Below are 111,367 nucleotides of genomic sequence, written 5' to 3'. Positions count from 1 at the left end.
ACCTGATGCTGGCGCGTTCGACCGGGCCGGATGCATTGGGCGAGCCTGACAAGTGGGCCGAAGGACGCCGCCGTCTGGCACGGCTTGAGATGCGGTCGGGACGATCGGCACGCGCATACGACGTGGCCGCCAATCACCACATGACACCCGAAATGGGTTATGGCTATGCCGATCTGGAATGGCTGGCCGGGTTTCTGGCGCTGCGCAAGCTGAATGATCCGGCCACGGCTGTGCGACATTTCCAGAGTTTCTCTGACGCGGTCAAATCGCCAATCTCAAAAGGGCGTGGCGGTTACTGGCTTGGGCGGGCTTACGCAGCGATGGGCGACGCAGACAAAGCTTACGACGCCTACGCTATGGGGGCCGACTATCAAACCTCATTCTACGGCTTGTTGGCTGCGGAACGGATTGGGAGGCCGTTTGATGCAGAGCTGGCCAATCCGCGGCGCGCACCGCATTGGCGACAGGCAGAGTTCGCCGATTCCAGCGTTCTGGAAGCGGGGCTGTTGCTGCTGAAAGCCGGAGAGGCCAACCTGTCCGAGAGGTTCCTGACCCATCTGGTCGAAAGTCTTGATCAGGTTCAAGCCAATCAACTTGGTGATCTGGTCATCGAGCTGAAACAGCCGCATCTGGCCGTGATGATCGCCAAGCGGGCGGCAACTACGGGCACCGTGTTGCCCGCAGCTTATTACCCGGTGCATCCGGTAGCCGATATTCGTTTGCCCATGGCAAAGGAAATGACGCTGGCCATTGCGCGACGTGAAAGCGAGTTTGATCCGGTGGTTGTCAGCGGTGCGGGTGCGCGTGGTCTGATGCAGGTGATGCCCGCGACGGCCAAGCTGGTAGCGGGTGAGCTGGGCCTCCTTAGTGGTCACCAGACAGGACGATTGACCACGGATTGGCAGTACAACGCCAAACTGGGGGCCAATTATCTTTCAGGATTGGCGGCCGATTTCAACGGGAACGTGGTGATGATGGCCGCCGGGTACAACGCAGGACCAAGGCGCCCGATCTCGTGGATGGAGCGTTTTGGCGACCCCCGCGCGGGTGAGATTGATATCGTCGACTGGATCGAGACGATTCCGTTTACTGAAACCCGCAACTACGTGATGCGCGTGACCGAAAGCCTGCCGGTCTACCGGGCCCGCTTGGGGCAGCCCCCGCTTCCGATCCCGTTCTCACAAGAACTGGTCGGATCATCGCTGGCGGCGTTCGCGCCATAGGGTGAACAACCCTGCGGCCACAACAATCGCTGCGCCCGCAACAACTTCTGGGCGCAGCGATTCCCCAAAGACCGAGATCCCCAGAATCGCACTCCAGACCAGATGGAAATAGGCAAAGGGCTGCACCGCGCTGGCCTCAGCCATCTCGTAACATTTGATCAGCAACCAGTGCCCGGAAACTCCGCTGACACAAAGCAGCCCCATCCACAGCCAATCGTCGGAAGCCATCGGCTCCCAGAACCACATACCGACCAGGGTAATTGCGACTGCGCCTGCGACGCCAGTCCAGAAAAAGCTGGTGGCCGCGCTGTCCTCACGGGCGACATAACGTGTCAACAAAGCGTAGATCGCAAACATCAGAGCCGAAATTAGGGGAATGATCGCCCATGGATCAAAAACGCCGACACCCGGTTGTAAGATGATCAGAACGCCGATGCAGCCCGCCGCGATCGCGCTCCACCGCCGCCATCCGACCTGTTCACCCAGAACGGGCCCGCTGAGTGCTGCGACAAGCAGCGGATAGCAGATGAAGATGGCCATACTATCGATCAACCCAAGTATGGTGAAGCTAAAGACCGCGACGCAAATCTCGGCGGCCAGCAGCACACCCCGGGTGATCTGCAGACCCAACTGATTTGTCTGCATGGCCGCCCTCAACCCGCCCGGCGAGCGCGCGGCCAGTGCGATGACAAACGCGGCAAAAAACCAATAACGGATCATAACCACCATGTAGGTGTTGTAGGTCCCGGCCAAGTGACGAGAAAGGCCGTCCTGCAACGCAAAGACAATTGTCGCACCCACCATCAATGTGATGCCCGCGCCTACATGGTTTTTCTGTGTCATGCTTTGTGTGCCCGTGTCATATGCCGCTTGCGGCCATAACCGGGCGTACGGGTAACGTTGAAACCGGCATCCTCCAGCCCCCGCCGCACAAAGCCTGCGGCCGTATAGGTGGCTGCCGTACCCCCTGTGACGGTGTGGATTGCCACCTCCTGCATCAGGTCTGCGCCCCACAATTCAGGGTTCTTGGCAGGCGAAAACCCGTCAAGGAACCAAGCATCCGCCGCCGCAGCCCAATTCGGTAGGGTGACGCGCGCATCTCCGATGATCACCTCAAACTGGAGGGTTTCAAGCTTGCATTCGCGGCCCGTCCAATGCGTCAGAAAACGGCTGCTCCAGAGATGCAATTCGGGAAAGGTTGCAAGCGCATGCCGCATGTCTTCCGCAGCCATGGGAAATGCTTCGAAACTGGTAAACCGCAAGGGTCCGGTCTGGCCTGATTTTTCCCATTCAGACCAAACGGTCAGCAGATTCAGGCCGGTGCCAAAACCCAGTTCGGCAATGTGAAATCCGGGCGTGAATCGCGCGGGTAAATCGTTGCCCGCCAGAAACACATGGCGTGTTTCTTCCAGCCCGTTCTGCAACGAATAATAGGGATCGTCGAAACGATCCGAGACCGGTATCTGATCCTCGGTCCACGTCAATTTGGCACGCTGGTCTGCCATCTGGGAATCCTGTAGCTAAGCGGCGCGACACTGAACAAGGAAAAGGAAATTGGCAATGGTCGACGTGACGGTTCGCGGTGCAGGAGTTTTTGGCCTGTCCATTGCCTGGGCCTGTGCTCGGCGCGGCGCAAAAGTGCAGGTTATCGATCCGTTCGGGCCGGGAACCGGCTCCAGCGGCGGTCTGGTCGGCGCGTTGGCCCCGCATGTCCCTGAAAACTGGAACGCCAAGAAAGCCTTTCAGTTCGAAAGCCTGATCATGGCCGAGTCTTTCTGGCGGCAGGTCGAAGAAACCGGCGGCGTTTCCCCCGGCTATGGTCGTCTGGGTCGCCTTCAGCCCATCGCGGATACCCGCAGCCTGGACCTGGCGCGCCAGCGTGAGGGCACGGCAGATGAACTTTGGCAGGGGTTGGCCGAATGGCGCGTGATCAGCGCCGCGCAGGCTGGTGCATGGTGCCCGCCCAGCCCCACCGGATTTGTCATCCGGGATACCCTGACGGCGCGGATGCATCCCCGACGAGCCTGCGCCGCGCTTGTTGCAGCCCTTGAAGTTATGGGCATCCACGTGATCAGCGAAGCCGATGACTTAGGGCAGGTTGTCCACGCCACGGGCCTGGCGGGTCTACAGGAACTGAATGACGTGTACGGCAAGACCGTTGGAAGCGGCGTCAAAGGGCAAGCCGCCCTGCTGCGCTTCGACGCCGGAGAGGTTCCACAGCTCTTTGCCGACGCGATACACATCGTACCCCATGCGGACGGGACACTGGCAATTGGGTCAACCTCGGAACGTGAGTATGACGAACCGACCAGCACGGACAGCGCCCTGGACGATGTGATCGACCGCGCCACACGCGCCCTGCCTCTGTTGCATGGGGCCGAGGTAATGGAACGCTGGGCAGGTGTCCGCCCGCGCAGCAAAAGCCGCGCGCCAATGTTGGGGGCGCATCCATTGCATCAAGGGCAGTTCATCGCAAATGGCGGTTTCAAGATCGGGTTTGGCATGGCACCCAAAATAGCCGAGGTTATGGCGGAGCTGATGCTGGAAGGCCGGGATTCTATTCCCGATGATTTCCGACCCGACGCTTCACTGTGACATGGCAACGGCTTGCATACACTGTCGACCATCGGGACCACGTACCCACATGTCCTCTCCGTTGCGGCACAACTGGGCGGTCTCGAAGTGCATAAGTGGTGAGGTGGCACGGAAATAGAAAGACGTAAGCGGACCGTTCAGATCAACCGCAAACAGCATGAGAAGTTGCGCCAATAGTGGTCCATGCACGACCAGCCCGTCATATCCTTCCACATCCCGCGCATAATCCAGATCATAGTGGATGCGATGACCGTTGAAGGTCAGTGCCGAGTATCGAAACAACAGAGTTGAATCGAACCTAACCTCGCGCAGATCCGTTTCATCCCCCCGCGCGATCGGTGGCTGCGAACTTGTTGCATCCGGCACGGGATCTTCACGATAGACCAGGTCCTGCCATTCGGTCAGGCACAGCAGCCCCTCCTGCCAGATCTCGTGTCGCAAAGTGACAAAACCCAACGGACCGGACCGCCCCACTTTGGAGTTATGACTCTCCAGAACCGATTTCTTGTCCGCGTCGAATCCCGCGACCAAAGGCACATGAAACTCCAACCGCCCTCCGGCCCACATTCTACGCGGCAATCCCATATCCGGGATCAGACCACCAACCTTGGGATGCCCATCCCGCCCCAACGCGGCAGGCGGTTGCGGTGACCAGAAATAGAGCTGATGGAAGAAGGGCGGCAAGACTGAACCACCGGCAATCGTCGGCTCGGAACCCAGCGCAGCTTGAAATGCAGCGGCGCGGGCGGGGTCCATGATATCCGTCTGACGCTCTTCTTTCATATTTTTGGCCCTGTTTCAGAAACCGGCCTCGGCCCGAAGTTTCTGCATCAGTTTATGCAATGACTTTTCATACCGGTCAGAGACCAGTTTGCCGTGTTCGTCGAACTCGTTCGAGGTGTCTGCCAGATGAATTTCAGGCCCCTGCAGAATGCGCGGCTGAAAGGGCACCATAAACGCGCGCAGGATCATCTGCGCCCGCTCACCCCCTGCGCGACCTGCTGCCGCCGACATAACCGCCACCGGTTTGTCGGCCCAAGGATTGCCCTGAGTTCGGCTGACCCAGTCCAGCGCGTTCTTCAGAACACCCGACGGTCCCTTATTGTATTCCGGCGTCGAGATAACAACCGCATCAGCCTGGGCGATTTGATCTGCCAGAGACTGTACCGCTGCCGGAATCCCCTCGCCCTCTTCCAGATCTCCGTCATAAAGCGGCAAGTTCAGGTCTGCTTCGACAAAGTGGGTCGGATCAAACAAGCGGGCCGCTTCACGCAAAAGCTTGCGATTGGTCGCCTCCTGACGAAGGGATCCGGACAAACCAACGAGGGTGAGTTGAGACATCTAGGGTAGCTCCGTTTCTGTGTTTTCGGGAACCTAGCCTGAGTTTGACCTGTTCCAAACCCCATTTGACGCGCAGTCAATGCGCAAACGGGGCCGCCGATGGCGACCCCGTGCATCAAACTTAATCTGCGTTACGTGTTTCCGCTGGGTACGACAACGATCTCGACCCGACGGTTTTGCGCCTTGCCCTCCGGTGTCAGGTTCGAGGCGACAGGATTGTTTTCGCCCTGACCAATTGTTGTGATGCGATTATAGCTGACACCATTGGCCTGCAGGACGTCCGCCACTGCATTAGCGCGACGCTGGGACAAGCCCAGATTATAGGTCGCGTCCCCGTCGCTGTCCGTGTGACCAATGATCTGCACGTTCGAGTTCGGGTAATTGACCAAGTTCTGACCCACTTTCACCAAATCGGATCGCAGCGCTGGGCGCACGGTCGAGCTGTCGGTATCAAAGGTAATATCATTGGGGACCGTCACAATCAGACGATCGCCCGCATTCACGATGGTGATCCCGTCATTTGCCAATTGCTGACGCAGCTCAGCCGCCTGTTTGTCCAGCTGGTTGCCGATCAGGCCACCACCGGCTGCGCCAATTGCAGCCCCCGCCAGCGCCCCAAGGCCAGGATTCGAGTTGTTAGCGATCGCCCCGACGCCAGCTCCAACAAGACCGCCCAAAACGGCACCCTGTTTAGCGTTCTGGTTCGGGTCGCCCTGCACCGACAACGTGCCCGGATCCGTGCAAGCCGACAAAACAAGGGCTGAACTCAGCCCCGTGGCCAGAATAAACTTGGAAATCGTCATGATATCACCTTCTGCTCCGACACCCGTTTGTCGGGTGAGTTTGGTTTTTCTCAGTATATCACGGCCAAGGCGCTGGGGCTCAAGCAACAATCGGGTGAGATCGGCAATTAGCCGCCAATCCCGACGCGATTTCCTCAGAACTCCACCCGAGCACGGAATTTCATCGAAACGCCGCCTTCTGGGTGTTTCAGGCGCAGTTCTTCCGAATGCAGCATCAACCTGGGGAAATCCGCGGCAGCACCGGTTGCGTAAAACGGGTCGCCCAGAATCGGATGACCCAACGCCTGCATGTGAACGCGCAATTGATGGGACCGGCCTGTCTTGGGAAACAGGCGCACGCGCGTTGTGTCGCCTTCATATTTCACAACACGCCAATCGGTGATCGCGGGCTTTCCCGTGTCGTGGCAGACCATTTGTCTGGGCCGGTTGGGCCAGTCCACAATCAAAGGCAGGTCAATTGTGCCGGTCTTGGGTTCCAGCCGCCCCCAGACACCAGCAATATAGGTTTTGCGCGTCTGCCGCTGCTCGAACTGCATACTCAGGTTTCGCTGTGCATGGGGCGTTTGGGCAAAAACCATGACACCGGATGTATCCCGGTCCAGCCGGTGCACCAGCAGTGCCTGAGGAAACGCCGCCTGCACCCGTGTCAGAAGACAATCCGCCAGATGCGGGCCACGCCCCGGCACCGAAAGCAGGCCAGACGGTTTGTACACCACAATCAACTGGGCGTCTTCATGCAACACATCCAGCGGGGTTCTAGGGGGATCATAGGTCTCGCTCATGCGGGCCTGCCTATCGCAGCTCGCTCCCTCCCGCAACGTCGCCCTTGCCTGTGGCGCGATGTTCAGAGACCTTCCGCACAGGAGGAAACGACATGCACCCGACCATAGACCGAATGCAAGAGGTTGTCGCTAAAGGCGATGAATCCCTGATCCAAGCGCTGCTGGCCGAGGATGTCCGGTTCCTGCCGCCAACCTACTACAGCACCTGGACAGGTCGCACGCCGGTGGCAGCCGTTCTTGGACATGTCGGGCAGGTCTTCTCGGACTTCCGCTATCGCCGCATCATGGGCGAAGGAAAAGACTGGGCGCTGGAATTCCAGTGCAAGGTCGGCGATCTTGACGGGATCGGCGTGGACCTGATCACGCTGAACGACGACGGCTTGATCCAAACCTTCGAAGTCGCCATGCGGCCCTATAAAACGGTCGGCGCCTTGCGAGAGGCGATGATGGCGCGCGTGATGACCGATGCGCGGTTTCTCAAATTCAAAGATGCCTTAAGCTGACCATGCGCGGCTTGATTGCAGCCGATCAGGTCCTGCGCATTCCCTTGCTGCCGGTTCTGGCGGCACAGGGCCTTGCAGTGCGCCGAAACGCTCAGATGTTGCCCGAACCGACGGGTCCGCGAACAGGCCGATCCGGCCGCGGCCCGCGCCTGCGGCTGCTCATCTGCGGCGACAGTTCGGCTGCGGGGGTTGGGGCCGGAACCCAAGCGCAGGCTCTGTCCGGGCACTTGGTTGACCAGCTGGCCAAGCATTACTCGGTTGAGTGGCGATTGGAAGCGACCACGGGGCATACGACACAGGACACGCTCGATCGCTTGAAAGGCGTGCAAGGCGAATTCGACGCGGTTGTCACGGCTTTGGGCGTCAATGATGTGACCCGTGCCGTAACATCCCGGCAGTTTGCAAAGCGCCAAACACAGCTGATCACTGCTCTTTCCAAAGATCTGAAAGCACGGCGCATTGTCGTCACCGGCGTTCCACAGATGAACAGGTTCCCAGCCTTACCTTATCCATTGGCGTGGGTCCTTGGCCGTCAGGCTGCCAGGCTGGATCAGGCGTTGCAGCAGGTTGTGTTTGCCCACCCCCATGTCAGGCATCTGAAACTCGATCTGCCGGACGACCCTGCCCTTGCTGCCCCAGACGGCTATCATCCCAGCCCACGCGCCTACGCCCTTTGGGCGGAAGCCGCAGCGCAGCTGTTGCGTCAGGCCTAAGCCCGCGCCTGCCGGATCATCGGGATCGAGTAGACAATCAAAGCCGCCCAGATCAGAGGGAAGGCAATCATCCGGCCGGTGTCGATCTTTTCGCCAAACAAAGTGATTGCCGTGATGAAAATCATGGTCGGCGCAATGTATTGCAGGATACCCATCGTGGACAGCCGCACCAGTTTGGCACCGTTCGCATAGACCAGCAGGGGCACAGCCGTCACAACACCGGCACAGGACAGCAATAGGGTATCTGACATCCCCACACCGAAATGCCCCGTGCCCTGCACACCCAGAAAGGTGACATAGACGAGGGCTGGAATCAAAAGGATCAGGACCTCAAGCAGAAAGCCCTGATTGGGTCCAATTGGCAGCGAACGTTTGAAAAACGCATAGAACCCCCAACTGACCATCAGTCCAAGAGCCGCCCAAGGCAACCGGCCGGCCTCCACCACAAGTACCACCACACCCAGTGCGGCTAACCCGACCGCGAACAGTTGCGTCCGCGTCAGGGGCTCCCTTAACAAGATCGCCCCCAGCGCGATACTGAACAGAGGGTTGATGTAATATCCCAGCGCTGCATCCAGTGCGTGACCCGTGGAGATGGCCCAGACGTAAATCGCCCAGTTCACGGATATAAGCGCAGCTGTCACAGCAGCCATGCCCAGCATTTTCGGATTGCCCAAAGCGGCCTTTAAATCTCGGGTTCGGCCTAATACGACCAGCAAAAGCCCGGCCACGGGCACTGACCAGATAATACGATGCGCCACAACCTCGATCGGTCCCAAATGATCCAGCGCTTTCATGTATAGTGGCAGAAAGCCCCACAGGACATAGGCTGTGACAGCCAGCGCAAGACCTTTCGGCGTGTCCGTGCTCTGAGATGGTAAAGGCGTGTAGGCCACGTCAGGTCTCCGGTTGATACCGGTTCCGTTTACGGCAGAACCAAAGTGTTTGGAAACTCTGAAAACAGTGATGTGTCACATAACAGTTTTCGATGAGTTGTCCGACCGCATCAAGGCTTTCAAACGGAAATGCGAGGCTCTGCCTCGCGCTCCGGGATATTTTTAGCCAGATGAAGAGAGGATCCCCTGCTCCATCTGGCTCTAAAAATCCCTGTGGGGGCACCCGAAACGGGTAGCGGGGGCAGAGCCCTCTACCCTCTGATTTAGACCTTAACCCGTTCTGATTTTGGATCATACATCGGCTTCAGCGACGCTTCGGCTTTGACTTTCACGCCACAAACGTCGATCTCGTAGCTCGAAGCCAGGACGTCCGCGGCTTTCTCTCCTTCGCAGGGCACATAGCCTAAACCAATAGCACCACCGAGAGTGTGGCCATAGTTGCCGGAACTTAGATAGCCGACATACTCACCGTCGCGGACAATCGGTTCATTGTGGAACAACAGCGGTTCGGACTCCGTCAGGCGGAACTGCACCAGACGATTTTTGGGGCCGCTCTCTTTCCGTGCGATCACGGCCTCGCGCCCAATGAAATCGCTGCCTTTGTCCACCTTGACAGCAAAGCCCAGGCCAGCGTCGACAACGTGATCTTCGCAGGTAATATCGTGACCAAAATGGCGGAAGCCCTTTTCGATCCGGCAGCTGTCCATCATGTGCATACCACAGAGCTTCAGACCCATGTCCTGCCCGGCGTCATGCAGGGTTTCGAAGACGTGGCCCGCCATATCCGAAGAGACATAGATCTCCCATCCAAGCTCGCCTACATAGGTGACACGGTGAGCACGTGCGAGGCCCATGCCAATCTCGATCTCCTGTGCTGTGCCGAACGGATTGGTCGCGTTCGTGAAATCGTTGGGTGAGACTTTTTCCATCAGCGCGCGCGCATTCGGACCCATGATGGCCAGGACGCCTTCGCCGGCGGTCACGTCGGTGATGACCACGTTGAAATTACCTGCATGGCGCTGCATCCAGGTCTGATCCGCCAGACGGGTCGCCGCCGGGGTTACCACCAGATAAGAGGTTTCGGTCAGTCGGGTCACGGTGACGTCCGCCTCAATCCCACCTGTGCGGTTTAGAAACTGCGTGTAGACGATCTTGCCATTGGGCACCGAGTAGTCGCCGCCGCCGATATAGTTCATGAATCTCTCGGCATCCGGGCCTTCGACACGGATTTTGCCAAAGGAAGACATGTCATACATGCCCACATTTTCGCGTACCGCCATGTGTTCGGCAGCCGAATTCTCGAACCAGTTCTGGCGTTTCCAGCTGTACTGGTATTCGCGCTCCTGACCGTCATTCGCAAACCAGTTGGCGCGTTCCCAACCGGCCAGTTCGCCCATAACGGCGCCCTGTTCCAGCAGGTGATGATGGAACGGCGTCCGGCGAATACCACGCGCGGTGGCTTTCTGGCGATAAGGGTAATGGTCCGCATAGAGCAGACCCAGAGTCTCTTTCGAGCGCTCGAACAGGTACTTCTTGTTGCCCTGGAACGGTTGCATTCGGCTGACGTCCACGTCGCCAAGGTCAAAGGGCTTCTCGCCCGCGTCCATCCATTCAGCCAGCGCCATTCCCGCGCCACCGGCAGATTGGATGCCAATCGAGTTGAACCCGGCGGCAATCCAGACATTGTCCATCTCGGGCGCCAGACCCAGATGGTACGCATCATCGGGCGTGAAGCTTTCAGGACCGTTGAAGAAGGTGTGGATACCCGCCTCGGCCAGCATTGGCATCCGTTCGCAAGCGGCTTCAAGGATCGGCTCAAAATGGTCGAAATCTTCGGGCAGCTGATCGAACTCGAACGTGTCAGGGATACCATTCGTTGCCCAGGGTTTCGCGTTAGGTTCGAACGCGCCTAGCAGGATTTTACCTGCATCTTCCTTGTAGTAGGCGCACTCGTCAGGCACACGCAGCACTGGCAGCTGGGTCAGACCGTCGATGTTCTCGGTCACGATATAGAAGTGTTCACACGCATGAAGCGGTACATTCACACCGGCCATCCGGCCAACTTCGTGCCCCCACATACCCGCGCAGTTCACCACCATGTCGCATTCGATGTGGCCCGAGGCGCTGCCATCATCGGCGACCCAGTCCACACCAGTGACCGCCCGGCCCTGTTTGACGATGTCGGTGACCTTCACCCGCTCTTTCACTACAGCGCCGCGCTGACGCGCGCCTTTGGCCAAGGCCAGTGCAATATTGGCCGGATCACCTTGCCCGTCCAATGGTAGATAAACAGCCCCCTTGACGTCTTCGAGATTGATGTGTGGGTACAGTTCCTGCACGCGCTCATTCGAGATTTCTTCGACCTCGACACCAAAGGCCCGCGCCATCGCGGCCTGACGATAGATCTCTTCCTTGCGCTCTTCGGTCAAGGCCACGGTGATTGACCCGCAGCGCTTGAAGCCCGTGGCAACGCCGGTTTCTTCTTCCAGCGAGCCATAAAGTTCCTGGCTGTATTTCGCCAGCTTGGTCATGTTTGCGGTGGCACGCAGCTGCGCAATAAGGCCTGCCGCGTGCCAGGTGGTACCACTGGTCAGCTGTTTGCGTTCCAGCAGCACGACATCCTTCCAGCCCTTCTTGGTCAGGTGATAAGCGACCGAGCATCCGATGACGCCGCCGCCGATGATGACCACTCGGGCCTTGCTGGGAAGATCAACCATTGTGACGACTCCGCTAGTGTTTGATTCTGGCCAGAATGCCACGGGGGATCGACAACAAATGCACTAAAAGCGTCACGGTATCCGGGAAAATCATCTTTGTGCGGCCTGGCGTTTTTCCCGCCTCATGACAAAGGGCGTGACACCGAAGAAGCTTTTGTAAACAGACGAAAATCCGTTGGGGAAACCGCAGGCCATACCGATCTCACGCACGCTCATCGTGGTGTTCATCAGAAGATTATTGGCCTTGGCCAGACGCATTTCGCGATAGAACCCGTTGGGTGTGGTGGCGAAAAAGGATTTGAACTTACGCTCCAGCGATCGATTCGACAGGCTCAGATCCTCGACAATCTGCCGAATAGGCAGGGGGTCTTCGATATTCTCTTGCATCAGCTTAATGCATTGATCCAGCTTGGCGTCGCCGGTGGCCGTGGTCTTTGCCCCTGAAAATGGCTGCATGGATGAGAAATCGCGAATCTGCTCATGCAGCATGATATCCGCGACCGTCATTTTCGTCGGTCCTGAAATATGCCGCCCGATGACGGCCAATGCGATGTCGGCTGTGGCCCCCATTCCGGCACATGTAACCACCGGCCCGTTTTCCGTGGCGATTGAGAGTTTAGCCTCGAACCGGGCACCTCGTTCGCGTAGGAAAGAGGCGTTTTCCCAATGGGTCGCCAGATGTTCGGTGCCGTTTTCGTCTATGTAACGACTGGCAGCTTCAGACAGAAGAAAGACCTGTGCACCGCGATACGTGTAATCCGAAACGATACGGCCAAGCGAAAGGTCAGGTTGATCCGGGTCGGAGTTGCCAATGACAAAGAGATAATCGGCCTTGGGTTGCGGTGGCAGTTTTGTTGTCGAAACTACGGCGTCACTGCTGCTGGCCACATCGCCACCGCGCAGTGACCGATACGTGTAGGTGAAAGGCGGTGAAGCACAGACGCGGTTAGCCACCCGCAGAACATCCACAAGCGAGGCGAGTTCCAACAACACAAAACCCGGCGCGACGATAATGTCGAACTGCCAGAAGGTCTGTTGTGAATCGCTCTGTTTCGACTCTGCTGCCATCAGCGTTCTCAGACGATACTGTGTCCGGCCGTCCGCAATCGGTTGGCCAGCGTTTCGATGTGATCTGGGCCTATTTCGCAGCATCCGCCGACGATCGTGGCCCCCTGATCGACCCATCGCATGACATGATCCGCATAGGCATCCGGACCAAGGTCATGTCGTTGTTCCAAAGTGTCCACCGTAGGCGCATCTTCGAGGAACCCGTCCGAGATATGTGTGAACCCATTGGCATAGGCCCCAAATGGCAAGGACATGCCCGACAGGATGTCCAATGCTGCCGGGATCGCCTCGGGGCGCGAACAATTGATCAGCACAGCATCCGGTGAATACTCTTCGACCAATGTAGCTATGTCCGCCAAGGGTTCACCGGACCTGAGAAAGCTTCCTTCATCGTCATTGACCGACAGGGCCAGCCACACCGGTTTTTCAGACCCGGTTGTGCCGCGTAGCGCACCTTCGGCTTCGAGCACTGAAGAAACCGTTTCAATTAGGAACAGATCTACCTTATCCGCCATCAAACTGACCAATTCACCAAATTTTTGGGCGGCCTCGCTCGGGTCTGGCTGTAGGTCAGGTCTGTATGAGGCCAGCAATGGCCCCAGTGATCCCGCAACACGATTCTTCGTCCCTTCACAAGCGGCCTGAGCCTGCGACAGCGCGATGTTGATAAGAGTTTCCAACTGATCTTCGATGTTTTCGAACCGCAGTCGGGACCGGTGAACTGCATAAGTGTTGGTCGTTGCAATCGTCGCCCCGCGCCGAAAGTACTCTGCATGAACTTCGCGCACCAGTTCGGGGCGATCGATCATGACCCGGGTTGACCAAAGCGCCGTTGGCGCATCACCACTGCGCTTGACCAGTTCCTGCCCAATCGAGCCGTCCAAAAGGGTAATATCTGCCATGCCATCGCTCCTTAAGGCACAAGGACCAGTTTGCCCGGAAAGGCCTTGGATTGAAAATCAGCCTGCGCCAAGGCGATCTCACGCAGCGGATAAGTTCGCGAGATCAGCGGTTTGATCCGTCCCACATTCATCAATTCCACAAGGCGGCCAAAGACTTCGGGGGTCTGATGTGTACACCCATGAATCGTGATGTCGCGCAAGTAGATGTCCCGCAGATCGGCCTGAACAATTGGGCCTGCGATTGCGCCTGACACGGCGTAATGCCCGCCGGGTTTCAAGGCCAGGATCAGCGATGCCCAAGCGAGGCCGCCCACCACATCGATCACTGCGTCGAACATATCCTGCGGCGGCGATTCATCACGGTCAATCGTAGCTTTTGCCCCTTGGGATTTGACGACCTCGGCTTTCGCGGCACCTGTTACGCCCCAGACCGTGGCCCCGCGCAGTGCTGCGAGTTGCACAGCGGCCAGACCAACACCACCTGACGCACCGGTGATCAATACCTTTTGTCCTGCCGTCACACCTGCGCGGGTCAGCAGGTTCTCGGCGGTGCCAAAGGCGCAGGGAATGGCTGCAATTTCAACATCCGACAGAGGCGAGGTGCTGACGTCGTACAGATCATCCGCCTCAACCAGACAGTATTGCGCAAAGGCGCCGTCGATCTCGGACCCAAGCGCGATGAACCCCTGAGGATTTCCCGGGCGCGGGCGCGGCAAGTTGATCGGGCAGGTCACGCGTTGGCCCAGGCTGAAATGAACCCCGTCACCCACAGCCTCGACAATACCGCACAGATCCCCACCTTGAATGCGGGGGAAGTGCAAGGCACCGCCCCACCCACCGGATTCGACGTCCTGATCTACGGTGTCCGTGGCCCCCGTCACCTCGGACGCGTACCAACCAACTCGGGTGTTGATATCCGTGTTGTTCACACCCGCCGCGGCGACGCGAACAAGCACCTGGCCCAGACCGGGCTCGGGCACTGGAATATCTTCGCGCCACTCCAACGCTTCGGGTCCACCGTGACCAGTCAAGTAGACGCCAGACATGGATTTTGGAACGGCCATCTCAGACCTCATCATCCGGATGCAGTGGGACAGGGCCCATGGGAACGATGTCATACCGCGCGTTGAGATCGGCCATCTTGGCCTCGTCGGCAAAGTCGGTTTCGCTCATCTTTGCAAGTTCGGCAAGGAACCCATCAAACCCCGAAGGCTGAAAGATCATGAGCATTTTGGCTGGCGTATCACCCGCCACACGACAGGCATGCGGCACTCCGGGCGGCACGTGCATCGTGGTGCCCTGTCCACATCGATGCCAATCACCATCGACATAGAAATCAACCTGACCTTCCAGAAAATAGAAGGTTTCGGCGTGGGTGTCGTGACAATGAAGACCAAGCGCAAAACTGGCCTTCAGATTGTCTTCCATAAGCGTGTATGCGCCATCTGTGTCCTGACCTGACACCTTCACGTAGGTATGGTCATTTTCCCAGTCATAGCTGGGGCCCTCACCAGGCCCCAGTTTGGCGTATCGTTTGCTCATGGCTGTCTCCGCAAGAGGTTAAGCGCGCAACCGCTCGTTCTCGGGATCCCAGAGCGGTTGATCCTGCTCTACCACAGCACGGAACTTTTGACCGTAGATTTCGACCTCAAGTTCAGTACCGGGGTTCGCAAGATCGGCCTTGATCATGCCCAGCGCGATGGATTTGCCAACACGGTATCCCCATGCGCCCGAAGTGGTCTCACCTACGATCTCATCGCCTTGCCAGATGCAGGACATATATGGCGCGTCGCAATCTCCCGCATCAACAGTCAGGGTGACGAATGATTTCTTCACACCCTGCTGTTTTTCGTTCAGGATCGCCGCTTTTCCGGGGAAGTCCTGTGGTTTGTCCAGCTTCACAAACCGCTCCAACCCGCCTTCGAGCAGCGAGTAGTCGGTCGACAGATCGCCTTTCCAAGCGCGATACCCTTTTTCGATCCGCAGCGAGTTCAGCGCATACATCCCAAACGGCTTGGCACCCGCCTCGATGATCGCATCATAGATCGCAGGCATATGCTCGTTCAGCGCATGCACTTCCCAACCCAGCTCACCGGCGAAGGAAACGCGGATCAGGTAGGCAGGCTGCCCCGCGACGGTGGCGGACTGGTGGGTCAGCCATCCGGAGGTCAGATCAGCATCGCTCATACTCGACAGGATCTCACGCGATTTCGGACCAGTGACGATCAGCGTGTCGCGCGTGGTTGTGACATCCGTAATCGACACAGTGGCAGGCAACGCGTTCATCAGAATATCGCGGTCGTGCCATTGCGCAGTCGCCGCGGTGATCATCACGAACTCGTCTTCTCCCAGACGGATGCAGGACATCTCGGTCAGAATACGACCACGGTCGTCGGAGACGTAGATGAGGTTCATCCGGCCGACCTTGGGCAATCCACCGGTTGCGAGGCCGCGCAACGCCTCGGCGGCACCTTCTCCATTGACCATGAAGCGCGAGAAACCTGGCAAATCCAGTACGCCACAATGGTCTCGCACGGCCTCGCATTCTTCTTTGATCCGCTGCTCCCACGGGCCGGAACGGCCCCAGGTATGGGTCGCCTCAAGCGAGGTGTCATCGCCCGGCTTCGCGAACCAGTTGGCCCGCTCCCATCCGTTGTAGGCACCCATCACACCGCCCAGCGCTTTGACCTTGTCATGTACCGGCGACAGCTTCTTGTCACGCGCAGCAGGCCATTCGTGGTGGGGGAAATGCATGGCGTATTCGTTGCCGTAAACCTCCAGACCCTTCTGATTGCAGTAGTCCTGATCAGTGTAATCGGTGTAGCGGCGCGGATCGACGGCCCACATATCCCATTCGGTTGCGCCTTCGACAATCCACTCTGCCAGCACCTTGCCTGCACCACCGCCCTGCGCGATGCCGAATGTAAATGTGTGTGCCTCAAACGCGTTTTTCACACCGGGCATCGGGCCAATCAGCGGCAACCCATCCGGTGCATAGGGGATCGGCCCGTTGATGACACGACCAACACCCGAGGTCGCCATCAGCGGAACCCGCTCCATCGCGTCGGTCATGATGTCTTCGATCCGATCCAGGTCATCATTCCACAGCTGGAAGCTGAAATCCTCGGGCATGGGGTCGTCTTCCGTCATCCAGTGGCCCTTGCAGTTGGGCTCATAAGGACCAAGGTTGAAGCCATGCTTCTCCTGCCGCAGGTAATAGGATACGTCCACATCTCGCAGCAGAGGCAGCTTGGCACCGCTTTCCTTGGTCCATGCTTCGATCTCGGGGATCTCGTCCGTCAACAGGTACTGGTGGCTCATGACCATCGCAGGAACGGTACGACCTCCGAAGGGTTTGAACCACTCGCCCACGCGCTGGGCATAATACCCGGCTGCGTTCACAACATAGTCACAGGCAATATCGCCTTTTTCGGTCTGTACGGTCCATGTACCGTCATCATGCTGCGTCACGCCCGTTGCCGGGGTGAAGCGCAGGATTTTCTGCCCCATGTCCCGAGCGCCTTTCGCAAGCGCCTGAGTCAACTGAGCCGGATCGATATCACCATCCGACGGATCAAAAAGAACGCCCTCGAGATCATGGGTTTCCAGGAAGGGATAACGCTCTTTAGCTTCTTCCGGGGTCCACATTTCCATCGGGATGCCTTGATAGCGTCCCATCGCCATTGCGCGTTCGAATTCCTGAACCCGCTCTTTCGAATGCGCCAGACGGATTGACCCGGTCTGGTGGTAGTTCATCGGATAATCGACCTCGTCGCCCAGCCGCGAATACAGCTCGGTCGAGTACCGCTGCATGTTCATGATCGCCCAAGAGGTCGAGAAGGTCGGAACGTTACCCGCCGCGTGCCAGGTCGAGCCTGCAGTCAGTTCGTTCTTCTCCAGCAGGACACAATCGGTCCAGCCTTTCTTGGCCAGGTGATAAAGGGACGAGGCCCCCACCACACCGCCACCGATAATGACCACGCGGGCTTTTGTCGGAAAGTCACTCATGTGTTTTGTTCCCTGTTACTGTGCCTCTTGAGGCAGATCGTCCGTGATGTCGTAGTAATCGCCCTTGTCGGCGACAAAGATGTGCTTCGAGAGCATCAAACCCGTGGGTTCGCGGAGCGCACCCATGGAAACTGAAATCGTGTCCTCGTCATTGTGCTGCCAGAAGAGGAACGAGCCACACGCACTGCAAAACCCACGCCGGGCGATGTCAGAGGCGCGAAACCAGCTGAGTGTATCGCTTGCAGTGAAGCTAAGGTTGTCCTGATGGGTCGAAGTCGACGCCCAGACATGGCCCGATTGCGTTCGGCACTGGCTGCAATGGCAGACCGAGGGCGGCGACAGATCTCCGTCGATTGTAAATGCGACTGCGCCGCACAGGCAGGATCCGGTATGCATGTGTTTACCCCCTTGCTGCGGGCGAGCTGCTGGCCCCTAACAACACGCCGTAGATGACAAAACAGGTCGCCATTACGCGACGGACCCAAATGTTGAACACGGCCCCCAGCGCCGCTTTGCCCATCAGCGCACCTAACAGGGTGAAGCCGGTGTAGCTGAGCGTTGTGATGATCAGCGCCGTGGGCATGATCACTCCCATCTGCTGCCAGATTGGCACGTCGGGCTGAACGAATTGTGAGAAGGCGGCGAGGTATCCGGCCACGCTTTTGGGATTGATCGCCGCAACAGCCAGCGCATGAAAATAGACGTGCCGAGCCGGCCTTTCGGAGGCCGGTGCAGGTTTTGCAGCATTCATCCATCCACGTATTCCAACCCAGATCAGAAACCCTGCACCCAATAGCTTGACGATAAAGAACCCGGTCGGAGAGGCGGCAATCAAAGCAGTAACGCCCAGCGCAGACAGGATAAGAAAGGCGCTTGCCTGCGTGAGGATTGCCAGAACACCCAACATCGCCTTGGGGAACGGCAAACTCATCCCGTTCGAGATGCAATTGACTGCGTTCGGGCCCGGCGTGGTCACGAATACCACCCAGAACAGCGCGAATATGGTCCAGGCTTCAAAGCTCATCAATACACCGGTGGAGCGATGACCCAGATGGCCACCGCGGGCTCATCATAGGGGTTAGACCATTGATAAGGTTCGTGTTTGATCCGAAAACTGTCACCTGGCCCGACGGAAAATGCGCGTGATCCGATGTTCAGATCCAATCGGCCAGAGATCATGTAGCCCACTTCTTGCGTCGGGCGATTGGCGGGCGTCTGCATCTTCGAATTGGGCTCGAACGTGGAATGCACCATTTCGAAGTCATCGGTCAGATCCGGCGAGAGCAACTCTTCGATCAGCCCTTCTTCGCCCGACCCCATGGGACGACGTGACCCCGCGCGCACAACATACCCTTGCTCGTCTGCAGGTGCAGCTGAATGCGCAAACAACATCGACATGGGGACGCCAAGGCACTCGGCGATCTGGCGCAGGTCCGAGATCGAGGGGGCGGACATGTCGCGTTCAACCTGACTCACCCATCCCACCGACCGATCCAGCCGCGTTGCAATCTCGGTCAAGGTCAATCCTCGGGCCTTGCGCAAGGCCCTTAGGTCGGCTCCGAGTGTCGCGCTTTGGGGGGCATGGCTGTTCACTGGCCACTCCGAATCTTGTGAAATTTTTCTTCCTATTTTCACGATGAAGCAAGTTTGTGAAATTTCCAAGCATTTTTTCACGCATGGTTTTCGATTGGATTTTGAATTGTGCAGACCGCCAACCGCCGAGTTGACGACCGCAGGCAAACTTGGCCCTTAAGAACCGGCAGGTGAAAGGGTATCGAAAATATGAAACTAACAAGTTATGCGAAATGGCTTCAGACAGCTATTTGACTTCGGAAAGACGTCGCGCGGCGCTCCCTTGCCGTGTTTCCATCAAGAAGGGCTATCCTTCACGCCCTGGGTACTTCCCGGAACACGTTCAATGTCGGAAAGCTCGTTTGGCTTCAGAATTGAAGACCCGCAAAAACCTTCACTTCATCCAGCACATGTTGCGGCCAACGACGGCTGAAACTATCAGCAATCGTTTCGCGTTTCTCCGGCTCAAGCCCGGCGAGCAAACTGGGAAAGCGGCGCCGGTTTCTGGGTAAAGTCCACATTTCGATATCATTTTCGAAACAGTAGCGGGCAAAACGTACATCAACGAACTTCTCACTGCCCTCCATGTAATCCAGAGGTGGAAACAGTGATCCGGACAGCATGACGGTTCCGGTTCCCAACTGATGGACTCTGGTAGAGTATGTGAGCTTTTGATTCATCCGCAATAACGTGCGTTGCCGTATCGACCTTGGCGTCGGGTTTGAGAACGTCGTCGCGTGATAACCGAAGACGCGCTTATCCATTCCAACGCCCCGCGCACGGCGCAGGGTCTGACGGGCATAGTTGTCGGCATATTCGATATCGTCATCGACAAGAAAAACGGTGTCTTCAGGATCAGGTTGGAAAATAAACTTGCCGACATCCTTATAGTCCCGCTCGGGGATCACAGCAGTGACGTTGTCGAACTCGTTCAGAAAGCCAGGTACATCGTGATACTCATTCAGGCAGAGGAACACCCTGTCGACCTGCGACGCACTGCTTGCCACCGAATGAGGTAAAACGCCCACACGATCCGGGAAGGTTGCCATATGCGCGCGTTTTATCCCTTTTTTGGGCGCCCCGCCTGTGACCCTCGGATTGATTTCAGCTTCTTGAATCCCTGAGAAACACCCAAAAAAGAACCTTCGCTATGGATTTTGATATGAGATCGCTTCGAAACCCGCAAGGCGAACTCGAAATAGCCGTGCAATCCCCCGGAAATCCTTGGTTTTGATGCAAGCCAGCAACGACTGCGACAGTTAGGACTCTACAAAAACAGCCGTCAGAATATCTTGGAGTTTTTGCGCATCCAACGATGAGAATGCAGCTGGCTGATCGCTATCAATGTCAAAAACAGCAATGATATCGCCTGACTGATCCCGCACCGGAAGGACAAGTTCAGATCGGGTTGAAGACGCGCATGCAATATGACCCGGGAAAGCGTCAACATCCGGCACAAGCTGCACCTTGCCTGTCTTCGCTGCGGCACCGCAAACGCCGCGTTCGAACGGGATGACAAGGCACCCATGCCCACCTTGATAAGGGCCGATTTTTAGCAAACCAGGTTCCACCACACGATAAAATCCGGTCCAGTCAAAGCGGTCGTCAGAATGATGCACCTCGCACGCGACCGTGGCCATCAAAGCGACCTGATCCGTTTCGCCTTCGGTCAATGCTGCGATTGTGTTGGTCAGGCTGTCGTAATCGACTGTCATTGGTTCTTATCCATTGGGACTGCGCGGGGGCGCTGCCCCCGCACCCCCGAAGTATTTGGAAAAAGATGAAGGGTCAAACGCGTTCGATTGCAATCGCGGTGCCTTCGCCGCCGCCGATGCAGATGGCCGCAACTCCTCGTTTGAGGTCTCGCTTCTCCAATGCGTTCAGCAATGTAACCATGATGCGCGCGCCCGAGGCACCGATAGGATGACCCAGCGCACAGGCGCCGCCATTCACGTTCACTTTGTCGCGCGGCAATCCCATTTCATGCATGAACGCCATCGGCACAACCGCGAAGGCTTCGTTGACTTCCCACAGGTCAACATCCTCCTTGCTCCAGCCGATGCGGGACAATAGTTTCTGTGCGGCCGGAACCGGCGCAGTGGTAAACAGCCCGGGTGCCTGGGCGTGACTGGCGTGACCCAAAACACGGGCACGCACCGCCAGCCCTTGCGCTTCGGCCGCCTCGGCCGAAGCCAGAACAAGCGCCGCGGCCCCGTCCGAAATCGAAGAGGAGTTGGCGGCCGTCACTGTACCGTCCTTGCGAAACGCGGGTTTCAGCGTAGGAATTTTATCAGGGCGGGCAGAATTTGGTTGCTCATCGGTGTCGTGCACAAACTCACCCTTTCGAGTACGAACTGTGACCGGAGCAATTTCCCGATCAAATGCACCGTTTTCCTGTGCGGTCAGGGCGTTCGACAGAGACTGCAGCGCATACTCATCCTGCGCTTCGCGGGTGAACTGATAGGCTTCGGCACAATCCTCGGCAAAGGTGCCCATCAGACGGCCTTTGTCATAGGCGTCTTCGAGCCCGTCCAGGAACATATGATCGACCACCTGACCGTGGCCAATGCGGGCACCACCGCGCATCTTGGGCAGCAGGTAGGGGGCATTCGTCATACTCTCCATTCCGCCTGCAACCATTGTATCCGCATGGCCCAAGGCAATCTGGTCAAAGGCAACCATTGCCGCTTTCATGCCCGAGCCGCACATCTTGTTCAGCGTTGTTGCCGGGACCTCTTCGCCCAAACCAGCGGCAAAACCTGCCTGCCGCGCGGGGGCCTGGCCCTGCCCCGCTGGCAAAACACATCCCATCAGAACTTCATCAACTGATTGTGCCCCTGCCTGGCTTAACGCCGCCCGGATCGCGTCCCCCCCAAGGTCGGCTGCCGCAACCCCATCGAACATGCCTTGAAAACCACCCATTGGCGTTCTGGCGGCCCCTGCAATCACAACATCTTTCATCCGGGTTTTCCTCCTGCTTTTCGGTTCTTAAATACCGAATGGTAAGAATTGGCGTCTAGCGTATTTCTACGACTCATTTTTCAGTTTGGAGGGTGCCCAAACCATGGGGCTGACCAGCGCGTCAAACGGCGCAACGCAGATTATCACCGTTCATTCCGACCGGATCGATGCCGCAATGGCCATTCAGTTCAAGGAAGACATGCGCTCGGAAACCGAGACCGGCGCAGATCGCGTTGTGCTGGATCTATCCGGCGTTCAGTTCATCGATTCCAGCGGTCTGGGTGCCATTGTGGCGTCGATGAAGCAGCTGGGCAAAGACCGGCAACTGGATCTGGCCGGGCCGCAGCCAGTGGTCGAGAAAGTTTTTCGCCTGACGCGCATGGATACTGTTTTCCGGTTGTTTTCAACACTGGACGACGCGCTGTCCGCGCCAGATGCGTAACCAAGGCAGGAGTGAATGGGCGTGGAGCCAATTTGTAACAAGACCTGCCTGGAGCTAAGCTTCCACGCGACGGACACAGAAGCCAGCGCAGGTATCGCGCGGCCTAGCAGTGGTCTGGCAAATCATGGCTTGCCACCTCATAAATCGGACGATGTGAAGATTGCATTGGCCGAAGCAATCAACAACGTGGTGGAACACGCATACAATGGCATTGCACCGGCCAATGTTCAGGTCACTTGCCGACTGGACCGGGATAGGCTGGACATCCTGATCTCGGATACCGGCCATCCGCTGCCCGGTTTTCGGATGCCGGACGGAACGCCTGCACCGCTGGGGGAAACAACGCAAGACCTGCCGGAAGGGGGGTTTGGCTGGTTCCTGATTCATCAGCTCACCAGTGACATCCGGTATGAGCGCCGAGATGGGTGCAATCGGCTTTCCCAGCGGTTTAACTTCGGCAATGCGCCTAATCGGGCATAACTGGTCACAATAACGCCATTTTCGAAACATTGTCGCGCCGCAAACAACCGCCATACAGTGACTCGTAGCTCAGATAGCTTCCCTCGGCGCCACTTATCACAGCCCCCACCCAGTGAAAGGCGCCGAGGAACTTCTCTCCTGAAATCTCTGGACAATCCTGGATCAGTGAATAGCTTTCCCTTGTTTCAGGGAGAAAGAGCACACCATGAGGGATCTGCATAAACCAGGCCGGTCAGAAGTTTTTGCGACGCACGGGATGTGTGCAACATCTCACCCGCTTGCAGCTAAAGTAGCGATCGACACTCTGGAACAGGGCGGCAATGCAATGGACGCCGCTATTGCCGGAGCGGTCCTGCTGGGAATTTGCGAGCCGCAGATGACCGGGTTGGGCGGCGATTGCTTTGTTCTGTTCAACCGGGCTGGGGAAAGCCGAATCCGAGCCTTGAACGGTTCAGGCCGATCGCCAGCTGCAGCTCAGGCACAGCTTTTGCGCGATCAGGGCCTTTCATCTGTGCCCTTGAACGGGCCGGATGCCGTGACAATTCCCGGTGCTGTGGACGCGTTCTGCCATCTGGCAGAGACTGAAGGGCGTTTGGGGTTGGACGCGATCCTGACCCCTGCAATTCACTACGCGGAAGCGGGTGTTCCCGTTGCGCCCCGAGTTGCGTTTGACTGGAGAATTGGGGCGGAAACCCTGCAAGGTTCGGCGCGCGACCACTATCTGATCGACGGGCAAGCCCCTTCAGTCGGACAGATCTTTCGCGCGCCAGGTCAAGCCGAAGTATTGCGTCGGATCGCAAGCGAAGGTCGCGGCGCGTTTTATTCGGGCGACATTGCCGAGGACATGATTGCAGCCTTGTCCGCTCGCGGCGGCGTCCACACCGCTGAGGACTTTCAAAACGCGGGATGTAGCGACGCTCAGCCCATGCGCGGAGAATACAAAGGCGTTGATCTGGTGGAACATCCGCCAAACGGCCAAGGCGCGACTGCGATTTTGCTGCTGAATATCCTGAAACACTTTGATCTGACCCACATGGATCCATTCGGAGCAGACCGGATTCACATCGAGGCAGAGGCGACCAAACTGGCCTATGATGCACGCAACAGATTCATCGCAGACCCAGACCATATGGCCAGAGCAGAGCGCTTTCTTGACCCTGAACTGGCCGCCAAGCTGGCCGCGCTCATTGATCCCAAACGTGCAATACCTGCGGCGGCACCTTTGACCGAAGCCATTCACAAGGACACTGTCTATATCACTGTCGTTGACCGCGATCGGATGGCCGTGTCGTTGATCTACTCGATCTTTTACAGTTTTGGATCGGGCATCGCATCAGAAAAATATGGTATCTTGCTTCAGAACAGAGGCGCTGGATTCACGCTGGAGCCGAGCCACCCGAACGAGCTGGGCGGCGGCAAGCGTCCGATGCACACGATTATTCCGGGGATGCTGACCGAAAACGACCGCGTCACGATGCCCTTTGGCGTGATGGGCGGAGCGTATCAACCAACTGGCCACGCGCGATTTGTGTCCAATCTCAGAGATTTCGGCCTTGAACTGCAAGAGGCCATCAACGCCCCTCGCGCATTCTTCGACGGATCTGTTCTGAAGCTGGAACGTGGCTACCCAGAAGAGGTGCTGAAACAATTGACAGAAATTGGACACACTGTCGAAACACCCGAAACGCCACTAGGGGGTGCGCAAGCGATCCGAATCCGGGAAGACGGTGTTTTGGAAGGTGCCAGCGACCCGCGCAAGGACGGCTGCGCCCTTGGATACTAGCAGGCGCACAACCGCCACCGAGGTGGCAGGTAACTTTAGTTCAGGTGGAAATGCAGGGGGTATGCGCCGTCTTCGAACGGACCAAACATATTGGGGATATCCGGGTGCTCGACCGGCTCTCCGGAATAGTCGGCAACCAAATTTTGTTCTGAAACATAAGCAACATAGAAGGATTGGTCGTTCTCAGCCAACAGGTGATAGAATGGCTGCTCTTTCCGTGGACGGCTGTCTTCAGGGATGGCCTGATACCATTCCTCGGTATTTGAAAATTCTGGATCCACGTCAAAGATTACCCCTCGGAAAGGGTGTTTTTTGTGACGAACCACCTGGCCTAAGCCGTATTTTGCACGTGTCTTTAGCATTGTTTCAGCCCCCAGAGCATTTACTACCCGTTTCTGGCCCGAAAAGCCAATCATTGATGTGAAACTCAGGGAAACAGTCTGTGAACCTAATACTGACAGTGTTCGAAATCGTAGCGCCGGTCTTTCTGTTGGCGGGGATTGGTTTTGCCTGGGTCAAACTGGGGTTCGAGTATCGCCTGCAGTTCGTCACCCGCTTTGCGACAACCCTGGCAATGCCCAGCCTGATCTTTGTTGCCCTCATGCAAACCGAAATCCCGGGCGGAGATCTTTCGCGCTTCACAATGGCGACCTTGCTTGCAAATCTTTTGCTGGCGTTGGTGTTCTGGCTGATCGTTCGCGGCTTGAAACTGGATCAGAGAACTTACCTGTCACCTTTGATTTTTGGTAATACCGGCAACCTCGGCCTGCCGTTGTGCATTTTTGCCTTTGGTCAGATCGGCTTGGGCTATGCAGTCATCTTTCTGTCTGTAACTGCACTGTTTTCCTTCACCTATGGGATTTATCTGGTCGCAGGAAAAGGTGCATGGGGCCAGGTTGTGCGCCAGCCGATGGCTTGGGCTACGATCCTTGGTGCAGTTTTTCTTTGGCAAGGCTGGCAAACACCTAAATTCCTGACAAACACATTGGAGCTCTTGGGGCAAATGGCCGTCCCACTGATGCTGGTCACCGTCGGCGTGGCAATCGCCCGCCTGACGTCACGTAGCCTGGGGCAAGCGATCTGGCTGTCAGCGTTGAAGCTGACCGTGTGTTTTGCTTTGGGATGGGGTATCGGGGTGCTGTTTGATCTGGACACCATCGCTTTTGGCGTTCTGATATTGCAGATCTGTACGCCGGTTGCGGTAACCTCTTACCTGTTGGCAGAACGGTTTGGGGCCGATTCCGATGCAGTCGCTGGCATGGTCATGGTATCCACCGTGCTTTCCGTCGCAGCGTTACCGGTTATTCTGGCTATCGTTTTATAACGATTGTGATTTCATAATTACTCAATCTGCGTTAGAATGCCCCAAAAAAGGCACGAGGCACATGAGCAGAATTCTTATCGTACTCTTCGGGGTGCTGCTTCTGGCATCCTGTGGGGGTGGCTCCAAACAGCCGCCCAGCAGATTGAACGACGCGTGCAGCATTGCGCGTGAAAAGCCTGACTACATCAAGGCCTTCAAAAACACCGAGCGCAAATGGGGCGTTCCCGTTCACGTTCAGATGGCCACGATCTATCAGGAAAGCCGCTATCGCCATGATGCGCGCACCCCGCATAGATACGTTTTAGGCGTCATCCCGATGGGTCGTCAAAGCAGCGCTTACGGCTACGGTCAGGCGCTTGATGGTACGTGGGAGCAATACCAGCGCGAAACCGGAAAACGCCGGGCCAAGCGGGATCGTATCCGCGACGCGTCAGACTTCATCGGCTGGTACATGAATAAAAGCAACGAACGTAACGGCATCCACCCGGCAGATACGCGCAATCAATACCTCGCTTATCACGAAGGTCATACCGGGTACGCGCGCGGCAGTTACAACAGCAAATCCTGGTTGTTGAACGTGGCCAATGACGTGGACGCGCGTGCGCAATTGTACCAAGCGCAGTTGGCGAACTGCAGATACTGACACATTCGGGCGGGTCAGCGATTGCCTGACCCGACCCTCTTTCTGTTCGAGAACAAGCCCTGATCGAGGCGTCCACCTTCATTCAGCGCACCGAGCAGAACGCTTGTCTGCCCACCGGCGTTATCGTGAATCACCCATTTGCGCAATTCGACCGGGTTGTCCGTAAACATAAGCTCAATCCGGCCTGCCTCGGGGTTCTTGGGGTCTTGTGCCGTGACCACGGTGGCTGTGCCGTCAAAGCTGTGGCCTACGACCATATTGGCCTGACCCAAGTTCACATTCCGCGCCAATACAATGGACAGCGGCGTACGCTTCAGCGGGTATTGCTCGGGGGGCTGGTTGGATTTCGGATCGAAAATCTGAACACTGCCCGAACGTGCCAAAACAACTGCGCTATTGGGTGGGTCATATTCGAACCGCATCTTGCCCGGGCGCTGCATCCACAGCTTACCGGTGCTCAACGATCCGTCATCGTTCACTTGCGTGAAAGTCGTCTCAACCGTTTTCAATCCGTTCAGGTAATTCGAAATCTGCGAAAGCGGCAGCTTATCCGCCGCCCATGCGGCAGGAGCGGCCAGTGTCAAAGCAAGGGCAAAAGCGATCTGTTTCATGCCGTACAGATAGGCCTTCTGCCCTTGTTATTAAATATCTTACTGCTCGGGGACGAGGATTTCCCTCTTACCGACGTGATTTGCCGCAGAAACAACGCCTTCGTCTTCCATCTGCTCAACCAGCCGCGCAGCTTTGTTGTAGCCAATGGCAAGTTTTCGCTGAATGTAAGAGGTCGAACATTTGCGATCCTTGATCACAATCGCCACCGCCTGATCATACAGGGCATCCTCTCCGTTTGTATTGCCGCCGGTGCTCAGACCCAGAACAGCGTCGATATTGTCAGCCTTGTCCTCAGCCGGGCCGTCCAGCACCGTGTTCACGTAGTCTGGCGGACCAAACTGTTTCAGGTGGTTGACGATTTCCTCGACCTCTTCATCTGAGACGAATGGCCCGTGGCAGCGGGTGATCTTGGCCCCGCCAGCCATATAGAGCATGTCGCCCTGCCCCAGAAGCTGTTCAGCGCCCATTTCACCCAAGATAGTGCGGCTGTCGACTTTCGAGGTCACTTGGAATGAAATCCGCGTCGGGAAGTTGGCCTTGATTGTACCGGTGATCACGTCGACCGAAGGGCGTTGTGTGGCCATGATCAGGTGAATGCCCGAGGCCCGCGCCATCTGTGCCAGACGCTGGATGCAGGCTTCGATTTCCTTGCCTGCAACCATCATCAGGTCAGCCATTTCGTCGACGATCACGACGATATAGGGCATCGCTTCGGGTGCGAATTCTTCGGTCTCAAAGGTTGGCTCGCCGGTTTCATCGTCAAAGCCGGTCTGTACCGTGCGGCTGAACAGCTCGCCCTTGGCCAGCGCGTCTTTCACGCGACCGTTGTAACCGGCAATATTGCGGACACCCATTTTGGACATCTTGCGATAGCGGTCTTCCATCTCACCCACGACCCATTTCAGCGCGACGACCGCCTTTTTCGGGTCGGTGACGACTGGCGAGAGCAGGTGCGGGATGCCGTCATAAACGGAAAGTTCCAGCATCTTCGGATCGATCATGATCAGGCGGCATTCATCCGGTGTCAGCTTGTACAGCAACGACAGGATCATTGTGTTGATTGCCACCGATTTACCGGAACCGGTGGTCCCTGCGATCAGCAAGTGAGGCATCTTGGCCAGGTTCGCCACAACGGATTCGCCGCCAATATCCTTGCCCAGTGCCAGAGGCAGTGCATGATTGCCATCGCCAAAGTCACGGCTGGCGAGAATTTCGCGCAGAACCACCATCTCGCGGTTTTCGTTGGGCAGTTCGATGCCGATGACAGAGCGTCCCGGCAGGGTTGAAACACGTGCCGACAGCGCTGACATCGAACGCGCAATGTCATCGGCCAGGCCAATCACGCGGCTGGCTTTCAAACCCGGAGCCGGTTCCAACTCGTACATGGTGACAACCGGACCAGGGCGAACGCTGACGATCTCACCTTTGACGCCGTAATCATCCAGAACATTTTCCAGCATCCGCGCGTTTTCTTCCAACGCCTCATCACTCAGATGATGACGCTGAATGCTGGCCGGATTCGATAACAATCCCAGCGGAGGCAGTTCGAAATCGGCATGCTTGTCCTCAAACGACAACGCCGGTTGCGCTTCGGCCTGTGCCCGTCGGGATGGCTGCGGTGTGCGGCGCACGGGTTGCGCAACCACGGGTTTTCGCGGTTCGGCCACAGGGATTTTCATTGCAGGTCGCGGCTGCGGTGCGGGCTCTTCAACATCTTCGAAGACCGGGGCATCGTCTACTTCCGGCTCAGACGCATAATGATCCAGCATCGGCTCCGGCGTATATCCCGTCGGTGCCGGATCTTGCCACTCTGTAGTGACATCCGTCGAAACCGGAGGCTCGGGCGGCAAGCCCGCAGCCGTCACCGGCGGCTCCATCGGCAGACCATCCGGCTGGCTTGTATTCAGGATCAGCGGACCAGGGCGGCGGCCTCGACCTTTGGTCAATGGCAGGTTCGGGTCCGGCTCGGGCGTCATCTCACCTGCCGCCACTTTGCGATTGCGTACAGCGGCCGAGATTTTCGACCGGATGCGATCCTCGCCCGGCATCTCATCAAAGCCCGCGATCGGTTCAGGATCGACCAGCTCAGGTTCGGGCATAGGGTCAGGGCGGCGGATAAGCGACGGCATGCGCGACAGCAGTCCGCCTTTCACCGCAGGTTCCGGGCTTTCCAGCTCGGGGTCTTCAAAGATTGGATCAGCGTAAGCCAGATCGTCTTCATAAATGGCCTCTTCCGCCTCAGTACGCGCAAGTTTGCGTTCTTCCCACTGCGCTCGGCGATCCCGTGCCGCTTGCGCCGCCGACGCCGCACCGCGCCCCATCAGGGTCATCAGCATGTCATAGGACATCACAAGGCCCAGCAGGAAGGCGTGGAAACCACGTTTCACGTCGGCCTTAGTGAAGCCCAAAACAAAAATGCCCAGCGCAATCATGCCGACCGCCATGGTCAATGACATTAGCTTGACCAGAAAATGTGAAGAGATCGGCAACAGTGTCAGCAACGCTCCCATGACAGTGTCGCCAAACAAACCGCCCAGCCCATAGCTGTGGGTTGCGCGCCATTCGGCATCGGGAACAAGGGTCGCGGCATAGACCGAGACAACGGCAATCCAGATCGGGGCAAAAATCAACCTTGCGATGGCCCGGTCTTCACCGAAGTGGCCCGCGAAACGCAAACCCCACGCGATCAGAACAAGCGCGATGCCCCAGCTGCCCCACCCCACGATCATGAACAAGGGCGCTGCGATCGACGCGCCAATCCGTCCCATCCAGTTCTGTACCGGGGCGTCGGTCGACACCATCCAGTTCGGATCATCGGGCGTGTAGGACCAGATCATCGCCGCCGCAGCCAAACCCAGCAGAATCAAGGCGATACCGATCAGTTCCTTACTGCGTCGCTCCAAAGCGGCCTGCGTGGTGCTGTCCAACAATGGATCGCGGTTGCGCGCGTTATATGATGCCATTTTGCCCTCGTACCTCACGAATAGATGCAGTCGCGGAGTGTGATCAGACCACGCTGCAACTCTGTTTTTGGGGCCACCAATGCAACCCGGATAAAGCCTTTGCCCGGGTTATTCCCCGGATCACCTTGTGAAAGATATGCGCCCGGCAGAACCCGAACCCCGGTGCCCTTCCAGACTTTCAATGCAGTGTCTTCGCCATTCTCGACCGGCAGCCACAAAAAGAACCCCGCCTCTGGCGACATGTATCCCTGCACACCTGCGAACACATGATCCGCGATAGCGTATTTTTCCTGATACAGCGCACGGTTTTCCTGAACATGTTCCTCATCTGCCCAGACCTTTGCTGCGGCAGCTTGCAAGGGCAGCGGCAGAGGCGACCCGGCATAGGTGCGCAATTGCTTGACTTGCTTGATCGTCTCGGGCCCACCCGTGATCAGCCCCGACCGCAACCCGGCCAGGTTTGAGCGTTTGGAAAGCGAATTGAACAACGTGATCCGCTCAGGATCAGCACCAAGTTCTTGCGCGACGGTCAGAATACCTGTCGGGGCCTTGTCCCGGTAAATCTCGGAATAGCATTCATCCGCGAAAATGCGGAAATCGTATTGCTCGGCCAGACGGATCAGTTCGACCCAATATTCGCGAGAGGCAACAGCCCCCTGCGGGTTGGCAGGCGAACAGATATAGGCCACGGCGGTGCGATTCAGCACATCTGCAGGCAGACCAGCATAGTCCGGCAGATGGCCCGTCGCGGCGGTGGCAGGCACAAAATAGGGCTGCGCTCCTACCGAAAGCAAGGCGACCATATAGACCTGATAAAACGGATTCGGGCACAGGATGATCGGTTGCTGGCCGTTCTTCTGTTCAGGACACAGCGCCATGGCGGCGTTGTACAGCCCCTCACGGGTGCCGTTCAGTGCCATCACATTGGCATCCGGGTCCATCTGGACCCCATAGCGTCGATAAATCCAGTCTGTGATCGCACCACGCAGGTCTTCCGAGCCTTCGTTCGGAGGATACCCCTGAAACCCGGCGGCGTTTTCGATGATGACATCAGTCACCCAGGCCGGAAAATCATGCGTGGGTGCGCCAATGGTCATGTGAACAACGTCACCGCCCGGCTGGTGATGATCCAACAGGGCGCGCAGACGCGGGAATGCATAAGCCGGTAGGTTCGAAAACCGCTCGGGGAAATTCATAATACTGCCTCAATATCGGGGTCATTTGCGCCCCGTTTTTTTAGCAGATTACAGTCCGTGCGCCTCCCCGTCCAGACAAAGAGGTTCCGAATCAGGGGATTGTGGCATTCAGGCCAGTACCGATTCCGCCGCTGAACCCAGCCGCAAAAGCGCCTCTTCCGAGCCGGGATAGCCCAGCATCATCAGACCGCAACTGGGAGTTCCAGTGGGCAGGCTCAGCGCTGCAAGACCCATCAGATTGCCGATCCGCGTGTTGCGCAGGGCCAGCAGATTCTCGGTCACGTAATAGTCGTGGTCATTCATCAGCCGCTCCAGATTGGGCGGCAGAATCGGTGCAGTGGGGGCCAGAACGGCATCAAACCCGGCGGTTGCTGCATCCCACGCGGTGCGGCAAGCCTTGAGCTTGGACCAAGCGGACACATAGTCGGGGCCGGAAAACTCCATTCCGATGCGGAAACGTTCAAGGATCTCGGGGTACATCGCCTCGGGGTTGGCCTCGATCACATCGCGCCACAACCCATAGGCCTCGGTGGTGTAAACGATGCTGGTCAGGGTCATGGCCTCGTTCAGTGCAGGCACCTCCAAAGGCACAATTTCGGCCCCTGCATCCGCAAGTTTAGCAAGGGCATCCTCATACGCCTTGCGGGGCGTATCACGCAGGTCGTCCTTGGCAATGTTTTGCAAATCGGCAAAGCGGCGACCTTTGACCGAAGCACCACGCAGATCGGCAGGCATTCCGCCCTCGAGTAGAGCCAACATATGCGCGGCGTCCTCGACCGACCGCGCCAGAGGCCCAACCGTATCAAAACGCAAGCAGAGCGGCACCACACCTTCCAGACTGAGTCGTCCGGCAGTGGTTTTCAGCCCCACCAAATCGTTCCACGCCGCCGGGATACGGACCGACCCGCCGGTGTCCGATCCGATTCCGCAAGCCGCCAGACCCCAGGCAACCGAAGCGCCAGCCCCTGAAGACGACCCACCCGGCACGGCTGCCTCGTCATGTATGCAGGGCGGAGTTTCGGTGATCGGGTTCAGCCCAAGCCCGGAAAAGGCCAACTCGCTCATATGAGTCTTGCCCAGACAGACGGTGCCCATCTGCGTCGCGTTGCGTAACACCAGCGCATCCGCATCCGGCAGGCGATCCTTCAACAGAGCCGAGCCCGCCTCGGTTACGGTTCCTGCAGTGTCGAACAGGTCTTTCCAACTGATCGGGACCCCGTCCAGCAAAGAGCGTCGCAGGCCCAATTTGGCGCGCTGCTTTGCTGCTTCAGCCTCAGACCGGGCGCGATCATGGGTGACGCGGGCATAGATGCGGTCCCGATGCGGGTGGGCGTCGATGGCCGCAAGATAGGTCTCGGTGAGCTCGACCGGATCAATCTGACCCATCCCAATGCCACGGCCCAAATCACACGCGGTCATGGTCAACCAATCCTGCATCCTGCCCCCTCCTGCTTTTCGGCTTAAGGGGACGGTAGCGACAGGACTGCACATGGACAATCCCGAAAGGGCGCGCATATTGCAGGGCATGACACAGGCATCTGATATTCTGATCGTGGGCGGCGGGCTGAACGGCCCTGCTTTGGCGCTGGCACTGGCACAAACCGGTCACTCGGTCACGGTGATCGATGCGCTGGCTGAGAAAGTTCGCAAGAATGCGGCATTTGACGGACGTGCTTATGCGCTGGCCCTGGCGTCGCAACGCCTGCTGGATGCCATCGGCGTGTGGGATCGTGTTGCGGAACACGCTCAGCCGATGCTGGAAATCAAGGTTACAGACGGCCATGCCGGAACAGGGCCATCACCCTTTTTCATGCATTTTGACCATGCCGAGATCGAAGAAGGCCCGATGGGCTTTATGGTCGAAGACCGCCATCTGCGCCGGGCTTTTCTGGACGCGATGACGGAAGAACCGCGCATCACTCAGGTAAGCGGTAAGACCGTCGTAGCCCAACAGACCGACGCCACCGAAGTGACCTTAACGTTGGACGACGGCACAACCGTGCAAGGCGGCCTGCTGGTCGGCTGTGACGGCCGCCGCAGCGGCACCGCGTCGCGGGCGGGTATCAAACCCACCGGTTGGGACTATGGCCAAACGGCGCTGGTCTGCGCCATTGATCATGATCTGCCGCATAACGGCATTGCCCATCAGTTCTTCATGCCGCCCGGCCCGCTGGCGATTCTGCCGTTGACCGGAAATCGCAGCTCCATCGTCTGGAGCGAACGCACCGAGACCGCAGCCCGGATCAACGCCCTACCCGAAGAAGATTATCTGCAGGTGCTGCGCCCACGGTTTGGCGATTTTCTGGGTGATATCCACCTTGCTGGTGATCGTTTCACATACCCGTTGAACCTGACCATCGCCAATTCCTTTGTCGGCATCCGCATGGCGCTGGTCGGGGATGCCGCCCACGGAATGCATCCCATCGCCGGTCAGGGGCTGAATGCCGGCCTACGCGATGTCGGGGCCTTGGCCGAGGTTCTGACACTGGCCGGGCGACGCGGCGAGGATATCGGATCGACCATGGTGCTAGAGCGGTATCAGGAGTGGCGCCGCTTTGACACTGCCTCGCTTGCGATGGCGACGGATGTCTTCAACAAGCTGTTTTCCAACGATAACCCCCTACTGCGCCTTGGACGAGATATTGGCATGGGAATTGTCGGCTCTTTACCCGGGTTGCGTCGCGGCTTTGTCAGGGAAGCAGCCGGGTTGACCGGAGACCTGCCCAAATTGTTGCAAGGGCGACCTATCTAGTCGAGCTGCCGCGCCTCGTCGATCAGCATGACCGGGATCCCGTTGCGGATGGGAAAGGCCAATCCGGCGGCCTTGGACACAAGCTCTTGCTTTTCAGCGTCATAGTGCAGCGTGGTGTGTGTCTGCGGGCAGATCAGCGCTTCGAGCATGTGGCGGTCAAAAGCATGGTCGGGGTTGGTCATTGCAGTTTTTCCTCGTTCGATCCGCCGCGCATGGCAAATTCGATCAGTGTCACCAATGTCTCGCGCCGGGTGCGCAGGCAGGGGGCCTCCAGCAGGGCTTGTTTGTCTTCGGGATCAAAATCCAAAAGCATCGACAAAGAGTTCACAAGCAACTCATCGTCTGCGTCTTTCAATGAATCCCAATCAGTGGACAGTTGCCGGGACGAAAAGAAACGTTCCAGCAAGTTCAGAAACTTGGTGCGGTTGAACCCGTCATCTTTTTCGGACCTACCAAGATCCCGGTCGAAGCCGTTCCACGAGACAGCGCACCGGCGATAGGGCGTGAATGCGTCCAGCTCGGACGCAATGCGGAACCGCGACACACCTGTCAACGTGATCAGGTACCGACCATCTTCTGTTTCGGAAAACTGCGTCACCCGCCCGGCACATCCGATACGGTGCAGCCTGTCCTCGTCGCTGACCGAAGGGTTCGGCTGAACCATTGCGATCAGCCTTTCCTTGGTTTTCAGCGCGTCGTCCAGCATCTGCAGATAACGCGGTTCAAAGATGTGAAGTGGCAGGCGCGAACGGGGCAACAGCAGTGCCCCGGGCAATGGAAAAACGGATACCGTATCCGGCAGGTCGGCGGGATGCATCATGTACCCAATTCTAGCTCTGATCAGAGATTAGGCAAATATCATCGAGCTGAGCTTGCGACGTCCGTTCAGAACAATCGGATCATTGGGCTTGAGTGCATCAAAAATGGTGAAAAGCTGGGTCTTGGCCGCGGCATCATTCCACTCACGATCCCGGCGGAACAGCTCCAGCAGTTGCGCTACGGCCTCTTCCACATCCCCGTTGGCGTGCAGGGCCTGAGCCAGATCGAACCGGGCTTGGTGGTTGTCAGGATCAGCCTCAACAGCGGCCGTCAACTCGGCAACCGGACCCGCATCCGCGGCCTGTTTGGCCAGCTCAAGCTGTGCATGTGCAGCCTCCAGCTCGGCGGATGCCGAAATCTCGGCAGGAGCACCGTTCAGGATCGCCTCGGCCTGTTCCAGATCGCCGGTGGCGATATGGGCGCGCACCAACCCGCCATAGGCCGCTGCGTGGTTCGGGTCTTCGCCCAAAATAGCCGCAAAGGTCTGTGCCGCGTCCGCAGCTGCGCCTTCGGTCAGCATGTCTTCGGCAGCTTGCACGGCATCATCCAACTGGCCGCCCGGGCTTTCACCACCTGCAGCTTCGATCACGCGGTCGACAAATGCCTTGATCTCGGACCCCGGCAACGCGCCCTGAAACCCGTCAACCGGCTGACCCTTGAAAAAGGCATAAACGGTTGGAATCGACTGGATGCGCATTTGCGCGGCAATTGCCTGCGCCTCATCCACATTGATCTTGACCATCTTCACCGCGCCTTTCGCGGCAGTGACGGCCTCTTCCAGCAGCGGGCCAAGAGTCTTGCACGGGCCGCACCAGGGCGCCCAGAAGTCAACAATCACAGGCGTTTCCTGTGAAGCTTCGACCACGTCGGCCATGAAAGTGGCCTCGCTCCCGTCTTTGATCAGATCGGTGGCGGGGGCATCTGCGCCGTTCAGAAGGTCCATGGCAATCACTCTTTCGTTCGAACTCGCGCCCTATATGCAGTCGCTTGTGGCAGAAACCAAGGGCAGAGTTTCATCTCAGATGTCGAAGGTCGCAAAGACCGGGGCGTGATCGCTGGGCTTTTCCCACCCGCGCGCATCCCGCAGGACACGGCTGGAATGGCCCGCGTTGGAAATATCCGGCGTGGCCCAGACCTGATCCAGCCGCCGCCCCTTATCCGCCGCGTCCCAGTCGCGCGCGCGATAGGACCACCAGCTATACAGTTGGCCTTCGGGAATATCCTGCCGGGTGATATCGACCCAACCGCCTGCATCCTGCGTCTCGGCCAGATGCTCAACTTCGATTGGAGTGTGCGAAACCACCTTGAGCAGTTGTTTATGCGACCAGACATCATCCTCGCGCGGGGCGATGTTGAGATCGCCGACGAGAACGGATTTTTCCGGCTTTTCCGCATGGAACCAATCGCGCATGTCGGTGAGGTAATCCAGCTTCTGGCCAAATTTCTCATTCACTTCGCGGTCTGGCACATCCCCGCCCGCCGGAACATAGAAGTTGTGAATCGTGACACCATTTTCCAACCGCCCGGCAATGTGACGCGCATGGCCCAGATTCGCGAAATCCTTGTCACCGACTTCTTCCATCGGCAGACGCGACAGGATGGCAACGCCGTTATAGCCCTTTTGCCCCCGTGCAACCATGTGGGTGTAGCCCAGTTCGGCAAACCCCTCGGTTGGAATCTTTTCCACTGGCGATTTGCATTCCTGCAGGCACAGAACATCCGGTGCCTCTTCCTGCAGCAATTTCAGCACGATCGGCTCACGCAGGCGGACCGAGTTGATGTTCCAGGTGGCAAGGGTAAAGGGCATGGGATGGGATTCCTCTGTCGCGATTGGCGCAGGTTAGCGTGGTGCGGAACCGGGTGCCACGAGAAAAGGGCGCAGAACAGATGCGGATTGTTTATTGTCAGCTTTGCGGACGGAGCAGTCATTCATCGCGCGACCGATCAAGTGCAAATAATCAGATTCTGCCTATAGTCTTGGCAAGCGCAATTCAGAATCAGAAATTTGTTCCAGAAGGAGTTTCGTTATGGGCTGGGGGAAGAGTTTAGGTGCCATCAAGGCATTGGTTTTGGGGGTAATCGTCGCGACTGCGAGTCATGCCGAGGATTTTGACCCATCGAACGCTAACACTGCGGACCGCATGACCTATCATCGCGCAGTTGATGCTGCTGTCTGGGCCATGCCTTTGATGAACTTCAAATTCTACATCGATGCTCTCGCTCGGGCCGGTGTCGGGCCGAATGACATTGGTTACAATTCGAAGGTTCAAGATTGGCGCTTCCAAACCGCTACGCCCAACAATACGACGCCCTATATTCATGCATATTGGAACATCAAAGATGGGCCAGTTGTGTTCGAAATGCCTGCTTCAGTCGAAGGGATTGGCATCTTTGGCACCGTGATGGACGCTTGGCAACGCCCACTTGACGATGTGGGCTCAAAAGGGCGCGACAGAGGCCTTGGCGCAAAATACCTGTTGGTGCCGCCAAATTATGATGGTCCGCTGCTCAGGAATGCCCTGGTCTATGAGCAGGAAACCAATTTCGGCTTTGCTGTGCTCCGGCCGATTATCGCCGGAGGTCCGACCGAAGAAAACCTTGCGAGGGCCACTGCATTGACTAAACAAATCAAGGTGTATCCGCTGTCAGAGGCTGGAGAGGAGGCCACAACAAATTATGTTGATGTCTACGGCGTGCCGCTGGAAATGACGCCTAAGATGGATGGTGGAATCTATGGTCACATCCACGAGATGATAGGCGAAGAAGTCGTGTTGGATCGCGATCTTGCCATGATGGGTGCACTTGCACGTATCGGAATCAAGCGTAACGACCCTTTTGAACCCGATGCAAAATTGCAGGCTATTTATGATGTAGCTGGTCCTGAAGCACTCGAATACATGATTGACCAGTACCACCGTGTGCTCAATCCATTTGTGTTCGAAGGGAAGAAGTGGTCAGCGCTTGTTCCCGATGGATCGCGAGAAACAGAATGGAGCTATGAATACCCTTCATACTACGACTATGTGGCGCGCGGTGCACTTTACTACGCGATCATAACAAGTGTTAAGAATTACGGGACAGCAACCTACTACCTCGATCTGGCCGAGACTCCAGATGGAGAGTGGCTCGATGGCAACCGCAATTACAAAATCACCGTACCTGCCAATGTTCCGGTCCGCGATTTCTGGTCGATCACGACTTACGATCTGGAAACGGCCTCATATCTTCGAGACATTGAGCCAAGCACTATCGATTCTAACATGGCCAGCGTCGTTAAGAACGACGACGGGTCCGTTGATATTTTCTTCGGGCCAAAGGCACCAGAAGGAAAAGAAAGCAACTGGCTTCCAACCAATCCAGAACGTCGTTTTTTCCTTCTCGCGCGGTTTTATGGTCCGGAACCTAGTCTGCTGGACAGTAGTTTTGAGCTGAATGACATGGAACGAACGGATTGAAAAATTTTAGTGTCCGCTTTGGGCTCAAAGCGGACTTCAACTCGCCACCCCTGACAAAAAAAGCCGGGCCATTCGGCCCGGCAGTCCAACAGGGAGGTGCATGTCATAACCCGGACATGCGCGGGTTGGGAGTAACCAAATTATGACTTAAGAGTATCACTTTGATCCACATCAATCCATAACGAGTTAAGACACCAGCCGATATCCACCAGATTCTGTGACCAAAAGGCGCGCATTGGACGGATCGGGTTCGATTTTCTGACGCAGGCGATAGATATGGGTTTCCAGCGTATGCGTGGTGACACCGGCATTATATCCCCAAACTTCGTGCAATAGCACATCCCGTGCCACAACCCCGTCGGTCGAGCGATACAGGAATTTGAGAATATTCGTTTCCTTCTCGGTCAAACGGATTTTGCGATCTTCTTCGGTGATCAGCATCTTCATCGCTGGTTTGAACGTATACGGGCCAAGCACAAAGACGGCATCTTCCGATTGCTCATGCTGGCGAAGCTGAGCGCGGATGCGGGCCAAAAGCACCGGAAACTTGAAGGGTTTCGAGACATAATCATTCGCGCCTGCATCCAGTCCCAGAATTGTGTCAGCATCACTGTCATGACCGGTCAGCATCAGGATAGGGCTTTTTACGCCTTGTTTACGCATCAGGCGGCACAGCTCTCGCCCGTCGGTGTCCGGCAGGCCCACGTCCAGAATAACCAGATCATAAATCGCCTCGCGCGCACGTTCCATCGCCGAGCTTCCGTCAGAGGCTTCGAACACATCGAAATCCTCGGTCATGACAAGTTGCTCGCTGAGCGCCTCGCGCAGATCCTCGTCATCATCCACCAACAGGATTTTCTTGAGTTGAGCCATTTCCCGGTCCTCCAAACGCTTTTCCATCACTTGCGCGTGGAATACGCAATCAACAAGATTTGCTGCAACGGTTTCACGCGTTCGTGTCAGAGTTAACAGAAATGTTTCACATTTCCTTTCGAAAGAGCTAGGAGAATGGCTGAACGTTACAGGGTAACATAGATGAGTCTCATCCCCGATATCACTGAATTGCTGGCCCGCGCCCGGGCTGATCTGCGCATGGGTGTACCAGTAGCGCTGACCGATGATAGCGGCTTTAGTGTTCTTGCTGTTTCAGCGGAAACTCTCACCCCGCAGCGCCTGGCTGATCTGAAAAACCTCGGGGCTCCGGTAGTGGCCATTACAGGACGGAGAGCCGAAACCCTCAAGGCACGGGCCTATGACGGAGATTTGGCGCGGGTTTCGCTTCCGGCGGATGCAGATATCAATTGGGTTCAGGCGGTGGCCGATCCCTCGGACGATCTGAACGCGCCGATGAAAGGCCCGTTAATGACCGAGCGGCAAGGCAACGCCAACCTGCATCGCATTGCGATTGCACTGGCAAAATCCGCGCGAATTCTTCCTGCGGCAGTCGTCGTACCGGTCGAGGACGGACGGGCATTTGCCGCCTCACACGGCCTGACATGTATCGATCATACACGCGCCGTACCTCATCTGGCAGACCGAAGTGCTCTGCACGAGGTGGTTGCCGCGCGCCTTCCGATGGAAGTGTCCGAGGCGGGTCGCTTGCACATATTCCGCCCCGAAGATGGCGGCGAGGAACACTACGCGGTCGAAATCGGTCGCCCGGATCGCGACAAGCCGGTGCTGGCCCGGCTACATTCGGCCTGTTTCACGGGCGATCTGATGGGCAGCCTGAAATGCGATTGCGGTCCGCAATTGCGCGGAGCTCTGGCGCAGATGGGCGCTGAGGGTGCTGGCGTTCTTCTGTATCTCAATCAGGAAGGCCGAGGCATCGGGCTGGCCAACAAGATGCGAGCCTATTTCCTTCAGGATCAGGGCTTTGACACGGTCGAAGCGAACCACAGGTTGGGTTTTGAGGATGACGAACGGGATTTCAGATTGGGTTCCGACATTTTGACGTCCCTGGGCTTCAATTCGGTACGCCTGTTGACCAACAACCCCGCCAAGATCGCCATGATGGAGCGGACGGGGATTGCTGTGACCGAACGTGTGCCTTTGAAAGTGGGCGAAACTGCCCACAACCGGGAGTATCTGGCCACAAAAGCAGCGAAATCAGGGCATCTGCTGTGACACCAGGCGATCTGGTGCTGACCCTGCGCGGCGTTCGGTTTCTGGGCAGGACCTTCCCCTGCTCCATTGGCAAAGGGGGATTGAGCAATTCAAAGCGTGAAGGTGATGGGGCGACCCCCACCGGATACCATCGAGTTGTTGGGATGCTCTACCGTGCTGACAGGATTGTGGCACCCAATTGCTGGGCGCGTCCGATTGGACCTCAGGACTTGTGGTCAGACGACGTTTCGGACAGCCACTACAATCAAATGGTGTCCGTCCCGCATACCTTCAGTCACGAAAGACTGCGCCGGGCTGATCCGCTTTACGATTTGGTCTTGTTGACAGACTGGAACTGGCCAAACGCCGTTCCTGGCAAAGGATCAGCGATCTTCCTGCACCAATGGCGCAGGCCCGGATATCCGACCGAAGGCTGCATTGCCTTTCGCCGGGACCATTTACACTGGATCGCGGGGCGCATTGCCCTTGGAACGCGTCTGATTATTCCTGAGGTTTGACCCGTTCTCCAAAGATGGCCGAACCCACGCGTACATGGGTCGCACCCAAGGTTATGGCCTGCTCGAAATCGCCGCTCATGCCCATCGACAATCCTTCCAGCCCGTTGCGCGCCGCGATCTTCGCCAGAAGCGCAAAGTGTAACGTGGGTTCTTCGTCGAGAGGAGGGATACACATCAGACCGCGCACTGGCAGGTCCAAAGCCGTGCATTCTGCAATAAAGCTATCCGCTTCGGCCGGAAGAATACCAGCCTTCTGCTCTTCCTCACCTGTGTTGACCTGAATGAAAAGGTCCGGGCAGGTTCCTATCTCTTGTGCCAAACGTGCCAGAGTTTGGGCCAGTTTGGGCCGATCCACTGAATGAATCGCGTTGCACAACTCCATCGCCTGCCGGGCTTTGTTGGTCTGCAATGGGCCAATAAGGTGCAGATCAATTCCTTCGAACCGTTCCTTGAAGGCTGGCCATTTGCCAGCGGCCTCTTGCACTCGATTCTCACCGAAACACCTGTGCCCCTGTTCCAAAACTGCCTGCACCCGTTCATTGGGCTGCACTTTGGACACGGCGATCAGTTTGACAGAGCCCGATGGGCGCTTTGATTTCGCTTCTGCTTTGGCGATACGTGCGGTGATGTCTTGCAGCGACATGGGATCCTCAATCTGTCTTTGGCGCAGCAAAACACCAAGTCGGAGCAAAAGAAAAGGGCGAGCCCGAAGACCCGCCCTTAAACCTTACGGTTCAGATCAGCTTAGAAGTTGAACTGAGCACCGAAGTCAGCGACGACGGTCGAGTCGACGCAGCTGTCACAGTCGTTTACACCGATACCACCGCGCAGCGATGCACCGCCACCCAGGTCGTAGATGGCACCAAGAGCAACCTGCTGCAGGTCAGCAGTTGCGTTACCGTCACCGTAGGCGAAGATCAGGGTTGTTGCGGCGCCAACGTTGTAGGTTGCCGACAGACCCCATGCGGTGCCGTCAGTTGCTGCAATCTGAGTTGCGTCGTCTGCAACGAACAGAGTACCGCCGAAGTCACCCCATTCACCACCCAAGGTCAGAACGGTCAGGCTCGGATCGCTAACACCAGCAATACCAGCGTCGGTCTGACCATACGCGATAGCAGCAGTGATGTTGTTGAAGGTATACGTCGCGCTGATATCCCAGCGGTCAGCGTCAACAGGTGCACCGTTAACACCTACGGTCGCTTGATCGTACGATGCACCAAAGGCGAAGTCACCAACGGCGTACTGGAAGAACACAGCGTTCGAACCCGAACCGGTCGACGAGTAGCCCAGGAAGCTGTAGTTAACGCCCGAGTACTGACCAGCGAACAGTTCCAGACCTACTTCGTTGCCGTAGTAGTTTGCCAGGTTGTCGAAGGCACCTGCAACGTTGCCCGCGTCAACACGCAGACCACCGTAGATGACCGAGAAGCGTGCGCCGTTCAGGCCAGCAGCATTTGCTTCACCGGTGCTGCTGTCTTCGTCAGCTTGCAGACGAACACGGCCTTCGAAGCGGACGCCGCCGTCGGTTTCAACGATGCCGTCGATGTTCAAACGGAAACGCGAGACCAGGATCGCGTCGTCAGTTTGAACTAATGCGGAGTTGACGGTGGTGATCACGCCACCCGAAGTGGAGATGTTCGGAATGGTACCGCTACGGTTTTCTACGTAGCCAATACCAAAACGGCCGTAACCGCTGAAGTTAACTTCAGCTGCTGCAACGCCTGCGGTCGCGATCAGCGCCGTCGATGCGAAGAGAACTTTTTTCATCTTGTTTCCCTCGGTTTCAAAAAGAGTTATCTACTCGACACATGCCTCAGCATATGTCTCAGCACGGACACCGTTTCGCTCTTTTTGCCCCCAAAGCGCAAGCTTGGCATAAACGCTGCCGCCTCATTGAGGTCAGATTGGTGCAAGGATGCCACAGTCGGTTTTCCCGCCAAACCAGCAGTACACCGGGAATTCAGAAGAATAGGGTTGTTGCAGCGGGGGTCCTTGGCTAGGAGTATCCCTTGAATACTGCACAACAAGTGAAACAGGACCTGTTTACAATGCGCCTGCCGACGATTTTGGGATTGATCATGTTGACCGCCGCTATTTCGGCATGTGGGCAGAATCAAAGCGCCTCGACGACCTACACCCCCAATCTTGCTGGCGGCAACTCTGACGAGCGTGAACTGAACGACCCCAACCGTTCGACCATTTGGGACATTTTCGACCGCAGCACAGCCGAGCAGGTTACAAATGTGAACCGCTATATATGGGCGGCCTCACTGGATGTGCTGAGCTTCCTGCCTGTACAAGAGGTCGATCCGTTTACCGGTGTCATTGTAACGGGTTACGGCACCCCTCCGGGCGGCGGGCGCTCGTATCGCGCCACTGTCCACATCAGCGACCCGGCGTTGGCTGCAAGATCTTTGTCCGTTGCGCTGCAATCCAGCGGCGGAGCTCCCGTAAGCGCGTCAACCACCCGTGCGGTCGAGGATGCTATCCTCTCTCGCGCGCGTCAGTTGCGCATCGCGGACAACAAGTTCTAGCAACCCGCCGAAAATCACAATATTACCACGCCGGGTTCACACCCGGCGTTTTCATTCACGAAGGACCGCACAATGTCGCGCTATTCGGCCAACGAAATCGAAGCAAAATGGCAAGAGGCCTGGGACAAGGCTGGAATCTTCACCGCCAGCCACAAGGCGGACAAGCCAAAGTATTATGTGCTTGAGATGTTCCCTTATCCATCTGGCCGAATCCATATGGGGCATGTGCGCAACTACACGATGGGTGACGTGATCGCGCGGCACAAACTGGCAACCGGCCACAGCGTTCTGCATCCGATGGGTTGGGATGCGTTCGGTATGCCTGCGGAAAATGCTGCGATGGCCATAGGTGGCCACCCGAAAGACTGGACTTACGGCAACATCGCCGAAATGCGCAGGCAGATGAAGCCCTTGGGCCTGTCGATTGACTGGTCACGCGAATTCGCCACCTGCGACCCGGAATATTACGGCCAACAGCAAGCGCTGTTCCTGGATATGCTCAAGTCCGGGCTGGTTTACCGCAAGAATGCCGTGGTGAACTGGGACCCGATGGATATGACCGTTCTGGCCAACGAACAGGTGGAAAACGGACGCGGCTGGCGCTCGGGCGCGTTGGTGGAACGGCGCGAGCTGACACAGTGGTTCTTCAAGATTTCCGACTATTCCGAAGAACTTTTAGACGCGCTGGACACGCTGGACAACTGGCCCGCCAAAGTACGTCTGATGCAGGAAAACTGGATCGGCAAGTCGCGTGGCCTGCAATTTGGTTTTGAACGGACCGATGGCGGCGCGCCGATCACCGTCTATACGACTCGCCCCGACACGCTGCTGGGCGCATCCTTTGTTGGTATCTCGCCGGATCACCCGATTGCCAAAAAGCTCGAGGCTGAGAACCCGGAAGTTGCTGATTTCGTTGCGGAGTGCCGCAAGGGCGGCACCACCGAGGAAGCCATCGAGACCGCCGAAAAGCTGGGATATGACACAGGCATCCGCGTCAAGCACCCGCTGGACCCGAACTGGGAACTGCCGGTCTGGATCGCGAACTTCATCCTGATGGATTACGGCACCGGCGCAATCTTTGCCTGCCCGGCGCATGACCAACGCGACCTCGACTTCTGCCGCAAGTATGACCTGCCTGTGGTCGATACATTCTTTGCGCTGGATGATGACACGCCGGTCGACAAGATCGCCTTTGTCCCGCCGAAAACTGAAAAAGTCCGCTGGGGGAATCATTTCGCGGGCCTGACCGAGGCGACGGGTGACGAGGCGATTAACGCAACCGTTGATTTCGCCGAAAAGGCTGGCTGGGGCGAGGGCGTCACCAAATACCGCCTGCGCGACTGGGGCCTGAGCCGCCAGCGTTATTGGGGCTGCCCGATTCCCGTTGTTCACTGCGAGAAATGCGGCACGGTCCCTGAGAAGAAAGAAAACCTGCCGATCGAGCTGCCCTATGACGAAGGCAACGGCAAACCCATCGACTTCTCGATCCCTGGCAATCCGCTGGACCGCCACCCGACCTGGCGCGATTGTTCATGTCCTTCCTGCGGTGCCCCGGCCAAGCGCGAAACCGACACGATGGACACGTTCGTCGATTCGTCGTGGTATTTCGCCCGCTTCACTGCACCGCGCGCGGAATCGCCCACTGATCTTGCCGAGGCCGAATACTGGATGAATGTCGATCAGTACATCGGCGGTATTGAGCATGCGATTCTGCACCTGCTTTATTCGCGATTCTTTGCACGTGCGATGAACATCACTGGCCACCTGCCGAAAAAAGCCATTGAACCATTTGATGCCCTGTTCACCCAAGGCATGGTCACGCATGAGATCTACCAGACGCGCGACGAAAACGGTCGCCCGGTCTATCACCTGCCCGAGGACGTGACCGACGGTAAACTGGCCGACGGCACAGAGGTCGAGATCATCCCCTCGGCCAAGATGTCGAAATCCAAGAAGAACGTGGTCGACCCGGTCAGCATCATCTCAGCCTTCGGTGCAGACACAGCCCGCTGGTTCGTTCTGTCCGATTCGCCGCCTGAGCGTGACGTGGAATGGACTGCCGCAGGTGCTGAAGCTGCGTTTAAACACCTGAACCGGGTCTGGAACCTGTGCGACAAAATCGGCGCGATGGACCCCGATGCCAAGGGCGAAGGGGATCAGGAGTTGCTGCGCGAGATGCACAAGACCATCCGCGACGTGACGCTGGGTGTTGAAAGCTTTGGCTTCAACGCAGCCATCGCCAAGCTCTATGCCTTCACCAATACGCTGGCCAAATCCAAGGCGGGTGCTGCGGCTCAGAAACAGGCCGTCAAAACACTGGCACAGCTGATGTCGCCGATGACGCCGCATCTGGCTGAAGATATCTGGGCACATCAGGGTGGCGAAGGTCTGGTGGCCGTTGCCCCATGGCCCGTCGCCGATGAGGCGATGCTGGTTGACGACACGGTAACCCTGCCGATCCAGATCAACGGAAAACGCCGCGCGGAAATCAGCGTCTCCAAGGATCTGGCAAAGGACGAGGTTGAAAAAATCGCGCTCAGCACCGAAGCTGTGCAAAAGGCGCTGGATGGTAACGCGCCCAAGAAAGTGATCGTAGTTCCGGGTCGGATCGTAAATGTCGTTGTTTAACCGCAGAACCCTTATGCTGATGCCGCTGGCCGCCTGTTTTCTTGGCGCAGCCTGTGGCTTTCAACCGGTCTATGCGCCAGGGGGAACGGGTTCGCAGTTGTACGGCAAAGTTGCTGTGTCCGAGCCGAACACGGTCGACAGCTACCTTCTGGTGCAGAATCTGGAACAGCAACTGGGCCGCAGCGCCGACGCGGTCAGCGCGTACAAACTGGACGTGCGGGTCTCGACCGTGACTCGTGGGGCTGCGATCACCACGACGAATGAAACACAACGGTACACGATTGACGGGCGGGCCCAGTATACGCTGCGGTCCAACGCAACCGGACAGATCGTGGCTTCGGGCACTGCGACCGACTTTGTGGCCTATTCCGCGGCAGGTTCAACCGTTTCCACCTTGGCTGACGAGCGTGACGCCAAAGAACGTCTGATGGTGATTCTGTCGAGCCAGATCGTGAACCGTCTGAATTCAACGCCGGATCTGGCCACATGAAGCTGAGCCCGCGCGAGGCTGATGGGTATTTTACCAAGCCGGACGCGGACAAGACCGGGTTGCTGATTTATGGCGCGGATGCGATGCGGGTCGCACTCAAACGCCAGCAGGTTCTGGCTGCATTGCTTGGTCCCGGTGCCGAAGAGGAAATGCGCCTGACTCGTCTGCCGGGTGGCGAATTGCGCGGTGACCCCGCGTTGCTGTTGGATGCTGTCAAAGCCGTTGGTTTCTTCCCAGGCCCCCGCGCGGTATTTGTCGAAGACGCCACCGAAACCGCAGCACCTTCGATTCTGACCGCGCTTGAGGATTGGACACCCGGAGACGCGCAGATCGTCGTGACGGCCGGACAGCTGAAACCCAGCTCGAAAATTCGCAAAGCGTTTGAAGGACACCCCGCAGCTTATGCGGTGGGCATCTATGACGACCCTCCCTCCCGCGCCGAGGTGGAACGGGTTCTGGCCGCGGCGGGGCTGAAGAACATACCCCGCGAAGTCATGTCTGTCATAAGCGAGTTGGCCGTCAGCCTTAGCCCCGGTGATTTCACCCAAACCGTCGAGAAACTGTCGCTTTACAAACGTGGGGACAGTTCAGATTTGACTATAGAAGACATCGAAGCCTGCGCCCCGCGCTCGACCGAGGCCGCGTTGGACGATGTTCTAAACGTGGTGGCCGATGGTCGCGCGGGCGAGATCGGACCGTTGATCCGGCGCTTGCAGGCACAGGGGACCAATGGCGTGACACTGTGCATTGGCGCGACCCGACACTTTCGCACGCTTTATGCCTGCGCCTCTGATCCAGGCGGTGCGGCACAGGGCATCGGAAAACTGCGCCCACCGGTTTATGGCAAGCGACGAGACCTTATTCTGCGGCAGGCGCAGGGGTGGGGTGCACCTAAACTGCAAACTGCGCTGACAGTTCTGACAGACACGGATTTGTCGCTTCGGTCCGCAGGGCAAACAGCACCCGCCATGGCCCTGGTGGAACGCGCCATGATCCGCCTTGCGATGCTGGCGCGATCACGTTGAACTACTTCTTATCCAGCCAATCTGCGGCTGCAAGACCGGCCCATCGTCCGGTGGCCAGACAGGCCGTCAGCAAATAGCCCCCTGTGGGGGCCTCCCAATCCAGCATTTCTCCGGCGCAGAACACACCCGGCAACGCGGTCAGCATTAACCCATCATCCAAAGACGCCCTCTTCACGCCCCCTGCCGTCGAGATTGCTTCGTCCATCGGACGCAGACCCGCGTGCAGGATGGGAAGGTTCTTCAACGCGGCAACCTGATCGGACTGAGCTACACCGCTGCGTTTCGCCATCTCGTGAAACAACGCGACTTTCTGAGGGGACAGGTTCAGCGACTTCCTCAACCACTGCGACAGGGTGGCTTTCGACCGTTTCGCGGCATAGCGCGCTTGTAGAATCTGCTGATCCAAATCGGGCACCAAATCCACAAACAACGGCAGCCCTGCGCGCAAGGCCGGGGTGAGTGTATACAGCCCGCCGCCCTCCAGCCCTTTTGCAGAAATCGCGGCTTCGCCACGGCTTTCAAAATCGCCTGCCATCCACCGAACAGATTTCAACGCTGCCCCCAAATGCGGCTGCATGTGAGAGCTCCATTCAACGGATAAAGCTGAATTTGCAGGCTCGAAAGGAGCCAGAGCTACACCTCTGCTGGCAAGAACATGGGCCCATTGACCGTCCGAGCCAAGGCGCGCCCAGCTTGACCCGCCCAACGCCAGCACGACGACATCTGCCGAAACGCCTTGCTTCCCGTCCGGGGTGTCGAACATCAGCGCCTCACCTTCCCAGCCTGTCCAGCGCCAGCGAGTTTTGACCTCGACCCTTGCATCGCCCAACCGGGCCAGCCAGGCCCGCAAAAGGGGTGAGGCCTTCATAGCCTCGGGAAAAACCCGACCGGTTGAGCCTGTGAACAAGGGCTGGCCCAGATCACGCGCCCAATGCTGCACCGCTTCGGCATCGAAAGCGGAAATCATCGGCTGCAACCAATCCGCAGCCTCGCCATAAGATTGGATCAGGGTGTCGAATGGCTCGTCCTTGGTTAGGTTCAGCCCAGATTTTCCAGCCATCAAAAACTTGCGCGCGACTGACGGCTTGGCCTCGGCCACCAGCACAGAATGCCCTGCGGCAGCCAGTTGCTCGGCGGCCATCAATCCGGCGGGGCCTGCTCCGATCACCACTGCCTGCGCCATTCACATCCTCTTGCCTTCGCCGTTCTTAGGCGCAAGTTTCAAACCATCATGACGAACAGCGATCCGATCTGCCCGCTTTGCGACCGCCCAATCCCCAACTTAGGCGGCAGCCTGCATCATCTGATCCCAAAACTCAAAGGAGGCAAGGGCGGACCAACGGTTCTGTTGCATCAGATCTGCCACAAAGAAGTCCATGCCACCCTGACCGAGGCCGAACTGGCGCGCAACTACAACACGGTCGAGGCCCTGCGCGCGCATCCAAGGCTTGAAAAGTTCCTGAACTGGGTCCGAAAACGCCCGCCCGGCTTTCGTTCGAAAGTTCCGGGAAAACGGCGCGTACGGTGATCAGCCCGGAAGGATCGGGTCGCCAAAGGCATCGGTCAGAGATTTAGACATGCCTTCGATTTCAATGCCCTGATAATCTGGCACAGGCGCGAATTGAGCCCCCGCAACGTGCTGAAATTCCAGCGTTGTATAAGGTCGCTTCCAAAGCCATTCGCGGTTTTCAACCGCCCACAGATCGGGGTTCGGAGGCGTTTCCTGCGTAAAGGCATAGAAATGCAGGTCAAAGCCGTATGGAGCAACCTCTTGCATCGACAACAACGACATACCTTGCGCGCGCCAAAATGAGTCTTCGGAGGCGATATCCCCGGTTCGTAGGGTGATCTGACCGATCCGGGCCTGCGCGAACGGCGCATCGGGATCAGCGGCTTGCGGAGGGCGGTTGCCTTCGAAATCCTGTTGCAGCAGCTCGATAACGAACCCTTCGGGGTCGGCCAGATGGCACATATACCCGATATCCAGAAACTGGTTTGGCGCACTCACCGGAACATCGCACGCGCGCAGATGGGCGACAGCAAGGTCAACATCCGGCACGGTGATGCCGATCTTCCAATAGCGCTGACCTCGGTCGTGGGTGTACCCGCCGCCGCCCGGCAACAGCAGCAGATCCGCATCCTGGCCTTCATAACCTACGCGATGGCTCAGACCTTCACTGCGGACCGACATCCCCAGCATGTCACGGTAGAACGCGGCCAGCCGGTCCGGATCACCGACCCGAAGGCGCAAGGCTGACATCCTCATGAACACAACCTTGCAATTCCGGCGGCAATCTTCGGGTCGGCGTTGACGCTATCCGTCACCAGATCGCGTGCGGTTTGCATCAGGTGGTCAGCCTCGACAATCCGGTCCACCAAACCAAACTCATACGCCTCTTGTGCGGTGATTTTCTGACCCGCCATCAGAATCAGCTTGGTACGGGCCGGTCCGACCAAAGCCGCCAACCGCTTGGGATCGGAGGGTTGCGGCAGAAATCCCAGTTTCATCACCGGATAGAAAAACTTGGCCGAGGGCACCGCGATGCGCAGGTCACAGGCCAGAGCCATTCCGTTGGCCCCGCCAGCCAAAGTGCCGTTCAACGCCGCAACGGTCAGGCAGGGCAGCGCCGCGATGGCGCCAGACAGGCGCTCCCAGACATCCGACGTGGCCAGACCGGCACGCGCCTCGTCAAGATCGGCACCGGCACTGAACACCTTGCCCGCACCTGTCAGGATCAACGCCTTCGCTTCAGTCGCGGCTTCGGCGATCTCGGCCAGCTCTGTCAGCATGGCCCCTGTCAAAGCGTTGGCCTTGTCCGGGTTGTTGATCGTGACGGTCCACAGGCCATCCACTTTGGTCAGATTGATCATATTAGCCCAACCCGTTTGCGGATATCCTCCAACCGCAGCGAGATTTCGGTGCCCAAAAACTCATTCGCATCATCGGAACACATCCAGAGCAGCGTTCGTGCAGGCCAATCTGCGGGGATGTGAATATCCCAATCCAGCTGGCTGACCGGGTTGATGCCGCTGGCCTTGATTGACCGCTGCATATCCGTGGCCACGGTTCCCGGTGACAGACCCATGGCGCGAATGCCATTATGGGCCTCTTCCAGATGCAAGCATTCCGTAAGCATTTTGGCCCCGGCCTTGGACGTGCAATAGTGGCTCCACGCCTCAACCGGATTCGACGCTGCCCCGGACGAAATGGTGAGAATGCTCCCTCCGCCAGCGGCCCGCATGATCGGCAAGGCAGCGCGCATCCCGTAAAAGATACCTTTGAGGTTGATGTCGATGGCCTTGCTCCATGCCTCTGTATCAGCATTCGCGAGATGAAAGATCGGGTCGATCACACCGGCATTGCCGATCAGAACGTCCAACCCGCCGAAGTGATCCACACAGGTGGCCACGGCCTGCTCGACCTGTGCGAAGTCGCTGACATCACACGCTAAAGCGATAGCCTGATCGCCCAAGGCCGCTGCCAGAGCATCGATCTGATCGTGGCTGCGCGCCACCAGGGCCACATTGGCTCCGGCTGCGGCAAATACGCGCCCTGCCTCAGCCCCGATTCCCCGGCTAGCCCCTGTAATAAGAACCGTTTTACCCTGCATCTGCCCCTCCTCACGCGTTGCAATTGCTGTCGGCAACAGCCGTAGCGCGGAAACGGGGAAAGGGTCCAGCCCTTGCCCCTTGACGATACCCGCCACAAACCCGACCATGCGCCACAAATTGATCAAGAAGGGTTACCTTATGTCCGTTTTCCTCCGCCGCAGCTGTGGTGCAGCTTTGGCCTATGCCGTTGCCACTCAGGTTGCGTTTGCCGACCTGACGGCTGATGATGTCTGGTCCAACTGGCAAGGCTATTTCACCTCGATGGGCTACACCATCACTGGCGACGAAAGCTCGGCGGGCGGTGTGACCACGATTTCAAACATGACGCTTTCAATGGCTCTGCCCGAAGAAGATGGGCAATTCCAGATGGTCATGCCCGAGATGACGCTGAGCGAAAACGGTGACGGAACCGTGACGATTGGAGTGCCCGAGAACTTTCCCATGAGAGTCACCGGTCAAGCCGAAGAAGGCGACTTTGCGGCTACCGTGACTTACTCTCACAGCCAATTGAACATGGTCGCCTCGGGTACGCCCGAAGACATGACCTATGACTACACCGCCGATACGCTCGGTGTGTCACTGGACTCGGTCGAGGTTGACGGCGAGGCAGTTCCGGATGACGTCTTTGACCTGGCGGTTGAGGCCGATGATCTGACCGGTAGCTCGCGGATGCAGATCGGTGAAAACCGTGATCTCACCCAGACATTCAACGCAGCCAGCCTGACCTACAACATGAGCTTTCAGGATCCCGAAAGCGGCGAAACTGGCCTGATTAACGGTCAACTGGACCAACTGGCGTTCGAGGGCGAAAACGTATTTCCGACGGATTTTGATCTTTCTGACCCGCAAGCGTTTTACGAAGCCGGTTTTGCGTTCGACGGGATCTTTACCTATGCTTCAGGCAGTACTGATCTGAGCGGCACCAGCGAAGGTCAGGCGTTCTCGATGAACAGCACCTCGGAAGGTGGACGCTTTGCTGCCGCCATCGATGCCGAAAAGCTGGTCTATGATATCGACCAAAACAGCACGACGCTGGCGGTAACGACTGCAGACCTGCCCTTCCCGATTGAGATCTCAATGGCCAATGCCGGGCTCAACTTTGAGTTCCCGGTTCAGCAGTCAGACGAGGTTCAGCCGTTTGGTCTGGGGTTCAATCTGACCGATTTCACGATGTCAGACGTGCTGTGGGGCATTTTCGATCCTGCAGGCGCGCTGCCGCGTGATCCCGCGACAATCGCGCTGGATGCGACCGGCACGGCGAAAGTTCTGATGAACATTTTCGACCCTGAAATCGACCTCGAGACAGAAGAAGCTCCGGGTGAACTGCATTCTCTGAAAATCAATGAACTGCTGGTGTCTCTGGTCGGTGCAAAACTGACAGGTGACGGCGATTTTGCGTTCGACAACTCGAACACCGAAGAATTCGATGGCTTGCCCAGCCCAAGCGGCGTTGCGAACCTGAAACTTGTCGGTGCCAACCAGTTGATCGACACCCTGATCAGCATGGGCATCATTTCGGAAAATGACGCCTTGGGTGCCCGGATGATGATGGGTCTGATGGCGGTTCCGGGCGAAGAACCGGACACATTGAATTCAACCATCGAATTCACCGAAGATGGTCAGATTCTGGCAAATGGCCAGCGCATCAAGTAAAGTTTAAAAAAGGGCCGTGTATCTTACGGCCCTTTTTCCACCGTTCCCGGCCCAAATCTCTGAACCAGGGTGGGTTCATCACGATCCTCATCACACAATCCGGTCACGGGTCTTGCGAGACGGGCAGTCCAAGGCTAGGTCCTTGGAAATAAACCCGGAGGCCTCATGACCCGCACACCAGAAGAAATCAGCCAGCAATTGCTTGATGTGGCCCGCAAAGCAGGCGCAGAAGCTGCGGATGCCATCGTGCTTGATGGCTCCTCGGTTGCGGTCGAAGTACGGGGCGGAGCGCTGGAACATGCGGAACGCTCGGAAGGTACGGATCTGGGGTTGCGGGTCTTTCTGGGGAAACGGTCCGCCATCGTATCCAGTTCCGACAGTCGCCTGGAAACCCTGCATGCAATGGCCGAACGCGCTGTGGCCATGGCCAAAGAAGCCCCGGAAGATCCGTTTTCCGGGCTGGCTGAACGCGACCAGTTGGTGAGCAACTGGGATGCACAATCGCTGGAGTTGCTGGACCCTGCCCCTGCTCCATCCGCCGAAGCCCTGATGCAGGATGCTCTGACGGCCGAAGCCGCAGCATTGGCTGTGCCGGGTGTCACTCAGGTATCAGATGCGGCTGCAAGCTATGGAACTCACCGCGTGCATCTGGCCGCCACAAACGGGTTTACCGGCGGATATGAGCGCAGCAGCCGGTCTGTTTCTTGCGTTGCGATCTCGGGCGAAGGCACTGGGATGGAAAGGGACTATGACGGTGACAGCCGGACGTTTCAGTCCGACCTGCGCAGCGCGGAAGAGATTGGGCGCACGGCGGGTGAACGTGCTGTGCAGCAGGTCGGCGCGCGCAAGCCTGAGACCGGCAGTTTCCCTGTGTTGTTTGATGAGCGCATCTCGTCTTCACTGATCGGTCATCTGCTGGCCGCCAGCAATGGTGCGGCAATTGCACGGGGTGCGTCCTGGCTCAAGGATTGTCTGGGGCAAGAGGTTCTGCCCGCGCATCTGTCCCTGATCGAAGACCCCCACCGCCCGCGCATCTCGGGTTCGCGCCCTTTTGATGCCGAGGGCTTGCCGACGCAACGCAGGTCAATTGTGGAAAATGGTATCCTCACCGGGTGGACGCTGGATCTGTCGAGCGCGCGCAAACTGGACATGGTGTCGACAGGCAATGCTGCGCGTGGCGTGTCCGGCCCGCCGTCTCCCAGCAACTGGAACCTCAGCCTGACGCAGGGCGACAAAGGCCGCGCTGATCTTTTGCGTGACATGGGCACCGGATTGCTGGTCACATCCATGATCGGGTCGACGATCAACCCCAACACCGGTGACTATTCTCGTGGGGCTTCAGGATTCTGGGTGGAAAATGGCGAGATCACACATCCGGTCAATGAATGCACCATCGCAGGTAATTTGCGGGACATGTTGCGCCGGATCATTCCCGCAAATGACGCCCGCCCGTATCTGTCGCGCGTGGTTCCATCGTTGCTGATCGAAGGAATGACACTTGCCGGCAACTGACCTGTCCCTGCTGATTGACGCGGCGCTGGAGGCCGGCAAGATCGCCACGCGGTATTCCGGGACACAGGCCCGGCGCTGGGACAAACCCGATGGTGCCGGTCCAGTGACCGAGGCCGATCTGGCCGTAAACGCAATGCTCGAGGACCGGCTGCGCGCCGCACGACCGGGATATGGCTGGCTGAGCGAGGAGTCCGAGGACACGTCCGAGCGGCTGGAGTGCCGCAATGCCTTCATCATCGATCCGATTGACGGCACCCGCAGTTTCGCCGAGGGCGCACGCACTTGGGCGCATTCCATCGCCGTCGCCGATGAAGGTCGCGTGATGGCCGCTGTGGTTTATCTCCCCATGCGGGATCTGCTCTATGCCGCCGCCCAGGGAGAGGGCGCTACGCTGAACGGCGAGACAATCACGACCTCGACCATTGCAGACTTGCAACGGTCGGAAGTTCTGGCTGCCAAACCAAATCTCGACACGCAGCACTGGCGGGACGGGCATGTACCCGATTTCGAACGCGCATATCGCCCGTCTCTGGCCTATCGCATGGCTCTGGTCGCGCAGGGGCGGTTCGACGCGATGCTGACTCTGCGCCCCAGCTGGGAATGGGATATCGCCGCCGGTGACCTGATTATCCGAGAGGCAGGCGGCGTGTGTTCCGACCGGGCGGGGCAACCCTTGGTGTTCAACAACGCCCGCCCAAGGCTGAACGGCGTCATCGCGGCGAACGCGTGGCTGCATGAAGAACTGTCAAAACGGCTGAATCCGACCGGGCCCGGGATCGGGGCATGAGCAAGCCGCGATCCCTGAGTTTGGCGGCCTACAGGGTTTTGTCCTGGGGAATGCGCAACAGCGCCAGTCAGCGCATTGATCAACCACGTCCTGATGGCGAGCTTCTCTGGATTCATATCGCCACACCGGGACGTCTGCGGGCGGTAAGCGACTTTTGTCGCCGACTGTTACAGGTTCGATCCGAACTGGGTTTTGTCCTCACCGCGCCACCGGACGCGGAATTGGACACCTGGCCGCACCGTGATATCCCTTTGATCAACCTGCCTCAGGACCAAAGCGGAGCAGTACGTGGGTTTCTGGAACACTGGCGCCCTTCAATGGGGCTATGGGTGGGGGGCGATCTGCTTCCCAACATCCTGACCCGAGCCGAAGAACAAGACATTCCGCTGGTATTGTTCGATGCCCAGTTCAGTGTCACCCTCCCCCGAAGCGCGCGCTGGTTGCCGGATATCACCCGTGCAACGTTCGACTGTTTCCACAAAATCATGACGGCATCGCCAGAAACAGCCCGCCAGATTCGCCGCCTTGGCATTCACTCCTCCAAAGTCCACGACTCGCCCCCTTTGCGCATCAGCCCCAACCCCCGGCCCTGGCCCGAAGATGAGCTGATCGAGACCAACCACACCCTTGCCGGGCGTCCGGTCTGGCTGGCAGCATGGGTTCAGGACAAGGAGTTTATCTCGGTTCTGACGGCCCATCGGCAGGCGCTTCGAATGCTGCACCGATTGGTGCTGGTGCTGCACGTGGCTGACGAATTGGAAGCTGGGCCACTGAAACGGCGTCTGGAATCGATGGACTTGCGATGTGCCAATTGGGACGACGGCGGTCTGATCGAAGACACCACGCAGGTGGTTCTGACCGCCGACCCCGAAAATCTGGGGCTGTGGTACCGCGTATCCTCTGTGACCTTCTTGGCCAGTTCGTTGGAGCGCGGAGCGGGTGGGCGTGATCCGTCCGAATCGATTGCGTTGGGATCTGCCATCATTCACGGACCGTTTGTACATCGCCATGACGCCTTGTATTCTCAGATACGGCAGGCGGGTGCTGCCAAAGAGGTCAAGACGGCAACCGAGCTGGGCGATGCCCTTGTACAGCTCCTCGCGCCGGATCTTGCCGCTGATATGGCACTGGCAGGATGGCGGATGATAACCGAAGGCGCACCGCAGGCGGATGCCCTGATCGAAATGGTTCAGGATATTCTGGATCAGCGGAGTGCGGAACATGCGGGAACCTGACTTCTGGAACACCTCGCCGGATCAACCGGACCCGAGGGCGCGTCTGCTGGCGCCACTTGGACATCTTTATGCAGCGGTGACAGCCCGCAGGGTCGCCTCGGAAACCGGGGATAAGCCGGGTGTACCGGTGATCTGCATCGGCAACCTCAATGCCGGTGGGACCGGCAAAACACCCACCGTGATCTGGACCCTCGAACAGCTCAGGAGTGCATGGCACGAACCGCATGTTGTCACACGCGGACATGGGGGGTCTTTGGAAGGCCCGGTGCAGGTCGATCCGGCCAAACACACAGCCACCGAGGTTGGAGATGAGCCGCTGCTGTTGGCAATGTTCGGCGAAGTCTGGGTGGCCAAGGACCGGGCAGCAGGCGCCCGTGCGGCTGCAGCAGCGGGCGCGACGGTGATCGTTCTGGATGACGGGTTTCAAAACCCATCCGTCGCCAAGGATTTCTCGGTCATCGTTGTCGATGCGCAGCGCGGGTTTGGAAACGGCCTGTGCCTGCCCGCTGGCCCCTTGCGTGAACCCGTAAGCGTCGGCCTGCAACGCGCCGATCTGGTTTTGTCACTTGGCGACGAGACCGCGCAAACGGCCTTTGCCGAACAATATAAAGACCAACTGACGATTCCTCATGTCACCGGGGCCATCGAACCATTACAAACCGGTATGGACTGGGCGGGAACGCAGGCGCTGGCCTTTGCGGGTATCGGGCACCCGGAAAAGTTCTTTCAGACCCTGCGCCGTCTGGGCGTCGATCTGGTGCGGGCCGAAGCACTGGACGATCACCAACCCCTGACCCAGGCCCTGATGACACGGCTGGAAAACGAAGCACGGCAGCTGGGAGCTCAGATGATCACGACCGAGAAAGACGCCGTACGCCTGCCGGCAGCTTTCCGTAACAAAGTGATCACTCTACCGGTCCGGCTTCAGATACCGGAAGGCGATAGGGTAAAAGAGATGCTGCTGCACGCAGCGCCATCGCCAAAATAGGTCCGGTCGACCCACATAAGGCCGACCGGTAAAGAATTAGCTGCCAAGCTCGGCTTCGATCAGCTTTTTGAAATCCGCGTAGGGCTGATTGTCGACCTTCTTGCCGTTCACAATGAAGGAAGGGGTTGCCTGAATACCATCACGTTCAGCGTTTTCCTGATACCATGCGGCCAGCGTGCGTGCCTTGGTGCCATCTTGCAGACATGCTTCAAGCTGGTCGCCATCGACACCGGCCAAACGACCAATCTTACGCAATTCATCAACGATCTCGGCCGGTCCTCCCGCGCGTGTCCATTCGGACTGTTTCTGATAGATTACGTCGGTAATGCCAAAGAATTTTTCGGGTCCGGCGCAGCGGGCAACCATCGATGCCCACAGGCCGTAGCGGTCAAAATACACTTCACGATAGGTGAACTTGACCTTTCCGGTATCGATGAAGTCTTTCTTGAGCTGCTTATACGCGCTCTGATGGAAAGTCGCGCAATGCGGACAGGTGTACGAGGCATATTCGATGATCTCGACCGGCGCGTCCTCAGCCCCCTGCACCATTTCGATGATGGTCGAGGTATCAATATCCGCCTCTTGCGCCTCGGCAGTACTCACCAGCAAGTTGGACGAATTGGAATTTGACAGCGACAGCCAATAGCCGCCTGCGGCTACGGCGACGGCCGCACAGATTACGGTTGCAATACGGCTCATTCTCAGCCCTTTCTCAGCGTTTCTGTTTGGATAGAACGTTGCGCCCCAGACGTTCAAGGGCCGCGCGCAAATCTTCATCATTCACGTCGCGTGACACTTTGTCAGCCTCGGCAACAACGTCAGGTGCAATCTCGGGTTTTGCTTGCTTCGCTTTGTGGTCGAAACTGGCCTGCCCCTCGGCAAATCCGGTCGGAGCGGTCTGGGTGATGCGAACCCGGCTGATGGCGTTGTATCCGTAAACCGCGTTTACCTTGCCGCGCAGTTGCTCTTTCTGCATTTCCAGCATCGGTGCCTGCGGACCTGTGGTCAACACGGTCAGGGTCGCACCAAAGCCGCCCTTGCCATAACCTACATTGACCGGGCGAGCGATGGCAGCGGTGTCCTGACCCACAATCTCGGCCCAATGAGTCAACAACCGCGACACGGCAAAGCCCCGGCTTTCACCGGCGCGCCGGATTTGATCGTTCAGCAAGGACGCGGTGCGTTTGAACCCGCGGGTCGAGGAACGTCTGCGTTGCATCTGGTTTCCCACTCTTACACCGCTATTGTAATAGGCAGACAATCGGGTGCCAGCGAAACCCGACAAGGAGATGAATAAAACTTGCGTGATTCCCCTGAATTCACCGTCAGCGCCGCGCTTTTGGAGTGGTATGACCGCCACACCCGCGACATGCCATGGCGCGTCGGCCCCGCAGATCGGGCCGTAGGTGTACGCCCTGACCCCTACCAGGTCTGGTTGTCCGAGGTTATGTTGCAGCAAACCACTGTTGCCGCCGTCCGCGACTATTTCCTGCGCTTCACAACACGCTGGCCAACAATTCAAACGCTGGCCGCCGCGCAGGATGAGCAAGTGATGGGGGAATGGGCCGGTCTTGGATACTATGCGCGCGCCCGCAATCTGCTGAAATGCGCCCGTGCTGTTGCGCAAGACCACGATGGCCAGTTCCCTAACACCTATCGCGCTTTGCTGGCACTGCCCGGCATCGGCCCCTATACCGCTGCGGCGATTTCGGCCATTGCGTTTGATCAGCCCGAAACGGTTCTGGATGGCAATGTCGAACGGGTTATGGCCCGATTTTATGACATTCACGACCCTTTACCCGGGTCCAAACCGCTGCTGAAAGAAAAGGCCGAGGCTCTGACGCCGTCCACCCGCCCTGGGGATTATGCTCAGGCGGTTATGGATCTGGGGGCCACGATCTGTAGCCCCAAATCTCCGGCCTGCGGCATATGTCCGTTGCGTGACCCCTGTCAGGCCCGCATCGCGGGAACCATGGCGGATCTTCCCCGAAAGACGCCGAAAAAGCCCAAACCCACCCGCCTTGGCCACGTCTATATTGCACGCAGGGCAGACGGGGCCATGGTGCTGGAACGCAGACCGGACAAAGGTCTGCTGGGCGGAATGCTGGGCTGGCCCGGATCACAGTGGAACGATGACCCATCCGAACGCGCGCCCTTCCCGGCACAGTGGACGATCCTGCCCGCCGAGGTGCGCCACACCTTTACACATTTCCATTTGATCCTCAGAGTTTGGGCCGCCGATATCGAAGATCAAAGCATCCCCCAACACCTGACAGTGCTGGACAAGCACAGTTTCAAGCCCAGCGACCTGCCGACGGTGATGCGCAAAGCCTACGATCTGTGGAGAGAACAATGAGATCGCTGTGCATTCTTTCGGGTCGCGGCTAGGCTATGCCCGAAAATTCGGAGCACAGAAGATGATCGCAACAGGCACATTGTCCCGCTGGCAATCCGCATCCCCTTTCTGGGTGTCTCTGTTGTTGATCCCGTTGATCTGGTTCACAGCATTTGCCGGGGGATGGTGGGTCCTGTTGATCCCCCTTTCGACCTGGTGGGCGTTTGCGGTTCTGGACCGGATCACTGGCCTGAACGAGCAGAATGCGAATCCGGATACAACCGACGATATGCTTCAGTGGTACATCCTGCTGACCAAACTCTGGGTGCCGCTTCAATTCCTGACACTCTTTGGCCTGATCTGGTATGCAACCCACACCAACCACCTGTCGATGCCCGCAAAGATTGGCCTGTTCTTCGGTATGGGCGTCCTGTCAGGCACAATCGGAATCAACTACAGCCATGAGCTTATGCATCAGAAAAGCCGGGGCGAGCGCTGGCTGGGCGATATCCTTCTCGCCATGGTTCTGTATTCTCATTTCAGGTCCGAACATCTGCTGGTCCATCACCGTTACGTGGGCACACCCCGCGATCCGGTGACGGCCCGGTACAACGAAGGGTTCCACCGCTTTTATCCGCGCGTATTATGGCAATGCCTGGTCTCGGCCTTCAACGCCGAGCGCGATAAACTGGCGCGCAAAGACTGTCCCTGGACGGATCGTGCCAACCCGTTTTGGCGATACTGGGCCCTGCAAGGCGCGATGCTGGCGCTGGCAGTACTGATCGGAGGCTGGTCTGGTCTGGCCCTGTTTCTGCTGCAAGCCGGTGTCGCGATCTGGCAGCTAGAACTGGTCAACTACGTCGAACATTACGGCCTGACCCGAAAACACCAGGGCGACGGGCGGTATGAACATGTCTTGCCTCGCCATTCCTGGAATGCGGCACATAAGGCATCAAACTGGTTGCTGATCAATCTTCAGCGCCATTCCGACCATCACTACAAACCCAACCGTCGATTTCCGCTGCTGCAACATCATACCCCGGACATGGCCCCGCAATTGCCGTACGGCTATCCGGTGATGACCGTTGCGGCGATGATCCCTCCACTGTGGCGGCGGGTGATGAACCCGCGTGTCCGGGAATGGCGGCGCCACTACTACCCTGAGGTCACTGACTGGCATCCCTACAACAAGGCTTTGAACCCGATGCCCAAAGCGTGACCGCAGCGCGCACCAGCGCGCTGCCTGGCCCAACTGTCAGGACGGCATCTTCGATGCTGATCTGATGGGCGAGAGGCCCTCAGCCTTTCATCACCCAGATATTCATCGGAGCCTCTACCCCGCGGACAGGTTGGTTGCGATGGGCAATGAAACCGTCCATCGCATCCGGCGCCGTAGGGTTTTCTTCAGCAACCCGTTCCCGCACATCATCACTGACAACGATATTCGCCTGAAACTCGCGCGTCAGCGCCTCTAATTTTGCCGCAACATTGACCGCATCGCCGATCACAGCAAATTCCAACCGGTTTGCACCAATGTCCCCTAAAACGACCGAGCCGTAATGCACCCCGATCCCGACATGGATCTCAGGTTCACCGGCACGCCGACGATCCAGATTCCAGCGGTCGATCACCTTTATCATCGCACGCGCGCAGCCCAAGGCATTGCTCGCATCCAGGGGCGTTGGCACCGGCGTACCAAAGGTCGCCATCAAACCGTCACCCAGATACTTGTCCAACGTACCGTGGTGCCGGAACACCTCGGTCTCCATACGGGCGTGGAAACCTCGCAGCACCTCGATCACCTCATAGGGATCACGCCCGGCGGCGTATTTGGTGAAACCCACGATGTCGATGAACAAGACCGCCACGTTCTCTTTGCGAACCTGTTTCAGTGGCTCGTCGTTCTGGCTGAGTTCATCCACCACATTGGGCGAAAAATACCGCGACAGGTTGGCCCGTTCCCGTTCCAATCCCGCATTGTTCATCACCAGTTGGTTCAGTCGCCGCATCGAAATGCCCAGAGTCACCGCCACCATGACGAACACGATCACTTGCTGGATGCGTTGAGGGGCCATGAAACTGTTGGGATCCAGCAATTCGGCCACATCCGGATAGCCCTGCAAGGCCTCGGCAACGCTTTCGCTGATTCCCGGAATGGGGGTTGCCACCCACCAGGCAATGATCCAACCCGCCGTCCACATCATCGCGGTCCAGGATCCGATGGCAATGACCGTCCGCCAGGAATAGGCCAGAGTCCCGGCTGCCAGAATGATGAAGAAATACTGGAAGTTGTCGAACCGATATTGCATCGCCAGCGGACGAACATCATCGCTGAACGGGTTAGGCACGATCATCCCAAGCGTCATGATCAGCAAATCGACAAAAATCAAAAACAGCTCGGCTCGGGATTGTCCTACTCGACCGGCACGACGGATCAGCCATCCGTTGCCACAGATCAACAGCAGGATGAAATGATACCAGAGCACGTCCCATTGCGGATTCAGAAAAATCAACAGCACCCCGGTCAACGCCATCGCAACCCAGCGCGCGCGCACGGCCAGTTCCAGCCCTTCCCGCTTGTGCCGCTCTAGCGCGGCCTCGGTGTACTTGTTGTCCAGATCGAACGTGTCGGGTTGCGTGAAAAACAGGCTGCGGCGGGGCTGCGCGGTCGTCTCGGTCATGGCCGTGATCTTTCTTGCAGTGTCAGGGTTATCGTCATGCAATCACTGTTGATGCCAAAACAAAAGACCCCGCCGTAGGATCGGCGGGGCAAGGCTTAGTGCCTTGTGTCAGGCCACAGGCACCGGCGGTGTTCGTGAAATCAGTTCATCTCGGCCCGGATCTGCTGGCGCAGCACGTCGATGGGCACGGTTTTCCCATCGCGCTTGAAGCACCAATATGTCCAGCCGTTACAGGACGGCGCGTTTTCCAGATGCGCGCCCACCTGATGGATCGAGCCTTTGACATTCTGCCCAACCAGCGTGCCATCGGCGCGTACTTTGGCCTTGTGGCGCTGATTCATGGAATACAGCTCTTCGCCCGGGCGCAGCATCCCACGCTCGACCAGCTGGCCAAAGGGTACGCGCGGCTCGGCGCGTTTGCTGGCGCTGACCTCCAGCGCCTCGCGGTCGAACTTACGGACCTTGGCGATGCGTTTCTCGGCAACCTTGCGATAGCTATCTTCGCGCTCGATCCCGATGAACTCTCGGCCCAGCATCTTGGCGACAGCCCCAGTGGTTCCGGTGCCAAAGAACGGGTCTAAAATCACATCGCCCGGATTGGTCGAGCCAATCAACACGCGGTGCAGCAGCGATTCCGGCTTTTGTGTCGGATGCGCCTTGTCGCCGTTTTCGTCCTTTAGACGCTCATGCCCGGTGCAGATCGGCAGCACCCAGTCGCTGCGCATCTGCACGCCTTCGTTCAGCGCTTTCAGAGCCTCGTAATTGAACGTGTATTTCGCGCCTTCGCGTTTACTGGCCCAGATCATCGTCTCATGCGCGTTGGTAAAGCGCTTGCCCCGGAAATTCGGCATTGGGTTCGATTTGCGCCACACAACGTCGTTCAGAATCCAATATCCTGCATCCTGCAATGCCGAACCGACCCGGAATATGTTGTGGTAAGAGCCGATCACCCAGATCGCGCCGTTCGGCTTAAGCAGACGGTGCGCCGCCTTCAACCACGCGCGGGTGAACTGGTCATAAGCCCCAAAGCTGGAAAACTGATCCCAGTGATCATCAACCGCATCCACCTGGCTGTTGTCGGGGCGATGCAACTGACCTTTCAGCTGCAGATTATAGGGCGGATCGGCGAAAATCAGGTCAACCGACGCCTCGGGCAGACTGTTCATCACATCGATGCAGTCCCCGGATAGAATCGTGTTTAAAGGGAGCGCTTTTGCGCTCTTTTTGGTGGTCGTTGTCATATCACTGCCTCAAGTATCCACGGCGCTTTTGCGCTCATTTGGTTGAGACAAGGATGAGTCAAAGACGATTCGCCGTCAATTTCTTTTTTGAATCAGCGACTTACGATTTACTCTTGATACAAGATATTGTGCACCGGCTTGAACGAACGTCTATGGTGTGGGGTCACGCCAAGATTCTGCAGGGCTTCTTTGTGTTTTTTAGACGGATACCCGGCGTTGGTTTCCCATCCATAACCCGGATGCTGTTGCGCCAAATCCACCATCACCTGATCGCGCCAGTTTTTCGCAAGGATCGAAGCGGCTGCAATCGACACCGAACGGGCATCCCCCTTCACAACGGCCTGCGCCGGGATTTTCATGCCACGCGGAATCATGTTGCCGTCGATCAGCAGGAAATCTGGGGCCGGTGACAGTGCCTCGACCGCGCGCACCATCGCCAGATGCGAGGCCCGCAGGATGTTCATCTCGTCAATCTCGGCAACCGTGGCTTCGGCCACGGCGAATTCGGCGCTGCTGCGAATCTCTGCGTCCAGTGCGGCCCGACGTTTGGCGGTCAGCTTCTTGGAGTCATTCAACCCCTCGGGAATATCATGCGGGTTCAGAATCGCGGCAGCGGCCACAACCGGCCCTGCCAGCGGACCGCGCCCGACCTCATCCACTCCGGCGATACGGATATGGCCCCGCTGCTGCAGCGCCTGCTCAAGTTCGAAATTCGGCATTGTCATTGCACTGGAAAAACGTTTTTCACGCGACACCGCAAGAAAAAAGAGAGGGCGGCCCACACCCCCCTCTTTCTCGCGGCGCTTCTTTGGCACCGCTCCTGCTCAGCCGATGTTACTGATAAACGACGCGGTATCCTTTCTGGCGCAGGCACGCAGGTTCATACGCCCGCTTGACCTTTTTGCCGTTCCAGAAACCAACCTTGCACTCTTTCGGCAGGCTATTGGCATGTTTGTAGTGTTTCTTGAGGCAATTCGGACCCAGCAACAAATGATCCTGTGAATACCCGTTGAATGTACGAAGGCAGCGCTGGGGCAGATCGTATCGCGCCACGCGCGGCGGCAACGGACGCACCGGCTGCGGCTTGTAAGGTTCCGGATTATACGTCTGATGACGTGTTGCCCGATCCTTGTTCTTTTCCTTGTTATAGTAGTGAACTCCGGCGCCGATAATTGCGATGGCCGCCAGACCACCCAGAATGTCCTTGGCATCTGCCGCCTTCGCCTGAGAGGCCGAGACGCCGGTTATTGCAACAGCGGTCGCAATGATCAGAGCGATGAATTTCTTGTGCATGATGCGTGTCCTTCTGATTGTATGGGCGACCGTGTGACAGACCGCGTTCTGATTGCCCTGACACTGGGGGCGAGCGGTCCAGACAAGCAATAACGGCCCGGTGTTATCGGATATCAGAACCCGCAAACCCCTTGGGTTATTGAATATCGCGGCAACTCATGCGCAGGATGCGGCCTATGAAACAGATCATACCTTCTCTGACCTTTGCAGCCCTGATATCGCTTGGCTCTGCCGCGTCTGCGGCGGATTGCTATGCGGATTACAAGGCCAAGAAAGACAACCCGCTGCGTCTGCATTATGGGGTCATTCAGGTCTCGGCCTGCGATAAGGGCAAGGCCCGAACAGAAATCGCCCAGCGCCTGAGCGCGTCAGGCTGGACCCTGCTTGAGGTTCAGTCCATTTTTGGACCGGAAGGGTTGGATCAGAGGAAAGGCAATGCCGGACAATTCTATCTCCGTTTCTGATGCGCGCCGGTCGGGTGTCCGGCTGGTTGTGCTGGGCATAGCCGCCATCGTCGTTATTCTGATCACCGCTGCCGTTTTCCTTTTCTGGACCCTGCCGGACGCCAACGCGTTCAACGCGCGGGTCGAGCGGCTGTTTGTCGAGGCCGACCTGACCTCGCAAACAGAAATCCGGTTGCTTGAGATTCTGGCCCAGTCCGGCACCGCCTTTGCCGACACCTTGTCCAGCTATCGGATGGTCATTTATGTGCTGCTGGTTTTTGCCAGTGCGATGATGATTTCGGCGCTGGTGTTTCTGGTTATGCTGGTGCTGCTGAACCGCCGCATGGCACAGATCGAACGCACCGGCATTCAGGTGACGTCCCTGCTGATCAGCCGCGAGGAAAACACAGTCTACCTCAACAACATGGATTTCAAGCTGACGCCCGCGGCCATGGAAACCCTGTCCGTTCTGGCGGAATCCCGGCTTGATGACGAGGTTCTGTCCGGTGCCCAGATCGAGGGCATGATTTCCGGTCGCAATGCCGCCGATTGCGACGAAGCCGCGGGCGCGACGCGGATCAAACGGTTGCGCGATGCGCTTGGAAATCAAATGGTCAGCGAATTATTGGTCAAGAATATCGCAAAAAAAGGCTATATGCTGTCGATCGAAAAAGACGTCATTCAGATGATCTAACTACCCGGCTCCTCGCTCGCGTGCGGTAAATTCTCGTTGCAGCCTCTTGGAATGTTGGATGCGAACGCCCATTCTGAAAGCATTGAAGGCAAGGGAGGTCGCTTATGAACGTCCACGCCGCACCAAAAAAAAAGAATGGATATGGAATTTCGGTTGAGCCACTCGCCGGCAAAATAGCCATTTACCGCGATGACGTCCTTTTGGCAGAAAGCACCGACGCCAAGGTGATGTATGAAACGCGCCTGCCGCCCACGATTTATGTCCCGCGTGAGGATATTTGCGTTGATCTGAGTTCAGAGACCGCCCTTCAAACCTTTTGTCCGTTCAAGGGCACCGCCACTTATCACGACATCAGCCTGCCCGGCGAAACACTGGCAAGCTCTGTCTGGGCCTATGAAGACGCCCTGCCGGAAAGCAAAGCCATTCAAGGCTGCATCGGGTTTCTGCCGAATGCCTACACCCGAATTGATCTGGGCGACAATCACCTGCGCGCGCCTGATGACGGCAATATCAGCGGACCGCTGATCGACTGGCTTATGCGTGGTGCGTCAACAGCGACAACACCAGAAACCTTTACCAAAGCACTGGCCGAAAAGATGCTGGAGCATGGTATCGCCATCCAACGCCTGAGTATTCTGGTCTGGTCCCTACACCCTCTGATCGCGGGCAAACACTATATCTGGGAAAAGGATGAAGGCGAGATTCTGACCCACGCTCCGACTTACGAAATCCACGATCACCCAGCCTTCATCAACAGCCCGCTGCGGCACGTTTCGAACGGATTGGGCGGCGTGCGGCAAAGGCTGAACGAAGACAACCCGCAAAACAGCTTCCCGATCATCGAGGATTTACGGGCCAAGGGTGCGACCGACTACGTCGCAATGCCGCTGCCCTTTTCCGATGGACGCACCAATGTTCTGACCCTGACCTGCGATCACCCGGATGGGTTCACCACCGAAAACCTGGGGCTTGTATTCGAGTGTTCATCGGTTATCGCGCGGTACTACGAAGTGTTCATGCAGCGTGAAAACGCGCAGGTTTTACTGGAAACTTACGTGGGAAAACGCACGGGCGCACGTGTGCTTGGGGGTGAAATCCGCCGCGGAGATGGGGATGAGATTGATGCTGCGATCATGTTCTGCGACCTCCGCAATTCGACAAGCCTTGAAGAGAAATTGGGGCGTCACGACTATATCCAGGTGCTGAACGCGTTTTTTGAAACGGTCTCGGGCATCGTTCATGACAATGATGGGGAAGTTTTGAAGTTTATTGGCGACGCTGTGTTGGCCGTTTTCCCCGCGTCAAGTGAGAATGCCAGTACAGCCCGCAAGAACGCCCAACGTTCGGCAATTCAAATCGTGGAAACTCTGGGGGAACTGCGCACAGGCGGAACAGATGTGCATTGCGACTGTTCGATCGGGGTTGCGTATGGGCGTGTGACCTATGGCAATGTGGGTTCTCAAGAGCGCCTTGATTTCACAGTCATTGGTCAGGCCGCTAATATTGCCGCGCGCCTTGGAGAGTTTGGGAAGACCAAGGGGCATCGGATTGTCGTGTCTGAAGACATCGAACCGGCCTGTTCCAATGCCCTGCCTTTAGGCGCGGTCGAGCTGCACAATGTGTCTAAACCCGTTGTTTCATTTGCTTTGCGCACCGAAGCGGACGAGATATTGGACAGATGAGGTCCTTGATTGACCAAAGGCACGTCATCCATCCAGAGTTAAGAGCCGCCCGTAACCGGCAACATGCAGGCTGCTTACGTTTCAAATAGCTCCAAGCAAGATCAACGCGGTTTGCGCCGGTGAGACTGTGTTCTGCAGTTGGGCGATCTGGCTTCTGGCAAGGTATGTATCGGTTAGTTTTTCGATGGCATCCTGATCTGAAAACTGTGCCAGATCCGCCGACCCGGTCAGTTGAAACATCCTGTCTTTGAATTCGATCAGTTGTTTGTCGATATCCAGTTGAGCAAACGACGAGGGCAAACCAAGCGCCGTTTCCATCATGCGACGCAGGGGCGGAAGCCCCATCAGATCGAACCACTTGGTATCTGCGCTCGAGGCACTGTTCGCCAATTCCGCAAGCTCCCGCTGTGCGTAAAGCGAGATACGCATCGTTTCATCCGAGTCGCCAACAGCGATTTCAAAACGCGCGGTCAGATTGGCCTGTGCAATCTCTTCCATGTTGGTTTTCAGCGCTGTTTTCCTGACGGCCCCAGGTCCAAACCCGAACGCGTCAGAGAACTCGCGATACCGTTTGTCCGCCAGACGATTGGACAAGGCGTCATTGGCCTGCGTGCCGTCTTCCAGGATCTTCTGGATAAAAAACCGGTTGTCCAAATCGCCTTCCAACCCAAATGCGCCCAAAGCGACCTGCAACAATCTGCGATCTGAAACCAGTTGTTCGGCGGATTGAACTTTGCCGATGTTCTCCAGAAAATACTTCGTGTCTCTCTCATTCACTGCCGACGATGAATAGCTTTGAAACTGCCCCTCATAGGTTCGCTGCAGAAATCGCCAGCCCACGATCCCGCCGGTTGGAATGACAGGTTGGAAAATCATTGCTGATAGGCCATCAACCGTTCCTCTCGCGGCAGAAGTGAGCGCAGAGATTTAAGGCATTTGTAGTAATGTTCTGCCACCAAAGCATCCGTGGCCTCAGACAGAACTCGGCGGCTGTCTGTATCGGTGAAGACCTGACTCAGCTCCTCGACCCGGCGCAGCAGTTGTTGGCGTGCCTGCCCTGGTTCCATGTCACCCGACAGGACAAGCTGCGCAGCGTAGCAGACCCGCCTTACCGGTGTATTGGCTTCGTCAGGATGGATCGCATCCCGCAACCGCAGAACGTTGGCTTGCGGTGTCATTATTGAAAACCTGCTTCTGCGATCTCCGTTTTCGATCACCACACCGTTTATCAAAACCCTTTCTTTTGGGGCAAGTTTCAGGACCAGACCACTCATCAGCTTGCCCCCATCTGACGCAAGCCGCGCAGCACTGCAGTGTTGATTTCCAACAGCGGTTCAACAGCGGCACCGTCACCCAAGATGCGGCTGCTGTGTTGTTCTGTAAACTCGGCAAGATAAAAGATACGTGCCCGCAGGTCGTTCGGAAGGGCATTGGCGGAATCTGCAACGCCCGTTGCCAGCACACCCCAAAGACGACGGTTTTCATGCACAGCCTGAACGAATCCCGAGAAGTCAGTTGCTTTTTGGGCCGTTGCCGCTTTGAGCCGTCGCGTGATTCTGGAAATCGCTTCATATTCCGTATCGCGAGGTGTTCGGGTGGGCGCGGCGGATTGCGCATAGGGGCGCTGGGCTAGCGTTTGCGGTGTCACTTGAAATCCTTCCAAAAGGCCGTTGTCAGGCGGTCAAGGCCGGGGCACGAAAACCATGCCCCGACCAGCTTTGTGATTTAGCGGAACAGCGACAGGATTGACTGCGGTGCCTGATTGGCGATCGACAGCGACTGGGTTGCCAGCTGCTGTTGTACATGCAGCGCCTGCAGCGCCTGCAGCGCCTGCAGACGCGCCGAGGTCTCTTCCATGTCGGCATCCACCAGTGAGCCGATACCTGATTTGAACGAGTCAGCCAGGTTCGAGATGAACTCTTTCTGGGTCTCGATCCGGCCCTGCGACGACCCGAAAGCAGCCGATGCGTCAATCGAGGTGTCGATCAGCGTTTCGATCGTTGCCAAAGCGGCGGTTGCGCCAGCGCCGGTCGAGACGTCAATACCGGTCAAAGCACCCAGACCACCCGAGCCAGCGTTCACATACTGAGCCGAGAACGAGATGTCGTCGCCGGTCGCATTGGTGACAGACAGGGTGCCTTGAGTGCCGGAATCGTAGTCAACGGTCAGGCCGGTAATCCCCAACTCCTCGATCTTTGCCTTCAGTCCTACGGCAACCAGATCGCCCGTCGTGGTCGCTGCTGCATGGGCTGCGGACACTGTGTACGACACAACCTGATCGTCAATTGCGACAACAACCTTGTCACCCGCTGCGAAGGCCCCGCTGGATTCATCCGTAACCAGCGCCGTTGCCGATGTCGCACCGTTATCGATGGTCGCGCCTACACGGTCGTTGCCAGTCGACGCTCCGGTCGAACCGTCAAAGACCTGAGCCGCAGTGTAACCACCGGTGGACAAGTCTTGTCCGGTCACGGTGATCGATGATGCCGTGACGTTGCCAAGGTTGTCCCGATCCAGAGAAGCGAGGATCGAGGCAGAACCTGCGGACCCGTCCACCAGATTCAGACCGTTGAACTGCGCCGCACTGACGACCGAGTTGATCTGACCTTTCAGGGCAGTCACGTCGTCGTTGATTTTGCCGCGGTCAACGTTGTCTTCCTGCGCCGCAACGATCTTTTCTTTCATCTGGGTCAGCAAATCGGTCACGGTTTCCGACGCGTTCCGAGCCACAGCAACCGTCGATTCACCCAGCGCCAGGCTGTCCTTGATGGCATTGAAGCCTTTGACATCCGATTCCATCACTTTGGAGATCGCCCAAACCGCCGAGTTGTCCTTGGCCGTCGCGACATCCTTACCAGTCGAAATCGCGTTCTGCGTCATCGCCAGGTTCTTGTTCACCGACTTCAGTGTTTGCAGCGCAACCATCGCGCCGTTGTTTGTCAGAATACTGGACATAGTTTCATCCTTTTTCGTTCGGGTCGTTTTCGCCCATGTTCAACCCACACGATCTGCGGGCATTGGTGTCTTTCTGACCTGTGCGATGCGCCGCTTGGCAGTTCGCGCCACCTGCTGTTTCCAGGTGCGCCACCACTCTTGAACCAGATCCCCTAACGGAGTGCTAAAACACCCGAACCGGAAACTTCGGATTTGAATCAAACTTCTGGCTATGCTCTTTTTTCCAGCTTCACAGTGCTGCGCACGGCAAATCCACTGCGCTGTCCGTCGGCGCCATAGGTACTGAATTCCTGCCGAACCCGACGTAGTTCTGCCATGCGGCTGGCCACGGCGCGGATGCCGTCGGCCGCACTGTTTAACAATGCCTGATTGCGCTCGACCTTCTGCTGAACCCGAATCAGCGCCTCGCTGTCCATCACCTGAAGATCGTTGATCGCGCCGATCAGTTTCTCTTTTTCCGGAACCATATGCGTCAGACGATCTAGGTCGCCCTGTACTAGCGCCGCACGCTCAAGGTCCAGAACCTCTTCCAGGGATTTGATCAGCGTTATATTCGCCTCAGATGTCATTGGCTTTCTCCATCAGTGACTTCAGCAGAATTTCAGACAGCCCCACCCCCCCGGACCGAGCCAACTGTTGCGCCTGATGCTGAACAAGAAGCGACGAAAACTGGTCTTCGCCTGCACCACCCCCGAAGCTTTGGCGGGTCTTTCCCAGCCCGGCAGATTTCAACATTTCGCTTAAGAACGCAGCCTCCAATTTAACAGCGGCATCTTTTAGGCGGGTAAGCGTCGGGGGTATTTGCCCCCCTTGCGGATTGGTGGGAATCTGCATGGAATTCTCCGAAATTTGCTTCGAACTTTCCTGATCAAAGGCGAAAGCGGTTAAAATAAACGTAACTTCCTGCGGGCAGAGTTCCGGACAACCACACGGAGCCGGAGCAAAATGCCCAACCCACTTATGCTGGCCACCACACCATCAACAGCCACTGCGAAACCCGCGTCATCCCGACACGAGGCGGAGCAGGCAAGCGATGGAACAAGCTTTGAAGATATCCTGAAACAGGGGGAGAACGCCAAGGATCAACCCGATGCCCAACTGTCCGCCACAGCCCCCGAGATTGAGGGCACGGGTGCTGAAACCGAGATTGTAGATGTTGATTCACTCGAAGCGGCCCCGATGGCCGAACTGCTTTCGCTTTCGAAGCTGGCCAGCAATCCCGCCGATCTCACCACGCATGGGGGCCTAGTGCAAATGCCTGAAGGAGAATCGAACACAACTGCATCCGCGCAGCCCGGTCTTCTAAGTTTATTCGCCAACGCTGCGCCGGAACAGGCGCTTGCTTCGATACCTGTTGATCCAGACACTCACACCAACCCGCACGTGCCCATTGTTGTGCGACCGGTGGAAGGACAATTGCAGGCCGTAATCGCCCGACAGGTTCAATCAACAAAAGTTGCTGAAAATGGTTTGTCGGTGAAGGACATGACCTTGCCTGAAGGCAAAGTGGCCATGCTGGAAAACGGACCAGCCTCAAACAGCGGCGAGAAAGCACCTTGGCCAGAAGCCACACTTGCACCGATCAAGCCGACAGTACCGGATCGTGCACCTCCGGTTGCGCAGCTTCAATTGATGGCAGCCATGGTTGAGAACGAACAGGGGACCCTCGGTCAGGACGTTGAAGCCGTGGCATTCACCAAGGACGAACCATTGCATCAGACAACACGAGAACCAACACCACAATCGACAGCACCAACTACAGCTGCCCGTGTTGAAATCGCCCGTGCAATCGCCAGTCAACTTGCAATGTCAGTCCAGACGCGCCCGGGATCCGGGGCAATGGAAATCGCTTTGAATCCCGAAGAGCTGGGGCGTGTTTCAATAGTTTTGAATGGGCGTGATGATGGAATGCAGTTGACCATTACGACGGAACGTCCGGAAACTCTGGACCTTATGCGACGCCATTTATCCGTACTTACCGAAGAGTTTCAGAATCTGGGTTACGGTGAGTTGAGCCTTGATCTGGGTACATCCTCCGATGCGGGCACGCACGGGGCCGGCACCGATAAGACCGAGGACGGACCTGCCTTCGAACCTCGACAGGGCGAACCAGACCCTCAAGCCATTTCACTTCCGCAAACTCCGGGCTCGCTCCGGGGCATCGACATGAGGTTTTGACACATGATTACTCCCGTCACCACCACGCCGACTTCTGGGGCGCAGCAATCCACAGCAGCCTCGCAGACATCGGCAATCACATCGGATTTTGAGACATTTTTGCAGATGCTCACGGCGCAGGCCCAGAATCAGGATCCGTTGGAGCCTATGGACTCGACCCAATATGCATCACAGTTGGCACAATTCTCGATGGTGGAACAACAAGTTCAGACCAACGGTCTTTTGTCGAATCTGGCCAGCACGCTGGGCAGCGTCAACCTGAACGAGCTTGCAGGTTGGGTGGGCATGGATGTTCGATCAACATCCGCGTTTCATTTTGACGGCAATCCCAAAACACTGTTTGCCCAACCTGACCCCCAAGCCGACACCACCAAGCTGGTGATCCGTGACAAAAGCGGCACTGTTCTCGACCGGATCACAGTGCCCTCGACAAAATCCGAGTTTGTGTGGGCTGGCGTGACCTCGTCGGGCGATCCGATGAGTGCCGGAAACTACACGGCGACGCTGGAAAACTACAAGGGCGGAGATTTGCTGTCCCAAACACCTGCGGCTGCCTATAACCGCGTCGTTGAGGCGCAAGTTGGGGGCGACACTGTGATGTTGACCTTAAGCGGCGGCCAGGTGATTTCTGCAGGCGATGTAAGCGCCGTCCGAACTGGTGCTTGATCTGCCGCGCAGGACCGTCCAAAGCTTGGCAAATCGACTCGCCAAAAGAAGTGACGAAACCCCTGTCCGATCAGCCTTTCCCTCCTCGCGATCTGGTTGACCAACTCCACATTGAAGGGTTGGTCAGCATACACCCGCGGTTTGAAACGCTTTATGGTGGCCGTACCAATAAGGTTTGGAAGGTTCTGGAAGACGACGGTGACAAAGTGCTGAAGCTATACAGCACGGCCCTGCGCAATCCTTTGTTTCGCAACGACGCGGGATTGGAGGCGCAGTGCCTCAAGGCCCTCGGGCCAGAAGGGTTCGTGCCGAGACTGCGTGCCGCAGGGCGCTACAAGGATGCACATTGGGTCTTTTATGACCACGCCCCTGGAACACCCTGGCAGGAAGAAGCCGGCAAGGTTGGTTCGTTGTTGCGCAGGTTGCATGACCTCACGCTTTCCATTCCTGCTCCCGCTGGATGCAACGGCAGTGAGGATCTAAAAGCCCACGGGCTTCGTATTCTGCAAGGCTGCTCTTCTGAGGCGCGAGACAGGTTGTTGGAACGGCAACCCGTACAAACGGTTGCGCCTGCGGAACAGACATGCCTGATTCATGGCGATCCCGTAGCCGGGAACATTCTGGTTGCAGGGAAAAACCTGACTCTGATCGACTGGCAGTGCCCGGCCCATGGCGACCCAACCGAGGATTTGGCGCTGTTTCTATCTCCGGCCATGCAAAGCCTGTACCGCGGGACGCCTTTGACAAAAGCCGAGGAAAAGCAGTTTTTGAATGCCTACGGGAATCCCGAAATCGCGGCCCGTTATCGACACTTACAACCTTGGTACGCCTGGCGAATGGCAGCCTATTGCCTGTGGCGCGCTGAAAACGGTGCGCCGGATTATGCAGAAGGCTTGAGGCTGGAAATTGCGGCTCTGTAATCCTTGGCCTCACCTTAGATCCGCAAGCGCCATCAGGGCGTAGGCCGGCGGCATGAGCGCGCGACGCCAGCGCCCTAAAGGAAAGCGTTTCGGTGTTTGCGTCATCGGCAAAGGCAATTCAGCGTCCTGCCCCAGAGCAAGCCTAGCAAGGGCGCGCCCGCTGTAGGTTCCCATCGCAACACCGTTTCCGTGATACGCGAAACCCGCAAACACGCCCGGTTGCTCGGGTATTGGCCCGACAAAGGGCGTCAACGCACGCGACATACACACCATACCGGACCAGAGATGCGTGGCCTCGACCGCTGACCAGGCCGGAAACATCTTTTTGAAATCCCGCTGAACCTTTGCCCGAATGGATGCTTCTGACTGCACAGAGGACCGCAGCCCGCCCCGCATTCCAAACAAAAACCGCCCATCCGGCATCAAGCGGAAATAATGCAAAAGATTTCGCGTGTCGTAACACATCTGGCCCGAAGTCCATCCCTGCGCCAATTGCTCGCCATGGCTAAGCGGGCGCGTGACCATAATCGTCGACTGGGCAGGCATGTAACGCCCCGACATCCAATCCGGGATGTCTTCGCTGGAATAGCCGTTGGTGCAGACCAGTACCGCTTGTGCGTTGACCCGCCCAGTATGGGTTCTCAACACAAATCTTGACTCGGCTTTTTCGATACCCAGTACCGGACTGTTTTGAAACAGTTGTACTCCGGAATCTTCTGCTGTTTTGGCAATTCCAAACAAGTACCCACGAGGGTTCAGGCCAAAACCAACGGGATGTGTGTACCCACCGAAAAAGGAACCGCCCATACCGAGCCCAGGTAAGTCAGTGACATCATGCAGCACCCCAATCTCATCTTGATTTCTGCGTAACACATCCATCGCGTGTTTCGAATGCGCCAACCGGGTTTCTCCGCTGGAATGTCTGTCCGCTTCTATCCCATGCTGATCAAGAAGATTGGCGACCAAGTTCACCGCATCTTCTTCCGCTGCGGCATAGGCCCGCGCCGCAGCGCGCCCGTGGCGACGCTCCATCATCGCTGAGCTCAGTTTGGACCCACCAAGACAGCAGAAGCCGCCATTGCGCCCTGACGCACCCCATCCCGGTGGACCGGCCTCGAACACCGCGACGGACGTGGTGTTCTCCGCCAGGTGTAAAGCGGCGGAAACCCCCGTAAATCCGCCGCCAATAATGGCGACGTCAACCTTCAAGTCGCCCTGAAACTTGGGCCAGGTCGGATGGGAAATCGTTTCATCCCACCAACAGCTGTCGCGTGGCGCGTCGCTATAAGCGTAGTCAGGAAATATCCGCTTCATTCGGTGCGCGCTGCGGCCAATTCATCTTGCCGCTGACGCACCATCGCACGTTTGGTCACAAGCGAAGCTGCGATGACCCCAACCGTCACCACGGCAATCATGATCGTAGACAACGCGTTGATTTCCGGACTGACGCCGAGGCGCACCGCCGAGAAGATCTTGATCGGCAAGGTCGTTGCCGACGGCCCCGAGGTGAAGGACGCAATCACCAAATCGTCCAACGACAAGGTGAAGGCCAGCAACCAGCCCGAGATCACCGCGGGTGCGATGATCGGCAGGGTGACAAGGCGGAAGGCTTGCGCGGGTGAGCATCCAAGGTCCAAAGCCGCTTCTTCCAGTGATCGGTCAAAGGTGATGAGGCGCGAGGATACAACAACCGAAACGAAACACATAGAAAAGGTCGTGTGAGCCAGAACGATGGTCAGAATGCCGCGATCCAGACCGATGCCGATAAACAGCAGCAACAGCGAAAGGCCGGTGATCACTTCGGGCATCACCAGCGGTGCGTATATCATGCCTGAAAATAACGTCCGGCCAAAGAACCGCCCGCTGCGGACCAGCACATAGGCGGCGGCTGTTCCTAAAATGGTCGCCAGTGTCGACGAAAAGACCGCGACCCGAATCGTGACCCAGGCGGCATCCAGAAACGCCTCGTTCTGCAGCAGCTCTCCGTACCATTTGGTAGAAAACCCGGCCCAGACCGTGACCAGTTTGCTTTCGTTAAAGCTGAAAATGATCAGGATGATCATCGGGATATACAGGAACGCAAAGCCCAGCGTCAGCGAAACCGTATTGAACCAGCTTAGTCTGTTCATCCCTCGGCCTCCGCTTGTTTCTGCTGGTTGCGCTGGAACAGCACAATCGGAATCACCAGGATCAACAGCAACACGATGGCCACAGCACTGGCCACCGGCCAGTCACGATTCGAGAAGAACTCCTCCCACAGAACCTTGCCGATCATCAGCGTACCCGAACCGCCCAGAAGCGAGGGAATCACAAACTCACCGATCACGGGGATCATCACAAGGAAGCAACCCGCGATGATGCCGGGTTTGGAAAGCGGGATGGTCACGAGCCAGAAGGCTTGCAAACGGGAACAACCCAAATCTTCGGCCGCCTCGATCAGCGACCCGTCCATGCGTTCCAACGCCGAATAGATGGGCAGGATCATGAAGGGCAGATAGGTGTAAACGATGCCGATATAGACAGCGGTCGAGGTGTTCAGGATCGTCAGCGGGGTCGAGATGATACCTGTCCACAGCAAAATCTGGTTCAGGTACCCTTCATTCGACAGAATACCCATCCACGCGTAAACCCGGATTAGAAATGAGGTCCAGAACGGCAGGATCACCAGCATCATCAGTGTTGGTCGCCATTCCTGGGGTGCCCTGGCCATGCCATAGGCAATGGGGTAGCCGACCAGAAGGGTAAAGAAGGTCGAGATCAGAGCGATCTTGACGCTGGACAGATAGGCTTTCCAATACAGGTCATCTTCGGTCAGCCAGACATAGTTCTCAAGATCCAGCTGGCTGAAGAAGTCCTTGATCCCGGCCCAACCGGCAGACAGGTCCAACGTCGGAGTATAGGGCGGAATAGCTAGCGCGGTATCCGACAGCGAAATCTTCAGAACAATGAAGAACGGCACCAGAAACAGTGCCAGCAGCCAGACATAAGGTATGGCGATCAGGACGGCGCGGCGCATCAGTTGGCCAGCAGAACAGCAGCCGTCGCTGTCCAGGACAGCCAGACTGAGTCTTCCCAGGTGAAGGAGCGGCGCGAGATGCGGCGGGTGTTGGCCGTCTGTGCCTTGATGATTGTGCCGTTTGCCAACTCGACGTGATAGGTGGACAGATTGCCCAGATAGGCAATGTCATGAACCTTGCCCTGAACAACGTTGACCGCTTCGGCAGGTCGCTCGGCAGAGATTGTCACTTTCTCGGGGCGGATCGCCAGATGACAGGACTGACCGTTTGCGAATCCGGTTGATGATGAAGCCGTCAAAGGGGCCTGACCTTCGGCCCAGTCAATCTGATAGGCGTCCTCTCCGGATGGTGTGGCCCGACCTTCAATGATGTTCACATCTCCAATGAAATCAGCGACATAAATAGAAGCAGGGTTTTCATAGATCCGATCCGGGGTGGCAACCTGCATCAATTGCCCCTGATCCATCACCGCTACACGGCTGGCGACGGTCATGGCCTCTTCCTGATCGTGGGTAACGATGACGAAGGTGGTGCCGGTCTTCTCCTGAATATCCATCAACTCAAACTGCGTATCCTGACGTAGCTTTTTGTCCAAAGCACCCAGCGGTTCATCAAGCAACAGAAGCTTAGGTGCTTTGGCCAGTGAACGGGCTAGTGCCACACGCTGCCTTTGACCGCCCGAAATCTGGTGTGGTTTACGGCGGGCAAATTGTTCCAGACGGGTCAGGCGCAGCATCTCTTCAACCCGATCTTCCAGATCGTGCTTGGGCATGTTGTCCCGGCGCAGACCAAAAGCAATGTTTTCCCAGACACTGAGATGGGGGAAAAGGGCATAGGACTGGAACATCATGTTTACGGCCCGCTTGTTCGGCGGGATCGGGTCGATATCCTGACCGCCCAGCAGGATATGTCCTTCGGTCGGCGTCTCGAATCCGGCAAGCATCCGCATCATCGTTGTCTTGCCGCATCCTGACGGGCCAAGCAGAGCAAAAAACTCACGTTCGAAAATATCCAGCGACAGGTTGTCGATCGCCGTGAACTCGCCAAAGCGCTTGGTCACGTTCTGGAACTGGATCAAGGGTTTCGCCTGTGGGTCATCCCACGGCGTAAAGACGTCAGTATTCAAAGCAGCCCCCGCTTGGTCAGTTTGGACAAGAGTGCGACGGGGCGGTCATCCGACCGCCCCGCGCCGTTAACCGGATCAGGTACCTGACTTGATCTTGGTCCAAAGACGGGTCACGACACGCTGCGTTTTCGCGGGATATGGCGTCGTGATGTACAGGTTCTGCATGGTGGCATCATCCGGGTAAATTGCCGGATCGCCAATCACGTCTTCCTCAAGGAACTCTTGCGAGGCTTTGTTGCCGTTCGCGTAATAGACGTAATTGGACGCAGCAGCCATGTTGTTGGCATCCAGAATGAAATTCAGGAACTTATGCGCGCCTTCCGGATTCGGCGCATCCGCTGGGATCGCCATCTGGTCAAACCACATCAACGAGCCTTCCGCGAACGGATGGTACTCGATGTTTACACCATTTTCAGCTTCGGCTGCGCGGTCCCGCGCCTGAAGGATGTCGCCTGACCAACCCACGGCCACACAAATATCGCCATTCGCCAGCGCGTTGATGTATTCCGAGCTGTGGAACTTCTGGATATGCGGACGAACGCTTGTCAGAACGTCTTCGACCTTCTTGATCACATCCGGATCGTGGCTGTCGGGGTCCTCACCAATATACTGCAAAGTCATCGGTATCATTTCGGCTGGCGCATCAAGGAAATGAACACCACACGAAGCCAGCTTTTCCATGTTCTCTGGCTTAAGAACCAAGTCCATGCTGTTCAGGGCCACGTCATCCCCCAGGGCTTCTTTCACCTTGTCGACGTTCACGCCGATGCCCGTAGTGCCCCACATGTAGTTAATCGAATAGGCGTTGTTTGGGTCATACCCTGCGGTCCGCTCTTGAATAACGTCCCAAAGGTTACCCGAGTTTGAAAGTTTGGCTGCATCCAGTTCCTGAAACGCGCCAGCCTGAATTTGACGCTGAAGAAATGTCCCCGATGGCACCACCACGTCATATCCGGACCCACCGGCCAGCATCTTGGTTTCCAGAACCTCATTGCTGTCAAACACGTCGTAGATGAGCGTCAGGCCGGTTCCTTCCTCAAATTTTTTTAGCAGCTCTTCGTCGATGTAGTCAGACCAATTATAAACACGCACCTCTTCGGCGAAGGCCGCCGAAGTCCCCAATGCGATGACCGCTGTCATGGTCAGCGTTTTGATTGTCATTTTCTTCTCCCTGCAAATGTACGGCTATTTTCCCGTTTTTTTGGATTTGATCAAGTTTTGCGTTTTCCCTCGATCCAGCGTATGGTTCCACGAGGTCTGTCCCCTGACAAGTCAGGGTTAGTCGAAATGGGAAGAACCAATTGGATTTGATCAAAAATAAGGCATCTTTGTCGTTGGCCGACGGCGGCAAACAACCCGTGCACGAGCAGGTTTACCAAACCCTCAGATCACAGATCCTTTTCGGTGAACTCGTCCCAGGACAGCCCGTTACCATCCAGGGATTGACTGATTCGCTGGGTGTCGGAATGACCCCGGTGCGCGAGGCAATCCGTCGACTGATTTCAGACGGAGCTTTGGTGTTCCAAGGCAATCGGCGCGTCAGTGTTCCGCTTTTGAACTCCGGCGATATTCAGCAGATGATATTCGCAAGAATATCAATTGAATCAGAGCTTTCTCGGCGGGCGACTGCAAATTTGCAGGCGGATGATATTGATCATCTCGAAGGTATCGACAAGAATCTGGACCGCATGATCGCCGATGGAGATGTAGGGGGTTACTTACGTTTGAATCAAGCGTTCCATGAAACGTTGTATTCCTATGCCAACGCTCCGATTCTCAATGATCTTGCTGAACGATTGTGGTTGCGGTTTGGCCCATCTCTACGTGTTGTGTGCGGTCGTTTTGGGACGCAAAGCCTTCCTGATCGGCACAAGGACATCATCACCGCATTGCGCAATGGAAACGCGGAAAAGGTGGCAAAAGCCACGGCTCAGGATATTGAACAGGGCATGGAACTGATATCCGAGGCCATCTCATCGGCCTAAAACAGATCGATTCGATTGACAGTGCAAAATTTGATCATATTGTACCCATCAACTGCTTTTATGGGAGAGTCGCAGATGTCTACCATCACCAACCATATGCCGACCGCCGAATTACAGGCGCTGGATGCGGCCCATCACATACATCCGTTTTCCGCCAATGGCGCGCTGGGTCAGGAAGGCGCGCGCGTGATCACCCGGGCCAAAGGGGTTTACCTGACAGACAGCGAAGGTGAAGAGATCCTGGATGCGATGGCAGGTCTGTGGTGCGTCAATATCGGTTACGGCCGGGATGAACTGGCGGATGTGGCCGCGCGTCAGATGCGTGAACTGCCCTACTACAACACCTTTTTCAAAACGACCCACGTTCCGGCTATCGCGCTGGCGGCAAAAATTGCCGAGCTGGCGCCGGGTGATCTGAATCACGTCTTCTTTGCTGCGGGCGGGTCCGAGGCCAACGATACCAATATCCGTCTGGTGCGCACCTACTGGGCTGAAAAAGGCCAGCCGGACAAGAACATCATCATCAGCCGCAACAACGCGTATCACGGTTCATCGGTCGGGTCAGCGTCGCTGGGCGGTATGGCAGGCATGCACGCTCAGGGTGGCATCCCGATTCCAAACATTCACCACATCAACCAGCCAAATTGGTGGGCTGAAGGTGGGGACATGTCGCCGGAAGAGTTCGGACTGGCCCGCGCACGTGAACTGGAAGAGGCCATTCTGGAACTGGGCGAAGACCGCGTCGCCGCTTTCATCGCTGAACCCGTGCAGGGCGCAGGTGGCGTGATCGTCGCGCCGGATACGTATTGGCCGGAAGTCCAACGCATCTGTGACAAGTACGACATCCTGTTGATCGCAGACGAGGTTATCTGCGGATTTGGCCGCACCGGAAACTGGTTTGGCTCGCAAACCGTTGGGATCAAGCCACATATCATGACCATCGCCAAGGGCCTCAGCTCGGGCTATGCGCCTATCGGCGGATCAATCGTGAATGACGAGATTGCCGAAGTGATCGGCGGTACCGAATTCAACCACGGCTACACCTATTCCGGCCATCCGGTCGCCGCTGCCGTGGCGCTGGAGAACCTGCGCATCCTTGAAGAAGAGAAGATCGTTGAACATGTGCGCGACGTTGCCGCCCCTTACCTGAAGGAAAAGTGGGAGGCATTGGCCGATCACCCGCTGGTGGGTGAGGCCAAGGTCGTCGGCATGATGGCCTCGATCGCGCTGACACCAGACAAGCCCAGCCGCGCCAAATTCGCGTCTGAGCCTGGCACCGTCGGCTATATCTGCCGCGACCGATGCTTTGCCAACAACCTGATCATGCGCCATGTCGGCGATCGGATGATCATCTCACCGCCACTGATCCTGACCCCTGCGGAAATCGACGAGATGTTCGTGCGGATTTACAAGTCATTGGACGAAGCCCAGGCGGAGATCATCGCACAGGGGCTAATGAAAGCTGCATCGTAAGCCTTTCGTGAAAACACGCAGGTAAGGGACGCCATAAAAGCGTCCCTTATTCAGTTTAGTTTCGATATTCTATTTTACTGTTTTAAAGCAACAAGATAGAATCAACGTATTGTCGCTGTCGAGAAATCTTTCGCCCGATGCGAACAAGTAAAAGCATTCTCGCGTAAATTAAAATTTTCCGCGCGGCAAATAACTTGATTTAGTTCCTTTTGGATTCAAGTATTCGAATGCGAATCAGGTCTCATATTACCTCGGCCTGTGTCGCGGCCCGCTGTTACTCTGGGTCTGCCTCCTGTCTATCGAAGTGAGTGGCGATAGACAGGAGGCTTCGCAGCCCTGGCTTGTAAATGTCTGAATGAGTGATGCGTTGTAGATTTAAGCGATATCAGAGCTTACTTTCTTCTTATCGCAGCCGATCCAATAGCCTCACTGTCGGATACCCGTCCGGCCGCAACCCCTGTGCCAATTGATACGCCCGCACCGCGTTGATCGTGTTTGGCCCGGTGCGCCCATCGATACCCTTTGTGTCGAACCCAGCCTCGGTCAAACGGAATTGCAGTTCCTTTTGCTCGCTAAAACTCAACACCCGCTCAGCACGTGGCCAGTCGGAAAGAAACGGTGCGCCACCCGTAAGCCGGTCGGACAAATGCCCGATGCCTATGACGTATGCATCGGCCCCGTTATACGCCTCGATCACGCTGAAATTGTCGAAGATCATCAGCGCAACGCCCTGCCCTCCAGCAGGAAGCAGGATCGCGGCCCGACCGTGATCAGGGACTGGCGTTCCGTCGCGCCCCAACACACCGCGCGCGGCCCATTCGGACGGCATCCGGGTAAAGTCTCGCCGGGCCGAAGCGTAGTCGAAATCTGCGGGCAATCGCACCTCAACACCCCAGGGTTGCCCCTTGGTCCAGCCATGTTGCGCCAGATACGACGCCGCCGAGGCCAATGCATCCGTTGGATCGTCTGACCAGATATCACGTCGGCCATCCCCATCAAAGTCGACCGCATGATCCAGATACGAGGTCGGCATGAATTGGGTGTGGCCCATCGCACCCGCCCAGCTGCCCAACATGTTTGCGGCGCTGACATCACCTGCCTGCACGATCTGCAGGGCGGCAATCAACTGCGTTTCAAAGAACTGAGCCCGTCTTGCATCAAAGGCCAGTGTCGCCAGCGACCTGAGCGTCCGGCTGCTGCCACGATACGATCCAAACGAAGTTTCCAGACCCCAAATGGCCGTGACCACTTCTTTTTCGACGCCATATTCGGCCTCGATCCGGTTCAGCACCTGCCGATGCCGTTGCATGGCGGCACGACCATTAGACAAGCGCGTATCTGAAACTGCGGACTCAAGATACTCCCAGATCGGTTTCGAGAATTCTGCCTGATTTCGATCTCGCTCTATGATGTCTTCGTCAAAGGTAAAGTCCGAGAACACCTGAGACAGCGTTCCTTTCGTAATTCCCTGCTGTTGCGCACGACCCTGAAACGCGCTCAGCCAGATCTGAAACCGCGCGACCGCTGCTGCCGACACGTGCAGCGCCTCAATCGATGGGCGTGGAACGGGTCGAAGCGAAACAGCCAAATCTGCCGAAGCCAGTTGTACCGCTTCACCAAGCGTATCGCCGCTCGACCAACTTCCTGTTTCTGTTGTGTCCGCCTGCACCATGGATGCCCATAATGCGACGGTCATGACGCCGCCTACGCATTTATGCATACCGAATTTTCCTGATCACTGCTCAACCCCAGGGTAGCGCAAAATCAGCAAATCACAAAGCACTCAGGCCCCTGTTTCGCGTTCTTGTGCTTCCCGGTCCGCGCGGATGCGGGCAAGGACGTCGCGCAGCATCGGCACGCGGTTTGGTCTAAAGCTTTGATCCGTCACACGCATATCCTGCATCCGGTCCAGGCGAAAAACACGGAAATCCTGTCTCAGATGACACCAGCTTAGCAACACGTTCGAACGGTCCATATATACGATGCTAAGCGGATTTACGCGCCGAAGCGTAGCCTGACCCTTTGCATCCGTATACGAAAACTCCACCGCGCGTTCGTCCCAAGCCGCCTGTCGCAACGTTGCCGCGTCAATCGTCGGCGCCGGGGGGCGGTCAAACCGGGTTGCCGCCAGGATTGCGTGGCTCAGCCGGTGCGACTGACGCGGGGGCAAACGGCCCTGAAGCTTTCGAAGGGCCGCACCGGCGGCATCCGCCAAAGACGGGTCACCAATGACCTGAACTTCGCGCAGGCCCAGAACCAGCGCCTCAAGCTCATCGTCGGTGAAACCCAGCGGGGGCAGTGTCGCATCCTCAATCAGTGTAAACCCAAACCCCGCTTCGCCGTCGATAACAGCTCCCAGACCACGCAGCGCATCGATATCGCGGTGGACGGTCCGGGCAGACACATCCAGATCCTGCGCCAGTTGCGCTGAGGTTTTGGGCGACGGGCCCGAACGCAGGGCCTGCATCAATTGGAACAATCGGGCGGTACGGGACATGATGCATTCTAGCTTAAACCTGATGACAGAAACTGTCATTAGCCCCGTTTACACATTTTGCATCGCCAAAAACGGAGCACAGTGATGCTGACCCTTCTCACCTATCCTTCTGCCTTCGGCCTGTTCAGTGCCAGCCCATTCTGCGTCAAAACGGCTTTGATGCTGCAACATTCCGGTCAGGTTTGGCAGCGCTCTGACATGCTGGATCCCCGAAAGATGCCGCATCAGAAACTGCCTGTGCTGCGCACGCCCGAACGTCTGATCCCCGACAGCGACCTGATCCGAGATTGGCTGGAAACCAATGGCGCAGATTTCGATCAGGGCCTGACAGATGTGGAAAAGGCGCAATCCCGCGCTTTGGTGCGCATGGCCGAAGAGCATCTGTATTTTCATATCGTTCTGGATCGCTGGGGCAATGACGACGTATGGCCAATCCTGCGGGAAACCTTCTTTACCGGCATACCCGCCCTGATCCGCAAACCGGCGTCCAATGCGATCCGAAAGTCTGTTCTGAAAGGGATCACATCACAAGGGATTGGGCGGTTCTCACTCTCTGAGCGGCTGGACCGGGTTGAACGCGATCTCGAGGCGATCTCGGCCTATCTTTGGCAATCCTCGTTCCTGTTGGGGGACCGACCAACATCCGCGGACATGAGTGTCGGCCCGATGCTGGCTGCAATGCGCGCGACGCCAGCAGATACCCCGCTGACCCGCCGCATCAAACAGGATAACCTGTTGAACAGCTACGTGGACCAGATGAAAAAGGCGATACCCGTTTGAGACCCTTTGATGATCCTCAAGTCGCCGCGGTATTCGAGGCCCTCCCCCCGCTCACGCGTGCGGGGGTTTTGGGGTTACGAGAGCTGGTTTTTGACACGGCGACATCTCTGCCCGCCGCCAATCCTCTGCGTGAGGAACTGCGTTGGGGCCAGCCCGCCTACCTTGCGCCCAAAGGATCAACGATCCGGCTTGGGGCTCACAAGTCGGCACGCTTCGCGCTGTTCGTGCATTGTCAGAGCCGATTGATGGGCGATTTCACCTCGGCCTTTCCATGTGAGGATCGGATTGACGGGAACCGGGCCATCCTGTTCGATGACCCAAGCCAGATCGACGTAACCCGTCATGGCTGGCTGATTGCCCGGACGCTTACCTATCACCTCTGACGGCGCTTGCGCTCCACCTTGCGCTTGATCTTGTCCTTCTTGCGCTTGGTGCTGACGGCCTTTCGACGAGTCCCCCGTTTTGCAGACCCCCGCCCGCGCGGCAGCGCCTGATCATCGATTGACAAAAGCTCCAGTTCCAAGCCGCCGGTAACGGGCGTCGCTTCGGTCAGGCGCACGGTGACGCGCTGGCCTATGGCGATGATCAGCCCGGAGTCCGATCCCATCAGCGTCCCGGCCTCGCGGTCGAAATGAAAGAACTCGCGCCCCAAAGATCGCACTGGCACCAACCCGTCTGCTCCGGTTTCGTCCATCTTCACAAAGGCCCCGAACCGGGCGATGCCGCTGATCCGGCCAGAGAACTCATTGCCCACCCGCTCGCTCAGATAGGCGGCCAGATAACGATCGGTCGTGTCCCGCTCGGCCATCATGGATCGGCGCTCGGTATCCGAGATATGCGTGGCTGTCTCGTCCAGTCGCATAATTTCATCTTCGGTCAGACCGTCCTTGCCCCAGCCATGGGCCGAGATCAGCGCCCGGTGTACGATCAGGTCGGCATAGCGGCGGATGGGCGAGGTGAAATGCGCATAGTTCCGCAGCGCCAACCCGAAATGACCGAAATTCTCGGGGTTGTAATAAGCCTGCGCCATCGACCGTAGGGTGGTCAGGTTGATCAGTTCGGCATCCTCGGTCCCGGCAGCCGCGTTCAGCAGCGCGTTCAGGTGACGGGTTTGCAAAACCTGCCCCTTGGCGAGATTCAGCCCCGCCGCCTGCGCTGTTTCCCGAAGACTTTCCAGTTTCTCCGGCGCGGGTTCTTCGTGCACGCGGAACAGCAGGGGCCGACGCTTGGCGATCAGGGTCTCAGCTGCGGCAACATTAGCGAGGATCATAAATTCCTCGATCAGCTTATGGGCGTCCAGCCGGTCTCGGAAAGCGACGCTCGTCACTTCACCTGTGTCGGACAGCACGATCTTACGCTCTGGCAGATCAAGCTCCAGGGGTTGCCGCACCGCACGCGCCTTCTTCAACGCGGCATAAGCGGCGTAAAGCGGATTCAGAACCGGCTCTAGCAGCGGCCCGGTTCGGTCGTTCTGATTGCCGTCGATAGCCTCTTGCACCTCGGTATAATTCAGCGAGGCAGCCGACCGCATCAGACCGCGGACAAAGCGATGGCCAATCTTGTTCCCATCCGCGTCGATCTGCATCCGCACAGCGATACAGGCGCGCGGCACGCCTTCGTGCAGAGAACACAGATCGCCCGACAGACGATCCGGCAGCATCGGCACAACCCGGTCGGGGAAATAGCTGGAATTGCCACGCTTGCGCGCCTCGCGATCCAATGCCGTGCCTGGCTGCACGTAGGCAGCGACATCAGCGATGGCGACCCAGATCACATGACCGCCGGGGTTCTTGGGGTCGTCATCAGCATGGGCATAGCAGGCGTCGTCGTGATCGCGCGCATCCGAAGGGTCGATGGTCAACAAAGGCATATCCCGCAGGTCTTCGCGACCATTCAAACCAACTGGCTTGGCCTTGTCCGCCTCTGCAATCACCTTGTCGGGGAAATCATCCGGAATACCGTGTTGATGGATCGCGATTAATGACACCGCCTTGGGCGCAGTCGGATCACCCAACCGTTCAACAATACGCGCACGGGGCAAACCCATACGATTCTTGGGTCCTGCCTGTTCAGCCTCGACCAGTTCGCCGTCCTTTGCCCCCAAAACCGCGCCATCATGGACCAGCCACTCGGTGGAACCTGCCTTGTCGATGGGCACAATACGCCCGCCCTCGGCTCCTTTGCGAAAGATGCCGACGATTTTGCGCGGGTTGGTCCCAATGCGACGGATCAGGCGGGCCTCGTAGTTGTGGTCTTCTTCATGCACCACGGTCAGGCGGGCCAAAATACGATCGCCCTCGCCCAATGCCGGATCGCTGGCGCGGGTTATGATCAGGACGGTGGGTTCAACCCCCTCGCCATGCCATTCCAGCGGACGCGCGAACAAATCACCATCGGCGTTCGGCGCTTTCACCTGCAACACACTGACAGGCGGCAGGCGATCCGGATCGCGATAGCTGCGCTTGCGCTTTTCCAGATGCCCTTCCGCCTCAAGCTCTTTGAGGATGCGCTTCAGATCAATCCGATCCGCGCCCTTGATGCCAAAGGCTTTGGCAATATCGCGTTTTGACGTGAGGGTGGGGTTCGCTGAGATCCAGTCGAGGACCTCCTGCTTGGTGGGAATGCGAGTCATACTTTCGGCCTATCACGCGTTTGCGACCGCGTCATGACCAAAAAACCTCAGGGTTTCAGATCGGCGATCGTATCGACGTCGTGCAGGTGGTCCAGAAAGGACACACGGCAGCCGGGAATCGAGGCCAGCGTGTCGGCCAAAGCGTGTTCCGTCGACCAGCGTACATCCCGAAACAGACCTGTGGGCAAAGCCGCGTAGCGCTGCGCCCCAACCAGCCAATAGCCGCCATCCGGCGCTGGGCCGAACACCATCTGAGATCGACCCAGCCCATCAAAAGCCCGGGCAATGTGAACGCGTGAAATTCCCGGAATATCGGCGCCGATCAGACAAACCGGACCTTTGGGCATGCCCCGCAGCATTCGTCCCATCCGGTCGCCCAAATCACCGCGCCCCTGTGGCGCGCGTGGCAAATCAGTGGGCCAGACCCGACTGTTCAGACCCTCTGCATCCGGTGACACCGCCAGCACAATCTGCCAACGCGGATCACGCAGTCGCCGGATCAAGGACCGGGTCTGGTGCCGGAACCACCATGCCGCACCCACCATACCGATGTCGCGACCCAAACGGGTTTTCACACGACCTGGATGAGGCTCCTTCACCATGATCACCAAAGTACGCCTCACGGCAAGTCCCGTACCATGTCGCGATGCTCAATCCCGGCATCCAGATACACCGGACCCAAAGGAGTAAAGCCGAGTTTCTCATAAAACCTGACGGCGTGTGTTTGTGCACCGAGCTTTACTTTATTGATCTCTGGATCGGCTCGGGCAAGGTCGACCGCTTTGCGTATCAGGTCAGCCCCCAGCCCCTGCCCCCGAGCCCGAGCCAGAACACAGACACGACCGATCTTGGCCGTGCCCCTGTCGTAGACAATGCGTGCTGTTCCTAACGGCCCTTGCACGTCCCGCGCCAAAAGATGGATCGCTGCATTGTCCAGCGCGTCCTGCTCTTCCGATACGGGGACCCCCTGCTCGAGAACGAAAACCTGATGCCGCAAAGCAAAACAAGATAGTAAGTCTTGCGAAACTTCAATGTCAAAATTCATGCAAAAAAGTCCGTCAGGATGCGTGTATAGACCGCCTTGAGCTGTTCGATCTGCGCCACCTCAACGCATTCATCCACCTGATGCATTGTGCGCCCGACCAGTCCGAACTCGACAACCGGACAATGGTTCTTGACGAACCGTGCATCCGATGTACCACCGGTTGTGGACAGCTCTGGCGTGACTCCGGTTTCAGCTTCAACCGCATCGGCGACCAAATCCGACAAAGCTCCGGGCGGGGTCAGAAAGCTTTCCCCTGAAATCTTGATTTTAACGTCAACTTCAACGCCATACTCAGCAGAAACCTGATCCGCCTCTGACTTCAACCATTCACTCAAGCTGGCACCTGAGTGCAGGTCATTGAAGCGGATGTTGACCGCTCCGCTGCATTGCGCCGGGATCACGTTGGTGGCGGCGTTCCCGGTGTCTATTGTGACCACCGCCAATGTAGAAGCATCGAAATGGTCCGTTCCTTGATCCAGTTCGTGGCTAGCCAAACGGTCCATCAGCCGCGCAATGGCAGGCAAGGGGTTCTTGGCCCGATGCGGATAAGCCGAATGCCCCTGAACGCCCGTGACTGTAAACCACGCGGTCATCGAGCCCCGCCGACCGATCTTGATCATCTCACCCATCTTGTTCGGGCATGTGGGTTCTCCCACCAGACAGACTGACATGCGTTCATCCGCACTGTTCATGTAGTCGAGCAAGGCGGTGGTGCCATCCACCGCATCGCCTTCTTCATCACCTGTGATCGTCAAGATGATGGCTCCGTCCGGCGGCGTGTCGCGGACAAAGTCCATCGCCGCAGCCGCAAAAGCCGCAACCCCGGACTTCATATCTGTGGTGCCCCGCCCATACATCACGCCGTCCCGCACTTCGGCCCCGAATGGCGGCATCGTCCACGCCACCTCGTCCCCGACCGGAACAACATCGGTGTGACCGTTGAAGCCGAAACTGCGCGTGTGGCCTTTCTGGCCCCATCTGGCAAACAGGTTGCAGATGCCTCCACGATCAACACGCGTGCAGTCGAACCCCGCGTCCGACAGAACCGACTCGAGCAAAACAAGCGCGCCGCCTTCTTCGGGTGTGACCGATGGGCAACGGATCAGATCGGCTGTCAATTGAACGGGGTCGGTCATGCATTGGCCTCTGGAACAGTGTCTTTCGCGGGTTCGCGCACAGATTCAACGAATTGGCCGGTTTTCCAACCCCAATCCGCAAAAAAAACCTTCATCCGAATGACAAGATTTCAAAACGACACCCCAATGAATCAAAGCAGTTTACCCGGCGACCATCTTGCCGTGCACAGCACAATCGCGTTACAGGGCCGCGAAACAGGTGAATTGAATATGAAGCGCGCATTCTTCGCACTGATCAGCCTGACTTTCGCCGTTCTAGCACAGCAGAGCATGGCACAGTCCCTTACGGTCACTACGGTGACCCGCCCGCCGTTTTCCTATGTCGAGGACGGCACTGAAACCGGCTTTTCGATGGATCTGCTATCCGCATTGGCGGAGTCATTGAATTGGGATTACACGGTCAATCGCGTCGAATCCTTTCCGGATATGCTTGATGCAGTGCAGGATGGGTCTGCGGATCTTGCCATCGCCAATATCTCGATCACCGCCCAGCGGGAAACGCAGATGGATTTCACCCAGCCGATCTTTGAGGCGGGGTTACAGATCATGGTACCATCAGAGGCCGCCCGCCAGCCGTCCCTTCTGCATGCACTGCTTTCCAGAGAGTTGTTCATCGCCATTGGTCTGGCTTTTGCCATCCTCCTGGGTGGCGGCATGTTGATGTGGAGCTTTGAGCGGCGTGCCCAACCCTATTTCGACCGCAAGCTGAACGAGGCCTGGTTTCCTTCGTTCTGGTGGGCGCTGAACCTTGTTGTGAATGGCGGATTTGAAGAAAGGATGCCCCGCACCCCCTTTGGCCGGCTTCTGGGTGTGGTTCTGGTCGTTTCATCATTGTTCATCGTATCGGTTTTCACCGCCCGTATTACGTCGGTCATGACCGTGGACGCTATCACTGGCAGCGTGAATTCGGTGAACGACTTGTACGGTAAGACTGTCGGCACCATTTCGAATTCGACCGCAGCGAGCTTTCTGAACCGGCGCGAGATCGAATTCACTGGCTATACGGGGCTGGAACAGATGCTTGACGCCTTCCAGGCCAAGGATTTGGACGCGGTGGTGTTCGATGCACCCATCCTGTCCTACTATGCATCCCATGAAGGGCGGCGTATTGCGTCTATGACAGGCGGTGTTTTCCTGCGCGAGAACTACGGTATCGCATTTCCGACCGGTTCGCCCCTGGTCGAGGATGTCAACCAGGCCCTGCTTTCGCTGCGTGAAGACGGAACCTATGACGAAATCTATCGCAAGTGGTTCGGTGCCCGGAACTAGGCCTGCGCCTCGTCTCCGAAAAACGGCGTCATCTGCGCGACAATTACGGCGTTTTCATCCAGCGCACGCTGCATCAGGGCGCGTTCGTCTGGTTCGATATCGTGCCCCTGTGCTTCTCGCTCGGCCAAGGTGCCGTACCCGGTGACGTCCAGAGGCGCAGTATCAGCTTGTTTCAAAATAGCCACCGTCTCGCGCACGGCCTCGGCCTCATCTACACCGCTGGCATAACAGATAAGCGCTGCACCCGTTGCCCCCTCGGGCAACCCGTCGCCATCCTTGCGACCGATCTGGACCAGAAGGGTATAAACTTGCTGACGCGAGGGTTTCTTTTGCTTTTCCATGCATGGGGCCATAGCCGTGCGCCCGCCCACGGTCAAGCAGCCGGGAATTGCAGACAGGTAATCCAGAGGCCATAGTGCCGGGAGAAAACCGATCCAAGACGACACAGGACCATTTCATGACCTATCCAGATTTCATCACAGCCTTTCCCAGCCTCGACGTCCCGTTCCCGGAAGAAGTGGTTCAGACCGCTGTAATCCGGTCGGATGCGGGTTTGGTCGCGTTCTTTACGTTTCTCGAAGACTTTGAGTTGCCAGCACACTCTCACAGGGCTCAATGGGGTACAGTAATCGAGGGCGAGGTTGAATTGACCATCGGCACTGAGACCAGAACATTCGGCCCCGGCGACAGCTATTCGATCCCCTCAGGCGTCGAACACGGCGGCAAGATAAAGGCCGGAACACGTGTCATAGATGTATTTGAAGAACCGGACCGCTATCCGATCAAGGCATAATAACAAACGACTCACCAAACTTCATTTCTGATTTCGACTTTTAGTTGAGGCGTTTTGAAGCGCAAACTCATGAGCTGAATCCGGCACATTAATGCCACATTTTTTCCTCATTTTGGGCCAGTTTCTGCTGACCTCAGCGCCGCGTTCTTAATTCAAAATTGTTTTGTGGTGCGCGCTCTACGCTTGAGCCACTGCATAAGTCATTTTACCGGAGAATTAAAATGAGTGTTCTGTCCAAATTAATGACGACAACAGCGAGCGTGATCGCGTTGGCCGGAGTACCTGCCGTAGCCATTCTGTCCTTAGCGACAGTAGATGCAGCATATGCTCAAGAAGCCGAAGGTAGCGGCGAAACCGAAGGCGGTGGCGAAACCGAAGGCGGTGAAGCTGAAGGTGATACGGAAACGAACGCAGGCGAATCAGAAGTTGACGCAATGCAGGGCGAAAACCGCTGATCCATCAGGGGTGGTTGTCTGGGCTAAGCCATATGTTCAAGATTGGCAGCTAACGCTTTCACTTCGCCCGATGCGACCCCTCAAAAAATACGGCCGGAGCGGATATGCTCCGGCCAATTCATTTTAGCTGAACGATCAGTCGCGCAGCAGCTCGTTGATGCCAGTTTTCGAGCGGGTCTTTTCGTCAACCCGCTTCACGATCACGGCACAGTACAGGCTGATGTTGTTCTTCGAAGGCATCGAACCGGCGACAACCACTGAATAAGGCGGCACCTCGCCATACATGACTTCGCCGGTTTCACGGTCGACAATCTTGGTCGATTTGCCAATGAATACGCCCATCCCCAGGACCGAACCCTCGCGGACGATGCAGCCCTCGACCACTTCTGAACGCGCGCCGATAAAGCAATTGTCTTCGATGATGGTCGGACCCGCCTGCATAGGCTCAAGGACACCACCGATGCCGACGCCACCCGACAGGTGAACGTTCTTACCGATCTGCGCACAGGATCCGACGGTGGCCCACGTGTCGACCATGGTACCTTCATCGACATAGGCGCCCAGGTTCACGAAAGACGGCATCAGAACGGCGCCCGGCGCAATATAGGCCGACTTGCGAACGACACAGTTCGGCACGGCGCGGAACCCGGCGGCTTGCCATTGGCTTGCGTCCCAACCGGCGAACTTGCTATCCACCTTGTCCCACCAGCCGCCAGCCTGAGGGCCACCGGACTGGATTTCCATATCCTTGATGCGGAAGCCCAGCAGGACCGCTTTCTTGGCCCACTGGTTCACATGCCAGTCCCCATTCGCCTGCTTTTCAGCAACCCGCAGCGACCCGCTGTCCAGCGCGTTCAGCGTTTCCTCGATCGCTTCGCGCTGTTGGCCAGTGGTGGCGGGCGTGATTGTATCGCGCGCCTCCCAGGCGGCTTCGATGGCGGCTTCCAGTTGCGCGTTGGACATGGGGCGTCTCCCTACAGAATCTGTTCGTGTCGGTTTGGCCTATACGCAAGTGGAACCCATGGCGCAATGCGACGAACACGGGTCATTTTGCGTCCGAAACGACCGCAGTCAGCTGGCGCGACGTATATGGCGGGTCAGGATACCTCTTGCGGCGCTCAGGTCCTTGCGCTTGAGCGCCTGAACAAGTGCCGCATGGTCCTTGTCTGTCTGCTTAACCCATTTCGACCGCCAATGCGCGAAAAGATGGCGTGCGCTTGCGATATGCAGGTCGTCGATAGCATGTAAAAGCCGAGGCAGCCCGCAGGGTGTCAGGATGGCGCGATGAAACGCTCTGTTCAAAGCTTCCCATTGGGGCATCGACTGCGCCTCATCACAGGCAATGCGCGCGCGATCTATCTTTTCCATCGCTACCGGCGACATGTTTTGCACGGATTGCTGTAGCGCCAAAGTTTCTAATGCCACACGCATTTCGATCACCTCACGCACTTCCGCAGGGTCCAGCGCAGTGACCCGCATCCCCCGGCGTGGCTCATGCCGCGCCAATCCATGCGCCTCGAGCCGCAATAAGGCTTCACGCACCGGCACGTGGCTGGTGTCGAAGTCACGGGCTATATGGTCTTGCCGAAGCTTTTCCCCGGCGACCAGTTCTCCGGTGATGATTTTCTGGCTGAGGTTTTTGTAAATTGTGTCGGAAATCGTGGCGGTCATGAATTATAGATAAAATCCGCCACGCTCATTCACAACCCGATAATTCACGCACCAAACGGGTCCGGTGCAATATTGGCACCGCAAACCAAAACGGCCACGCGTTCACCAGGCCCAGGCTGATAAACGCCCGACGTCAAAGCCGCCAGCGCCGCGGCACCCGCCGGTTCCACCAAAATACGATGCGCCTGCCAAAGCGCCTTTTGCGCATCTGCAATTGCATCATCTGACACAAGAACCGAGCTCATACCCCGCGCGAAGTCAAAACAGATCTGCCCGATCCGCCGCGCGCCCAATGCGTTTGCTGCAATGCCGGATACGGAAACATCGATCGGTTTACCAGATTGCAACGCGGCATTCAGCGCGCAAGAGGTTTCGGGCTCGACCGCGACAACCTTGCGCGTGCCGCCAAACCACGCCAACGCGCCAGCGATCAGACCACCGCCACCTACCGCAACCAGAACCGTATCAGCCTGCAGATTCTGCGCGTCCCATTCCGCAAAACAGGTCCCCTGCCCCGCCACCGTGGCCGGCGCGTCATAGGCGTGTATCTGCATCGCTCCGGTTTCGGCCTCGTAAGCTTGCGCCTGAGTCAGCGCATTTGCGTATTCGCCGGACACAACGCTCAGGTCCGCGCCGGTTTGCCGGATCAAAGCAATTTTCGACGGGCCTGCCAGCTCGGGCACGAATATCTTGGCCGGATATCCCAGCGTCTGCGCAGCATAAGCTGCTGCCGCACCATGGTTGCCGCCGGACGCTGCAACCACCCCGGCCTGCGGAACATTCATGCTGAGCAAAGTGTTGAACGCACCCCGCGCCTTGAAACTGCCGGTGTGCTGCATGTGTTCCAGCTTCAGGTCAATCGGATAACCTGGAATTCGACTCTCGATAACCGGCGTCACTTGCGCATGTCCGGCGATACGATCTTGCGCTACTGATATTTCGCTCTTCCAATTCATTCTTGTCTTTCCGTGACTGGCACTCTGCCCGCGAACCCTATAGCTGTTTGTCAAACACGCAAGCAGGGATCGATCACCCATGAGAGAAGACCGCCACAGTCCGTTTCGCGATGCGCAGACCGACCGCTCGACCGCGAGTGAGGTTCCGGACACGCCGCAGACGCGTTCACCCGCCTATCGTCTTGCCTTCGCCGATGACGAATTCCTGTGCCGGGACGAACTGCGCCCGGTGCGTCTGCAACTGGAATTGCTGAAGCCCGAGATGATCATGAGCGAGCGCGAGATCACCTCGACCATCGTCATGTTCGGCGGCGCGCGTATCCCCGAGCCGTCGCAGAAACACACCGCACGGACCGATACGCTGGCCGGGTTGTCGCAATACTACGACGAGGCGCGTGAATTCGCCCGCTTGATGACCGTGAAGTCGAATGAGACTGGATGCCGCGAGAACGTGATCGTTACCGGTGGTGGCCCCGGCGTGATGGAGGCAGGCAACCGAGGAGCACAGGATGCGGGCGGCTGTTCGATCGGATTGAACATCGTGCTGCCCCACGAGCAGGCGCCGAACCTCTACGTAACGCCCGACCTCAGCTTCAATTTCCACTACTTCGCCATTCGAAAGATGCACTTCCTGATGCGCGCCCGCGCCATAACCATCTTCCCCGGCGGGTTCGGCACAATGGATGAGCTGTTCGAATCCCTGACCCTGATTCAGACCGGCCGGATGGATCGCGTGCCCTTCCTGCTTTTTGGCCGCGAGTTCTGGGAAAAAGTCATCAACTGGGAAGCATTGGCCGATGCCGGCACGATCTCAGACGAGGATCTCGATCTGTTCCGCTTTGTGGACACGGCGCAAGAGGCGGTCGAGATCATCGAGAACTGGGAACCCGCCCCACCGCGCGACGAAATCCCGGGACGCTGAAAGATGGCACTCAAAACCGGAGAAATGCTGCACCTCCGCGGCAATGCGTTGAACAAGGGCGAGCCGGTGGCGCTGCCGCTGACACAAAGCAGCATGTTTCACTTGCCGGGCACCCCTGATGGGCAGGCGAGTTATGGGCGGGTCGACAACCCGACCTGGGTGCATCTGGAACATGTCCTGTCGCATTTGGAAGACGCGCCCTGCCTCAGTTTTCCTTCGGGCATGGCAGCGATATCGGCGGGCATGTTTGCCACGGTACAAGCCGGGTCGCGCCTTCTGATTCCGTCGGATGGCTATTACGTGACACGCCTTTTGGCGGATCGCTTCCTTTCGCGACTGGGTGTGATTGTCGAGGAGCGCCCCACCACCGATTTTAACACCGCCGGTTTTGACGGGTTCGATGTGGTCTTTATCGAAAGCCCCTCAAATCCAGGATTAGACATGATCGACCTGACGGCGGTCGCTGATCAGGTACATGCTGCCGGGGGCGTGACCATTGCGGACAACACGACGATGACACCTCTGGGTCAGCGACCTCTGGATCTGGGCATTGATGTTGTTGTTTCCTCAGACACCAAGGCGATGGGCGGGCATTCCGACATGTTGATGGGCCACGTGGCCAGCCGCAACAGCGACATCATGGAACGAGTCGAGGAATGGCGCAGAGTCTCCGGCTCGATCCCCGGACCACATGAAGCATGGTTGCTGCATCGCGGGCTTGAGACATTGGACGTTCGGTTTGACCGGATGTGCCGCTCCGCTCAGAATCTGGCAGAAAGACTGGCAGCACATCCCGCGGTGAAACAGGTTCGTTACCCCGGGCTGGCCGGTGATCCATCGTACACACTGGCGCAAGCGCAAACCACCCGGTTCGGATTTCTCCTGTCTCTGACATTGGAGAGCGAAGACAAAGCCGAAGCCTTCATCAATAGCTGCCCTCTGCTGCGCCCCGCCACGTCGTTTGGAGGCGTCCACAGCTCGGCCGAGCGTCGCGCCCGCTGGGGTGACGATGTTGATCCGGCCTTCATCCGCCTTTCGGTAGGCTGCGAGCCGGTGGACGAACTGTGGCAGGCCATCGAGGCCAGCCTGAACGCAGTGTGATTACTTCTTGGCTTCGCGCAGTTCTTTGAACACGTAGATCGGCAGCACGACGCTGGCGATCAACGCCCCCAACCAGACCAACAACGTTGCCGCCAGCAGGTTCGAAACACCACCCACGGTCAGCCCAGCGGTGATCAGGTCGGTTACCAGCAGGCCCACAAAGGTCACGATCAAAGCGATCCCGCCTTTCAGCGCGGGTGCTTTCTTTTCGCCCAGCTTCAGGATCAGCGGCTCGGCAATCACCTGCACAACGGTGAAGACGATCACGACGATGATGAACGAGATCGGCTTGATCGCGAACCCTGACAGTATCAGCGAGGCAAGCAATAACCCAATGGCATTCCCGGCCAGCAGAGCCAGGGCGGACTTAATTCTGCGCGACATGCGGCGGTCTCCGTCAATCAACAATTAGGAACATGTAGATGTTAACAGACCTGCAGGATTTTTCGAGGCAATTCAATCGCCTCTTCCTTTTGCACCGTTGAAATCGCATGGTAGAACACATTCATCAAGATCAGACTTGCCCCTGACCCGTGAGAGTGAGATGAGCGACGATCCCTATTCTGTTCTTGGCGTTGTAAAAGACGCCAGCGCTGCCGAGATCAAGAAAGCCTATCGGCGCATTGCCAAGGAATGTCATCCGGACCTGAAACCCGGTGATGCCGAGGCTGAGGCGAAGTTCAAAGCCGCTGCCGCGGCATATGACCTGCTGAAAGATCCTGAAACACGTGCGCGGTATGACAATGGTGAGATTGACGCATCAGGTCAGGAGCGCCCACAACAACAGTATTACCGCGAATACGCCGAGGCGGCAGGTAACCCCTATCGCGGACGTCAGGCGGATCCTGACGACATGTCCGACATCTTCGCCGAATTCATGCGTGGCCGCGGTGGCTTTGGCGGCCAGCACGGCCAAGAGTTTCACGCACCGGGCCACAATTTGAACTATTCCCTCCAGATCAGCTTTCTGGATGCCGTGTTCGGCGCCAGCCAGAAACTGACGCTGCCCGACGGCGACCGGATCGAGGTGAAAATCCCGGCAGGGATAACCGACGGCCAGACCATCCGCCTGCGCGGCAAAGGGGCACCGGGCTATGGCGAAGGCCCTGCGGGCGATGCCTTGGTGACTGTTTCGGTCGCCAAACATCCGGTGTTTGACCGTCAAGGCGACGACATCCACATTACGTTGCCCATCACCATCGATGAAGCCATTCTGGGCGGTAAAGTCCCGGCCCCCACAATTGATGGCGGTGTGAACGTCAGCGTCCCGGCGGGCACAAGCAGTGGAAAAACTCTGCGATTGCGGGGCAAGGGGGTCAAAAAACGCGGCTCATCGGAACGCGGGGACCAGTTGATCGAACTGACCGTCTCGCTGCCCCACACAATCGATGACGACCTGAAACAGTTCATGGAGACCTGGCGCGAAACGCACAGCTATGATCCGCGGAAAGGAATGCCGTCATGACCCTGACCGAGAAGGAACTGATCGAAGCCGTTGCCCGACTGACCTCGGACCGGCTGACCGAGTATCTGGCGGCTGAAATTGTGATCCCCGAACAATCAGACCAAGGGCTGGTTTATCACAGCATCGACGTCGCTCGGTTGGAACTGGCCTGCGAATTACACGAGCAATACGACATGGAGGCCGACGCACTGTCGATGATGATCTCTTTGATCGATCAGATGCACGGGTTGCGGGCCGAACTGCGCGAGGTTCTGAACGCGGTCGAGGCACAACCCGAACCGGTGCGCCAGCAACTGGTTGAGGTGATTGCCACAGCGCGATTCCGTCGCAGATAACGGGGTTTTGGACTCTACCCGTTTGGCGTAGAAGGCCGCCTTGATCCTTTGCCAGGTGGCCATATGACCCAGTCCCGATCCGAATTGCTGATGCCTGCGGGCAATCTGCGCAAGCTGAAACTCGCCATCCTCTATGGGGCGGACGCGGTGTATCTGGGAACGCCGGATATGTCGCTGCGCACCAAGTCCGAATTTTCGCTGGAAGAGGTGATCGAAGGGGTCGAGTTCTGCCACAGCCACGGCCGACGCGCATACCTGACGCTGAACCTGTTTTCACACAACAAAGACATCCCGAAGCTGGATGAATACATCGACGCAGTGCGCAAGGTGAAACCCGACGGGCTGATCATCGCCGACCCCGGTGTGTTCCAATATGTCCGCGAACGCGCGCCCGAACTGCCGCTGCATATCTCGACCCAGGCCAATATCTGTTCCTGGCTGTCGGTGAAGTTCTGGCAGGATCAGGGTGCGGAACTTGTGGTTCTGGCGCGCGAAGTCTCGTACCCCGAGTTGGTGGAAATCCGCGAGAAATGCCCTGACATCAAACTTGAGGCTTTTGTTCACGGTGCCATGTGCATGACCTATTCTGGTCGCTGCCTGCTGTCGAATTTCATGGCGGAACGCGGCGCGAACCAGGGCAACTGTGCCAATTCCTGCCGCTGGAACTATGGGCTGAAGCTGCGTCTTAAAGACGGTACGCATCAGGAACTGCGCATTACCGAAGAAAATGCGGACCTGTTTGAGTTTCTGCTGGAGGAGGGTTGCCGCCCCGGTGATCTGATGCCTATCGAAGAGGATGATCGGGGATCATACATCCTGAACTCGCGCGACCTCTGCATCATCCCGAAGCTGGATGAATATCTGAAAATTGGTGTCGACAGCCTCAAGGTCGAAGGGCGCGGCAAGTCGGAATATTATGCTGCCATCGTTGCGCGGGCGTATCGGATGGCCATCGACGACTACAATGCCGACCCTGAGAACTGGGACCCGAAACCCTATATGCGTGAGCTGGAAACCGTCGGAAACCGTGGCTACACACTGGCCTTCCACGAGGGTCGCCTGACCAACTATGCACATGATTATGAACACACGGCCTCAATCGCACAGTGGGAGTATGCAGGGATCGTCACCGAAGTGACCAAGGACGCCTTTCTGGTCGAGGTGAAGAACAAGCTGGAACCGGGCGACGTGCTGGATTTCGTCTCACCCATCTCGCGCGAAACAGTTCTGCTGCGGGTCTACGACTTCGAACGAGTGGGTGACGGTAAGCGGCTGGACGTGGTGCATGGCAGCACGAAAACTGTTATCCGGCTGCCCTTTACCCTATTCGACCACGAAGACATCGACGACCTGCGCGCGCGCTTCCCGGTTTATTCGGTCCTGCGCAAAGAGCGTGCCCTAACCGATGAACACTGGAGCCGCATCCGTTTCGACAAACTGGTGCAGGGTTTGGAAACCTCCGGCCGCGACAACCCCAACGCCTATGCACGCCGCCGGGACGCGTTGGTCGAAAAGATCGGCGAAGATGGTAACGAACGCCGGTTCAAGACCAACCGTATCGGCACCGAAGGGTGCTGTGGCAAGGGGTGTAACGGGTGTCTGATCTTCTGGCAGGACGAAAAATACGCGCTGGCCCGCGAGGTTTTGTCAAAGCGCAAACAAGGCGAACAACTCAGCCGCCGCGAGGCGACAGAACTGAAGCTGCCAGGCGAACCGGCCTGATCCGGTTCATTCGCTCTTGCGATACTCTTCCGGCACGTAAAACGTATAGTCTCTATCCGCCACCTGTTCGTGGCAGACATGGCAATAGGCCACTTCACCGGCACGGTCACCCAAGGTATCGCCAAAAACCGAACCGTCCGGTAAGACCATGATGTAACGCCAATCCGCCGTATCCGGGTTTGCGCCTTTTGCCAGCTTCTCCATAATGAACATTGCGCCAGGATGTAAGCGACCTTCATCCGTTACTGTCATGCTGTCCTTGGCCAGAACCGATCCCATCGGCAGCTCTTCGCCCTCTTGCAACGTGTCGTAGTTATGCGCCATGCGGTTGGCATAGCTGTTCACAAACCGCTGGCCATGGGTTGCCGAAATATAGGGTGCATCGTTGAACAGCGGCCAGCTTTGATAGTTGAGGATCAGGTCCAGTTGCGCAGCGGCATACCCGCGCGCCATGCGCTTATTCAGCGAGCGATAGTGGGCCACAGCCTCTTCCTTGCTCAGTTCAGCGGGATTCTCTATCGCGATATGGGCATTTTCGCCATCAGCCACCACCAACCCCGCAGTAAGCACAACAACAAGAAGAGCAGCCGCACTTTGTCGCAGAATTTTTTGAAGATTCGAGTCCATTACATTGACCCACCTGAAAATCAGTTCGCCCGAGCACGGCTTGGAAGCTCTTCTCTCACTCTATCGGCTTCGAAATAACTTGCCAGCTATGGTCCGGTAATCTCACCGCCTTGTGCGTCGAATTGAGAATACACGGGCAGTGCCGGATATCACAAACATAGCAAATTACGCATGTGGTTTCAGCACCTGAAACATTAAGTTTACAGGCACACCTAAGGCGTGCAGAGAGTAACCCCGAACAAGCGAAGCGCGATCCGGTTACCCAGCAGGAACCAGACGGCCACCCAGCTTGCAAGGCAGGGGGCTTACTTGCTCAAACCGGCTTCCGCATCGATCTGCTTGCGCGATTTGCGGGCACGTTCCGTGGCAGATTTCAGTTGCCCACAAGCGGCCATGATATCCTCGCCCCGCGTCTTGCGAATGGGCGAAGCATATCCCGCGTGGTAGATGATATTCGCAAATGCCCGGATGCGATTGTTAGAGCTGCGCTTGTACGGTGCGCCGGGCCATTCGTTGAACGGGATCAGATTGATCTTGGCCGGGATGTTGTGACGTTTGATGTGGTCGATCAGGCGGTGCGCGTCCTCGTCACTGTCGTTCACACCATCTAGCATCACGTATTCAAAGGTGATCCGTTCAGAGTTTGACACATTGGGATAACTGGCCAAGGCTTCCAGAAGTTCCTCGATGTTCCAACGCTTGTTGATCGGCACCAGAATGTCGCGGGTTTCGTCGGTGGTGGCATGGAACGAGATCGCCAGCAGGCAGCCGATTTCCTCGGCCGTGCGCGCAATCTCGGGCACAACACCCGACGTCGAAAGCGTAATACGGCGACGTGAAAGCGAAATCCCTTCGGGGTCCATGGCGATCTTCATCGCGTCACGGACGTTTTCGAAATTATAAAGCGGCTCGCCCATGCCCATCAGAACGATGTTCGAAAGCAAACGGGTTTCATCCTTGGGCGCACCCGGGATCGGCCATTCGTCAAGGTCATCGCGGGCCATCATCACCTGACCGACGATCTCGGCCGCTGTCAGGTTGCGCACCAGCTTCTGCGTGCCGGTGTGGCAGAATGAGCAGGTCAGAGTGCATCCGACCTGAGACGAGATGCACAACGTACCGCGATCTTCTTCGGGGATATAAACGACTTCGACCTCATGCCCGCCTGCGATACGGCACAGATACTTGCGGGTTCCGTCCTCGGACACCTGACGTGTCACAACTTCGGGAATTTCGATCACGAAGTACTCAGCCAGTTGCGCACGATAGGCCTTGGCCAGGTTGGTCATCTCGGCAAAGTCACGCACACCCCATTGATAGATCCACTGCCATATCTGCCCGGTACGCATACTGGCCTGTTTTTCTGGAGTGCAATGTTCGATCAGAACGGCACGCAACTGGTCGCGAGTCAGCCCGACAAGGTTGATCTTTCCCTCGGGCAATTTGCGGGGCAGGGTCAGGACATCTTGAGTGATCGGCGCATTGGGCGACATTTTAGGCTCTCTGAGGCGTATCTCGAAGGATTCTGGCTTGGGATGCGCCTCTATATAGGAACCTGTGCAAAGATCAAAAGGATTCGTCACAATCGGCGGGCTTCTACAGAAAAGCCGCAGCAACAGAGTCACTGCGGCTTTTATCTTTTTTCAATCCGCGCAGATCAAAACCCGTTCAAACACCTGCAGGCGGAACATAGCAATCTTCGGCGTCCAAAGTTTTAACCGGGTCTTCCGGTCCGCATTGTTCGCCAGTCACCGGATATGTCTCACCTTTGTTATCACAAGCGCTCAGCCACATGGCCGAGATCATCATGAGCGAAGCAAGAAATTTGTTCAGCATCAGGGCAACTCCTACGTTTCCTCTGAACTAATTAGTTCAGAATCGATCGGTGCTTGCTTTGATACGGATCAAATGCAGGCGCGGACGTGGCGTAAAGCTGGCATGCCGAATGGCATCAACACAAAAGCCCCGCCAGACGACGGGGCTTTCACCAGAAAACACCGGCTTAATTGGTGCAGCGCTTCTTGGCGTCGTCGATCGCCGCAGTAAAACCCAACAGTGAGAAGGTGTCTTTTGTCTGCGTCCCGCGTTCCGAGCGGGCAGTCAAAACAGCCTCGTTTCCGCTCTTCATCGCCTCGATGACTTTTGGCTCCTGCCCTTGCGTTGAAGGCCAGGCCCATTCGCCATCGGTGATGAATTCGAATTCGGATTCGTCGATCTTGACGTTGACGGTCGAGCCCGCCGCAAAGGGATAGCCGCCGGTGAATGACACCGTTCCGGTTACCTCATCGCCTGGTCGAAACACCACGAACAGCAAAATATCGCTACGCCGCACAGAAACCACGCGACCTCCGCGAGTGTTAACGGTTTCGTCCGGGGTTGCGACGCTCCAGCATTCAGCGGGGTCTTCTTCTACAAAGACGCTCCAATCTGTCTTGACCGCAACACGGTTGGTGCTGCTTGCCTGCTGAGCGATTGCGGTTGTCGCGACGGTCCCTGCCACTGACAGCCCCGCGATCACACGAACGAGCATTGATCCCATTTGTCCAGCCTCCTAGCTCGACCTATACCTCAAACCCATCGGACATGACTGCGAACCCTGCCGGTTCGTCTATTCCGTTGCGTATTCCGATGATTGCCGACATACACACACTAACGCAGGTTTCGCCACAGGCGAAAGGGCGATTGGCAGAATTTTGCGCATAATTTCGGAGGTCCAGATGACGCAGCCCGTACCGATGACAGAACTGTGGCGCGGGTCTCTGCTGGAAAGCCTGCATCTGGGTCACGCAGTGGTTTGCGATGACGCAGGTCAGATCATGCACAGCTGGGGTGACCCTCAGGCAATTGTCTATCCACGGTCGTCCGCCAAGATGATTCAGGCACTTCCGCTGGTCACATCCGGTGCGGCGGCAAAATACGGGCTGACCAGCGAACATCTGGCGCTGGCCTGCGCGTCGCATAATGGGGCTGCAATTCACACGGACCGTGTAACCGCCTGGCTGGATCACCTGGGGCTGAGCGAACACGACTTGCGCTGCGGCCCGCAGGAACCTGCAGATACGGCTGCACGCGACAGGCTCATTCTGGCCGACGATACACCCTGTCAGATTCATAATAATTGCTCGGGCAAGCATTGCGGGTTTCTGACGCTGGGCCAGCACATGGGCGCGGGCCCGGAGTATCTTGAAATTGATCACCCTGTGCAGCAAGCCTGCCTTTCGGCATTTGAGGAGACCACGGGTGAGACCAGCCCGGGTTACGGCATCGACGGGTGCTCGGCCCCGAATTTCGCAACATCACTAACCGGTCTGGCCCGGTCGATGGCTTGGTTTGCTTCAGCCGCAGACCGGTCCGACCGCTCCAGCGATGCGGCGGCGCAACTGGTTGCGGCTATGGTCAAACACCCTGAACTGGTCGCGGGTGAGACCCGCGCCTGCACCGAGTTGATGCGCGCCATGAATGGACAAGTTGCCATCAAGACCGGGGCCGAGGCCGTGTTTGTCGCCATTGTCCCGGAAAAACGTATGGGAATTGCGCTGAAGATCACTGATGGCACCACCCGCGCCAGCGAATGCGCGATTGCCGCGATACTCGTCAGCCTTGGTGTGCTGGAGGCCGATCACCCGGCCACCCGCAAATTCATGAACGCCACGCAGTACAGCCGACGCGGGCTGGAATGCGGTGTGATCAAACCTGCTTCGGGATTTCCCGGCTAAGGCCCTTACATCTCGATCTCATGCACCTCGGCCACTTCAACCGAGCCCGAGCCATTGACCACCATCGGACATCCCTTGGCCATCTCGGTCGCGGCGTCGATGCTGTCGGCTTTGATCACCGTGAAGCCTGAGGCCGGGTTCGCGCCGCCATTGTCGACAACCCCGCTGCTGCTGACGGTATAGGATTGTCCGACCGGGTTGCCGGGGATGTCGAGGGCTTCGCCCAAATTTTGAAACCATGCGCCCCAGGCGGCCATGGTCGCCTCAATCTCGGCGGGGTCGGTTGGGGTGTGACCCCCGTGATAGACAAACAAAAATTGGGGCATGTCGCTCCTCCCTTATGAAAACCTATTTGCAAAGTGCTTCGAGTTTGCGCAGCGAAGAGGTCCAACCTTGATTGTGGTTCGCAGCCGCTTCGGCATCGACCAGTTCCCGGTGATTCAGCCTAAGTCGTGATCCGGTGCTTGTCGCCGCGACCGACAAGGTCACGTGGCTTTCGGCGCCACGCTGATCCTGATCATCATGCCACCCCCAGGTGAACCCAACCGATTTGGGCGGATCGACATGCGTGACGTGACCCGAGACTTTGTATTGCTGCCCCTCGCCGTTTTCCATCACCGAAAACCAGGGGCCGGTGCGTGAAAAATCCAGATTATGCTTGGGCACGTGCATCCCTTCTGGGCCCCACCATTGCAATAACCTGCTGCCGTCGCTGATCCATGCAAACAATTCTTCGGGGCTGACGGGGAATTCCCGTTCCAATTTCAGGTCGGCCATGAATTCTCCCTTTCGATAATATCACTCAGACGATCCAGGCTGCCTTCCCAGAATTGCCGCTTGGAAATGGTCCAGTCGGCAATCATTCGCAGCCCTTCGGATCGGATGGAATACATCCGCTGCGTACCTTGAACGCGCTGCTGCACCAGCCCTGCTTCGCGCAGAACCTTGAGGTGGCGCGAGATTGCGGCACCCGATACGCCGCGCCCTTCGATCAGGTCACCAGCGGGCAACTCGCCTTGATCCATCAATTGCTCGACAATCGAGAATCGGGTGGCGTCGGACAATGCTGAGAAGGTGGTCAGAAGCGTGCTCATGATTTTATTTAACACAAATGTTAAATAAAAGATAGCCTCGGTTATTCGCCTGAAAAATCAGCGCGGCTGTAGCCTTGTAGATAAAGCAGTGCCGTCAAGTCACCGTGATTCACCCGCACATCGCATTGGGCGGCAACCGAAGGCTTGGCATGAAGGGCAACCCCGGTTCCGGCCCGGCCCAGCATTCCAAGGTCATTGGCCCCGTCGCCCACTGCAATCACATCGTTTTCAGACAACCCAAGTCGGGTTGATATCTGTTCCAATGCTTCGATTTTGGCCTGACGCCCCAAAATGGGGCGCGCCACGTCTCCGGTCAGCTTGCCGTCTTTAGCCAACAGCGAATTGGCCCGGTTTTCGTCGAACCCAAGCATCTCGGCCACTCGCGCGGTGAAAGCTGTGAATCCGCCGGACACCAACGCCGCGTAAGCTCCGTTCGCCCGCATTGTGGCCAGCAACACCTTGCCCCCTGGCATTAAGGTAATCCGTTCGTTCAGAACTTTGCCGATCACATGTTCATCCAAGTCCTTGAGCAACCCAACCCGCTCGATCAGAGCCCCCTCGAAATCCAGCTCTCCGTTCATGGCACGAGCCGTGATGTCCTTGACCCGGTCGCCGACGCCAGCCTCATCCGCCAGCTCATCGATGCATTCCTGCTGGATCATCGTGCTGTCCATATCGGCCAGCAGCATCTGTTTGCGCCGCCCGTCTACAGGCTGCACAATTAAGTCCACGCCCATCCCCTGCAGGTCGGCCCAAACATCCCAGCGATTGTAGGGCATGTCGCTCAGTTCGAACTCTACCGCCTCATCCGGGCTGAGCCAGACAACATCCCCACCGCCCCACGCGTTGCGCAGTGATTCGGGCAAGGCGCGGTCCAGCGAAGGCGCGGCCGGGTTGGTCAGCAAAGTTGCGACATACATAATCTATCTCCAGTGTCTTACCCGAGCGAGGTAACTCAGGGCGTCAATGGCAAGCGTCCCTGTTCGGTCAATTCCCAGCAGATCTGCCCTTCGAACACCGCGACACCCACCGGACGCCCATATCCGGCACCCGTGTCAAGATTGACGCGATTGCCGTAATGCGCCGCCTGATCCACCGGGGTGTGACCATGCACGATCAGCTTGGGATGTGGGCCTCGATGGTTGTGAAAATCCTGCCTGATCCAGACCAGATCACTTGCCCGCTGTTCATTGAGCGGCACACCTGGCCGGATACCGGCGTGCACAAAGGCAAGCTCGGGCGTCTGGTGCATCAGCACAAGATCGCGCAGAAAGGTCAGGTGCGATTTCGGTACAGCCGCCTGCGCCATCTGATGCAGGTCTTCCAGTCGGATCCGGCCTTCGAATTCGACCCCATAGCTGCGCAGAGTCTCGATCCCGCCCAGCCGGTCATGCAGCCAATGGTACCCCACAAGCAAATGCGGATCGTGACGCGGGGTGTCCTCCATGAACCAGGCAAACATACGGTCGTGATTGCCCAGTAAGGTGATCCAGTTCCGGCCAGCATCGCGCCCGGCGATCAGATGATCAATCAAGCCCCGACTATCAGGGCCGCGATCCACGTAATCACCCAAAAACACAATCTGCGCATCAGGTCCGCCATCGCGTTGGATCAGAGACAGCGCACGCTCCAGTTCAGGAACCTGCCCGTGCAGATCACCAATAGCATAGACAGGCTGTGTCATAGACATCCTCCGCCGGTAAGGTTCAGCTCGCTTGTGCCTCAAATCCCGGTTTGAGAGAACTAAGGACCCGGGTCTTTGCAAAACCGGGTCCTGAACTGTTTCTCAAACTCAACAAGCCGCGTCAGGCGACATCAAACACCAACGGTTTGATCTGCGTGAACAGACCCGTTTCCGCCAGCTTGGCCCGCGCCGCAGCCGGAACCGGTTCGTCGACATAAAGCAATGCAATCGCCTCGCCTCCGGCCTCGGATCGGCCAAGGGTGAAGTTCGCGATATTGACGTCGTGCTCACCCATGGTCTGACCCAGAGCACCGATGATGCCAGGCACGTCTTCGTTGGTCGTATACAGCATGTGGGCACCGACCTCGGCATCGATATTGATGCCTTTGATCTGGATAAAGCGCGGTTTGCCATCACTGAACACGGTGCCACCGATCGAACGTTCGCGCTTGTCGGTCACAACGGTGACTTTGATATAGCCCTCAAACGCGCCCGATTTGTCCTGATTGGTCGTCGAGATCTTGATCCCGCGCTCTTTGGCGACAACAGGGGCCGAAACCATGTTCACCTCGGGGTTGAACTTTTTCATGATCCCGGCGACCACGGCGCAATTCAACGCGGCGAGGTTCATTTCAGCGGCCACACCATCGTAAAGAATGTTGATCGCCTTGACCGGCTCATCCGTCATCTGACCAATGAAGCTGCCCAGATGCCCGGCCAGCTTGATCCACGGACCCATGACCTTGGCTTCTTCTGCCGTCACACTGGGCATGTTCAATGCATTTTCGACCGCGCCTGTCAGCAGGTAGTTCGAAATCTGCTCGGCAACCTGCAGCGCCACATTCTCCTGCGCTTCGGTCGTCGCCGCACCAAGGTGCGGTGTGCAGACCACGTTGGGCAGGTTGAACAGGGCGTTGTCTTTGGCCGGTTCCTCGCTGAAAACGTCAAACGCGGCACCGGCAACTTGGCCGGATTGCAGTGCTTCGGCCAACGCATCTTCATCAACCAGACCACCACGGGCGCAGTTGATGATACGAACGCCTTTCTTGGTTTTTGCCAGGTTTTCACGGCTCAGAATGTTGCGGGTCTGGTCGGTCAGCGGCACGTGCAAAGTGATGAAGTCGGCGCGCGACAGCAACTCGTCCAGTTCAACCTTTTCTACGCCCATTTGCGCGGCTTTCTCTTGGCCCAAATAGGGATCATATGCGACGACCTTCATCTTCAGACCAAGGGCGCGTTCACAAACAATGCCGCCAATGTTCCCTGCACCAATGACACCGAGGGTCTTGTTGGTCAGTTCGATCCCCATGAATTTGGACTTCTCCCACTTACCTGCATGGGTCGAGGTGGAGGCTTCGGGGATTTGTCGCGCCACTGCAAACATCATCGCAATCGCATGTTCTGCGGTCGTAATCATGTTGCCGAACGGCGTGTTCATCACGATCACGCCTTTTTTCGACGCCGCATCCTTGTCGATATTATCCGTGCCGATCCCGGCGCGTCCAATGACCTTCAGCTTGTCGGCTTTCTCCAAGATGGTCGGTGTGACCTTGGTGGCCGAGCGAATGGCAAGGCCGTCATATTGACCGATCACCTCGGCCAGCTTTTCTTTGTCCTTGCCCAGATCGGGCATGAAATCCACGTCGATGCCGCGATCGCGGAAGATCTGCACGGCGGTTTCGCTGAGCTTGTCAGATACGAGTACTTTGGGGGCCATGTTCTCTGGTCCTTGAATTGTATGGAAGGTCCGGGCCTTGGACGGCCCGGCAAAAAGGTCAGGCAGCTTCGGCTTGCGCCGCAATCTCGGCCTCGAAGGCCCATGCCAGCCAGGGCAGCATCGCCTCGATATCCGAGGTTTCGACCGTGCCGCCGCACCAGATGCGCAATCCGGGGGGTGCATCGCGATAGGCCCCGATATCCAGCGCAATACTTTCAGCCTCCAGCCGTTTGGCCACAGCCTTGGCAAATGCCGCACCGTCCTGAATTCGGGCGTCGGTGAACTTCAGGCACACGGATGTGTTCGACTGTGTCGCCGTATCTTCGGCCAGATTGGCAATCCAGTTGTTCTGATCGCAAAAAGCGCGCACCGCTCCGGCATTGGCATCTGCACGGGCAATCAGCCCCTGCAATCCTCCGACCGAGCGCGCCCAATCCAGCGCAAACAGATAATCCTCAACCGCCAGCATTGAGGGCGTGTTGATCGTGGCGCCGGTAAAGATGCCTTCAATCAGCTTGCCACCTTTGGTCAGGCGGAAAATCTTGGGCACCGGCCACGCGGGGGTGTAGCTTTCCAACCGCTCCACAGCACGGGGCGACAGGATCAGCATCCCATGGGCCGCTTCACCGCCCAGCACTTTCTGCCAGCTGAAGGTGGTTACATCCAGCTTGTCCCAGGGCAGGTCCATCGCAAAAGCCGCCGATGTTGCATCACAGATCGTCAGTCCCTGACGGTCATCGGCAATCCAATCGCCATTTGGCACGCGCACACCTGAGGTCGTACCGTTCCATGTAAAGACAACATCGTTCGCGAAATCGACAGAACCCAGATCGGCAATCTGTCCATAGTCCGCGGTCTTGACCTCAGCATCGATCTTAAGCTGCTTGATCACATCCGTGACCCAGCCAGAACCAAAGCTCTCCCAGGCCAACATCTCGACCTTGCGTTCACCCAGTAGCGACCACAGCGCCATCTCGACCGCGCCGGTGTCCGAGGCGGGGACGATGCCTATGCGGTAATCCTCAGGAATACCCAAGATCTCGCGCGTGCCTTCAATGGCTGCCTTTAGCTTGTCTTTGCCGACAGCAGCACGGTGCGACCGCCCCAGGGCGGCATCGGCCAGTTTGGTCAAATCAAATGTGGGGGGTTTGGCGCAGGGGCCCGAAGAAAAACGCGGATTTGCCGGCCGCGTCGCCGGTTGTTCGATCGTCATGTGTATTACCCTTCCAGATACACGCCCCTCGTTGGGGAGGGGTGTCCCACGCACACGGCTATGGGTCCTTCGCACCCGCAGCAAGCGGAAAAGACGCTTCGTTGAGTGAAAACGACATCTAAAGAGGGCTCAAATCAGAACATGAGTTTCCGATTGGCGAAAACCCCGCCTGTTTTTGGCGGGGTTTTGTTTTTGCGTTTACTCGGC

The 111,367-nt window shown here is 57.4% G+C and carries 118 protein-coding genes (1 of these 118 cut by a window edge); 44 read left to right on the top strand and 74 right to left on the bottom strand.

All coding sequences use genetic code 11. From position 1 onward, the window contains the following. Positions 1–1,223: the 3' portion of a lytic transglycosylase domain-containing protein gene (locus AC2FLD_RS14505; protein ID WP_496670031.1), read on the top strand. Its footprint begins 751 nt before the window's first position; only the last 1,223 of its 1,974 coding nucleotides appear in the window; its start codon lies off the left edge, out of view; its stop codon occupies positions 1,221–1,223. Here the strand turns inward: AC2FLD_RS14505 and AC2FLD_RS14500 are convergent. Then, the gene (locus tag AC2FLD_RS14500) at positions 1,197–2,066 is read right to left on the bottom strand and encodes a DMT family transporter (protein WP_496670032.1); all 870 of its coding nucleotides are present in this window, start codon (positions 2,064–2,066) and stop codon (positions 1,197–1,199) included. The genes AC2FLD_RS14505 and AC2FLD_RS14500 overlap by 27 nt on opposite strands. Next, positions 2,063–2,728: a tRNA (5-methylaminomethyl-2-thiouridine)(34)-methyltransferase MnmC2 gene (gene mnmC2 / locus AC2FLD_RS14495; RefSeq protein ID WP_496670033.1), complete on the bottom strand. Its 666-nt coding sequence runs from the start codon at positions 2,726–2,728 to the stop codon at positions 2,063–2,065. Before mnmC2 ends, AC2FLD_RS14500 begins: the two co-directional genes overlap by 4 nt. Before the next feature lie 55 nt (positions 2,729–2,783). Here mnmC2 and AC2FLD_RS14490 point away from each other — a divergent pair, with 55 nt between their 5' ends. Further along, on the top strand, positions 2,784–3,818 hold the full coding sequence (locus AC2FLD_RS14490; RefSeq protein ID WP_496670034.1) for an NAD(P)/FAD-dependent oxidoreductase: 1,035 nt from the start codon (positions 2,784–2,786) through the stop codon (positions 3,816–3,818). Here the strand turns inward: AC2FLD_RS14490 and AC2FLD_RS14485 are convergent. From AC2FLD_RS14485 to AC2FLD_RS14470, 4 genes are all read right to left on the bottom strand, one after another. Continuing rightward, positions 3,810–4,601 (bottom strand): HTD2 family dehydratase, encoded by a 792-nt coding sequence (locus AC2FLD_RS14485; RefSeq protein WP_496670035.1) that lies wholly within the window; start codon positions 4,599–4,601, stop codon positions 3,810–3,812. The genes AC2FLD_RS14490 and AC2FLD_RS14485 overlap by 9 nt on opposite strands. A gap of 15 nt (positions 4,602–4,616) precedes the next feature. Then, positions 4,617–5,159 carry an NADPH-dependent FMN reductase gene (locus AC2FLD_RS14480; RefSeq protein WP_050604964.1) on the bottom strand — a complete coding sequence of 181 codons (543 nt, stop codon included), beginning with the start codon at positions 5,157–5,159 and terminating at the stop codon, positions 4,617–4,619. A 131-nt stretch (positions 5,160–5,290) separates the two neighbouring features. Next, positions 5,291–5,962, bottom strand: a complete 672-nt coding sequence (locus tag AC2FLD_RS14475) for a YiaD family glycine zipper/OmpA-like lipoprotein (RefSeq protein ID WP_496670036.1) — start codon at positions 5,960–5,962, stop codon at positions 5,291–5,293. A gap of 134 nt (positions 5,963–6,096) precedes the next feature. Then, a complete protein-coding gene (locus tag AC2FLD_RS14470; RefSeq protein WP_496670037.1) occupies positions 6,097–6,744 on the bottom strand; it encodes an RluA family pseudouridine synthase in 648 nt (215 codons plus the stop codon). A gap of 92 nt (positions 6,745–6,836) precedes the next feature. Here AC2FLD_RS14470 and AC2FLD_RS14465 point away from each other — a divergent pair, with 92 nt between their 5' ends. Both AC2FLD_RS14465 and AC2FLD_RS14460 read left to right on the top strand, forming a co-directional pair. Continuing rightward, positions 6,837–7,247, top strand: a complete 411-nt coding sequence (locus AC2FLD_RS14465) for a nuclear transport factor 2 family protein (RefSeq protein ID WP_496670038.1) — start codon at positions 6,837–6,839, stop codon at positions 7,245–7,247. A gap of 2 nt (positions 7,248–7,249) precedes the next feature. Beyond that, on the top strand, positions 7,250–7,960 hold the full coding sequence (locus AC2FLD_RS14460; RefSeq protein WP_496670039.1) for an SGNH/GDSL hydrolase family protein: 711 nt from the start codon (positions 7,250–7,252) through the stop codon (positions 7,958–7,960). Here the strand turns inward: AC2FLD_RS14460 and rarD are convergent. The 13 genes from rarD to AC2FLD_RS14395 all read right to left on the bottom strand — a co-directional run bounded on the left by rarD (position 7,957) and on the right by AC2FLD_RS14395 (position 22,084). Continuing rightward, on the bottom strand, positions 7,957–8,856 hold the full coding sequence (gene rarD / locus AC2FLD_RS14455; RefSeq protein ID WP_496670040.1) for an EamA family transporter RarD: 900 nt from the start codon (positions 8,854–8,856) through the stop codon (positions 7,957–7,959). The two genes, AC2FLD_RS14460 and rarD, sit on opposite strands and share 4 nt — an antisense overlap. 263 nt (positions 8,857–9,119) lie before the next feature. Next, positions 9,120–11,573, bottom strand: coding sequence for a GcvT family protein (locus AC2FLD_RS14450; protein ID WP_496670041.1), 2,454 nt, complete (start codon positions 11,571–11,573; stop codon positions 9,120–9,122). 90 nt (positions 11,574–11,663) lie between these two features. After that, complete coding sequence (locus AC2FLD_RS14445) at positions 11,664–12,641, bottom strand: GlxA family transcriptional regulator (RefSeq protein WP_496670042.1); 978 nt, start codon at positions 12,639–12,641, stop codon at positions 11,664–11,666. An 8-nt stretch (positions 12,642–12,649) separates the two neighbouring features. Continuing rightward, positions 12,650–13,543 carry a homocysteine S-methyltransferase family protein gene (locus AC2FLD_RS14440; RefSeq protein ID WP_496670043.1) on the bottom strand — a complete coding sequence of 298 codons (894 nt, stop codon included), beginning with the start codon at positions 13,541–13,543 and terminating at the stop codon, positions 12,650–12,652. Between the two features lie 11 nt (positions 13,544–13,554). Next, positions 13,555–14,607, bottom strand: a complete 1,053-nt coding sequence (locus AC2FLD_RS14435) for an alcohol dehydrogenase family protein (RefSeq protein ID WP_496670044.1) — start codon at positions 14,605–14,607, stop codon at positions 13,555–13,557. A 1-nt stretch (position 14,608) separates the two neighbouring features. Continuing rightward, entirely contained in the window at positions 14,609–15,085 is a 477-nt protein-coding gene (locus tag AC2FLD_RS14430) for a cupin domain-containing protein (RefSeq protein WP_496670045.1), read from the bottom strand. Between the two features lie 18 nt (positions 15,086–15,103). Next, positions 15,104–17,551, bottom strand: coding sequence for a GcvT family protein (locus AC2FLD_RS14425; RefSeq protein ID WP_050604953.1), 2,448 nt, complete (start codon positions 17,549–17,551; stop codon positions 15,104–15,106). 15 nt (positions 17,552–17,566) lie between these two features. Continuing rightward, positions 17,567–17,947 carry a GFA family protein gene (locus AC2FLD_RS14420; RefSeq protein WP_050604952.1) on the bottom strand — a complete coding sequence of 127 codons (381 nt, stop codon included), beginning with the start codon at positions 17,945–17,947 and terminating at the stop codon, positions 17,567–17,569. 4 nt (positions 17,948–17,951) lie between these two features. After that, positions 17,952–18,575, bottom strand: coding sequence for a LysE family translocator (locus AC2FLD_RS14415; RefSeq protein ID WP_050604951.1), 624 nt, complete (start codon positions 18,573–18,575; stop codon positions 17,952–17,954). Then, positions 18,575–19,144: a helix-turn-helix domain-containing protein gene (locus AC2FLD_RS14410; RefSeq protein ID WP_496670046.1), complete on the bottom strand. Its 570-nt coding sequence runs from the start codon at positions 19,142–19,144 to the stop codon at positions 18,575–18,577. Before AC2FLD_RS14410 ends, AC2FLD_RS14415 begins: the two co-directional genes overlap by 1 nt. A gap of 347 nt (positions 19,145–19,491) precedes the next feature. Further along, positions 19,492–20,172 carry a hypothetical protein gene (locus AC2FLD_RS14405; RefSeq protein WP_496670047.1) on the bottom strand — a complete coding sequence of 227 codons (681 nt, stop codon included), beginning with the start codon at positions 20,170–20,172 and terminating at the stop codon, positions 19,492–19,494. 210 nt (positions 20,173–20,382) lie between these two features. Beyond that, positions 20,383–20,838, bottom strand: a complete 456-nt coding sequence (locus AC2FLD_RS14400) for a GAF domain-containing protein (RefSeq protein ID WP_496670048.1) — start codon at positions 20,836–20,838, stop codon at positions 20,383–20,385. A 73-nt stretch (positions 20,839–20,911) separates the two neighbouring features. Continuing rightward, positions 20,912–22,084: a thiolase family protein gene (locus AC2FLD_RS14395; RefSeq protein ID WP_496670049.1), complete on the bottom strand. Its 1,173-nt coding sequence runs from the start codon at positions 22,082–22,084 to the stop codon at positions 20,912–20,914. A 103-nt stretch (positions 22,085–22,187) separates the two neighbouring features. On the opposite strand from AC2FLD_RS14395, the gene AC2FLD_RS14390 reads away from it, so the two are divergent. From AC2FLD_RS14390 to AC2FLD_RS14380, 3 genes are all read left to right on the top strand, one after another. Then, positions 22,188–22,526, top strand: a complete 339-nt coding sequence (locus AC2FLD_RS14390) for an STAS domain-containing protein (RefSeq protein WP_496670050.1) — start codon at positions 22,188–22,190, stop codon at positions 22,524–22,526. A gap of 15 nt (positions 22,527–22,541) precedes the next feature. Continuing rightward, positions 22,542–23,006 carry an ATP-binding protein gene (locus tag AC2FLD_RS14385; RefSeq protein ID WP_496670051.1) on the top strand — a complete coding sequence of 155 codons (465 nt, stop codon included), beginning with the start codon at positions 22,542–22,544 and terminating at the stop codon, positions 23,004–23,006. A 205-nt stretch (positions 23,007–23,211) separates the two neighbouring features. After that, positions 23,212–24,789, top strand: a complete 1,578-nt coding sequence (locus AC2FLD_RS14380; protein WP_496670052.1) for a gamma-glutamyltransferase family protein — start codon at positions 23,212–23,214, stop codon at positions 24,787–24,789. A 35-nt stretch (positions 24,790–24,824) separates the two neighbouring features. On the opposite strand, the gene hspQ is transcribed toward AC2FLD_RS14380, so the two are convergent. After that, entirely contained in the window at positions 24,825–25,151 is a 327-nt protein-coding gene (hspQ, locus tag AC2FLD_RS14375) for a heat shock protein HspQ (protein ID WP_050604943.1), read from the bottom strand. 80 nt (positions 25,152–25,231) lie between these two features. Between hspQ and AC2FLD_RS14370 the strand changes: the two genes are divergently transcribed. Both AC2FLD_RS14370 and AC2FLD_RS14365 read left to right on the top strand, forming a co-directional pair. After that, the gene (locus AC2FLD_RS14370) at positions 25,232–26,113 is read left to right on the top strand and encodes an AEC family transporter (RefSeq protein WP_496670053.1); all 882 of its coding nucleotides are present in this window, start codon (positions 25,232–25,234) and stop codon (positions 26,111–26,113) included. A gap of 61 nt (positions 26,114–26,174) precedes the next feature. Beyond that, entirely contained in the window at positions 26,175–26,756 is a 582-nt protein-coding gene (locus AC2FLD_RS14365; protein ID WP_050604941.1) for a transglycosylase SLT domain-containing protein, read from the top strand. A 14-nt stretch (positions 26,757–26,770) separates the two neighbouring features. Here AC2FLD_RS14365 and AC2FLD_RS14360 read toward each other — a convergent pair whose 3' ends face one another. The 4 genes from AC2FLD_RS14360 to AC2FLD_RS14345 all read right to left on the bottom strand — a co-directional run bounded on the left by AC2FLD_RS14360 (position 26,771) and on the right by AC2FLD_RS14345 (position 32,964). Next, a complete protein-coding gene (locus AC2FLD_RS14360; RefSeq protein ID WP_050604940.1) occupies positions 26,771–27,367 on the bottom strand; it encodes a LolA family protein in 597 nt (198 codons plus the stop codon). A 39-nt stretch (positions 27,368–27,406) separates the two neighbouring features. Beyond that, a complete protein-coding gene (locus AC2FLD_RS14355) occupies positions 27,407–30,331 on the bottom strand; it encodes a DNA translocase FtsK (RefSeq protein ID WP_496670054.1) in 2,925 nt (974 codons plus the stop codon). Between the two features lie 14 nt (positions 30,332–30,345). Then, the gene (locus AC2FLD_RS14350) at positions 30,346–31,527 is read right to left on the bottom strand and encodes an aminotransferase class I/II-fold pyridoxal phosphate-dependent enzyme (RefSeq protein WP_496670055.1); all 1,182 of its coding nucleotides are present in this window, start codon (positions 31,525–31,527) and stop codon (positions 30,346–30,348) included. 108 nt (positions 31,528–31,635) lie between these two features. After that, entirely contained in the window at positions 31,636–32,964 is a 1,329-nt protein-coding gene (locus AC2FLD_RS14345) for an amidase (protein WP_496670056.1), read from the bottom strand. Positions 32,965–33,016: 52 nt separating this feature from the next. Between AC2FLD_RS14345 and AC2FLD_RS14340 the strand changes: the two genes are divergently transcribed. Continuing rightward, entirely contained in the window at positions 33,017–34,279 is a 1,263-nt protein-coding gene (locus tag AC2FLD_RS14340) for an FAD-dependent monooxygenase (RefSeq protein ID WP_496670057.1), read from the top strand. Here the strand turns inward: AC2FLD_RS14340 and AC2FLD_RS14335 are convergent. From AC2FLD_RS14335 to AC2FLD_RS14320, 4 genes are all read right to left on the bottom strand, one after another. Beyond that, on the bottom strand, positions 34,276–34,461 hold the full coding sequence (locus tag AC2FLD_RS14335; protein WP_496670058.1) for a Trm112 family protein: 186 nt from the start codon (positions 34,459–34,461) through the stop codon (positions 34,276–34,278). The two genes, AC2FLD_RS14340 and AC2FLD_RS14335, sit on opposite strands and share 4 nt — an antisense overlap. Beyond that, the gene (locus AC2FLD_RS14330) at positions 34,458–35,099 is read right to left on the bottom strand and encodes an LON peptidase substrate-binding domain-containing protein (RefSeq protein ID WP_496670059.1); all 642 of its coding nucleotides are present in this window, start codon (positions 35,097–35,099) and stop codon (positions 34,458–34,460) included. The genes AC2FLD_RS14335 and AC2FLD_RS14330 overlap by 4 nt, the downstream gene beginning before the upstream one ends. Before the next feature lie 27 nt (positions 35,100–35,126). Then, positions 35,127–36,041, bottom strand: a complete 915-nt coding sequence (trxA, locus tag AC2FLD_RS14325) for a thioredoxin (RefSeq protein WP_496670060.1) — start codon at positions 36,039–36,041, stop codon at positions 35,127–35,129. Between the two features lie 75 nt (positions 36,042–36,116). Continuing rightward, a complete protein-coding gene (locus tag AC2FLD_RS14320) occupies positions 36,117–36,905 on the bottom strand; it encodes an exodeoxyribonuclease III (protein WP_496670061.1) in 789 nt (262 codons plus the stop codon). Between the two features lie 220 nt (positions 36,906–37,125). Between AC2FLD_RS14320 and AC2FLD_RS14315 the strand changes: the two genes are divergently transcribed. Continuing rightward, positions 37,126–38,553 carry a DUF1214 domain-containing protein gene (locus AC2FLD_RS14315; RefSeq protein WP_496670062.1) on the top strand — a complete coding sequence of 476 codons (1,428 nt, stop codon included), beginning with the start codon at positions 37,126–37,128 and terminating at the stop codon, positions 38,551–38,553. 186 nt (positions 38,554–38,739) lie between these two features. Here the strand turns inward: AC2FLD_RS14315 and AC2FLD_RS14310 are convergent, their stop codons facing one another. After that, positions 38,740–39,426 (bottom strand): response regulator transcription factor, encoded by a 687-nt coding sequence (locus AC2FLD_RS14310; protein WP_050605036.1) that lies wholly within the window; start codon positions 39,424–39,426, stop codon positions 38,740–38,742. Between the two features lie 162 nt (positions 39,427–39,588). Here AC2FLD_RS14310 and ribA point away from each other — a divergent pair, with 162 nt between their 5' ends. Together ribA and AC2FLD_RS14300 are read left to right on the top strand one after the other, a co-directional pair. Next, positions 39,589–40,680, top strand: coding sequence for a GTP cyclohydrolase II (gene ribA, locus AC2FLD_RS14305; RefSeq protein WP_050604930.1), 1,092 nt, complete (start codon positions 39,589–39,591; stop codon positions 40,678–40,680). Next, a complete protein-coding gene (locus AC2FLD_RS14300) occupies positions 40,677–41,177 on the top strand; it encodes a L,D-transpeptidase family protein (protein WP_496670063.1) in 501 nt (166 codons plus the stop codon). The genes ribA and AC2FLD_RS14300 overlap by 4 nt, the downstream gene beginning before the upstream one ends. On the opposite strand, the gene AC2FLD_RS14295 is transcribed toward AC2FLD_RS14300, so the two are convergent. Both AC2FLD_RS14295 and AC2FLD_RS14290 read right to left on the bottom strand, forming a co-directional pair. Beyond that, positions 41,161–41,820, bottom strand: a complete 660-nt coding sequence (locus tag AC2FLD_RS14295; protein ID WP_496670064.1) for a YggS family pyridoxal phosphate-dependent enzyme — start codon at positions 41,818–41,820, stop codon at positions 41,161–41,163. The genes AC2FLD_RS14300 and AC2FLD_RS14295 overlap by 17 nt on opposite strands. Before the next feature lie 101 nt (positions 41,821–41,921). After that, positions 41,922–42,944, bottom strand: a complete 1,023-nt coding sequence (locus AC2FLD_RS14290) for a porin (protein ID WP_496670065.1) — start codon at positions 42,942–42,944, stop codon at positions 41,922–41,924. Positions 42,945–43,225: 281 nt separating this feature from the next. Between AC2FLD_RS14290 and AC2FLD_RS14285 the strand changes: the two genes are divergently transcribed. The 4 genes from AC2FLD_RS14285 (at position 43,226) to holA (ending at position 47,854) form a co-directional block, all read left to right on the top strand. Beyond that, positions 43,226–43,711 carry a DUF3576 domain-containing protein gene (locus tag AC2FLD_RS14285; RefSeq protein ID WP_050604927.1) on the top strand — a complete coding sequence of 162 codons (486 nt, stop codon included), beginning with the start codon at positions 43,226–43,228 and terminating at the stop codon, positions 43,709–43,711. Between the two features lie 72 nt (positions 43,712–43,783). Beyond that, on the top strand, positions 43,784–46,339 hold the full coding sequence (gene leuS, locus AC2FLD_RS14280; protein WP_496670066.1) for a leucine--tRNA ligase: 2,556 nt from the start codon (positions 43,784–43,786) through the stop codon (positions 46,337–46,339). Next, positions 46,326–46,829, top strand: coding sequence for an LPS assembly lipoprotein LptE (gene lptE, locus AC2FLD_RS14275; protein WP_050604925.1), 504 nt, complete (start codon positions 46,326–46,328; stop codon positions 46,827–46,829). Before leuS ends, lptE begins: the two co-directional genes overlap by 14 nt. Further along, positions 46,826–47,854: a DNA polymerase III subunit delta gene (gene holA / locus AC2FLD_RS14270; protein WP_496670067.1), complete on the top strand. Its 1,029-nt coding sequence runs from the start codon at positions 46,826–46,828 to the stop codon at positions 47,852–47,854. Before lptE ends, holA begins: the two co-directional genes overlap by 4 nt. A 1-nt stretch (position 47,855) precedes the next feature. On the opposite strand, the gene AC2FLD_RS14265 is transcribed toward holA, so the two are convergent. Beyond that, positions 47,856–49,037, bottom strand: coding sequence for a TIGR03862 family flavoprotein (locus AC2FLD_RS14265; protein WP_496670068.1), 1,182 nt, complete (start codon positions 49,035–49,037; stop codon positions 47,856–47,858). Positions 49,038–49,085: 48 nt separating this feature from the next. Between AC2FLD_RS14265 and AC2FLD_RS14260 the strand changes: the two genes are divergently transcribed. Then, positions 49,086–49,382 carry an HNH endonuclease gene (locus AC2FLD_RS14260; protein WP_496670069.1) on the top strand — a complete coding sequence of 99 codons (297 nt, stop codon included), beginning with the start codon at positions 49,086–49,088 and terminating at the stop codon, positions 49,380–49,382. Here the strand turns inward: AC2FLD_RS14260 and AC2FLD_RS14255 are convergent, their stop codons facing one another. Genes AC2FLD_RS14255 through AC2FLD_RS14245 form a run of 3 tightly spaced genes read right to left on the bottom strand, consistent with a single transcriptional unit; the run spans position 49,383 to position 51,465 of the window. Beyond that, a complete protein-coding gene (locus AC2FLD_RS14255) occupies positions 49,383–50,120 on the bottom strand; it encodes a VOC family protein (protein ID WP_496670070.1) in 738 nt (245 codons plus the stop codon). Continuing rightward, on the bottom strand, positions 50,117–50,725 hold the full coding sequence (locus tag AC2FLD_RS14250; protein ID WP_496670071.1) for an enoyl-CoA hydratase/isomerase family protein: 609 nt from the start codon (positions 50,723–50,725) through the stop codon (positions 50,117–50,119). The genes AC2FLD_RS14255 and AC2FLD_RS14250 overlap by 4 nt, the downstream gene beginning before the upstream one ends. Beyond that, positions 50,722–51,465, bottom strand: coding sequence for an SDR family oxidoreductase (locus AC2FLD_RS14245; protein ID WP_496670126.1), 744 nt, complete (start codon positions 51,463–51,465; stop codon positions 50,722–50,724). The genes AC2FLD_RS14250 and AC2FLD_RS14245 overlap by 4 nt, the downstream gene beginning before the upstream one ends. 139 nt (positions 51,466–51,604) lie before the next feature. Between AC2FLD_RS14245 and AC2FLD_RS14240 the strand changes: the two genes are divergently transcribed. The 5 genes from AC2FLD_RS14240 (at position 51,605) to lpxK (ending at position 57,641) form a co-directional block, all read left to right on the top strand. After that, the gene (locus AC2FLD_RS14240; protein ID WP_496670072.1) at positions 51,605–53,119 is read left to right on the top strand and encodes a DUF2125 domain-containing protein; all 1,515 of its coding nucleotides are present in this window, start codon (positions 51,605–51,607) and stop codon (positions 53,117–53,119) included. Between the two features lie 165 nt (positions 53,120–53,284). Beyond that, entirely contained in the window at positions 53,285–54,631 is a 1,347-nt protein-coding gene (locus AC2FLD_RS14235; protein WP_496670073.1) for a TldD/PmbA family protein, read from the top strand. Then, a complete protein-coding gene (locus AC2FLD_RS14230; protein WP_496670074.1) occupies positions 54,618–55,418 on the top strand; it encodes an inositol monophosphatase family protein in 801 nt (266 codons plus the stop codon). The genes AC2FLD_RS14235 and AC2FLD_RS14230 overlap by 14 nt, the downstream gene beginning before the upstream one ends. Further along, a complete protein-coding gene (locus AC2FLD_RS14225) occupies positions 55,415–56,653 on the top strand; it encodes a 3-deoxy-D-manno-octulosonic acid transferase (protein ID WP_496670075.1) in 1,239 nt (412 codons plus the stop codon). Before AC2FLD_RS14230 ends, AC2FLD_RS14225 begins: the two co-directional genes overlap by 4 nt. Continuing rightward, positions 56,640–57,641 carry a tetraacyldisaccharide 4'-kinase gene (gene lpxK / locus AC2FLD_RS14220; RefSeq protein ID WP_496670076.1) on the top strand — a complete coding sequence of 334 codons (1,002 nt, stop codon included), beginning with the start codon at positions 56,640–56,642 and terminating at the stop codon, positions 57,639–57,641. Before AC2FLD_RS14225 ends, lpxK begins: the two co-directional genes overlap by 14 nt. A 36-nt stretch (positions 57,642–57,677) precedes the next feature. On the opposite strand, the gene AC2FLD_RS14215 is transcribed toward lpxK, so the two are convergent. After that, positions 57,678–58,340, bottom strand: a complete 663-nt coding sequence (locus AC2FLD_RS14215) for a DsbA family protein (protein ID WP_496670077.1) — start codon at positions 58,338–58,340, stop codon at positions 57,678–57,680. A 13-nt stretch (positions 58,341–58,353) separates the two neighbouring features. Further along, positions 58,354–58,860 carry a DUF721 domain-containing protein gene (locus tag AC2FLD_RS14210; RefSeq protein WP_496670078.1) on the bottom strand — a complete coding sequence of 169 codons (507 nt, stop codon included), beginning with the start codon at positions 58,858–58,860 and terminating at the stop codon, positions 58,354–58,356. Positions 58,861–58,941: 81 nt separating this feature from the next. On the opposite strand from AC2FLD_RS14210, the gene mutY reads away from it, so the two are divergent. Together mutY and AC2FLD_RS14200 are read left to right on the top strand one after the other, a co-directional pair. Beyond that, positions 58,942–59,997 carry an A/G-specific adenine glycosylase gene (gene mutY / locus AC2FLD_RS14205; protein ID WP_496670079.1) on the top strand — a complete coding sequence of 352 codons (1,056 nt, stop codon included), beginning with the start codon at positions 58,942–58,944 and terminating at the stop codon, positions 59,995–59,997. Positions 59,998–60,058: 61 nt separating this feature from the next. Continuing rightward, the gene (locus AC2FLD_RS14200; protein ID WP_496670080.1) at positions 60,059–61,195 is read left to right on the top strand and encodes an alkane 1-monooxygenase; all 1,137 of its coding nucleotides are present in this window, start codon (positions 60,059–60,061) and stop codon (positions 61,193–61,195) included. Positions 61,196–61,274: 79 nt separating this feature from the next. Here AC2FLD_RS14200 and AC2FLD_RS14195 read toward each other — a convergent pair whose 3' ends face one another. From AC2FLD_RS14195 to AC2FLD_RS14180, 4 genes are all read right to left on the bottom strand, one after another. Continuing rightward, complete coding sequence (locus AC2FLD_RS14195; protein WP_496670081.1) at positions 61,275–62,657, bottom strand: adenylate/guanylate cyclase domain-containing protein; 1,383 nt, start codon at positions 62,655–62,657, stop codon at positions 61,275–61,277. A 140-nt stretch (positions 62,658–62,797) separates the two neighbouring features. Next, positions 62,798–63,898, bottom strand: a complete 1,101-nt coding sequence (locus AC2FLD_RS14190) for a site-specific DNA-methyltransferase (RefSeq protein WP_050604910.1) — start codon at positions 63,896–63,898, stop codon at positions 62,798–62,800. Positions 63,899–64,005: 107 nt separating this feature from the next. Continuing rightward, the gene (gene rnhB / locus AC2FLD_RS14185; RefSeq protein ID WP_050604909.1) at positions 64,006–64,623 is read right to left on the bottom strand and encodes a ribonuclease HII; all 618 of its coding nucleotides are present in this window, start codon (positions 64,621–64,623) and stop codon (positions 64,006–64,008) included. Between the two features lie 109 nt (positions 64,624–64,732). Continuing rightward, positions 64,733–65,191 carry a hypothetical protein gene (locus tag AC2FLD_RS14180; protein ID WP_496670082.1) on the bottom strand — a complete coding sequence of 153 codons (459 nt, stop codon included), beginning with the start codon at positions 65,189–65,191 and terminating at the stop codon, positions 64,733–64,735. Between the two features lie 176 nt (positions 65,192–65,367). Between AC2FLD_RS14180 and AC2FLD_RS14175 the strand changes: the two genes are divergently transcribed. The 3 genes from AC2FLD_RS14175 to AC2FLD_RS14165 all read left to right on the top strand — a co-directional run bounded on the left by AC2FLD_RS14175 (position 65,368) and on the right by AC2FLD_RS14165 (position 68,010). Next, positions 65,368–65,655 carry a hypothetical protein gene (locus tag AC2FLD_RS14175; RefSeq protein ID WP_496670083.1) on the top strand — a complete coding sequence of 96 codons (288 nt, stop codon included), beginning with the start codon at positions 65,368–65,370 and terminating at the stop codon, positions 65,653–65,655. After that, positions 65,627–66,328, top strand: coding sequence for a winged helix-turn-helix domain-containing protein (locus tag AC2FLD_RS14170; protein WP_496670084.1), 702 nt, complete (start codon positions 65,627–65,629; stop codon positions 66,326–66,328). Before AC2FLD_RS14175 ends, AC2FLD_RS14170 begins: the two co-directional genes overlap by 29 nt. Before the next feature lie 104 nt (positions 66,329–66,432). Beyond that, entirely contained in the window at positions 66,433–68,010 is a 1,578-nt protein-coding gene (locus AC2FLD_RS14165; RefSeq protein ID WP_496670085.1) for a DUF427 domain-containing protein, read from the top strand. Between the two features lie 81 nt (positions 68,011–68,091). Here AC2FLD_RS14165 and AC2FLD_RS14160 read toward each other — a convergent pair whose 3' ends face one another. The 6 genes from AC2FLD_RS14160 to AC2FLD_RS14135 form a co-directional block, all read right to left on the bottom strand. After that, positions 68,092–68,886, bottom strand: a complete 795-nt coding sequence (locus tag AC2FLD_RS14160; RefSeq protein ID WP_496670086.1) for a DUF1217 domain-containing protein — start codon at positions 68,884–68,886, stop codon at positions 68,092–68,094. Beyond that, positions 68,883–69,284: a flagellar biosynthesis repressor FlbT gene (gene flbT, locus AC2FLD_RS14155; RefSeq protein ID WP_496670087.1), complete on the bottom strand. Its 402-nt coding sequence runs from the start codon at positions 69,282–69,284 to the stop codon at positions 68,883–68,885. The genes AC2FLD_RS14160 and flbT overlap by 4 nt, the downstream gene beginning before the upstream one ends. Then, entirely contained in the window at positions 69,284–69,658 is a 375-nt protein-coding gene (flaF, locus tag AC2FLD_RS14150) for a flagellar biosynthesis regulator FlaF (protein WP_050604902.1), read from the bottom strand. Before flaF ends, flbT begins: the two co-directional genes overlap by 1 nt. 77 nt (positions 69,659–69,735) lie before the next feature. Further along, the gene (locus tag AC2FLD_RS14145) at positions 69,736–70,965 is read right to left on the bottom strand and encodes a flagellin N-terminal helical domain-containing protein (RefSeq protein WP_496670088.1); all 1,230 of its coding nucleotides are present in this window, start codon (positions 70,963–70,965) and stop codon (positions 69,736–69,738) included. Between the two features lie 209 nt (positions 70,966–71,174). After that, positions 71,175–71,534: a flagellar biosynthesis protein FlgN gene (locus AC2FLD_RS14140; RefSeq protein ID WP_496670089.1), complete on the bottom strand. Its 360-nt coding sequence runs from the start codon at positions 71,532–71,534 to the stop codon at positions 71,175–71,177. Further along, the gene (locus AC2FLD_RS14135) at positions 71,524–71,799 is read right to left on the bottom strand and encodes a rod-binding protein (protein ID WP_496670090.1); all 276 of its coding nucleotides are present in this window, start codon (positions 71,797–71,799) and stop codon (positions 71,524–71,526) included. The genes AC2FLD_RS14140 and AC2FLD_RS14135 overlap by 11 nt, the downstream gene beginning before the upstream one ends. A gap of 111 nt (positions 71,800–71,910) precedes the next feature. Here AC2FLD_RS14135 and AC2FLD_RS14130 point away from each other — a divergent pair, with 111 nt between their 5' ends. From AC2FLD_RS14130 to AC2FLD_RS14120, 3 genes are read left to right on the top strand one after another with little or no spacing between them, the layout of a single operon-like run. Next, positions 71,911–73,143, top strand: a complete 1,233-nt coding sequence (locus tag AC2FLD_RS14130; protein ID WP_496670091.1) for a flagellar hook-length control protein FliK — start codon at positions 71,911–71,913, stop codon at positions 73,141–73,143. A 3-nt stretch (positions 73,144–73,146) separates the two neighbouring features. Next, the gene (locus AC2FLD_RS14125) at positions 73,147–73,809 is read left to right on the top strand and encodes a flagellar hook capping FlgD N-terminal domain-containing protein (RefSeq protein WP_496670092.1); all 663 of its coding nucleotides are present in this window, start codon (positions 73,147–73,149) and stop codon (positions 73,807–73,809) included. 50 nt (positions 73,810–73,859) lie between these two features. Continuing rightward, positions 73,860–74,729 (top strand): phosphotransferase family protein, encoded by an 870-nt coding sequence (locus AC2FLD_RS14120; protein ID WP_496670093.1) that lies wholly within the window; start codon positions 73,860–73,862, stop codon positions 74,727–74,729. Positions 74,730–74,738: 9 nt separating this feature from the next. On the opposite strand, the gene AC2FLD_RS14115 is transcribed toward AC2FLD_RS14120, so the two are convergent. The 5 genes from AC2FLD_RS14115 to AC2FLD_RS14095 form a co-directional block, all read right to left on the bottom strand. Then, complete coding sequence (locus AC2FLD_RS14115; protein ID WP_496670094.1) at positions 74,739–76,043, bottom strand: NAD(P)/FAD-dependent oxidoreductase; 1,305 nt, start codon at positions 76,041–76,043, stop codon at positions 74,739–74,741. Beyond that, positions 76,040–76,858: an ABC transporter permease gene (locus AC2FLD_RS14110; protein ID WP_050604896.1), complete on the bottom strand. Its 819-nt coding sequence runs from the start codon at positions 76,856–76,858 to the stop codon at positions 76,040–76,042. The genes AC2FLD_RS14115 and AC2FLD_RS14110 overlap by 4 nt, the downstream gene beginning before the upstream one ends. Further along, positions 76,855–77,745, bottom strand: coding sequence for an ABC transporter permease subunit (locus tag AC2FLD_RS14105; RefSeq protein ID WP_050604895.1), 891 nt, complete (start codon positions 77,743–77,745; stop codon positions 76,855–76,857). The genes AC2FLD_RS14110 and AC2FLD_RS14105 overlap by 4 nt, the downstream gene beginning before the upstream one ends. Continuing rightward, entirely contained in the window at positions 77,745–78,872 is a 1,128-nt protein-coding gene (locus tag AC2FLD_RS14100) for an ABC transporter ATP-binding protein (protein ID WP_496670095.1), read from the bottom strand. The genes AC2FLD_RS14105 and AC2FLD_RS14100 overlap by 1 nt, the downstream gene beginning before the upstream one ends. 75 nt (positions 78,873–78,947) lie before the next feature. Next, positions 78,948–80,033, bottom strand: coding sequence for a polyamine ABC transporter substrate-binding protein (locus AC2FLD_RS14095; protein ID WP_496670096.1), 1,086 nt, complete (start codon positions 80,031–80,033; stop codon positions 78,948–78,950). A gap of 140 nt (positions 80,034–80,173) precedes the next feature. On the opposite strand from AC2FLD_RS14095, the gene AC2FLD_RS14090 reads away from it, so the two are divergent. Then, positions 80,174–80,857, top strand: coding sequence for a GntR family transcriptional regulator (locus AC2FLD_RS14090; protein ID WP_496670097.1), 684 nt, complete (start codon positions 80,174–80,176; stop codon positions 80,855–80,857). A gap of 75 nt (positions 80,858–80,932) precedes the next feature. Then, positions 80,933–82,330 (top strand): aspartate aminotransferase family protein, encoded by a 1,398-nt coding sequence (locus AC2FLD_RS14085; RefSeq protein WP_496670098.1) that lies wholly within the window; start codon positions 80,933–80,935, stop codon positions 82,328–82,330. Positions 82,331–82,733: 403 nt separating this feature from the next. Here the strand turns inward: AC2FLD_RS14085 and AC2FLD_RS14080 are convergent, their stop codons facing one another. Both AC2FLD_RS14080 and AC2FLD_RS14075 read right to left on the bottom strand, forming a co-directional pair. Next, positions 82,734–84,026, bottom strand: a complete 1,293-nt coding sequence (locus AC2FLD_RS14080; protein WP_496727022.1) for a lytic murein transglycosylase — start codon at positions 84,024–84,026, stop codon at positions 82,734–82,736. Between the two features lie 87 nt (positions 84,027–84,113). Next, complete coding sequence (locus tag AC2FLD_RS14075) at positions 84,114–84,827, bottom strand: helix-turn-helix transcriptional regulator (RefSeq protein ID WP_496670100.1); 714 nt, start codon at positions 84,825–84,827, stop codon at positions 84,114–84,116. 84 nt (positions 84,828–84,911) lie between these two features. On the opposite strand from AC2FLD_RS14075, the gene AC2FLD_RS14070 reads away from it, so the two are divergent. Together AC2FLD_RS14070 and AC2FLD_RS14065 are read left to right on the top strand one after the other, a co-directional pair. Then, positions 84,912–85,607 (top strand): glutathione S-transferase family protein, encoded by a 696-nt coding sequence (locus AC2FLD_RS14070; protein WP_496670101.1) that lies wholly within the window; start codon positions 84,912–84,914, stop codon positions 85,605–85,607. After that, on the top strand, positions 85,604–85,990 hold the full coding sequence (locus AC2FLD_RS14065; RefSeq protein WP_496670102.1) for a DUF1801 domain-containing protein: 387 nt from the start codon (positions 85,604–85,606) through the stop codon (positions 85,988–85,990). Before AC2FLD_RS14070 ends, AC2FLD_RS14065 begins: the two co-directional genes overlap by 4 nt. Here AC2FLD_RS14065 and rnr read toward each other — a convergent pair. Genes rnr through dapE form a run of 4 tightly spaced genes read right to left on the bottom strand, consistent with a single transcriptional unit; the run spans position 85,981 to position 90,420 of the window. Continuing rightward, positions 85,981–88,239 (bottom strand): ribonuclease R, encoded by a 2,259-nt coding sequence (gene rnr / locus AC2FLD_RS14060; RefSeq protein ID WP_496670103.1) that lies wholly within the window; start codon positions 88,237–88,239, stop codon positions 85,981–85,983. The two genes, AC2FLD_RS14065 and rnr, sit on opposite strands and share 10 nt — an antisense overlap. A gap of 47 nt (positions 88,240–88,286) precedes the next feature. Further along, a complete protein-coding gene (locus AC2FLD_RS14055) occupies positions 88,287–88,862 on the bottom strand; it encodes a TIGR04282 family arsenosugar biosynthesis glycosyltransferase (RefSeq protein WP_496670104.1) in 576 nt (191 codons plus the stop codon). Continuing rightward, positions 88,859–89,284, bottom strand: coding sequence for a GNAT family N-acetyltransferase (locus AC2FLD_RS14050; RefSeq protein WP_496670105.1), 426 nt, complete (start codon positions 89,282–89,284; stop codon positions 88,859–88,861). The genes AC2FLD_RS14055 and AC2FLD_RS14050 overlap by 4 nt, the downstream gene beginning before the upstream one ends. Beyond that, a complete protein-coding gene (gene dapE / locus AC2FLD_RS14045) occupies positions 89,281–90,420 on the bottom strand; it encodes a succinyl-diaminopimelate desuccinylase (RefSeq protein WP_496670106.1) in 1,140 nt (379 codons plus the stop codon). The genes AC2FLD_RS14050 and dapE overlap by 4 nt, the downstream gene beginning before the upstream one ends. 210 nt (positions 90,421–90,630) lie before the next feature. Between dapE and AC2FLD_RS14040 the strand changes: the two genes are divergently transcribed. Then, positions 90,631–91,689, top strand: coding sequence for a transporter substrate-binding domain-containing protein (locus AC2FLD_RS14040; RefSeq protein WP_050605028.1), 1,059 nt, complete (start codon positions 90,631–90,633; stop codon positions 91,687–91,689). On the opposite strand, the gene AC2FLD_RS14035 is transcribed toward AC2FLD_RS14040, so the two are convergent. After that, positions 91,686–92,030: a DUF8846 family protein gene (locus AC2FLD_RS14035; RefSeq protein WP_083445326.1), complete on the bottom strand. Its 345-nt coding sequence runs from the start codon at positions 92,028–92,030 to the stop codon at positions 91,686–91,688. The genes AC2FLD_RS14040 and AC2FLD_RS14035 overlap by 4 nt on opposite strands. A 116-nt stretch (positions 92,031–92,146) precedes the next feature. Here AC2FLD_RS14035 and AC2FLD_RS14030 point away from each other — a divergent pair, with 116 nt between their 5' ends. Both AC2FLD_RS14030 and AC2FLD_RS14025 read left to right on the top strand, forming a co-directional pair. Then, a complete protein-coding gene (locus tag AC2FLD_RS14030; RefSeq protein ID WP_050604885.1) occupies positions 92,147–92,482 on the top strand; it encodes a cupin domain-containing protein in 336 nt (111 codons plus the stop codon). A 221-nt stretch (positions 92,483–92,703) separates the two neighbouring features. Further along, positions 92,704–92,937, top strand: a complete 234-nt coding sequence (locus AC2FLD_RS14025) for a hypothetical protein (protein ID WP_496670107.1) — start codon at positions 92,704–92,706, stop codon at positions 92,935–92,937. A 135-nt stretch (positions 92,938–93,072) separates the two neighbouring features. Here the strand turns inward: AC2FLD_RS14025 and dapD are convergent, their stop codons facing one another. The 3 genes from dapD to AC2FLD_RS14010 form a co-directional block, all read right to left on the bottom strand. Continuing rightward, positions 93,073–93,900 (bottom strand): 2,3,4,5-tetrahydropyridine-2,6-dicarboxylate N-succinyltransferase, encoded by an 828-nt coding sequence (gene dapD / locus AC2FLD_RS14020; RefSeq protein ID WP_496670108.1) that lies wholly within the window; start codon positions 93,898–93,900, stop codon positions 93,073–93,075. 108 nt (positions 93,901–94,008) lie between these two features. Then, positions 94,009–94,608 carry a GntR family transcriptional regulator gene (locus tag AC2FLD_RS14015; protein ID WP_496670109.1) on the bottom strand — a complete coding sequence of 200 codons (600 nt, stop codon included), beginning with the start codon at positions 94,606–94,608 and terminating at the stop codon, positions 94,009–94,011. 44 nt (positions 94,609–94,652) lie between these two features. Next, positions 94,653–95,564: a threonine/serine dehydratase gene (locus tag AC2FLD_RS14010; protein ID WP_496670110.1), complete on the bottom strand. Its 912-nt coding sequence runs from the start codon at positions 95,562–95,564 to the stop codon at positions 94,653–94,655. A 79-nt stretch (positions 95,565–95,643) separates the two neighbouring features. Between AC2FLD_RS14010 and AC2FLD_RS14005 the strand changes: the two genes are divergently transcribed. Beyond that, entirely contained in the window at positions 95,644–96,486 is an 843-nt protein-coding gene (locus AC2FLD_RS14005) for an LOG family protein (protein ID WP_496670111.1), read from the top strand. 3 nt (positions 96,487–96,489) lie between these two features. After that, positions 96,490–97,587, top strand: coding sequence for a cystathionine gamma-lyase (locus tag AC2FLD_RS14000; protein ID WP_496670112.1), 1,098 nt, complete (start codon positions 96,490–96,492; stop codon positions 97,585–97,587). Here AC2FLD_RS14000 and AC2FLD_RS13995 read toward each other — a convergent pair whose 3' ends face one another. Continuing rightward, positions 97,588–97,971 carry a hypothetical protein gene (locus tag AC2FLD_RS13995; RefSeq protein WP_050606132.1) on the bottom strand — a complete coding sequence of 128 codons (384 nt, stop codon included), beginning with the start codon at positions 97,969–97,971 and terminating at the stop codon, positions 97,588–97,590. A gap of 160 nt (positions 97,972–98,131) precedes the next feature. On the opposite strand from AC2FLD_RS13995, the gene AC2FLD_RS13990 reads away from it, so the two are divergent. From AC2FLD_RS13990 to AC2FLD_RS13980, 3 genes are all read left to right on the top strand, one after another. Then, positions 98,132–99,052 (top strand): DnaJ C-terminal domain-containing protein, encoded by a 921-nt coding sequence (locus tag AC2FLD_RS13990; RefSeq protein WP_496670113.1) that lies wholly within the window; start codon positions 98,132–98,134, stop codon positions 99,050–99,052. Then, positions 99,049–99,387 carry a hypothetical protein gene (locus tag AC2FLD_RS13985; RefSeq protein WP_496670114.1) on the top strand — a complete coding sequence of 113 codons (339 nt, stop codon included), beginning with the start codon at positions 99,049–99,051 and terminating at the stop codon, positions 99,385–99,387. The genes AC2FLD_RS13990 and AC2FLD_RS13985 overlap by 4 nt, the downstream gene beginning before the upstream one ends. A 63-nt stretch (positions 99,388–99,450) precedes the next feature. Further along, positions 99,451–101,109: a U32 family peptidase gene (locus tag AC2FLD_RS13980; RefSeq protein WP_496670115.1), complete on the top strand. Its 1,659-nt coding sequence runs from the start codon at positions 99,451–99,453 to the stop codon at positions 101,107–101,109. Positions 101,110–101,115: 6 nt separating this feature from the next. Here the strand turns inward: AC2FLD_RS13980 and AC2FLD_RS13975 are convergent, their stop codons facing one another. From AC2FLD_RS13975 to AC2FLD_RS13960, 4 genes are all read right to left on the bottom strand, one after another. Further along, positions 101,116–101,736 carry a cytochrome P460 family protein gene (locus AC2FLD_RS13975; RefSeq protein WP_496670116.1) on the bottom strand — a complete coding sequence of 207 codons (621 nt, stop codon included), beginning with the start codon at positions 101,734–101,736 and terminating at the stop codon, positions 101,116–101,118. A gap of 305 nt (positions 101,737–102,041) precedes the next feature. Further along, complete coding sequence (gene rlmN, locus AC2FLD_RS13970; protein WP_496670117.1) at positions 102,042–103,229, bottom strand: dual-specificity RNA methyltransferase RlmN; 1,188 nt, start codon at positions 103,227–103,229, stop codon at positions 102,042–102,044. A 175-nt stretch (positions 103,230–103,404) separates the two neighbouring features. Next, a complete protein-coding gene (locus AC2FLD_RS13965; protein ID WP_172677935.1) occupies positions 103,405–103,572 on the bottom strand; it encodes a hypothetical protein in 168 nt (55 codons plus the stop codon). A gap of 166 nt (positions 103,573–103,738) precedes the next feature. After that, positions 103,739–104,275 carry an invasion associated locus B family protein gene (locus AC2FLD_RS13960; protein WP_496670118.1) on the bottom strand — a complete coding sequence of 179 codons (537 nt, stop codon included), beginning with the start codon at positions 104,273–104,275 and terminating at the stop codon, positions 103,739–103,741. A 178-nt stretch (positions 104,276–104,453) separates the two neighbouring features. Between AC2FLD_RS13960 and AC2FLD_RS13955 the strand changes: the two genes are divergently transcribed. After that, a complete protein-coding gene (locus tag AC2FLD_RS13955; RefSeq protein ID WP_496670119.1) occupies positions 104,454–105,452 on the top strand; it encodes an asparaginase in 999 nt (332 codons plus the stop codon). Positions 105,453–105,457: 5 nt separating this feature from the next. On the opposite strand, the gene AC2FLD_RS13950 is transcribed toward AC2FLD_RS13955, so the two are convergent. The 7 genes from AC2FLD_RS13950 to AC2FLD_RS13920 form a co-directional block, all read right to left on the bottom strand. Then, positions 105,458–105,778: a YciI family protein gene (locus AC2FLD_RS13950; RefSeq protein WP_050606124.1), complete on the bottom strand. Its 321-nt coding sequence runs from the start codon at positions 105,776–105,778 to the stop codon at positions 105,458–105,460. 22 nt (positions 105,779–105,800) lie between these two features. After that, positions 105,801–106,229: an SRPBCC family protein gene (locus AC2FLD_RS13945; RefSeq protein ID WP_496670120.1), complete on the bottom strand. Its 429-nt coding sequence runs from the start codon at positions 106,227–106,229 to the stop codon at positions 105,801–105,803. Further along, positions 106,217–106,546, bottom strand: a complete 330-nt coding sequence (locus tag AC2FLD_RS13940; RefSeq protein ID WP_496670121.1) for an ArsR/SmtB family transcription factor — start codon at positions 106,544–106,546, stop codon at positions 106,217–106,219. Before AC2FLD_RS13940 ends, AC2FLD_RS13945 begins: the two co-directional genes overlap by 13 nt. A 41-nt stretch (positions 106,547–106,587) precedes the next feature. After that, positions 106,588–107,466 carry a phosphoserine phosphatase SerB gene (gene serB / locus AC2FLD_RS13935; protein ID WP_496670122.1) on the bottom strand — a complete coding sequence of 293 codons (879 nt, stop codon included), beginning with the start codon at positions 107,464–107,466 and terminating at the stop codon, positions 106,588–106,590. A gap of 35 nt (positions 107,467–107,501) precedes the next feature. Continuing rightward, positions 107,502–108,230 carry a metallophosphoesterase family protein gene (locus AC2FLD_RS13930; RefSeq protein WP_496670123.1) on the bottom strand — a complete coding sequence of 243 codons (729 nt, stop codon included), beginning with the start codon at positions 108,228–108,230 and terminating at the stop codon, positions 107,502–107,504. 121 nt (positions 108,231–108,351) lie between these two features. Next, positions 108,352–109,947 (bottom strand): phosphoglycerate dehydrogenase, encoded by a 1,596-nt coding sequence (gene serA / locus AC2FLD_RS13925; protein ID WP_496670124.1) that lies wholly within the window; start codon positions 109,945–109,947, stop codon positions 108,352–108,354. A 58-nt stretch (positions 109,948–110,005) separates the two neighbouring features. Beyond that, positions 110,006–111,160, bottom strand: coding sequence for a phosphoserine transaminase (locus AC2FLD_RS13920; protein WP_496670125.1), 1,155 nt, complete (start codon positions 111,158–111,160; stop codon positions 110,006–110,008). Between the last annotated feature and the right edge of the window lie 207 nt (positions 111,161–111,367).

It is taken from the genome of Ruegeria sp. CDSA021, from assembly GCF_059612325.1.
Note: the sequence above shows the minus strand (reverse complement) of the source record. Positions and strands in the feature narration are given on the sequence as shown.

Bases quoted from the DNA above. Each gene is read 5' to 3' on its own strand.
- AC2FLD_RS14095 (WP_496670096.1), bottom strand. From the start codon at position 80,033: ATGACAATCAAAACGCTGACCATGACAGCGGTCATCGCATTGGGGACT.
- AC2FLD_RS14010 (WP_496670110.1), bottom strand. From the start codon at position 95,564: ATGAATTGGAAGAGCGAAATATCAGTAGCGCAAGATCGTATCGCCGGA.
- AC2FLD_RS14070 (WP_496670101.1), top strand. From the start codon at position 84,912: ATGCTGACCCTTCTCACCTATCCTTCTGCCTTCGGCCTGTTCAGTGCC.
- dapD (WP_496670108.1), bottom strand. From the start codon at position 93,900: ATGTCCAACGCGCAACTGGAAGCCGCCATCGAAGCCGCCTGGGAGGCG.
- AC2FLD_RS14115 (WP_496670094.1), bottom strand. From the start codon at position 76,043: ATGAAGCGGATATTTCCTGACTACGCTTATAGCGACGCGCCACGCGAC.
- AC2FLD_RS14395 (WP_496670049.1), bottom strand. From the start codon at position 22,084: ATGAAAGATGTTGTGATTGCAGGGGCCGCCAGAACGCCAATGGGTGGT.
- AC2FLD_RS14210 (WP_496670078.1), bottom strand. From the start codon at position 58,860: ATGCAACGCAGACGTTCCTCGACCCGCGGGTTCAAACGCACCGCGTCC.
- AC2FLD_RS14335 (WP_496670058.1), bottom strand. From the start codon at position 34,461: ATGACCAACCCCGACCATGCTTTTGACCGCCACATGCTCGAAGCGCTG.
- AC2FLD_RS14420 (WP_050604952.1), bottom strand. From the start codon at position 17,947: ATGCATACCGGATCCTGCCTGTGCGGCGCAGTCGCATTTACAATCGAC.
- AC2FLD_RS13960 (WP_496670118.1), bottom strand. From the start codon at position 104,275: ATGGGATCAATGCTCGTTCGTGTGATCGCGGGGCTGTCAGTGGCAGGG.
- hspQ (WP_050604943.1), bottom strand. From the start codon at position 25,151: ATGCTAAAGACACGTGCAAAATACGGCTTAGGCCAGGTGGTTCGTCAC.
- AC2FLD_RS14015 (WP_496670109.1), bottom strand. From the start codon at position 94,608: ATGACCGCCACGATTTCCGACACAATTTACAAAAACCTCAGCCAGAAA.
- AC2FLD_RS14425 (WP_050604953.1), bottom strand. From the start codon at position 17,551: ATGAGTGACTTTCCGACAAAAGCCCGCGTGGTCATTATCGGTGGCGGT.
- AC2FLD_RS14315 (WP_496670062.1), top strand. From the start codon at position 37,126: ATGGGCTGGGGGAAGAGTTTAGGTGCCATCAAGGCATTGGTTTTGGGG.
- AC2FLD_RS14245 (WP_496670126.1), bottom strand. From the start codon at position 51,465: ATGCAGGGTAAAACGGTTCTTATTACAGGGGCTAGCCGGGGAATCGGG.
- AC2FLD_RS14130 (WP_496670091.1), top strand. From the start codon at position 71,911: ATGCCCAACCCACTTATGCTGGCCACCACACCATCAACAGCCACTGCG.
- AC2FLD_RS14110 (WP_050604896.1), bottom strand. From the start codon at position 76,858: ATGAACAGACTAAGCTGGTTCAATACGGTTTCGCTGACGCTGGGCTTT.
- AC2FLD_RS14435 (WP_496670044.1), bottom strand. From the start codon at position 14,607: ATGGCCGTTCCAAAATCCATGTCTGGCGTCTACTTGACTGGTCACGGT.
- lpxK (WP_496670076.1), top strand. From the start codon at position 56,640: ATGCGGGAACCTGACTTCTGGAACACCTCGCCGGATCAACCGGACCCG.
- AC2FLD_RS14345 (WP_496670056.1), bottom strand. From the start codon at position 32,964: ATGCAGGATTGGTTGACCATGACCGCGTGTGATTTGGGCCGTGGCATT.
- AC2FLD_RS14290 (WP_496670065.1), bottom strand. From the start codon at position 42,944: ATGAAAAAAGTTCTCTTCGCATCGACGGCGCTGATCGCGACCGCAGGC.
- AC2FLD_RS14235 (WP_496670073.1), top strand. From the start codon at position 53,285: ATGACCCGCACACCAGAAGAAATCAGCCAGCAATTGCTTGATGTGGCC.
- AC2FLD_RS14085 (WP_496670098.1), top strand. From the start codon at position 80,933: ATGTCTACCATCACCAACCATATGCCGACCGCCGAATTACAGGCGCTG.
- rnr (WP_496670103.1), bottom strand. From the start codon at position 88,239: ATGACTCGCATTCCCACCAAGCAGGAGGTCCTCGACTGGATCTCAGCG.
- AC2FLD_RS14360 (WP_050604940.1), bottom strand. From the start codon at position 27,367: ATGAAACAGATCGCTTTTGCCCTTGCTTTGACACTGGCCGCTCCTGCC.
- AC2FLD_RS14050 (WP_496670105.1), bottom strand. From the start codon at position 89,284: ATGAATTTTGACATTGAAGTTTCGCAAGACTTACTATCTTGTTTTGCT.
- AC2FLD_RS13950 (WP_050606124.1), bottom strand. From the start codon at position 105,778: ATGCCCCAATTTTTGTTTGTCTATCACGGGGGTCACACCCCAACCGAC.
- AC2FLD_RS14320 (WP_496670061.1), bottom strand. From the start codon at position 36,905: ATGCCCTTTACCCTTGCCACCTGGAACATCAACTCGGTCCGCCTGCGT.
- AC2FLD_RS13990 (WP_496670113.1), top strand. From the start codon at position 98,132: ATGAGCGACGATCCCTATTCTGTTCTTGGCGTTGTAAAAGACGCCAGC.
- AC2FLD_RS14475 (WP_496670036.1), bottom strand. From the start codon at position 5,962: ATGACGATTTCCAAGTTTATTCTGGCCACGGGGCTGAGTTCAGCCCTT.
- rnhB (WP_050604909.1), bottom strand. From the start codon at position 64,623: ATGACAATGCCGAATTTCGAACTTGAGCAGGCGCTGCAGCAGCGGGGC.
- AC2FLD_RS13965 (WP_172677935.1), bottom strand. From the start codon at position 103,572: ATGCTGAACAAATTTCTTGCTTCGCTCATGATGATCTCGGCCATGTGG.
- ribA (WP_050604930.1), top strand. From the start codon at position 39,589: ATGAGTCTCATCCCCGATATCACTGAATTGCTGGCCCGCGCCCGGGCT.
- AC2FLD_RS14200 (WP_496670080.1), top strand. From the start codon at position 60,059: ATGATCGCAACAGGCACATTGTCCCGCTGGCAATCCGCATCCCCTTTC.
- trxA (WP_496670060.1), bottom strand. From the start codon at position 36,041: ATGGACCTTCTGAACGGCGCAGATGCCCCCGCCACCGATCTGATCAAA.
- AC2FLD_RS14400 (WP_496670048.1), bottom strand. From the start codon at position 20,838: ATGACAGTCGATTACGACAGCCTGACCAACACAATCGCAGCATTGACC.
- AC2FLD_RS14145 (WP_496670088.1), bottom strand. From the start codon at position 70,965: ATGTCCAGTATTCTGACAAACAACGGCGCGATGGTTGCGCTGCAAACA.
- holA (WP_496670067.1), top strand. From the start codon at position 46,826: ATGAAGCTGAGCCCGCGCGAGGCTGATGGGTATTTTACCAAGCCGGAC.
- AC2FLD_RS14000 (WP_496670112.1), top strand. From the start codon at position 96,490: ATGGCACTCAAAACCGGAGAAATGCTGCACCTCCGCGGCAATGCGTTG.
- AC2FLD_RS14485 (WP_496670035.1), bottom strand. From the start codon at position 4,601: ATGAAAGAAGAGCGTCAGACGGATATCATGGACCCCGCCCGCGCCGCT.
- AC2FLD_RS14445 (WP_496670042.1), bottom strand. From the start codon at position 12,641: ATGGCAGCAGAGTCGAAACAGAGCGATTCACAACAGACCTTCTGGCAG.
- AC2FLD_RS14080 (WP_496727022.1), bottom strand. From the start codon at position 84,026: ATGACCGTCGCATTATGGGCATCCATGGTGCAGGCGGACACAACAGAA.
- AC2FLD_RS14440 (WP_496670043.1), bottom strand. From the start codon at position 13,543: ATGGCAGATATTACCCTTTTGGACGGCTCGATTGGGCAGGAACTGGTC.
- AC2FLD_RS14195 (WP_496670081.1), bottom strand. From the start codon at position 62,657: ATGACCGAGACGACCGCGCAGCCCCGCCGCAGCCTGTTTTTCACGCAA.
- AC2FLD_RS14460 (WP_496670039.1), top strand. From the start codon at position 7,250: ATGCGCGGCTTGATTGCAGCCGATCAGGTCCTGCGCATTCCCTTGCTG.
- AC2FLD_RS14035 (WP_083445326.1), bottom strand. From the start codon at position 92,030: ATGGAAAAGCAAAAGAAACCCTCGCGTCAGCAAGTTTATACCCTTCTG.
- AC2FLD_RS13995 (WP_050606132.1), bottom strand. From the start codon at position 97,971: ATGTCGCGCAGAATTAAGTCCGCCCTGGCTCTGCTGGCCGGGAATGCC.
- AC2FLD_RS14265 (WP_496670068.1), bottom strand. From the start codon at position 49,037: ATGGCGCAGGCAGTGGTGATCGGAGCAGGCCCCGCCGGATTGATGGCC.
- AC2FLD_RS14105 (WP_050604895.1), bottom strand. From the start codon at position 77,745: ATGCGCCGCGCCGTCCTGATCGCCATACCTTATGTCTGGCTGCTGGCA.
- AC2FLD_RS14380 (WP_496670052.1), top strand. From the start codon at position 23,212: ATGAGGGATCTGCATAAACCAGGCCGGTCAGAAGTTTTTGCGACGCAC.
- AC2FLD_RS14340 (WP_496670057.1), top strand. From the start codon at position 33,017: ATGGACAATCCCGAAAGGGCGCGCATATTGCAGGGCATGACACAGGCA.
- AC2FLD_RS13985 (WP_496670114.1), top strand. From the start codon at position 99,049: ATGACCCTGACCGAGAAGGAACTGATCGAAGCCGTTGCCCGACTGACC.
- AC2FLD_RS14135 (WP_496670090.1), bottom strand. From the start codon at position 71,799: ATGCAGATTCCCACCAATCCGCAAGGGGGGCAAATACCCCCGACGCTT.
- AC2FLD_RS14040 (WP_050605028.1), top strand. From the start codon at position 90,631: ATGAAGCGCGCATTCTTCGCACTGATCAGCCTGACTTTCGCCGTTCTA.
- AC2FLD_RS14025 (WP_496670107.1), top strand. From the start codon at position 92,704: ATGAGTGTTCTGTCCAAATTAATGACGACAACAGCGAGCGTGATCGCG.
- AC2FLD_RS14140 (WP_496670089.1), bottom strand. From the start codon at position 71,534: ATGACATCTGAGGCGAATATAACGCTGATCAAATCCCTGGAAGAGGTT.
- dapE (WP_496670106.1), bottom strand. From the start codon at position 90,420: ATGACCGACCCCGTTCAATTGACAGCCGATCTGATCCGTTGCCCATCG.
- AC2FLD_RS14170 (WP_496670084.1), top strand. From the start codon at position 65,627: ATGCCGGACAATTCTATCTCCGTTTCTGATGCGCGCCGGTCGGGTGTC.
- AC2FLD_RS14405 (WP_496670047.1), bottom strand. From the start codon at position 20,172: ATGGCAACCTTCCCGGATCGTGTGGGCGTTTTACCTCATTCGGTGGCA.
- lptE (WP_050604925.1), top strand. From the start codon at position 46,326: ATGTCGTTGTTTAACCGCAGAACCCTTATGCTGATGCCGCTGGCCGCC.
- AC2FLD_RS14175 (WP_496670083.1), top strand. From the start codon at position 65,368: ATGAAACAGATCATACCTTCTCTGACCTTTGCAGCCCTGATATCGCTT.
- serB (WP_496670122.1), bottom strand. From the start codon at position 107,466: ATGTATGTCGCAACTTTGCTGACCAACCCGGCCGCGCCTTCGCTGGAC.
- AC2FLD_RS14260 (WP_496670069.1), top strand. From the start codon at position 49,086: ATGACGAACAGCGATCCGATCTGCCCGCTTTGCGACCGCCCAATCCCC.
- AC2FLD_RS13945 (WP_496670120.1), bottom strand. From the start codon at position 106,229: ATGGCCGACCTGAAATTGGAACGGGAATTCCCCGTCAGCCCCGAAGAA.
- rlmN (WP_496670117.1), bottom strand. From the start codon at position 103,229: ATGTCGCCCAATGCGCCGATCACTCAAGATGTCCTGACCCTGCCCCGC.
- AC2FLD_RS13975 (WP_496670116.1), bottom strand. From the start codon at position 101,736: ATGGACTCGAATCTTCAAAAAATTCTGCGACAAAGTGCGGCTGCTCTT.
- AC2FLD_RS14165 (WP_496670085.1), top strand. From the start codon at position 66,433: ATGAACGTCCACGCCGCACCAAAAAAAAAGAATGGATATGGAATTTCG.
- AC2FLD_RS14030 (WP_050604885.1), top strand. From the start codon at position 92,147: ATGACCTATCCAGATTTCATCACAGCCTTTCCCAGCCTCGACGTCCCG.
- AC2FLD_RS14350 (WP_496670055.1), bottom strand. From the start codon at position 31,527: ATGAATTTCCCCGAGCGGTTTTCGAACCTACCGGCTTATGCATTCCCG.
- AC2FLD_RS14390 (WP_496670050.1), top strand. From the start codon at position 22,188: ATGGGGCTGACCAGCGCGTCAAACGGCGCAACGCAGATTATCACCGTT.
- AC2FLD_RS13980 (WP_496670115.1), top strand. From the start codon at position 99,451: ATGACCCAGTCCCGATCCGAATTGCTGATGCCTGCGGGCAATCTGCGC.
- AC2FLD_RS14500 (WP_496670032.1), bottom strand. From the start codon at position 2,066: ATGACACAGAAAAACCATGTAGGCGCGGGCATCACATTGATGGTGGGT.
- AC2FLD_RS14415 (WP_050604951.1), bottom strand. From the start codon at position 18,575: ATGAGCTTTGAAGCCTGGACCATATTCGCGCTGTTCTGGGTGGTATTC.
- mnmC2 (WP_496670033.1), bottom strand. From the start codon at position 2,728: ATGGCAGACCAGCGTGCCAAATTGACGTGGACCGAGGATCAGATACCG.
- AC2FLD_RS14285 (WP_050604927.1), top strand. From the start codon at position 43,226: ATGCGCCTGCCGACGATTTTGGGATTGATCATGTTGACCGCCGCTATT.
- AC2FLD_RS14310 (WP_050605036.1), bottom strand. From the start codon at position 39,426: ATGGCTCAACTCAAGAAAATCCTGTTGGTGGATGATGACGAGGATCTG.
- AC2FLD_RS14465 (WP_496670038.1), top strand. From the start codon at position 6,837: ATGCACCCGACCATAGACCGAATGCAAGAGGTTGTCGCTAAAGGCGAT.
- AC2FLD_RS14190 (WP_050604910.1), bottom strand. From the start codon at position 63,898: ATGACAACGACCACCAAAAAGAGCGCAAAAGCGCTCCCTTTAAACACG.
- leuS (WP_496670066.1), top strand. From the start codon at position 43,784: ATGTCGCGCTATTCGGCCAACGAAATCGAAGCAAAATGGCAAGAGGCC.
- AC2FLD_RS14005 (WP_496670111.1), top strand. From the start codon at position 95,644: ATGAGAGAAGACCGCCACAGTCCGTTTCGCGATGCGCAGACCGACCGC.
- AC2FLD_RS14450 (WP_496670041.1), bottom strand. From the start codon at position 11,573: ATGGTTGATCTTCCCAGCAAGGCCCGAGTGGTCATCATCGGCGGCGGC.
- AC2FLD_RS13930 (WP_496670123.1), bottom strand. From the start codon at position 108,230: ATGACACAGCCTGTCTATGCTATTGGTGATCTGCACGGGCAGGTTCCT.
- AC2FLD_RS14215 (WP_496670077.1), bottom strand. From the start codon at position 58,340: ATGAGCCGTATTGCAACCGTAATCTGTGCGGCCGTCGCCGTAGCCGCA.
- AC2FLD_RS14385 (WP_496670051.1), top strand. From the start codon at position 22,542: ATGGGCGTGGAGCCAATTTGTAACAAGACCTGCCTGGAGCTAAGCTTC.
- flbT (WP_496670087.1), bottom strand. From the start codon at position 69,284: ATGAGTGGTCTGGTCCTGAAACTTGCCCCAAAAGAAAGGGTTTTGATA.
- AC2FLD_RS14240 (WP_496670072.1), top strand. From the start codon at position 51,605: ATGTCCGTTTTCCTCCGCCGCAGCTGTGGTGCAGCTTTGGCCTATGCC.
- AC2FLD_RS14355 (WP_496670054.1), bottom strand. From the start codon at position 30,331: ATGGCATCATATAACGCGCGCAACCGCGATCCATTGTTGGACAGCACC.
- AC2FLD_RS14295 (WP_496670064.1), bottom strand. From the start codon at position 41,820: ATGTCGCTGCAAGACATCACCGCACGTATCGCCAAAGCAGAAGCGAAA.
- AC2FLD_RS14250 (WP_496670071.1), bottom strand. From the start codon at position 50,725: ATGATCAATCTGACCAAAGTGGATGGCCTGTGGACCGTCACGATCAAC.
- AC2FLD_RS14490 (WP_496670034.1), top strand. From the start codon at position 2,784: ATGGTCGACGTGACGGTTCGCGGTGCAGGAGTTTTTGGCCTGTCCATT.
- AC2FLD_RS13940 (WP_496670121.1), bottom strand. From the start codon at position 106,546: ATGAGCACGCTTCTGACCACCTTCTCAGCATTGTCCGACGCCACCCGA.
- AC2FLD_RS13920 (WP_496670125.1), bottom strand. From the start codon at position 111,160: ATGACGATCGAACAACCGGCGACGCGGCCGGCAAATCCGCGTTTTTCT.
- AC2FLD_RS14160 (WP_496670086.1), bottom strand. From the start codon at position 68,886: ATGATTTTCCAACCTGTCATTCCAACCGGCGGGATCGTGGGCTGGCGA.
- AC2FLD_RS14255 (WP_496670070.1), bottom strand. From the start codon at position 50,120: ATGAGGATGTCAGCCTTGCGCCTTCGGGTCGGTGATCCGGACCGGCTG.
- AC2FLD_RS14125 (WP_496670092.1), top strand. From the start codon at position 73,147: ATGATTACTCCCGTCACCACCACGCCGACTTCTGGGGCGCAGCAATCC.
- AC2FLD_RS14365 (WP_050604941.1), top strand. From the start codon at position 26,175: ATGAGCAGAATTCTTATCGTACTCTTCGGGGTGCTGCTTCTGGCATCC.
- AC2FLD_RS14430 (WP_496670045.1), bottom strand. From the start codon at position 15,085: ATGAGCAAACGATACGCCAAACTGGGGCCTGGTGAGGGCCCCAGCTAT.
- AC2FLD_RS14480 (WP_050604964.1), bottom strand. From the start codon at position 5,159: ATGTCTCAACTCACCCTCGTTGGTTTGTCCGGATCCCTTCGTCAGGAG.
- AC2FLD_RS14180 (WP_496670082.1), bottom strand. From the start codon at position 65,191: ATGCACAAGAAATTCATCGCTCTGATCATTGCGACCGCTGTTGCAATA.
- AC2FLD_RS13955 (WP_496670119.1), top strand. From the start codon at position 104,454: ATGACGCAGCCCGTACCGATGACAGAACTGTGGCGCGGGTCTCTGCTG.
- AC2FLD_RS14075 (WP_496670100.1), bottom strand. From the start codon at position 84,827: ATGTCCCGTACCGCCCGATTGTTCCAATTGATGCAGGCCCTGCGTTCG.
- AC2FLD_RS14225 (WP_496670075.1), top strand. From the start codon at position 55,415: ATGAGCAAGCCGCGATCCCTGAGTTTGGCGGCCTACAGGGTTTTGTCC.
- AC2FLD_RS14470 (WP_496670037.1), bottom strand. From the start codon at position 6,744: ATGAGCGAGACCTATGATCCCCCTAGAACCCCGCTGGATGTGTTGCAT.
- AC2FLD_RS14330 (WP_496670059.1), bottom strand. From the start codon at position 35,099: ATGATGCATCCCGCCGACCTGCCGGATACGGTATCCGTTTTTCCATTG.
- serA (WP_496670124.1), bottom strand. From the start codon at position 109,947: ATGGCCCCCAAAGTACTCGTATCTGACAAGCTCAGCGAAACCGCCGTG.